General features: G+C 45.1%; 106 protein-coding genes and 1 pseudogene (1 of these 107 only partly in view). 30 read left to right on the forward strand and 77 right to left on the reverse strand.

The window, feature by feature from the left end; genetic code table 11:
• The first annotated feature begins 183 nt into the window (after positions 1 to 183).
• Together lipA and E0H88_RS07960 are read left to right on the forward strand one after the other, a co-directional pair.
• Positions 184 to 1,158: a lipoyl synthase gene (gene lipA / locus E0H88_RS07955; protein ID WP_131273761.1), complete on the forward strand. Its 975-nt coding sequence runs from the start codon at positions 184 to 186 to the stop codon at positions 1,156 to 1,158.
• Positions 1,159 to 1,391: 233 nt separating this feature from the next.
• Positions 1,392 to 2,483, forward strand: a complete 1,092-nt coding sequence (locus E0H88_RS07960) for a helix-turn-helix domain-containing protein (RefSeq protein ID WP_131273762.1) — start codon at positions 1,392 to 1,394, stop codon at positions 2,481 to 2,483.
• A 697-nt stretch (positions 2,484 to 3,180) separates the two neighbouring features.
• Here E0H88_RS07960 and E0H88_RS07965 read toward each other — a convergent pair.
• The 14 genes from E0H88_RS07965 to E0H88_RS08030 form a co-directional block, all read right to left on the reverse strand.
• Positions 3,181 to 5,289, reverse strand: a complete 2,109-nt coding sequence (locus E0H88_RS07965; RefSeq protein WP_131273840.1) for a TonB-dependent receptor domain-containing protein — start codon at positions 5,287 to 5,289, stop codon at positions 3,181 to 3,183.
• 94 nt (positions 5,290 to 5,383) lie between these two features.
• Complete coding sequence (locus E0H88_RS07970) at positions 5,384 to 7,813, reverse strand: glucose/quinate/shikimate family membrane-bound PQQ-dependent dehydrogenase (protein ID WP_131273763.1); 2,430 nt, start codon at positions 7,811 to 7,813, stop codon at positions 5,384 to 5,386.
• Positions 7,814 to 7,992: 179 nt separating this feature from the next.
• Complete coding sequence (locus E0H88_RS07975; protein WP_131273764.1) at positions 7,993 to 9,309, reverse strand: carbohydrate porin; 1,317 nt, start codon at positions 9,307 to 9,309, stop codon at positions 7,993 to 7,995.
• Between the two features lie 60 nt (positions 9,310 to 9,369).
• Positions 9,370 to 10,830, reverse strand: a complete 1,461-nt coding sequence (locus E0H88_RS07980) for a right-handed parallel beta-helix repeat-containing protein (RefSeq protein ID WP_131273765.1) — start codon at positions 10,828 to 10,830, stop codon at positions 9,370 to 9,372.
• Positions 10,831 to 10,874: 44 nt separating this feature from the next.
• On the reverse strand, positions 10,875 to 11,732 hold the full coding sequence (aroD, locus tag E0H88_RS07985; RefSeq protein ID WP_092819518.1) for a type I 3-dehydroquinate dehydratase: 858 nt from the start codon (positions 11,730 to 11,732) through the stop codon (positions 10,875 to 10,877).
• Between the two features lie 149 nt (positions 11,733 to 11,881).
• Complete coding sequence (gene pcaG / locus E0H88_RS07990) at positions 11,882 to 12,511, reverse strand: protocatechuate 3,4-dioxygenase subunit alpha (protein ID WP_131273766.1); 630 nt, start codon at positions 12,509 to 12,511, stop codon at positions 11,882 to 11,884.
• A gap of 15 nt (positions 12,512 to 12,526) precedes the next feature.
• Positions 12,527 to 13,252, reverse strand: coding sequence for a protocatechuate 3,4-dioxygenase subunit beta (gene pcaH / locus E0H88_RS07995; RefSeq protein ID WP_058952216.1), 726 nt, complete (start codon positions 13,250 to 13,252; stop codon positions 12,527 to 12,529).
• Positions 13,253 to 13,278: 26 nt separating this feature from the next.
• Positions 13,279 to 13,713: a 4-carboxymuconolactone decarboxylase gene (gene pcaC, locus E0H88_RS08000; RefSeq protein WP_131273767.1), complete on the reverse strand. Its 435-nt coding sequence runs from the start codon at positions 13,711 to 13,713 to the stop codon at positions 13,279 to 13,281.
• Between the two features lie 14 nt (positions 13,714 to 13,727).
• Positions 13,728 to 15,083 carry a 4-hydroxybenzoate transporter PcaK gene (pcaK, locus tag E0H88_RS08005; protein WP_131273768.1) on the reverse strand — a complete coding sequence of 452 codons (1,356 nt, stop codon included), beginning with the start codon at positions 15,081 to 15,083 and terminating at the stop codon, positions 13,728 to 13,730.
• Between the two features lie 41 nt (positions 15,084 to 15,124).
• A complete protein-coding gene (pcaD, locus tag E0H88_RS08010; protein WP_171458677.1) occupies positions 15,125 to 15,901 on the reverse strand; it encodes a 3-oxoadipate enol-lactonase in 777 nt (258 codons plus the stop codon).
• A gap of 8 nt (positions 15,902 to 15,909) precedes the next feature.
• Positions 15,910 to 17,265 carry a 3-carboxy-cis,cis-muconate cycloisomerase gene (locus E0H88_RS08015; protein WP_131273770.1) on the reverse strand — a complete coding sequence of 452 codons (1,356 nt, stop codon included), beginning with the start codon at positions 17,263 to 17,265 and terminating at the stop codon, positions 15,910 to 15,912.
• A gap of 34 nt (positions 17,266 to 17,299) precedes the next feature.
• The gene (gene pcaF / locus E0H88_RS08020) at positions 17,300 to 18,505 is read right to left on the reverse strand and encodes a 3-oxoadipyl-CoA thiolase (protein WP_131273771.1); all 1,206 of its coding nucleotides are present in this window, start codon (positions 18,503 to 18,505) and stop codon (positions 17,300 to 17,302) included.
• Between the two features lie 88 nt (positions 18,506 to 18,593).
• The gene (locus E0H88_RS08025; protein WP_131273772.1) at positions 18,594 to 19,247 is read right to left on the reverse strand and encodes a 3-oxoacid CoA-transferase subunit B; all 654 of its coding nucleotides are present in this window, start codon (positions 19,245 to 19,247) and stop codon (positions 18,594 to 18,596) included.
• Positions 19,248 to 19,260: 13 nt separating this feature from the next.
• Positions 19,261 to 19,941, reverse strand: coding sequence for a 3-oxoacid CoA-transferase subunit A (locus E0H88_RS08030; protein WP_131273773.1), 681 nt, complete (start codon positions 19,939 to 19,941; stop codon positions 19,261 to 19,263).
• Positions 19,942 to 20,222: 281 nt separating this feature from the next.
• Between E0H88_RS08030 and pcaU the strand changes: the two genes are divergently transcribed.
• Positions 20,223 to 21,047 (forward strand): IclR family transcriptional regulator PcaU, encoded by an 825-nt coding sequence (gene pcaU, locus E0H88_RS08035; RefSeq protein ID WP_454494841.1) that lies wholly within the window; start codon positions 20,223 to 20,225, stop codon positions 21,045 to 21,047.
• A gap of 465 nt (positions 21,048 to 21,512) precedes the next feature.
• Here pcaU and E0H88_RS08040 read toward each other — a convergent pair whose 3' ends face one another.
• Entirely contained in the window at positions 21,513 to 22,400 is an 888-nt protein-coding gene (locus E0H88_RS08040; RefSeq protein WP_165493302.1) for a diguanylate cyclase, read from the reverse strand.
• Positions 22,401 to 22,792: 392 nt separating this feature from the next.
• On the opposite strand from E0H88_RS08040, the gene E0H88_RS08045 reads away from it, so the two are divergent.
• Genes E0H88_RS08045 through E0H88_RS08055 form a run of 3 tightly spaced genes read left to right on the forward strand, consistent with a single transcriptional unit; the run spans position 22,793 to position 24,539 of the window.
• Complete coding sequence (locus E0H88_RS08045) at positions 22,793 to 23,365, forward strand: nuclear transport factor 2-like protein (RefSeq protein ID WP_171458678.1); 573 nt, start codon at positions 22,793 to 22,795, stop codon at positions 23,363 to 23,365.
• Positions 23,341 to 23,841 carry a chalcone isomerase family protein gene (locus E0H88_RS08050; protein ID WP_092819531.1) on the forward strand — a complete coding sequence of 167 codons (501 nt, stop codon included), beginning with the start codon at positions 23,341 to 23,343 and terminating at the stop codon, positions 23,839 to 23,841. Before E0H88_RS08045 ends, E0H88_RS08050 begins: the two co-directional genes overlap by 25 nt.
• 11 nt (positions 23,842 to 23,852) lie before the next feature.
• On the forward strand, positions 23,853 to 24,539 hold the full coding sequence (locus E0H88_RS08055) for a response regulator transcription factor (RefSeq protein WP_131273775.1): 687 nt from the start codon (positions 23,853 to 23,855) through the stop codon (positions 24,537 to 24,539).
• A 5-nt stretch (positions 24,540 to 24,544) separates the two neighbouring features.
• Here E0H88_RS08055 and E0H88_RS08060 read toward each other — a convergent pair whose 3' ends face one another.
• The 9 genes from E0H88_RS08060 to nudC all read right to left on the reverse strand — a co-directional run bounded on the left by E0H88_RS08060 (position 24,545) and on the right by nudC (position 33,671).
• Positions 24,545 to 25,879, reverse strand: a complete 1,335-nt coding sequence (locus tag E0H88_RS08060; protein WP_131273776.1) for a sensor histidine kinase — start codon at positions 25,877 to 25,879, stop codon at positions 24,545 to 24,547.
• Between the two features lie 39 nt (positions 25,880 to 25,918).
• Entirely contained in the window at positions 25,919 to 26,968 is a 1,050-nt protein-coding gene (locus E0H88_RS08065) for an SAM-dependent methyltransferase (protein WP_131273777.1), read from the reverse strand.
• Between the two features lie 8 nt (positions 26,969 to 26,976).
• Positions 26,977 to 27,756: a DUF1295 domain-containing protein gene (locus E0H88_RS08070; protein ID WP_131273778.1), complete on the reverse strand. Its 780-nt coding sequence runs from the start codon at positions 27,754 to 27,756 to the stop codon at positions 26,977 to 26,979.
• A 25-nt stretch (positions 27,757 to 27,781) separates the two neighbouring features.
• Positions 27,782 to 28,978, reverse strand: a complete 1,197-nt coding sequence (locus E0H88_RS08075) for an SAM-dependent methyltransferase (RefSeq protein WP_086197547.1) — start codon at positions 28,976 to 28,978, stop codon at positions 27,782 to 27,784.
• Positions 28,975 to 29,769: a DUF1365 domain-containing protein gene (locus E0H88_RS08080; RefSeq protein WP_111885228.1), complete on the reverse strand. Its 795-nt coding sequence runs from the start codon at positions 29,767 to 29,769 to the stop codon at positions 28,975 to 28,977. Before E0H88_RS08080 ends, E0H88_RS08075 begins: the two co-directional genes overlap by 4 nt.
• A complete protein-coding gene (locus E0H88_RS08085; protein ID WP_111885229.1) occupies positions 29,769 to 31,061 on the reverse strand; it encodes an NAD(P)/FAD-dependent oxidoreductase in 1,293 nt (430 codons plus the stop codon). The genes E0H88_RS08080 and E0H88_RS08085 overlap by 1 nt, the downstream gene beginning before the upstream one ends.
• Complete coding sequence (locus tag E0H88_RS08090) at positions 31,058 to 32,044, reverse strand: acyl-CoA desaturase (RefSeq protein ID WP_131273779.1); 987 nt, start codon at positions 32,042 to 32,044, stop codon at positions 31,058 to 31,060. Before E0H88_RS08090 ends, E0H88_RS08085 begins: the two co-directional genes overlap by 4 nt.
• A 135-nt stretch (positions 32,045 to 32,179) precedes the next feature.
• Positions 32,180 to 32,728 carry a lipocalin family protein gene (locus E0H88_RS08095; RefSeq protein WP_131273780.1) on the reverse strand — a complete coding sequence of 183 codons (549 nt, stop codon included), beginning with the start codon at positions 32,726 to 32,728 and terminating at the stop codon, positions 32,180 to 32,182.
• 169 nt (positions 32,729 to 32,897) lie between these two features.
• Complete coding sequence (gene nudC / locus E0H88_RS08100; RefSeq protein WP_171458676.1) at positions 32,898 to 33,671, reverse strand: NAD(+) diphosphatase; 774 nt, start codon at positions 33,669 to 33,671, stop codon at positions 32,898 to 32,900.
• Positions 33,672 to 34,055: 384 nt separating this feature from the next.
• On the opposite strand from nudC, the gene E0H88_RS08105 reads away from it, so the two are divergent.
• A complete protein-coding gene (locus E0H88_RS08105) occupies positions 34,056 to 35,579 on the forward strand; it encodes a cryptochrome/photolyase family protein (RefSeq protein ID WP_131273781.1) in 1,524 nt (507 codons plus the stop codon).
• A gap of 3 nt (positions 35,580 to 35,582) precedes the next feature.
• Positions 35,583 to 35,735 carry a DUF2256 domain-containing protein gene (locus tag E0H88_RS08110; RefSeq protein ID WP_131273782.1) on the forward strand — a complete coding sequence of 51 codons (153 nt, stop codon included), beginning with the start codon at positions 35,583 to 35,585 and terminating at the stop codon, positions 35,733 to 35,735.
• On the opposite strand, the gene E0H88_RS08115 is transcribed toward E0H88_RS08110, so the two are convergent.
• Positions 35,732 to 35,983 carry a TIGR03643 family protein gene (locus E0H88_RS08115; RefSeq protein ID WP_409976742.1) on the reverse strand — a complete coding sequence of 84 codons (252 nt, stop codon included), beginning with the start codon at positions 35,981 to 35,983 and terminating at the stop codon, positions 35,732 to 35,734. The two genes, E0H88_RS08110 and E0H88_RS08115, sit on opposite strands and share 4 nt — an antisense overlap.
• Positions 35,984 to 36,288: 305 nt before the next feature.
• On the opposite strand from E0H88_RS08115, the gene E0H88_RS08120 reads away from it, so the two are divergent.
• Positions 36,289 to 37,866 carry a Na/Pi cotransporter family protein gene (locus tag E0H88_RS08120; protein ID WP_131273783.1) on the forward strand — a complete coding sequence of 526 codons (1,578 nt, stop codon included), beginning with the start codon at positions 36,289 to 36,291 and terminating at the stop codon, positions 37,864 to 37,866.
• Positions 37,867 to 37,946: 80 nt separating this feature from the next.
• Here E0H88_RS08120 and E0H88_RS08125 read toward each other — a convergent pair whose 3' ends face one another.
• The 4 genes from E0H88_RS08125 to E0H88_RS08140 all read right to left on the reverse strand — a co-directional run bounded on the left by E0H88_RS08125 (position 37,947) and on the right by E0H88_RS08140 (position 42,272).
• Positions 37,947 to 39,125 (reverse strand): acetyl-CoA C-acetyltransferase, encoded by a 1,179-nt coding sequence (locus E0H88_RS08125; RefSeq protein ID WP_131273784.1) that lies wholly within the window; start codon positions 39,123 to 39,125, stop codon positions 37,947 to 37,949.
• Between the two features lie 80 nt (positions 39,126 to 39,205).
• Complete coding sequence (phaC, locus tag E0H88_RS08130; protein ID WP_131273785.1) at positions 39,206 to 40,975, reverse strand: class I poly(R)-hydroxyalkanoic acid synthase; 1,770 nt, start codon at positions 40,973 to 40,975, stop codon at positions 39,206 to 39,208.
• A 120-nt stretch (positions 40,976 to 41,095) separates the two neighbouring features.
• Positions 41,096 to 41,440: a phasin family protein gene (locus tag E0H88_RS08135; protein ID WP_131273786.1), complete on the reverse strand. Its 345-nt coding sequence runs from the start codon at positions 41,438 to 41,440 to the stop codon at positions 41,096 to 41,098.
• 85 nt (positions 41,441 to 41,525) lie between these two features.
• Positions 41,526 to 42,272 carry a beta-ketoacyl-ACP reductase gene (locus E0H88_RS08140; RefSeq protein ID WP_092819548.1) on the reverse strand — a complete coding sequence of 249 codons (747 nt, stop codon included), beginning with the start codon at positions 42,270 to 42,272 and terminating at the stop codon, positions 41,526 to 41,528.
• 424 nt (positions 42,273 to 42,696) lie between these two features.
• Here E0H88_RS08140 and ppk1 point away from each other — a divergent pair.
• Positions 42,697 to 44,780, forward strand: a pseudogene (gene ppk1 / locus E0H88_RS08145) (polyphosphate kinase 1).
• Between the two features lie 117 nt (positions 44,781 to 44,897).
• Positions 44,898 to 45,125, forward strand: a complete 228-nt coding sequence (locus E0H88_RS08150; RefSeq protein ID WP_092819550.1) for a hypothetical protein — start codon at positions 44,898 to 44,900, stop codon at positions 45,123 to 45,125.
• 315 nt (positions 45,126 to 45,440) lie between these two features.
• On the opposite strand, the gene E0H88_RS08155 is transcribed toward E0H88_RS08150, so the two are convergent.
• The 9 genes from E0H88_RS08155 to E0H88_RS08195 form a co-directional block, all read right to left on the reverse strand.
• The gene (locus E0H88_RS08155; protein ID WP_131273787.1) at positions 45,441 to 47,075 is read right to left on the reverse strand and encodes a SulP family inorganic anion transporter; all 1,635 of its coding nucleotides are present in this window, start codon (positions 47,073 to 47,075) and stop codon (positions 45,441 to 45,443) included.
• A 22-nt stretch (positions 47,076 to 47,097) separates the two neighbouring features.
• Positions 47,098 to 47,397: a hypothetical protein gene (locus E0H88_RS08160; RefSeq protein ID WP_252152003.1), complete on the reverse strand. Its 300-nt coding sequence runs from the start codon at positions 47,395 to 47,397 to the stop codon at positions 47,098 to 47,100.
• 261 nt (positions 47,398 to 47,658) lie between these two features.
• Positions 47,659 to 49,011 (reverse strand): MFS transporter, encoded by a 1,353-nt coding sequence (locus E0H88_RS08165; RefSeq protein WP_131273788.1) that lies wholly within the window; start codon positions 49,009 to 49,011, stop codon positions 47,659 to 47,661.
• A gap of 70 nt (positions 49,012 to 49,081) precedes the next feature.
• Entirely contained in the window at positions 49,082 to 50,149 is a 1,068-nt protein-coding gene (locus E0H88_RS08170) for an enoyl-CoA hydratase/isomerase family protein (RefSeq protein ID WP_131273789.1), read from the reverse strand.
• 21 nt (positions 50,150 to 50,170) lie between these two features.
• Complete coding sequence (locus E0H88_RS08175; protein WP_131273790.1) at positions 50,171 to 50,944, reverse strand: enoyl-CoA hydratase; 774 nt, start codon at positions 50,942 to 50,944, stop codon at positions 50,171 to 50,173.
• 22 nt (positions 50,945 to 50,966) lie between these two features.
• Positions 50,967 to 52,094 carry an acyl-CoA dehydrogenase family protein gene (locus tag E0H88_RS08180; protein ID WP_131273791.1) on the reverse strand — a complete coding sequence of 376 codons (1,128 nt, stop codon included), beginning with the start codon at positions 52,092 to 52,094 and terminating at the stop codon, positions 50,967 to 50,969.
• Between the two features lie 60 nt (positions 52,095 to 52,154).
• Entirely contained in the window at positions 52,155 to 53,804 is a 1,650-nt protein-coding gene (locus E0H88_RS08185) for an AMP-binding protein (protein WP_131273792.1), read from the reverse strand.
• Positions 53,805 to 53,889: 85 nt separating this feature from the next.
• A complete protein-coding gene (mmsB, locus tag E0H88_RS08190) occupies positions 53,890 to 54,777 on the reverse strand; it encodes a 3-hydroxyisobutyrate dehydrogenase (protein ID WP_131273793.1) in 888 nt (295 codons plus the stop codon).
• Between the two features lie 11 nt (positions 54,778 to 54,788).
• Positions 54,789 to 56,318: a CoA-acylating methylmalonate-semialdehyde dehydrogenase gene (locus tag E0H88_RS08195; RefSeq protein ID WP_131273794.1), complete on the reverse strand. Its 1,530-nt coding sequence runs from the start codon at positions 56,316 to 56,318 to the stop codon at positions 54,789 to 54,791.
• Positions 56,319 to 56,492: 174 nt separating this feature from the next.
• On the opposite strand from E0H88_RS08195, the gene E0H88_RS08200 reads away from it, so the two are divergent.
• Both E0H88_RS08200 and E0H88_RS08205 read left to right on the forward strand, forming a co-directional pair.
• Positions 56,493 to 57,377, forward strand: coding sequence for a LysR family transcriptional regulator (locus E0H88_RS08200; protein ID WP_092819560.1), 885 nt, complete (start codon positions 56,493 to 56,495; stop codon positions 57,375 to 57,377).
• Between the two features lie 135 nt (positions 57,378 to 57,512).
• On the forward strand, positions 57,513 to 58,190 hold the full coding sequence (locus E0H88_RS08205; RefSeq protein WP_092819561.1) for a type 1 glutamine amidotransferase domain-containing protein: 678 nt from the start codon (positions 57,513 to 57,515) through the stop codon (positions 58,188 to 58,190).
• A 318-nt stretch (positions 58,191 to 58,508) separates the two neighbouring features.
• Here E0H88_RS08205 and E0H88_RS08210 read toward each other — a convergent pair whose 3' ends face one another.
• The 6 genes from E0H88_RS08210 to E0H88_RS08235 all read right to left on the reverse strand — a co-directional run bounded on the left by E0H88_RS08210 (position 58,509) and on the right by E0H88_RS08235 (position 61,951).
• Positions 58,509 to 58,844 carry a carboxymuconolactone decarboxylase family protein gene (locus E0H88_RS08210; RefSeq protein ID WP_086194895.1) on the reverse strand — a complete coding sequence of 112 codons (336 nt, stop codon included), beginning with the start codon at positions 58,842 to 58,844 and terminating at the stop codon, positions 58,509 to 58,511.
• 54 nt (positions 58,845 to 58,898) lie between these two features.
• The gene (locus E0H88_RS08215) at positions 58,899 to 59,294 is read right to left on the reverse strand and encodes a rhodanese-like domain-containing protein (protein WP_131273844.1); all 396 of its coding nucleotides are present in this window, start codon (positions 59,292 to 59,294) and stop codon (positions 58,899 to 58,901) included.
• Positions 59,295 to 59,394: 100 nt separating this feature from the next.
• Positions 59,395 to 60,174, reverse strand: coding sequence for a sulfite exporter TauE/SafE family protein (locus E0H88_RS08220; RefSeq protein ID WP_092819564.1), 780 nt, complete (start codon positions 60,172 to 60,174; stop codon positions 59,395 to 59,397).
• 68 nt (positions 60,175 to 60,242) lie between these two features.
• Positions 60,243 to 61,115 (reverse strand): MBL fold metallo-hydrolase, encoded by an 873-nt coding sequence (locus tag E0H88_RS08225; RefSeq protein ID WP_131273795.1) that lies wholly within the window; start codon positions 61,113 to 61,115, stop codon positions 60,243 to 60,245.
• A gap of 2 nt (positions 61,116 to 61,117) precedes the next feature.
• Complete coding sequence (locus tag E0H88_RS08230) at positions 61,118 to 61,534, reverse strand: DUF6691 family protein (RefSeq protein ID WP_131273796.1); 417 nt, start codon at positions 61,532 to 61,534, stop codon at positions 61,118 to 61,120.
• Positions 61,535 to 61,951 (reverse strand): YeeE/YedE family protein, encoded by a 417-nt coding sequence (locus E0H88_RS08235; protein ID WP_131273797.1) that lies wholly within the window; start codon positions 61,949 to 61,951, stop codon positions 61,535 to 61,537.
• 111 nt (positions 61,952 to 62,062) lie between these two features.
• Here E0H88_RS08235 and E0H88_RS08240 point away from each other — a divergent pair, with 111 nt between their 5' ends.
• Complete coding sequence (locus E0H88_RS08240) at positions 62,063 to 62,383, forward strand: ArsR/SmtB family transcription factor (RefSeq protein WP_131273798.1); 321 nt, start codon at positions 62,063 to 62,065, stop codon at positions 62,381 to 62,383.
• A 610-nt stretch (positions 62,384 to 62,993) separates the two neighbouring features.
• Here E0H88_RS08240 and E0H88_RS16265 read toward each other — a convergent pair.
• The 5 genes from E0H88_RS16265 to E0H88_RS08260 all read right to left on the reverse strand — a co-directional run bounded on the left by E0H88_RS16265 (position 62,994) and on the right by E0H88_RS08260 (position 69,570).
• Entirely contained in the window at positions 62,994 to 63,122 is a 129-nt protein-coding gene (locus tag E0H88_RS16265; protein ID WP_353682165.1) for a helix-turn-helix domain-containing protein, read from the reverse strand.
• Between the two features lie 76 nt (positions 63,123 to 63,198).
• Entirely contained in the window at positions 63,199 to 63,699 is a 501-nt protein-coding gene (locus tag E0H88_RS08245) for a Dps family protein (RefSeq protein ID WP_086194901.1), read from the reverse strand.
• A 42-nt stretch (positions 63,700 to 63,741) separates the two neighbouring features.
• Positions 63,742 to 64,191 (reverse strand): universal stress protein, encoded by a 450-nt coding sequence (locus tag E0H88_RS08250; protein ID WP_092819568.1) that lies wholly within the window; start codon positions 64,189 to 64,191, stop codon positions 63,742 to 63,744.
• Positions 64,192 to 64,354: 163 nt separating this feature from the next.
• Positions 64,355 to 67,801, reverse strand: a complete 3,447-nt coding sequence (locus E0H88_RS08255; protein WP_131273799.1) for an MASE3 domain-containing protein — start codon at positions 67,799 to 67,801, stop codon at positions 64,355 to 64,357.
• A 206-nt stretch (positions 67,802 to 68,007) separates the two neighbouring features.
• Positions 68,008 to 69,570 (reverse strand): sensor domain-containing diguanylate cyclase, encoded by a 1,563-nt coding sequence (locus tag E0H88_RS08260; RefSeq protein ID WP_092819570.1) that lies wholly within the window; start codon positions 69,568 to 69,570, stop codon positions 68,008 to 68,010.
• Positions 69,571 to 69,650: 80 nt separating this feature from the next.
• Here E0H88_RS08260 and E0H88_RS15920 point away from each other — a divergent pair, with 80 nt between their 5' ends.
• A complete protein-coding gene (locus tag E0H88_RS15920) occupies positions 69,651 to 69,827 on the forward strand; it encodes a hypothetical protein (protein WP_165493303.1) in 177 nt (58 codons plus the stop codon).
• Positions 69,828 to 70,033: 206 nt separating this feature from the next.
• A complete protein-coding gene (locus E0H88_RS08265) occupies positions 70,034 to 71,782 on the forward strand; it encodes a hypothetical protein (protein WP_131273800.1) in 1,749 nt (582 codons plus the stop codon).
• 198 nt (positions 71,783 to 71,980) lie between these two features.
• Here the strand turns inward: E0H88_RS08265 and E0H88_RS08270 are convergent, their stop codons facing one another.
• The 10 genes from E0H88_RS08270 to E0H88_RS08315 all read right to left on the reverse strand — a co-directional run bounded on the left by E0H88_RS08270 (position 71,981) and on the right by E0H88_RS08315 (position 81,405).
• Positions 71,981 to 73,060, reverse strand: coding sequence for an ArsO family NAD(P)H-dependent flavin-containing monooxygenase (locus tag E0H88_RS08270; protein WP_131273801.1), 1,080 nt, complete (start codon positions 73,058 to 73,060; stop codon positions 71,981 to 71,983).
• Positions 73,061 to 73,156: 96 nt separating this feature from the next.
• Positions 73,157 to 73,861 (reverse strand): arsenical resistance protein ArsH, encoded by a 705-nt coding sequence (gene arsH / locus E0H88_RS08275; RefSeq protein ID WP_131273802.1) that lies wholly within the window; start codon positions 73,859 to 73,861, stop codon positions 73,157 to 73,159.
• A gap of 9 nt (positions 73,862 to 73,870) precedes the next feature.
• Complete coding sequence (arsB, locus tag E0H88_RS08280) at positions 73,871 to 74,911, reverse strand: ACR3 family arsenite efflux transporter (RefSeq protein ID WP_131273803.1); 1,041 nt, start codon at positions 74,909 to 74,911, stop codon at positions 73,871 to 73,873.
• 11 nt (positions 74,912 to 74,922) lie between these two features.
• Entirely contained in the window at positions 74,923 to 75,393 is a 471-nt protein-coding gene (locus E0H88_RS08285) for an arsenate reductase ArsC (protein WP_131273804.1), read from the reverse strand.
• A 6-nt stretch (positions 75,394 to 75,399) separates the two neighbouring features.
• Positions 75,400 to 75,720, reverse strand: coding sequence for a metalloregulator ArsR/SmtB family transcription factor (locus E0H88_RS08290; RefSeq protein WP_131273805.1), 321 nt, complete (start codon positions 75,718 to 75,720; stop codon positions 75,400 to 75,402).
• 194 nt (positions 75,721 to 75,914) lie between these two features.
• Positions 75,915 to 76,154, reverse strand: coding sequence for a thioredoxin family protein (locus E0H88_RS08295; RefSeq protein WP_131273806.1), 240 nt, complete (start codon positions 76,152 to 76,154; stop codon positions 75,915 to 75,917).
• A 19-nt stretch (positions 76,155 to 76,173) separates the two neighbouring features.
• Entirely contained in the window at positions 76,174 to 77,196 is a 1,023-nt protein-coding gene (locus E0H88_RS08300) for a permease (RefSeq protein ID WP_131273807.1), read from the reverse strand.
• A gap of 302 nt (positions 77,197 to 77,498) precedes the next feature.
• Complete coding sequence (gene arsC / locus E0H88_RS08305) at positions 77,499 to 77,933, reverse strand: arsenate reductase (glutaredoxin) (RefSeq protein ID WP_131273808.1); 435 nt, start codon at positions 77,931 to 77,933, stop codon at positions 77,499 to 77,501.
• 325 nt (positions 77,934 to 78,258) lie between these two features.
• Positions 78,259 to 80,439 (reverse strand): TonB-dependent siderophore receptor, encoded by a 2,181-nt coding sequence (locus tag E0H88_RS08310; RefSeq protein ID WP_131273809.1) that lies wholly within the window; start codon positions 80,437 to 80,439, stop codon positions 78,259 to 78,261.
• 408 nt (positions 80,440 to 80,847) lie between these two features.
• Positions 80,848 to 81,405 carry a hypothetical protein gene (locus E0H88_RS08315; RefSeq protein ID WP_131273810.1) on the reverse strand — a complete coding sequence of 186 codons (558 nt, stop codon included), beginning with the start codon at positions 81,403 to 81,405 and terminating at the stop codon, positions 80,848 to 80,850.
• A 752-nt stretch (positions 81,406 to 82,157) separates the two neighbouring features.
• Here E0H88_RS08315 and E0H88_RS08320 point away from each other — a divergent pair.
• On the forward strand, positions 82,158 to 82,481 hold the full coding sequence (locus E0H88_RS08320) for a macro domain-containing protein (protein ID WP_252152004.1): 324 nt from the start codon (positions 82,158 to 82,160) through the stop codon (positions 82,479 to 82,481).
• Between the two features lie 122 nt (positions 82,482 to 82,603).
• Here the strand turns inward: E0H88_RS08320 and ribA are convergent, their stop codons facing one another.
• The 9 genes from ribA to E0H88_RS08365 form a co-directional block, all read right to left on the reverse strand.
• Positions 82,604 to 83,206 carry a GTP cyclohydrolase II gene (gene ribA, locus E0H88_RS08325; protein ID WP_131273811.1) on the reverse strand — a complete coding sequence of 201 codons (603 nt, stop codon included), beginning with the start codon at positions 83,204 to 83,206 and terminating at the stop codon, positions 82,604 to 82,606.
• A 508-nt stretch (positions 83,207 to 83,714) separates the two neighbouring features.
• The gene (locus E0H88_RS08330) at positions 83,715 to 84,524 is read right to left on the reverse strand and encodes an SDR family oxidoreductase (RefSeq protein ID WP_131273812.1); all 810 of its coding nucleotides are present in this window, start codon (positions 84,522 to 84,524) and stop codon (positions 83,715 to 83,717) included.
• 48 nt (positions 84,525 to 84,572) lie between these two features.
• Complete coding sequence (locus E0H88_RS08335; RefSeq protein WP_131273813.1) at positions 84,573 to 85,424, reverse strand: TauD/TfdA family dioxygenase; 852 nt, start codon at positions 85,422 to 85,424, stop codon at positions 84,573 to 84,575.
• Between the two features lie 67 nt (positions 85,425 to 85,491).
• Positions 85,492 to 87,003, reverse strand: coding sequence for an AMP-binding protein (locus E0H88_RS08340; RefSeq protein ID WP_131273814.1), 1,512 nt, complete (start codon positions 87,001 to 87,003; stop codon positions 85,492 to 85,494).
• Positions 87,004 to 87,033: 30 nt separating this feature from the next.
• Entirely contained in the window at positions 87,034 to 87,768 is a 735-nt protein-coding gene (locus E0H88_RS08345; protein ID WP_252152005.1) for a thermostable hemolysin, read from the reverse strand.
• Positions 87,769 to 88,435: 667 nt separating this feature from the next.
• A complete protein-coding gene (locus E0H88_RS08350) occupies positions 88,436 to 89,236 on the reverse strand; it encodes a sulfite exporter TauE/SafE family protein (RefSeq protein WP_131273816.1) in 801 nt (266 codons plus the stop codon).
• A gap of 41 nt (positions 89,237 to 89,277) precedes the next feature.
• Positions 89,278 to 89,772 (reverse strand): flavin reductase, encoded by a 495-nt coding sequence (locus tag E0H88_RS08355; protein ID WP_131273817.1) that lies wholly within the window; start codon positions 89,770 to 89,772, stop codon positions 89,278 to 89,280.
• 126 nt (positions 89,773 to 89,898) lie between these two features.
• On the reverse strand, positions 89,899 to 90,942 hold the full coding sequence (locus tag E0H88_RS08360) for a methionine synthase (RefSeq protein WP_131273818.1): 1,044 nt from the start codon (positions 90,940 to 90,942) through the stop codon (positions 89,899 to 89,901).
• A 42-nt stretch (positions 90,943 to 90,984) separates the two neighbouring features.
• Positions 90,985 to 91,983, reverse strand: coding sequence for a putative oxygenase MesX (locus E0H88_RS08365; RefSeq protein ID WP_131273819.1), 999 nt, complete (start codon positions 91,981 to 91,983; stop codon positions 90,985 to 90,987).
• A 754-nt stretch (positions 91,984 to 92,737) separates the two neighbouring features.
• Between E0H88_RS08365 and E0H88_RS08370 the strand changes: the two genes are divergently transcribed.
• Positions 92,738 to 92,923, forward strand: coding sequence for a hypothetical protein (locus tag E0H88_RS08370; protein ID WP_092819592.1), 186 nt, complete (start codon positions 92,738 to 92,740; stop codon positions 92,921 to 92,923).
• A 58-nt stretch (positions 92,924 to 92,981) separates the two neighbouring features.
• Here the strand turns inward: E0H88_RS08370 and E0H88_RS08375 are convergent, their stop codons facing one another.
• The 6 genes from E0H88_RS08375 to E0H88_RS08400 form a co-directional block, all read right to left on the reverse strand.
• Positions 92,982 to 93,713, reverse strand: coding sequence for an ABC transporter ATP-binding protein (locus tag E0H88_RS08375; RefSeq protein WP_131273820.1), 732 nt, complete (start codon positions 93,711 to 93,713; stop codon positions 92,982 to 92,984).
• Positions 93,706 to 94,929: an ABC transporter permease gene (locus E0H88_RS08380; protein ID WP_131273821.1), complete on the reverse strand. Its 1,224-nt coding sequence runs from the start codon at positions 94,927 to 94,929 to the stop codon at positions 93,706 to 93,708. The genes E0H88_RS08375 and E0H88_RS08380 overlap by 8 nt, the downstream gene beginning before the upstream one ends.
• The gene (locus E0H88_RS08385; protein WP_131273822.1) at positions 94,926 to 96,152 is read right to left on the reverse strand and encodes an efflux RND transporter periplasmic adaptor subunit; all 1,227 of its coding nucleotides are present in this window, start codon (positions 96,150 to 96,152) and stop codon (positions 94,926 to 94,928) included. Before E0H88_RS08385 ends, E0H88_RS08380 begins: the two co-directional genes overlap by 4 nt.
• Positions 96,153 to 96,848: 696 nt before the next feature.
• A complete protein-coding gene (locus E0H88_RS08390; protein WP_131273845.1) occupies positions 96,849 to 98,117 on the reverse strand; it encodes a DcaP family trimeric outer membrane transporter in 1,269 nt (422 codons plus the stop codon).
• Between the two features lie 168 nt (positions 98,118 to 98,285).
• Positions 98,286 to 99,656 carry an aromatic acid/H+ symport family MFS transporter gene (locus tag E0H88_RS08395; protein ID WP_131273823.1) on the reverse strand — a complete coding sequence of 457 codons (1,371 nt, stop codon included), beginning with the start codon at positions 99,654 to 99,656 and terminating at the stop codon, positions 98,286 to 98,288.
• Positions 99,657 to 99,958: 302 nt separating this feature from the next.
• On the reverse strand, positions 99,959 to 100,873 hold the full coding sequence (locus tag E0H88_RS08400; RefSeq protein ID WP_131273824.1) for a LysR family transcriptional regulator: 915 nt from the start codon (positions 100,871 to 100,873) through the stop codon (positions 99,959 to 99,961).
• A gap of 115 nt (positions 100,874 to 100,988) precedes the next feature.
• On the opposite strand from E0H88_RS08400, the gene E0H88_RS08405 reads away from it, so the two are divergent.
• The 12 genes from E0H88_RS08405 to pcaD (E0H88_RS08460) all read left to right on the forward strand — a co-directional run bounded on the left by E0H88_RS08405 (position 100,989) and on the right by pcaD (E0H88_RS08460) (position 112,230).
• Entirely contained in the window at positions 100,989 to 102,098 is a 1,110-nt protein-coding gene (locus tag E0H88_RS08405; protein ID WP_131273825.1) for a muconate/chloromuconate family cycloisomerase, read from the forward strand.
• Positions 102,099 to 102,119: 21 nt separating this feature from the next.
• Positions 102,120 to 102,410, forward strand: coding sequence for a muconolactone Delta-isomerase (catC, locus tag E0H88_RS08410; RefSeq protein ID WP_086175661.1), 291 nt, complete (start codon positions 102,120 to 102,122; stop codon positions 102,408 to 102,410).
• Between the two features lie 143 nt (positions 102,411 to 102,553).
• A complete protein-coding gene (gene catA / locus E0H88_RS08415) occupies positions 102,554 to 103,474 on the forward strand; it encodes a catechol 1,2-dioxygenase (RefSeq protein ID WP_092819599.1) in 921 nt (306 codons plus the stop codon).
• 81 nt (positions 103,475 to 103,555) lie between these two features.
• Positions 103,556 to 104,944, forward strand: a complete 1,389-nt coding sequence (gene benA / locus E0H88_RS08420) for a benzoate 1,2-dioxygenase large subunit (protein ID WP_131273826.1) — start codon at positions 103,556 to 103,558, stop codon at positions 104,942 to 104,944.
• Positions 104,941 to 105,432 (forward strand): benzoate 1,2-dioxygenase small subunit, encoded by a 492-nt coding sequence (benB, locus tag E0H88_RS08425; RefSeq protein WP_131273827.1) that lies wholly within the window; start codon positions 104,941 to 104,943, stop codon positions 105,430 to 105,432. The genes benA and benB overlap by 4 nt, the downstream gene beginning before the upstream one ends.
• A gap of 89 nt (positions 105,433 to 105,521) precedes the next feature.
• Positions 105,522 to 106,538 (forward strand): benzoate 1,2-dioxygenase electron transfer component BenC, encoded by a 1,017-nt coding sequence (gene benC, locus E0H88_RS08430; protein WP_131273828.1) that lies wholly within the window; start codon positions 105,522 to 105,524, stop codon positions 106,536 to 106,538.
• A 17-nt stretch (positions 106,539 to 106,555) separates the two neighbouring features.
• Positions 106,556 to 107,341: a benzoate diol dehydrogenase BenD gene (gene benD, locus E0H88_RS08435; protein WP_131273829.1), complete on the forward strand. Its 786-nt coding sequence runs from the start codon at positions 106,556 to 106,558 to the stop codon at positions 107,339 to 107,341.
• A gap of 57 nt (positions 107,342 to 107,398) precedes the next feature.
• On the forward strand, positions 107,399 to 108,628 hold the full coding sequence (gene benE, locus E0H88_RS08440; protein ID WP_131273830.1) for a benzoate/H(+) symporter BenE: 1,230 nt from the start codon (positions 107,399 to 107,401) through the stop codon (positions 108,626 to 108,628).
• 20 nt (positions 108,629 to 108,648) lie between these two features.
• Positions 108,649 to 109,320, forward strand: coding sequence for a 3-oxoacid CoA-transferase subunit A (locus tag E0H88_RS08445; RefSeq protein ID WP_131273831.1), 672 nt, complete (start codon positions 108,649 to 108,651; stop codon positions 109,318 to 109,320).
• A 19-nt stretch (positions 109,321 to 109,339) separates the two neighbouring features.
• Positions 109,340 to 109,996 carry a 3-oxoacid CoA-transferase subunit B gene (locus E0H88_RS08450; RefSeq protein ID WP_131273832.1) on the forward strand — a complete coding sequence of 219 codons (657 nt, stop codon included), beginning with the start codon at positions 109,340 to 109,342 and terminating at the stop codon, positions 109,994 to 109,996.
• Between the two features lie 182 nt (positions 109,997 to 110,178).
• On the forward strand, positions 110,179 to 111,381 hold the full coding sequence (gene pcaF / locus E0H88_RS08455; RefSeq protein ID WP_131273833.1) for a 3-oxoadipyl-CoA thiolase: 1,203 nt from the start codon (positions 110,179 to 110,181) through the stop codon (positions 111,379 to 111,381).
• A gap of 69 nt (positions 111,382 to 111,450) precedes the next feature.
• Entirely contained in the window at positions 111,451 to 112,230 is a 780-nt protein-coding gene (pcaD, locus tag E0H88_RS08460) for a 3-oxoadipate enol-lactonase (RefSeq protein ID WP_131273834.1), read from the forward strand.
• Positions 112,231 to 112,301: 71 nt separating this feature from the next.
• Here the strand turns inward: pcaD (E0H88_RS08460) and E0H88_RS08465 are convergent, their stop codons facing one another.
• The 3 genes from E0H88_RS08465 to E0H88_RS08475 form a co-directional block, all read right to left on the reverse strand.
• Positions 112,302 to 113,189 carry a DMT family transporter gene (locus E0H88_RS08465; RefSeq protein ID WP_131273835.1) on the reverse strand — a complete coding sequence of 296 codons (888 nt, stop codon included), beginning with the start codon at positions 113,187 to 113,189 and terminating at the stop codon, positions 112,302 to 112,304.
• Between the two features lie 440 nt (positions 113,190 to 113,629).
• Positions 113,630 to 114,793, reverse strand: coding sequence for a zinc-dependent alcohol dehydrogenase (locus E0H88_RS08470; protein WP_131273836.1), 1,164 nt, complete (start codon positions 114,791 to 114,793; stop codon positions 113,630 to 113,632).
• Positions 114,794 to 115,173: 380 nt separating this feature from the next.
• Positions 115,174 to 115,343 carry the final stretch of an OsmC domain/YcaO domain-containing protein gene (locus tag E0H88_RS08475; RefSeq protein ID WP_131273837.1) on the reverse strand. The gene runs 2,029 nt beyond the window's last position, so the window shows 170 of its 2,199 coding nt (coding positions 2,030–2,199); the start codon falls outside the window, past its right edge — the gene reads right to left on this strand; it ends in the stop codon at positions 115,174 to 115,176.

The raw sequence follows: 115,343 nt of genomic DNA on the forward strand, positions 1-115,343 counted from the left end.
TATGAAATTAAAAATTTTTGTAAAATTTTACAATAGTTCAATCACATACAAAAACAAACCTTTAACCAACCTTTGTTTTATATGATAAGTTTTTTGCTCTGTTTTAATATTATTAATGCATTTAAAGCAGCTTATTTAATATCAGGGTCTATATTAATTATTTTAAACGACGGAGTGTTTGAAATGGATTTAAATAACACAGTATTAACAGGAAAGAAGTTACGTGGCGCTGAAAAAATGGCACGTATTCCAATTAAAGTTGTTCCAACGGAAACGACACCGAAAAAGCCAGAATGGATTCGGACTAAAATTAGTCAACCTGAGGAAGTCCAAATCATTAAGGATTTATTAAGGCAACAAAAACTACATACGGTTTGCGAAGAAGCAGCTTGTCCTAACTTGCCGCAATGTTTCGGCAGTGGAACAGCAACATTTATGATTATGGGAGATATCTGTACTCGACGCTGTCCATTCTGTGATGTCGCTCATGGTCGTCCTCATGTTTTAGATATTAATGAGCCAAAGCATTTGGCTGAAACAGTCAAGAATTTAAACTTAAAGTATGTTGTGATTACTTCGGTTGATCGAGACGACTTAAAAGATGGTGGCGCACAGCATTTTGCCGATTGCATTCGAGAAATTCGTGAGATTAGCCCAAATACTTTGATTGAAATTTTGGTTCCTGATTTTCGTGGTCGTGCAGATATTGCCCTGAAGATTCTGAGCCAAAACCCACCCGATGTTTTTAATCATAATATTGAAACCGTTCCACGTCTGTATAAAGCCATGCGACCAGGCTCTAACTACCAGCATTCATTGGATTTGCTCAAAAAATTTAAACACTACTGTCCTGACATCCCAACCAAATGTGGTTTGATGGTCGGTTTAGGTGAAGTTGAGGCTGAGGTTATTGTGTTATTGAATGATTTGAAAGATTACCACGTTGACTATGTCACTATCGGTCAATACTTACAGCCATCTAAGTCTCATGCGCCAATTCATCGTTTTGTTACGTTGCAAGAGTTTAAGCACTATCAAACACATGGAGAGCGCTTAGCGTTTAAAAATATTTGGAGTGCGCCATTGGTACGATCAAGTTATTTTGCCGATCGTCAGTATCATGGTGAGGCTGTGCCTAACCCTTACATGAGCGAATGAATTTTTATCCTATTTACGTTTATTAACATTTCAGATGGAAATAGTCATTTTCAGCTCATACGAACACTTTTAAAGTAACTCAAGGACTGGTAAAGCCAAAAGATATGATTTAACCAAGCAAAGATAAAAGCATTTAAAATCGAAGCAAGAAGAAATGACGTAAATGACTATAAATTTGGAAGCTCATTTCTAAAGTTTAAAAATATTACAGTCTCATCATAAAGGAATATGATATGAACCTGTTCAATACACCACCTGCAAAAAAGCTGCAAACAACCCATTTAATTAATCAAACTACTGTGCATGCTGCCCCTGTTTTAGCATTGCCTCAAGAAGATCAAACGTCTTTATTCCGCCGCTCTATTCAACATAATTATGCTGACTTACTCAAAATAGCGGATGATTCAGATATGGCGATTGGTCTTACAGATCATCACGGGACTCTCTTATGGACATGGAGTAGTTCAGCCATGCTTTCTTCTGCTGAACAGGTACATTTTATTGAGGGCGGACATTGGTCTACACAGGCAGTTGGAACCAATGCGATTGGTATGACCTTGAACAGCCAAATTTCAAGTTGCGTCTATTCTCATGAAAACCAAATGGACAGTGTTCGTGATTGGGTTTGTTATGCCGCACCGATCTGGGATCCAGCATCAGGTCAATTTCATGGCATTATTAACCTTTCCACAAAATATAAAAAACATACGCCTTTAGGGCTGCTTGCAGTTGAACGCTGTGCAGATTTAATACAACGCGCCATAAAACTTGAACAGCAAAATTTTTTATACATTAAGGCACTAGGCTCGCCTTGGGTTCAATTTAATGGGCATACATTGAACTTGACTCACCGTCAAATTGAAATACTATGCATTTTAGCTTTGTATCCCCATGGCATTTGTTTAGAAGAGTTACACTATGCCCTTTATGGTGAGCGTAGTGTCAGCCTAAAAACCCTAAAGGCTGAGCTTTCACAACTTCGTAGCTTATTACCCCATTCAATTGAGGCTCGCATTTATAGGCTTAGCTGTGAAGTTCAATGTGATTTTTTACGTGCTGAACAATCATTAAATGCAAATCTTATATCCAGTACATTCTCGCTATATAAAGGTAGCTTTTTATCTAAATCAGAAAGCCCATTACTCAGCACATGGAGACATTGTTTTGATGCCCGTTTAAGCCAGTTGATCTATCAAATAAAGGATATCGATCAATTATTACGAATTATTGGGCAAACACATGATCGAATTGATGCAATACAACGCTTATTAGAACTCTTACCACAAGATAGCGCCCACCGTAATTATTTTTCAAACCTAATTTAAATATTATTTTTGGCTTCAACTCTAAAGTTTTATTGTGTAGAAGATTGAAAAGGAAGTATGACTTTCATACTTCCTTTAATAAAATTTAAAATTGAGAACTAACTACAGTGAAGTCTAGTAATTCACTTACCTAGCTTTGACACCCAGTTTGTCGCTGGATGGTGTACCCATGCCATTACTACAGCTTTAATAGTTAAAGCCACCAAATCTTCTAAGTCTAAGTTATGTAAGTGTGACTTACCATAAGCGCACGTCTATGCCGTGATGGTGACGATAAATATTTAAGAATGCTGACAAGCTTCATCCACCGTTGGTGATATAGAGGATCGGCATCCCCTTTCTTAAAGGGGTTTCAATGAGGTGTGAATAGCCCCCACTCTTCTAGACAAATTTAGTCTATTCTTAAGACCTTTTTAGTAGGAAAATATCTATTCATAGCTAGGTTCATGAACCAAATATTTTACCAGTTATAACTTTAGTACTCTAAGTAATTAAATTTGTTGTTTATTAAACATAAATTTAATTGTGAACTATATTATAGGTGAACATAAGTTAAATAGGATATCCAATATTGCGCCCTACATAACTCAGCCGTTGGCGCAACTTCACTGGAGAGATTCACAACAATATTAATCTCTCCAGTGATGTATCTTATTGTCCACTGGCTTACAGGTGCATTAATCCATTTACTGCTATGTTAGAATACTTTCTTTATCAATAGCCCCACATTAAAATTCCTTCGATCTGCGGGCTCAAAGAAACGGCTATTGCTATCATTTACAATTACTGAGCCAATATAGTTACGGTCAAACAAATTATCGACTCGTGCATAAGTATTTACTTTCCAGTCTTTATTGACCCACAAATAGCCAACATTTGCTGCAACAACGGTATAACTTGGTGCAGTATCGGAATTGATATCATCGACATAAATTTTGTCCATATAACGTGCTTCCAAGCCTGCATGAAAGCCCTGCCCAGGTTGCCATGCCAAGCCTACAAAAGCTTGATTCTTGGCAATACCAGGAATGTATGTTCCTTTTTGTATCAGCGGTTTGGTTGTGGTCGCTGGAATATCAGCATCAAAAGTCGCATCTAAATAACTATAGCTGGTTCGAACATTGAGTGCTTGCCAGAGCTGTTTTTGCCACGATAACTCTAAACCTTTACGTAAGGTTCTTTCTGCATTGCGAAATGTGCTACGGCCGCCATTGGCATCGTCAGGCACAATGTCATTTTTAGTTTCAGTATGAAATAAAGCAAAAGCAAACAGCCCTAATGTATTCTGCGATTTTAATCCAAGTTCTGTGGTATCACTGGTCGCAGGTTTTAAATTAAAGTTAATGCCTGAAGTCCCTACTGTAGGATAAGCCATCTCGGTAAAGGTTGGTGTTTCGAAGCCTTTGCCATAACTGGTATAGGCGTAAAGCTCGGGTAAAATTTCCCAACCTAAAGCGACAGTTGGAAGTAACTTTTGATAATCTATTGAACCACTGTCGTCACCATTGCCTGTGGTGATGTAATGATCTGCAGACTCATAATTGACATTGCTATAACGCAAACCTGCATCTAAATGCCATTGTGGTAAAAACTGCCATGAGGCTTGGACGTAAGGATCGAGATTCCACAAGGTATTGATTTCATTACGACGTGACTCACCTTTCAAACCATAACGCCCTGTCGCATCAAAGTTTTCATACCCCTGACGATCTTCCCGCATTTGGTCAAATGCCAAACCTGCAATAAATGTAGTATTCGGCAAGAGCTCTTTCCCCGTCCAACGGAAGTCTGCACCATAATAGTCCCGATTAAAATCGATCATGCCACCAGCATGACGTGGATTTTTTTGTGCACTGCTCGAGATCGACTGAAATTGCACAACCTGTCTATTGCCAAAATAGACCATGCCATACAACTCTTGCTGATCATTCAGGGGTTTGTTCCATGTCAACCCTGTTTGGGTTTGTTCAATTTCTTTACGTACATCATAAATATTTTTAGCATCATTCACTTGCTTCGGATTGGCTTGCCATTGCGCACGGTTTAAGCCTTGAGGATCATCTGCCTCAATTTTTGTAAGGTTTATGAGCCAATTAATCTTACTACCATCCTCCAGATTCCAAGTGAGCTTGGCATTATTCAACACTTTTTTCGCAGCGCTATGATCACGGAAACCATCCGTATCAAAATAGGAAGAACTGATCACATAGGCGGGCTGACGGGCTTGGTCTGAACCACCTTGCACTTGGATATTGGCTTGTTGTTTATGGTGGCTGCCTGCATTTAGACCCACTTGAATCGAGTCTTTCTCTTGTCCTTCTCTGGTTTCGATTAGAATGGTTCCACCCGATGAGTTACCATAAATGGCAGAAAATGGACCTGTCAAAACTTCAATATTGTCCAAGCTGTCTAAGTCAATATTGGAACTTTGCCCCTGACCGTCGGGCATGGTGGCAGGAATACCATCGACATACAGGCGTATGCCCCGCACACCAAAAGTTGAACGCGCGCCAAAACCACGCATGGAAATTTGCAAATCTTGTGCGTAATTTTCACGATTATTGATTTGTAAGCCCGCGACACCTTGCAGTAGTTCAGAAAGATTTACATTGGTATTTTCTTGCATCTGCGGCGCTTGAATTTTCTGTATAGTGGCTGGCGTCTGTAACAATTCACTATCAATACGCACCGCTTGCACTTTAATTACAGGAAGTTGCTGGTATTCGGTAGTGTCTTGCGCATGTAGTGCCATCGACTGCAATATCACAGCAGTCAATAATGCATATTGAAAGGGAAATGGATTCATATTCAGTAATCTCACAAGATATCCTTTTCTTATCATCTGGTAGAGTGTAAAAAGCCCCTCTAGTACAGAAGGGCTTTCCGTGTCTTCTTGTTGATTATTCGCCTAAGCTATAGGCAATCACATAATCGCCATGATCAGGTGACTGACGCGCACCACCTGCAGAAATGACCACATATTGCTTCCCTGTTTTTGGTGAAATGTAGCTGATTGGCGTACCCTGGCTACCCACTGGTAAACGAGCTTTCCACAATTCTTCACCATTGGATGAATTGAAGGCGCGTAAGTAGTAATCCTGTGTTGCTGCAAAGAACACTAAACCACCCTGTGTTGCCATTGGACCGCCAATGGTTGGCATACCAATCGGTGCTTTTAAGCCCATTTTGATGCCCATAGGACCTGTATCTTCTACAGTACCCAACGGAACCTGCCATGCAATTTGACGAGTTTTCATATCAATTGCAGTCATGGTACCAAATGGTGGTTTTTGACAAGGAATACTTAAAGCTGACCAGAAACGGTTTTTGTTGACTTTATATGGTGTGCCTTTCATTGGAACTGCACCCATACCAGTATTTACTTTCTCACCGCCATTGGCTTGAATCGCCAAGTCTTCAGGAGTCTGTTTGATCAACTGAATCCAAAGCCCTAAACGCATGTCATTCACAAACATATATCGATGCGTTGGATCGAAAGCAATAGAACCCCAGTTCATGCCACCCAACGAACCTGGGAAGCTTAATGACACATCCGTACCTGGTGCAGTAAATAGACCTTCGTAACGCATCGATTTAAAATTAATACGACACATCAATTGATCAAATGGTGTAGCACCCCACATGTCTGATTCAGTCAAGGTTTGATTACCAATTTGTGGCATTTCAATGGAACGCGGTTGAGTCAAACTGTATTGTTCATTTGGAATATCTGCGGCTTTAACAGGCTGTTCAATGACTTTGGTCAATGGTTTACCTGTGACACGGTCAAGTACAAAGAACTGACCAGACTTGGTACCAATGACTACAGCAGGTTTAGTCGAACCATCTTTGAATGGAAAATCGACTAAACTTGGTTGCATTGGCAAGTCAAAGTCCCATAAATCATTATGAACTGTTTGATAGACCCACTTTTCTTTACCTGTGGTCGCATCAAGTGCCAATACCGAAGTATTGTATTTATGATCCAATGGTTGACGATTTGCACCCCAAAGATCAACCGAAGAACTCCCCATTGGTAAGAACACGGTATTCATTTGAGGATCATAAGACATGGCCGCCCATGAGTTGGCTGAACTACGTTTATAAGTTTCACCTGGCTTTAACACATAGTTCGGATCTGGATTACGCGGATCGAACGCCCAACGCAATTGACCTGTAATGACATCGTATGCACGAATTACACCACCCGGCATGTCTGCACCTACGTTATCGGCAATACGGCTGCCAATGACAATCGACGTACCTGCAATGGTAGGTGCTGAGGTCACTTCAAAACGTGGTGCTTTGGTGCCATCACCTAAGCCTTCAAGTAGATTTACCGTACCGTCAACACCAAAGTCTTTACAACTCTCACCTGTATCGGCATTGACTGCAATTAAACGACCATCAGGTGTATTGGTATATACACGACGTGGGCAAGCTGTATTGGTCGCGACTGCGGTTACGGCTGTTGCTCCTGCCAAGGTTGGCTGTACCAAGGCTTGCGTCGAATCAAAATAACCCACACCACGGCAACGCTCCCAAGCATCGGCTTTAGAGTTCACTTCGGCTTTCCAGATTTGTTTACCTGTGTCCGCATCCAAAGCAATCATGTTGTTATGCGGGGTACATAAAAAGACTTTATTGCCGACTTGTAATGGTGTCATTTGATCTTCTGCACCATTACCCGAACCTGTGGTCATATCCCCCGTTTGGAAACGCCAGGCTTCTTTTAACTTGGATACATTATTACGGTTAATTTGGTCGAGTGCAGCGAAACGGCTACCCCCTGCATCACTACCGTAGTGGTCCCAATTCACTTGCTGTTTACTTGGTTCCACAGGGACAAGTGGCAATTCCTCACCCGATGCTTGAACAGTTGGGTGTGGAATAAACATACCGTATAAACCACCGAACATACCCAAAACAGTCAATCCCCCCACCACATAAGCTGGTGCTGACATTGCTGTCTGTTGCTGGTATTTACGAATGGATGGCAATGTGAATAACACAGCAGCAAATAAGCCTGCGGGGAACATTAAGCGTGAATGTAGTGGCCAGAATTCAAAGCCAGTATCAATCAATGCCCAAATGACAGTACCAATAAAGACTAAACAGAATAATCCGACCCCAAGGGCTTTTTTTCGAAAAATGAAAATCGCTGAAACGATGGTCACTAAGCCTGCAATAAAAAAGTACCAAGAGCCACCTAAACTGATGAGCTTTCCGCCACCAATTAAATAAAATAGGCCTGTTAACAATAAGGCCAAGCCTAGGATAAAGCACCATATTTTAAATATGGCTCCTGGCTTAGATTGAGCTTCAGACATACATCTTACTCCAAGTGCCGTGCGTTTAAATGACCACTCCCTCTCTCCTTTGAGTATCATTTATCTTCACGAATAAATTCTTGTGCTTTCGCAACTGGGTTACGAAAGCTATGACTTAAGTGTTTAAACAAAACAGCACTACTGTTTATATTTTAATCATTTTCACAATCTAAGTGCTGTTAAAAATTAACTTTCATACTTAAACCTGCGACCCACGCGTCCTCTACTTCTTTAACCCCTGTTGGTTGGTAGATGTATTGCAAGTTTGGTCTGAGCATGACCGCTGGGGACCATTGGTAGGTATAGTTCAGTTCGACATTCAGCTCGTCACGTTGAATCGGGACGTAGTCGCTGGCAATGGCATCGTAACTGTAATAACCACGACCTTCATTGGTGGCGATTTGCTTGTCCGTCGCACGATCATTCACGACATAATTGGCTAAGCCAAAACCGATGGAATCATTCGGGCGACTATCGAAAGGTCCTTTGTACCAAAGCGCGAGTTGTTGTGTACTTTCTACAAATGTTGTGGCCTTATCATTCACGACGCCATTAAAGCTAATGTATAAACCACGCTTCGGATCTGCCCCATGCTGTGTGAGTTGCTGTTGCGCATTCAACCAAAAACTGTATTTACCATCTTGCATTTCGCCACTGCGTATATCTTTTGCTTCGGCGGTGGAATACAATGCACCCACTTTATATTCCCCAGGCAAGCCATTAAACGAGGCTAACTTTGGTTTCCAAGCCAACTCTACAGGAATGGTTGCACCCTCAACATTGTCCATATCAAGGTTAAAACCATCACTATTCGATTGTGTTTTCACATTGTCTGGATTGACTTCATACACGCCCAAACCAAGTGACCATGCAGGTGCAAACTGGTATTTAATATTGGTACCCCAGAGTCCTACAGGCCAGTTGTACCAAATTGAACCAATTGATTTACCTAACTGACCGCCACAAAGTAGCAAGTTCTGGAATTCACATTGTGAGCTGTTAAAGTCATCCGACATGCCCATACGTCCAATCTTGAATTGGACACGGTTATCATCAAATCCTGTTTTGATCCAAGCCTGAGTTAAGCGCCATATTTTTCCACGCCCGTAAATTTCTTGCGTATTGCCTAAAGTGCTGGCACGCGGGTCTTTAATCCGTTCTAAAGTTAATGAGTTACCATCACGTTTGGTAATCATTAAGCCAGCTGTAGTATTTTCCCAACCTGCAATTTTACTTAAATCGAAATTAGCACCTAAGGTCAGTTGTCCCGCATTTTCCAACGTGTTGTCATCGTTATAACCACCAGCCAAATTGGTCGCTGCCTGGCTCATAATTGCAGCGGTAAATTTATATCCTTGATCTTCCAGTTGCTTCCGTTCACCGTTCCAATCACCCAATAACCATTGACGGTCTGCCGAATAAAACTCATCGGCTGAAGCCAATTGGCAAGTTAAAAGTGCCAAAGATAATGTGCCTAGTCTTAATAGTTGTTGCATACCAAACATCCTTTTCTGTGAGGAAAGCTCAGCTCAGTTGAGCTTTCCATGCGGTTTTTATTATTTAATGCGAACGGCTGGGCTCAGTTCAGAGGTTGCACCCAAATGATCAGTCACATTCGCCGTCACACTTGCAGCACCACTCAGTGCTTTCCATGTTGCTTGACCGTGACCTTGTGCATTGGTTGTGAGGACTTGAGCCCCTAAGTACTGTTCAGCTTCTTGACTATTGGCTTGGCGATTGGCAAAGAATTCAACTTGGTAACGTTGATTTGGTTGCCCTTGAACTGTCGCGGTGACTTGACCTTTGTTATAGCTTAAACGTGGCGCTAGGATATTTTGGTTTGGGATCGCATTACAGCCTTGTTCATTCGACTGTGTACAGGTTTTTTGCAGTTTTGCTGCTTCAATCACCACACCACCACCACGAGAACCGACAAAGCCAGCATGTTCAAGTGCAGGCACTGCAAATACAATGGCACCCAAACGTTGATCTGGCACACACGAACCACCTGCTTCACAGCGTTTAATGTCTTTGCCATTGTCCCAAATTAGGTTTTTGGTCAATGTCGTACGGGCATTGGCATCTTTTTCTGAACGAATGGCAATGCCAAGACGGTTACCATGCACTTTGTTACTGTCAAAAATGTTGCCATCACCCGTGAGGTTAAAGCCTATCGAATTGTTGGTCAGTTCGTTATAAGCGATGTAATTGCGCTTACCCCAGTTAATTTGCAAACCATCAGAATAGTTTTCAAATTTGTTGCCGACCACTGCGTTGTCATTGCCCCACAGGATTTCAATACCCTGAGACGGCTCTGGATTGGCTTTGGTTGAAGTAAATAAGTTGTTGGCCACAAGGTTAAATGCCGCGCCACGGGTAAGCTCAAGACCATCGCCATTATCGACAAACAAGTTGTTCAAGACTTTGTTGTTATTGGTGGTGGTCGAGGTCGGATTGCCCTTACCGTCATCACCCGTCAACATTACGCCTGAGCCACCGTAGTTATTACTGATACGGTTATGCTGAATTAAGTTGTTGCTCGAACGGTTAATCAGGACACCGATACAGAAACGGTGGATATCGAGACCTTTTAAAGTCACGCCATTGACATCTTGCAGCACCAGACCCGGCAAACTCATGGTACGGACGTTGGTGCCAAACTGTTCAGGGTTTGCCCCCGGACACGCTTTCGCACCCTCACCTTTAATATAATTTGAACCATCAATCGCAATAAACTCGCCTGTTTTGTCCCATTGCATCCCGATGATCTTCACTGAAGACTTAATTGGCGGCAAAGGCTGATTTAGTTTAATTGCATAGGGGGCTTGCCCCACAGCTTGGATGTGAATTTCATTTTCTTGCGTCGCATTGGCATTCGATTGTTCAATCGCCCAACGCAGTGAACCTTTTGCACTATCGTCCTGATAACGATCCACAATATAAGTTTCTGCACTGGCCAAACCTGATGCCGCTAAACTAAAAACCAATGTGGTCAAACGTAAAGTTGATGGTTTCATATTTTAAATCCTTTTCTATCCTTGAACATGAATAACGCAGTGCGTTAAGGGGTTGGTTGTACAGTTTTCAGCAACTGTTTGAGTTGAGTCACATCAATTTGACCCGGTGCAGAGGCTTCACCAATCATGCCAAAACTTAGGCTACCGCCCATGTTGGCAGTCGCCACACGTGAAATGGTGCCCAACTGCCCCATCGACATGGTCAGTAGTGGTTTTTGACTTTTTTGGCTGACGGCAAAGGTGGCATTCATGAGGGTAAAGACATCTTGTTTTGACTTTGGCATTACCGCAATTTTCAAAATGTCGGCACCCATCTGATCTTGTTTTAGCAGACGGTTTTCAATGTCTTCTTGCTCAGGTGTTTTTGCAAAATCATGATTCGACATGATCACCAACACCTTCTTGTCATGCGCCAATTTGATTAATTTCGCCACACTGCCTGCATCACGGAACATTTCAATATCCAGCAATTGCATAAATGGCTTTTTCAGGTATTCACGATAAATTTTTTCATAGTCTTGGTCAGACACTGTCATTTTTCCGCCTTCGTTATGGGTACGAATGGTCGCGATCAACGGTTTGTCTTTTAAAATTTGATTCAGCTGCTGACCCAATGCGATGACTTTTTTAGTGTCGGCAGAAAATTCGAGTAAATCGATACGGAACTCAGCCAGGTCCACATCTGGATTGCTGGCAATCACTTTGGCTTGTGCAATCGCTTGTTCAGCCGTTTTTGCGGTAATGGGTACGATGGTTTTAACAGGTAAGTCGCCAATATTGACGTTTTTCACCATATAGTGCTGTGCGTTTGATTGAGCCACTTCAGCTCCAAATGCTGGCATTGCTGCGATAACAGCACTGCTTAAATAGAGTTGCATTGCTAATTTTTTGATTGTCATCATTACATTTCCTTGTATTTTCAAACTATTGCCTGACTTCTGTCATCAATGGTAAACATACGTGGGATGAATGAAATGGGTCATACCATCACCACGTATAAACTTTTATCTATCGAGCCTGTGCAAAGTGTTCTGCATTGAACTGAATCAACTTAGATATCTAAAAACACCGTTTCATCTTCGCCTTGAATGCGAATGTCAAAGCGATAAACCACTTCACCATCACGCTCTTCGCGCTTAGCAATTAAAGTCTGACGACGTGGTGCCCATTCAATGCCTTTGAGCACAGGATCTTGTGCATTTGCTTCCGCTTCATCATCAAAGTAAACACGCGTGTTTAAGCCAATATTGATGCCACGTGCAAAAATGATCAGTGCAATATGCGGAGCTTGAGTTGTGCCTTTACGGCCTGGAACAGCACCCGGCTTAATGGTATTAAAACTCCAGAAACCTGTTTCGAAGTCTGCGCCTGTACGGCCCCAGCCCAAGAAATTAGGGTCGACTGCTTTGCCTTGAATGTCAGCCGCACTTGGATACACGCCATTGGCATCAGCTTGCCAAATCTCGATTAAAACATCACGTAATGGCAAACCTAAGCCGTCAAACACCTGACCTTCCAAGCGAATGCGTTCGCCTAAAGTATTTTCTTTAACCAGTTGGTTGTTAAAGTTATTTTCAAAGACTTCAATGTTGGCTTGTTTTGGTAACAAACCAATGTGTACATATGGTCCACCTGTTTGAGATGGAGTTTCATGCAATTCTTGAAAGTTCCAATTGTTCATGTTGTTCTCCCTGAATTAAGTCAAATCATTTTCGAAATAAGTCGCACGACGACCACGTAAAGTGATGTCAAAGCGGTAACAACGGCTGTCTGCTTCAATGAAGTTGCTCTTGTCTTCTAAAGCAATCAATGCACGACGTTGTTCTTCCGAAGGAATGGTTTTAATAATTGGACACGAATCAATGAGCGTATCGCCTTCAAAGTAGAACTGCGAAATAAGACGTTGTGCCCAACCATCAGCAATCAAAGAGAAATGAATGTGTGCAGGACGCCATTCATTAATACGGTTACGCCAAGGATATGGACCCGGTTTAATGGTACGGAATACAAAATAACCATTGGCATCGGTCATCATGCGACCACAGCCGCCAAAGTTCGGGTCCATTGCACCAATAAATTGGTCATTTGGATGACGGTAGCGCCCTGAAGCATTGGCTTGCCACACTTCGAGCAAAGCATTTTTGACTGGGCGACCAAACTGATCACGGACATAACCATGCACAATAATGCGCTCGCCAATCGGCAAACCTTCTTTGGCATAGTTCAAGATCAAATCATTGTCTTTAGGACCAAACTGGTCTGCACTGAAATGCGGTGCGGTCACTTCAGTTAAAGTTTCTGCAATTGAGATCAATGCATTTTTAGGCGAGCGTAATACACTGGTTTTATAGCCGGGTGCATATGCTGGCGGATGATCTTCGGTATTGCGTTGTGCATAAGCACCTAAAATAAGTTGCGACATGTGACGTCCCTCTTAATCTTGTTCCATTACTCTTGATTCATTTGTTCTTGGCTAAGCTGCTGTTCGCTGAGCTTTTGCGGGGCAATACCCAAATCTGCAAAAACTTCTTCTGCCATATGCATAGCTGCATTGGCTGCGGGTAAACCTGCATACAGAGAACAGTGCAAAATCAACTCTTTTAAATCATCCTTGGTCACACCATTGTTAAAACAAGCACGTAAATGCATACGTAGTTCGTCTTCACGGCCCAGTGCCAATAAAACGGCAATGGTGACTAAGCTACGGGTATGACGCGGCATGCCCGGTCTAGACCAGACTTCGCCCCACGCAAAACGGCTAATAAAATTTTGGAAGTCGGCATTGAAATCATTCAAGTTCTCAAGTGAACGACCGACATGCTTTTCACCCAGCACTTCAGTGCGTACGGTAATTCCTTGTTGATAACGTTGTTCATTATTCATGGGAGAAACCTCAATTAGGTCGCATCGGTATGTGCGACCAGTGATTTAACAAAAATAGCGACTGCTGCTGCTGTTGCTGGAATTAACAGCAGACTTAAAATAGCTGTAAACGACCAGTCATTGCCCAGTAAAACTGCGCCGATCCAAGCCCCAAATACCGCACCGAAACGACCAATCCCAGACATCCACGCCACACCTGTTGCACGGCATTGGGTTGGGTAAAAACGCGCACTCAGTGCTGGCATTGCCGACTGCGCACCATTAATTGCAACACCAGCGCAAAGCACTAAAATGGCAAGTAAGGTTGGATTTGCTAAGCTCTGACCAACGGCAAAGGCAAAGATCCCAGCGACAAAGTAGAAGCCTGCAATAATGCGGTTCGGGTTGAAACGGTCCATTGCCCAGCCAATAAATAAAGCACTGAGTACACCGCCAAACTGGAATAAACCACCAATAAATGCAGCTCGTTCCATGGTTGCGCCAGTTTCACGCATTAAGGTTGGTAACCAACTGGTGAGTAGATAAATCATCACCAAACCCATGAAATAGGTCAGCCACAATAAAACCGTGCCTTTGACATATTTCTGAGAGAACAGCATGCCAAACACACCTTTCTTCTCTGCACCTTCAGTTTTTTCTTCAGGTACATGAAACTCGGTCACACCCTGTACTTGCATCGGTGCAATACGCGTCAAAATTTTGCGGACTTTTTCACTGTCACGACCTTTCACAATCAAGAAACGATACGATTCAGGTAAGAAGAAAATCACCAAGATCATCAAAATTAGTGGAGACCAACCGCCCAATAAGAATAAGCTGTGCCAACCAAAGGTTGGGATCAACCAACTGCTAATGAAACCGCCTGTCGCCATACCTAAGTTGTAACCACAGAACATGCAGGTCACGAGTAACGAGCGTGAGCGCTGCGGGCAATATTCAGAAAATAGCGTGGTTGCATTCGGCATTGCAGCACCCAAACCAATACCCGTTAAAAAGCGCAGTACCACTAAAGTGTTTAAGTCAGTTGCATATGCCGATGCCAGAGTAAAACCACCAAAAATCAGCATCGAAACACTTAAAACAATCTTGCGCCCAAAGCGGTCAGCGGTTGGACCAGACACCAAAGCACCAATAATCATGCCGCCTAAAGCCGCGCTCATGACTGGACCCAGTTGCGAACGGTCTATCCCCCAGTCTTGTGCTAAAGCGGGAGCAATAAAACCCATTGCCGCAGTATCAATACCGTCAACAAAAACAATGAGAAAACATACAATTGCGATCAACCACTGATATTTGCTAATCGGTGCATCATTAATCAGTGCTTGTGCGTCTATACTCGTTTTTTGAGTAGCGTATTCCTGAGACGCCATACCTGCCTCCTTGGGCTGAAAGTCCTTTTAAAATCCTTAAACTATTGAATCGATCCAATAAACTGACTGAGGGTTTGATTAAACAACTCAGGCTGTTCGATATTGGAAAGATGTGATGCATTAATCACTAGGAGTTCACTATCTTTAATCTGTTGTTGCATAAACACGCCATCTGCCACTGTGGTGACTGGGTCAAATGCACCTGCAATCACTAAAGTTGGAATCTGAATCTGTTGAATTTCTTTGTTCAAATCTGCTTGAGCCAATGCACGGCAAGATTCTGCATAACCCAATGCTGGCGTAGTCGCTAAAGACTGAATGGTGCGCTGTGCCAAAGCATCATGTTGATAATCAAACTGTTCGCTGAACCAACGGGTATGCGTAGTTTTGACCAAATCTGCTAAGCCATTGGCTGTCACTGCATCTGCACGTGCATTCCAACCTTCTTCGGTCCAAATTTTGGCCGCTGAATTGGCAACAGTTATGCTATGAAAACGATCCGCATGGTGAATACCGAGCCATAAAGCCGTCATACCGCCCATCGAAATTCCACAAAAATGCGCTTTTTCAATGTTTAAACCATCAAGAATATCAATCACATCTTCTGCAAGATTTTGTACAGTGGTCTGCTCAATCACATCGCTTTGCCCATGGCCACGCGTGTCATAAGTCACCACTTTGAACTGCTGTTCAAAAGCAGCAACTTGTGGCTGCCACATGCCTTTATCTGTACCCAATGAGTTTGAAAATACAATCACAGGCGCATCGTCTTGCCCACTGATCGCAACGGATAAAGTCTTGCCTTGACGATTGATCATCGTGATATTCACTTTGCCTCTCCTTTTGCTTCTTGCAACACCGCATCAATCTGGTCTTGAATATTGCCAAGATAAGATTCGGGTTTAAAAATTTCTGAAATCTGCGCTGCGCTAAATAAGTCTTTAACTTGATCCAATTCAGCAATCACATCTCTTAAGTGCACGCCTTTTGCAACAGCTGTTTTACACGCGTCCTCTACCAAATGATGAGCCTGTAAACGTCCGATGTGTGGCGCCAATGCCATCATCACCGCTTCTGCCATAATCAAGCCTTGAGTACATTCCAAATTCCGCTGCATATTCTCTGCATTAACTTGCATCCCTTGTAAAACATCCAAAGTTCGCTCTAAAGCACCAGCACAGAGTTGGAAAATTTCAGGCAATGCTAGCCATTCCGCATGCCACCCCCCTAGACTGCGCTCATGTTCTTGCACCATGCTTTGATACAAACTCGACATCAACACAGGGACACGATTGGCTGCGGCCAATACAGATGCCGCCGCGACAGGATTGCGCTTATGTGGCATAGTGGATGAGCCACCACGACCTTTTGCGGTTGGCTCAAACACTTCAGCAATTTCAGTTTGCATCATCAAAGACCAGTCACGTGCCATCTTGCCCAAGCTACCTGTCACCATTGCTAAGACGCTCGCGATTTCAACAATACGGTCACGCTCGCCATGCCAAGTACAGCTTGGAACTGAAAGTTGTAACTGTGCTGCAAAGGCTTGAACGACGGCTGTACCTTGATGCTGCAAAGATGCCAATGAACCGACTGCACCACCCAATTGAGCAGTAAACACACGCGTTTTCATGGCTTCAATACGGGCCAAATCACGATGAAAGGCCGAAGCCCAACGTGCTAATTTATGACCTAAGGTAATGGGTAAACCTTGCTGCAACCACGTGCGCCCAATCATGACTTGTGAGCGATACTGTTCTGCTTGAGCCAAAGCTGTGCGATAACATTGTTGAATTAAGGTTTCAACATGCGTCATTGCCGCACGGCATTGCAAAATGCAGGCAGTATCTAAAATATCTTGACTGGTTGCACCCCAATGTACATAACGTGCAGCATCTTCATCGTTTTGTTTTACAATCGCAGTTAATTGCTTCACAAAAGGAATCGCAATATTGCCCGCCAAGCCTGTAGCAACAGCTAAAGCATCAAAATCAAACTGATCAATCGCAGTCTGTGCAATTTGAAAAATTGCTGTTGCGGCAGATTCTGGAATGACGCCGACCTGAGCCTGTGCTTGTGCCAAGGCAACTTCCGTCTCAATCATGTAAGACACCAAAGCGCGATCACTGAAAATTTCAGTCACTTCGGTTTGGTAAAATAAGCTGGCATATAACTGGCTCATGTTTGTCTTTCCCTGATCCGCTTTGCTCATACGATTAAACACGCTGAATAATCAGCGCAATGCCTTGACCCACACCAATGCACATTGAACATAAGGCATAAGTGCCACCCGTTTGTTCTAACTGGTTTAATGCCGTCGTGACTAAACGTGCGCCCGATGCACCCAGTGGATGACCAATCGCAATCGCACCGCCATTTGGATTCACTTGAGTCGTATCGTCAGCCAGACCTAGGTCACGGGTAACGGCCAGTGCTTGTGCCGCAAACGCTTCATTCAGCTCAATCACATCCATCTGCTCTAATGTCAGATTGGCTTGTTTCAGTAACTTTTTGATGGCAGGTGCAGGTGCAAAGCCCATGATGCGCGGTTCTACCCCGACCGCTGTAGAGGCAATGATCTTGGCACGCGGTTTAAGGTTGTATTGTTCAACTGCGCCTTCTGATGCAATCAGTACAGCAGCAGCACCGTCATTGATGCCTGACGCGTTTCCCGCTGTGACGGTGCCTTCTGCTGTGACGACTGGCTTCAGTTTCGCCAAACCTTCGAGTGTGGTCGATGCACGCGGATGTTCATCGGTATCCACCACAATTGGATCCCCCTTACGCTGAGCAATGCTCACTGGGATGATCTCGTGTTTAAAAAAGCCTTGAGCTTGCGCGGTTGCTGTGCGCTTTTGACTCGTCAAGGCAAACTGGTCTTGATCTGCACGATCAATATTAAATTGTTGTGCCACGTTCTCCGCAGTCTGCGGCATGGTCTCTACACCATACATCGCTTTCAGCTTAGGATTGATAAAACGCCAGCCCATAGTGGTATCTTCAATCTTTTGGCTACGACCATAAGCCGTTTCTGATTTACCCATGACAAAGGGTGCACGAGACATACTTTCCACACCACCTGCAATGATCAGGTTGGCTTCACCCGCTTTAATCGCACGCGCTGCCATGGCAATGGCATCTAGTGATGAGCCACATAAGCGATTGACTGTCGTGGCAGGAACTTCAACTGGTAAGCCTGCAAGCAGTGCAGACATACGGCCCACATTGCGGTTGTCTTCACCCGCTTGATTCGCGCAGCCATAGATCACGTCATCCACCTGTTTCCAATCCACGCTTGGGTTGCGTTGTATTAAGGCTTGAATTGGCACTGCACCTAAGTCATCGGCACGTACTGGAGCGAGTCCACCTGCATAACGGCCGAATGGGGTACGGATGGCATCAATGATGTAAGCATTTTTCATATTTTATTTTCCCTTGGAATCCCCCTAAATCCCCCTTTACTCAAGGGGGAAACTCCTCCCTTTTAAAAAGGAGGTCGGGAGGAATTAATTATCCCTGTGTCGCATCTACCAACGGAGCACCCGTCATGGCCTGCAATTCTGCAAAGCTTAAACCGTCGACTTTCTCAATCACTTTTAAACCCTCTGCGGTGACATCAATCACACACAGATCGGTATAAATACGATCGACACACTTCAAACCTGTCGCGGGATAGCTTAGTTCAGCTACGATCTTCGGTTCACCTTGTTTGGTCACATGGTCGGTGGTAATAAAAACTTTCTTGGCACCCACCGCTAAGTCCATTGCACCACCGACTGCAGGAATCGCATCAGGTGCACCGGTATGCCAGTTGGCCAAGTCACCATTGGGTGCCACTTGGAAGGCACCTAATACTGCAATATCCAAGTGACCACCACGCATCATTGCAAAAGAATCGCCATGGTGGAAAAAAGCACCGCCTTGCAGCATGGTCACATACTCTTTCCCTGCGTTGATCAGTTCAGGGTCTTCTTCACCTGCGACTGGCGGTGGGCCAAAAGCCAACAGTCCATTTTCAGAATGTAAGAACACATCTTTGTCTGAAGGCAGGTAGCTGGCAATCTTGGTCGGTAAGCCAATCCCAAGATTGACATACGCACCATCTGGAATATCTTGTGCCACACGTTCTGCAATTTGGTTACGGCTGAGTTTTTGATAGCTCATGATGTTCTCCCGATTACACAGCAACAGGTTCAGGTTGAACCTGCACCACGTGTTGAACAAAAATACCTGCGGTAATGATGTGTTCAGGGTCTAAAGCACCCAAGTCCACCACTTCAGAGACTTGTGCAATGGTTACATCTGCGGCCATGGCCATAATCGGGCCGAAGTTACGTGCCGATTTGCGGTAGACCAAGTTACCCCAACGGTCGCCTTGTTGGGCTTTAATCAAAGCAAAGTCAGCTTTGATTGGATATTCCAGTACATAATCTTTACCGTCGATGTGACGGGTTTCTTTGCCTTCGGCCAATAAAGTGCCGTAGCCTGTAGGGGTGAACACTGCCCCGAGTCCCATACCTGCAGCTTGAATACGACAGGCCAAATTGCCTTGAGGCACCAGTTCCAACTCAATTTTGCCTGCACGATAGAGTTCATCGAAGACCCAAGAGTCGGACTGACGTGGAAACGAACAGATGACTTTTTTCACGGCACCGGCTTTGAGTAGCTTGGCTAAACCATAGTCACCATTACCAGCATTATTGCTAACGATAGTAAGGTCTTTAATGCCGAGTTGAATTAAGCCATCAATTAGTTCAGCAGGTTGTCCTGCTGTACCAAAACCACCAATCATGATGGTTGAGCCGTCGGTGATTTGGGAGAGCACTTCCTCGAGGGATGCCGCACTTTTATCTATCATTAGATAACTCCATTGTGCATCATGCAAATTTGAAAAGGCGCGGAAAACTAACTTGTACTGGAGGACGATTCAGCTAAAACGACATTCCCTAGTTTTTTAGTTCGATTTCCTTATATATTCATTTTTTATAATTTCTATGCTTTAGGCTAGTTGGTAAGCTTAGTTTTCGTTCGATTATCGAACAACTTTATTGACTATCGCACAAAACCTGATTTTTTTAGTCTGATTTCACGCTATAGTAAAAACTAAGAGAGAAACAAAAAATATGCAGGATATTAAGTATGAATGAGAAATTGAGCAAAACTGAAAAGCTACTTCTAAATAAAGACAATAAAAAAACCATTCGACATGAAGATTTTGTGGCCGGTATCAGTAAAGGTATGGCGATTCTGGACAGCTTTGGTACTGACCGACATCGTTTAAATATTTCTATGGCAGCAGAACGAACAGGCATGACACGAGCTGCTGCACGGCGTCACTTGCTTACCCTTGAATATTTAGGTTATTTAGAATCTGATGGTCATTATTTCTACCTAACCCCTAAAATTTTAAAATTTTCAGGTTCTTATCTTGGGGGTGCTCAGCTTCCTAAAATTTCTCAACCTTTACTCAATTTGTTGACCAATCAGACATCTTTGATCTTTTCAGTTATGGTACTGGATGGATATGAGGCTATTACAATTGCTCGCAGTGCAGCCCATCAACAAACCGACCGAGTTAATCCTTATGGCCTGCATCTTGGTAATCGTTTGCCCGCACATGCAACTTCTGCAGGAAAAATTCTATTGGCACATTTAGAATTAAATGAACAGCTTGAATGGCTAGAGAAGTATCCTTTACAACGATTAACCAAATATACGCATACTGAAAATGAGGAGTTTCTAGAACTTTTACATGAGATCAAGGAATTTGACTGGTGTTATTCATGTGAAGAACATGAGCTAGGTGTGCATGCGCTTGCTGTTCCTATTTATGACCATAGGTCTAAAGTGATCGCAGCCTTAAATATTGTCTCCCCCACCATGCGAACAACCAAGGAATATTTGGTTCAAAATATTCTACCTTTACTCCAAGAAACAGCTCGAGAACTGCGTAATATTTTATAATTTATCAAGGCTTTGTTGCACAAAGATTTAAAGATTATAGCTACCCGAGTCTACTCAGGTTTAAGTGACAATTTAGGTATGAGGTCGGACTAATTCCGTAAATTTATTTAATACTGCCATAACTAAACCCGAACCCAATAAGAAACCAACAAGCATTCCTTGCCAAATAAAAACTACTCTTTGCTTCTTATCAATCATTTATCTCTCAAGTAATCAACCAACTTTATTATTCCTAAGTAATCAGCTAAATAAAAAATAGAAAACATGATTACAAAAGCCCGTCATAATTCCCCAAAAACGTAATGGATCAATCAGGTTTACCACCCTATTTTGATTTAATTCTAATTAATCGTAACCCTTTTGTTATAAATGGGAAAAATTTTATCACCGGCAAGCCTGCTTAGCGTAACTTCGCTATATCTATGGATGCGACACCCAGCAACAAGCAACCTGCAAAATATCTGGTCAGGCAAAGACCGCCCGGTCTCGTCCCTGCTGTTTTCCTGAATACATCGCCTGGTCTGCTCTTGCAATGGCTTTTTCCATGCTTTCATCAGCCTCGACGTGGATAATACCGACCGTGGCGGTAATATAGATCATTTCACCACTTTTTAGTCGGGTCGGATTGCTATGCAGTGACTGAAAAATTCTGTCGATAATCTCATGCAGGGAATCGGCATTGTCCACTTCCAGAAAGATTAAAAATTCCTCGCCGCCAAAGCGAAAAATGTTGTCCGTATCTCGAAGGGAATCACGCAGGATCTGCGCCGTATGGGCAAGAACCTCATCACCTGCCTGATGTCCATATTGATCATTGACCACTTTAAAATGATCTAAATCCAGTAAACCGACTGCCAATATTTTCTGGTTTTTTTCAGCACTCTGACGCAAGGCACTGAATTGATTTTCCATTCCATATCTTAAAGCTAAACCGGTTAAAGGATCATACTGCAATGACTGGGTAATAAACTGGGTTCTAAAATAAATCAGCAGTTCCAGTAGATCACTCTGGCTTTTTTGATATTGACTGACTAAGACTGCCTCTACGGATTGATTGTCACTGAGCCTGGAAAATATATGATGCAAATGATGATGCACAAAATAATGCGCCTGCTCCAGTTCCTGGGTTTTATCAGGATTGATTTTTTCAAACTTGGCGCGATTGGATTGAAACCATTTGCCAAAATGACACAATAAATGGCTTTCTTTCGCGGAAAATTGTGGCTTGGCAGGTGTTTTTAAAACGAGATATTGAAATACTTTTTGCGCCCAGGCGATATGTAGCCGAATGCCCTCGTCTATTTCGATCAGTGCTGCATTTTGAGAATTTTTAGTGGGATGTAATTGATCCATAGAAAAGCGTATCTCAAATATGTGTATGGAATAGGTTGAACAACAGGTCATTTACAGCATTTAAAATTTCTTGTCGGCAAGTATCCCATAAAGTATTGATCTAACTTTTATTTTACTTGATTTGTGGTCTTTTATTAAGCTTAATTTAAGATAAGATCGATGTGAAAAAGTGCAAATCCGAACATGAATAAATGGACTCAATCCACCGATAGCAGAACGTACAGCGCCATTTTGGGTTCTCTTTCATCATGCGCAATGATGCATTATTTTTAAGCCCATCTTTGTTAAACGCAGGAACTGAAACCTCCCTATTCTAAACAACTTTCCTCTTCACATTCTGTTCACGACTCTTTATCTAGAGTGAATACATGAATTTAAGACGGACAGTGATGATGAAACATGTTAAGAAAATAATGGCAGCAGCCTTGTCCTTACCGCTACTATCTTTGGCCGGATGTCAAAGTATTCCCAGTTATTCAGCCGATTATGCAAAATCCAGAAGCGCTGTTCAGGGCGTAGCCCTGGATGAGGAAAAAGCGCTGGATATTGGCACCCGGTTTACCTCAGCATTTAATACTTTGGGCACACCGGCCTTTGTGGAACGAGCCGGCTCGCTGTATGCAGACCAGCTGTTCATTAACGATACCCTGTCGCAGTTTTCATCCAAGCAAAATCTGGTCCAGCATTTTCAGGGCATGAACAAACGGGTCAGCAATGTCAGTGTCAAGCTGTTAAACACCTCTTATCATCAGGATTCTGCCTATGTGCACTGGCATATGGCCTATGATTTTAAAATGTTCGGCACAACCCGCAGCATGGATTCTTTTGGCATCAGTGAAATTAAGGTCAACGCGGACAACAAGATTATTTTCCAGCAGGATTTCTGGGACCCGGCCAATGGCCTGTACCGTTCCCTGCCTTATGTCGGAGGGGTCTATTCATGGCTACTGCCTTTCAAAAATTAGCGGTTAGCACGGCGTTACTGATGGGATGTAGCTTCAGTCCATGGGCGCAGGCCCAAAGCTTGAATCAATGTGGCAATGGCCCGCTGATGGTGGGTCAAAAACAGGTCGGTATGGCCAGTTATTTTGCCCAAAACTGTAGCCAGTCCTGGCAAGAGCAGACCATCCAGATGGACTTTGCCTATACCCAGAATATTCCGGAATGGGCATTCAAGCGTGCCGCCACGCATCTGCTCAAGCGTAACGTCAAGGATCCTAACATCCAAGCCATTTTCAAGCCGATCAGCGATTTGTATCGTCCGGTCAGATCGGGTGACCTGTACCGCTTGAAATATACACATGCCACGCAAACCTTGAGTTTATCCCTGAACCGGAAAAATTTAGGACAGCTGCAGCATCCGCTGGCCCAGCAATATTTTAATATATGGCTTGGTCCCCAGCCATTTAGTGCTAAATTAAAACAGCAATTATTAAATTAGTATCCGCGACTATGTCCAAACATTTTATCCTGATGGTTGAAGACCATTATGAACTAGCCTCTACCTTATGCGAGTTTCTGGAAGAACATGATTTTGTGGTGGATCATGCACGGAATCTGAATGCTGCGCGCCAGTTACTGAAACAGCAGCGTTATCACATCTTGCTGCTGGATATTAACCTGCCGGACGGTTCCGGTTATGAACTGTGTGAATGGCTGCGTCATGAAGAAGGTCTAGACCTGCCGGTGTTGATGCTGACCGCTCGGGATACCCTGGATGACAAGCTCAAAGGCTTCAATTCCGGCACGGATGATTACCTGGTCAAGCCCTTTGACTTTAACGAGCTGGTGGTGCGGGTCAGAGCCCTGATCAAGCGTTCGCTGGGTGAAGTTTCTAGTAGCCGTCTGCAAATTCACGATTTGGTTCTGGACCCGGCCAGACAGCAGTTGACCCGGGCTGGTCAGAGCATTGAGCTGCCTCCAATTCAGTTTAAACTGCTAAAATTGCTGATGCGCCATTCACCTAAAGTGCTGACCAAACAGGAAATCATGATGGAGCTTTGGGGCGATGAAGAGCCGGAAAGTGATGCTTTACGCAGTCATATCTATAATCTGCGTAAGATGGTCGACAAGCCTTTTGAGCAGAAGCTGATTCATACTATATCCGGTGTCGGTTTAAAGATTGCTTTAGAGCCTTAAACTGTTCAGGCGGAAACCTCGTTTAAATACACCACCACAATCAGTCCGGTGGTCATCGCCAGATCGACATCCTGATGGGTGCCGAGATAATACTGCCGGTCAAACAGCTCCACCCGCCAGCCCAACTGCTTGCACAGCTTCTGTACCAGTTGCAGGCCAATGCCATGTCCCTTGATTTCCAGTTGCAGCTGCTGCCCGGAAAGCTCCTGGACTTTGGCGTTATTTGGTAAAGGAATGCCGACCCCATTGTCAGCAATCAGCACTTTATTTTTTTGCAGAATCACATCAATTTCTGTGCCCTGTGAATAGTTCAGTGCATTGCGCAGAATATTGCCAAAAACCATTTTGGTCATCGACGGATAAAGTTTACGCGGCTGTTCATCGAGGTCTTTTTGCAGCTCAATCTGCATGCCTTTGTTATGACTGACACTGTCCAGATCCTGCACCAGATTGTCCAGACATTCTGAAAGCATGGTCGGTTCAGCGGTTAAGGTATTAGTAGTATTGCGGGCAATCGCCAGCAAAGTATCGACCAATAGCTGCATGTCCTCAATGGTATTATGCAGGCGGGTAAAGGACTTGTTGTCGCCATAGCGTGCCTGACACAGCTGCACATTGCCCTTTAAAATGGTCAGTGGCGTGCGCAGTTCATGGCTGACATCACCGGTAAATTCGCGTTCACGATGAATAAACTCACTAAGCACCTGATGGTATTTTTCCAGCGCCTGTTTCAGATATTCCGCTTCCAGATTGGAGTCGGTACGGATGTCCTGAAACGGCGAAGCCTGATTTTTTTGGTGTTCCCAGTCAATATGCTCCAGTGCATTGGCCAGGCGGGTAATGGGGGAAAAATAGCGCCGCGCACGGCGGTTCCACCACCACAGCACACTATACAGCACAAACAGGCTGACCATCAGCGGTGCTAGACCAAACAGCCAGACCAGCTTGTTGACGTTGCTTTCGCCAAACACCAGCAGCACATGCTGTCCGTCTTTTTCACCATAAACGGTCATGCGCTCCTTGCCATCGACAAAATGCCGGTTCACCCCTTGCTCAAGCTGCATGTGGCGAAATTGGACCGGCGGCACATCGTTCCAGCGGTAACCATACAGGTTTTTGGTGTCGGGCAGTTCAGCAGCTGGATTACGTTCCAGCCGCTGCCAGTAGTGTGACATTTCCTGTTCCAGCGCAGTTCTGAGCAAGGAACCCTTGATTACCCAGGCACTACAGGCAATCCCGATCACCACAGACAGGGCAATGAATCCGATTTGCAGCCAGTAGTAGCGGTTAAACACCTCACCCAAAGGATGATCGCGTTTGTCCCTAAACAGCCTTAACATTGGTCTATTCCCCGCTGGCCCATCCGATTCATAGTTCAATTATATGACTTTTTTCTTAAACAGAAAGTGGCCGATCACCCATTCACGTCCATGGTCATAACCAAACAGTTCGGCACAGGCCATAAAGAAAATTCGCCAGCGCTGCCACCAGATTGCCGCATCTGCACCATAGGTCTGTTCAAACAGGGGCTGTAGCTCGACCTGCTTTTGGTCCATATTCTCCAGCCAGGCATTTGCGGTGCGTTCATATTGGGTGCCGGCCCATTGCCAGTGCTGTTCCAGCCGCAAATGCTGCTGGAAATGCAGGAAGGTTGAGGCTGCAGGCATCAGACCGCCACTAAAGAAATATTTTGACATCCAGTCAAATTCATTTTTCACTTCAAACGGATAATGCAGGAAATGGTGACAGAAAATATGGCACCACAGCAAGCCATCTGCTTTCAGCCAGCTGCTGATATTTTCAAACAGTTTCTGGTAATTACGTACATGTTCAAACATTTCCACCGAAACCACACGGTCAAAAGCAGCAGCTTCCAGTTGCAGTACATTAACGTCGCAGGTCATCACCGTCAGGTTATCCAGTTTTTTCAGACGCGCCTGTTCCTGAATATACTGGCGCTGGGTCGAGGAATTCGACACCACGGTAATGCGAGCCTTGGGATAGTGCTCGGCCATGTACAGACTGAAAGAACCCCAGCCACAGCCTATTTCCAGAATATCCTGTCCATCCTGCAGCTGTGCACGCTGGCAATAGCTGGCCAGCGCGGCTTCTTCCGCCTGATCCAGCGTGGTATGCGCGTGTTCAAACAGGCTGGCGCTGTATTTCAGACGCTTGCCCAGCACCGCCTGGAAAAATGCGGTGGGCAGCTCATAATGCTGTTCATTAGCTTTATCGGTCTCGATGGCAATCTCGCTGTTTTTCAGCATATGCAGCACATCCATATAACGCTCGGCAGCCAGTGCCGGGTCGAAGCGTCCTTCCTGTGCCAGACGTTTTTTGCTTAAAGTACGAATGCCGGCCCGAATCACCGGATCGGGCAGTTTGCCACTCTCGACCAGTTTTAAAGATTGTTGAATCATAAAGTCCATGTATTTACCTACTCTTTGGGTGGCCACGGAATAAACATTGAAGTTCGTCGTTGATAGTCTTTATAGTTGTCGCCGCGATGTGTCAGCGCCTGTTGTTCACTAAAGGGAATACCGGTGATGTAGTACAGAAACAGCCACATCAACAGTGGATACAGCCATAATTCATAAACACCTGCCGCCAGACCGAGGATTGGATAGGCAAACCAGTGCAGCCATTCAAAGAAATAGTTTGGATGGCGTGAATATCTCCATAAGCCTTGGTCCAGGGTTTTGCCTTGGTTTTGTGGATTCAGTTTGAAACGGTAGAGTTGCTGGTCGGCCGTGCTTTCCCCCATCAGGGCCAGCAGCATGATCATGCCTGCCACAAATACCGTAGCCTGTGTCCAGTCATTCCACTGCTGGATTGGAATGCTCAGTAGCTCAAGCATCGGATAGGAAAACAGCACCACCAGACCGGCCTGAAACATAAAAAAGGCCAGAAAACCGAGATGCTGATAATCGCCCATGGCCCGGCGCATATTGGCATAACGGGTATCTTCTGCAGTTTCATTGGCATAACGGCGCAGTAGATGCCAGGTCAGGCGTAAAAACCAGATGCCGCTAAACACGCCCAGAAAAACCCGAACCAGCAGCGGTGCAGTTTCCATGACCCAGGCCGAGATAATGACGTTGAGTGCAATACCAAAGCTCCAGGCCACATCGACCAGTCCGGCACGCTGGTTATAGGTCACCAGCAGCCAGCTACAGAACATGATAAAGACATTCAGCACCAGTAAATTCAGCAGCATGTCAGCCCTCCTGTTTTATCTCGGCTTAATAAGCACTGGCTTCGAACAGCAGATGCACATCACTGATCACGCCTTCGCGGAAGCCACCTTCGCAATAACACAGATAAAAATCCCACATGCGGATAAAGCGCTCATCAAAGCCGAGTTGCAGCACCTGATCACGCTGCTCCAGAAAACGCTGACGCCAGCAGTTTAGGGTTTGGGCATAGCTCTGACCGATATCTTCCAGATGCTTGAGACGCAGTTTTTGTTCGGAAGCGGCTTGGGTCATGACACTAATACAGGGAATAAAACTGCCCGGGAAAATATAGCGCTTGATATAGTCCACGGTATTCAGGGCTTTGGCATAGCGTGCATCTTCAATGGTAATGGCCTGAATCAGGGCCAAACCGTTCGGTTTTAGCAATTCACGGCATTTACGGAAATAGGTCGGCAAATACTGCTCACCTACTGCCTCGATCATTTCAATCGACACCAGCTTGTCGTATTTGCCTTCCAGTAGACGGTAATCTTTCAGCTGGACAGTGACGCGATGTGATAGTCCGGCTGCAGCGACCCGGGCCACGGCTTCATCATACTGTGCCTTGGAAATGGTGATGGTGGTGACTTTACAACCATACTGCTGCGCGGCATAAATGGCAAAACCGCCCCAGCCACTGCCAATTTCGACTAAATGATCCATCGGTTTCAGCTTGAGTTTCTGGCAGATCAGCTCTTTTTTATAATCCGAAGCCTGTTCCAGACTCATACCCGGCTCTTTAAATACCGCACTGGAATACATCATGCTGCTATCCAGGAACAGCTTGAAAAAGTCATTGCTCAGGTCGTAATGCTCGGCAATATTTTTGCGGCTGCCATCAATCGAATTCTTGCGCGATTTGTACCAAGCCTTTAACAGCAACTGGCTGGCCTTGGCCACTGCATTCTGATTCATCCGGTCCAGTACATCGCGGTTACGTGCCAAAATGCGGATCACATCCACCAGATCTTCACTGCTCCAGTAACCGCGGATAAAACCTTCTGCCGCACCAAGCACACCATTACGGAACAACAGTTCCATCAGACGGGTATCATGCACCTGAATCACGGCCTGCAGATCACTGTTTTCGCCGACTGTCCCGTTCCAGACGCCTTTAAAAATCAGCTGACCATGCCGCAATTTCAGCAAATGACGCAATATCACTGGCAGTGTGCTTTGCTCTCCCATTAACAGTGTTTTCATCGCAATGTGTTTCCTTTTTCTTTTTTAGGATGTCGGTAAAACGGAATTTTCTTTTTCCATAAACGGAAGGCATGCAGATAAATTCCGCTGACCATCCTGAAGGGTTCAAGAACTTTCAACACAGCATAGCGATACTGCTGTGAAGGAACCGTGATGGCCTGCAGAGAAAATTTCAGGGTGGCATCAAATTGCAGCACGCCCTGCTGAAACAGCTGCATATGAATCACGTTCTGCTGATCAGAGAAGCTGAAGCGCCAGCGGTAATCCAGTACCATCGGCATGAACGGTGATACATGAAAGGCCTTTTTAAAATCAAACTGGTGACTCTGGTACGGCGCATATTCAGTTGCATTGTGCCGGCAGTCATGGATATAGACCTGACGTTCATTCCACGGTGTATTGGTAATTTCACTCAGTACAAAGAGCAATTGGTCGGTGGCATCAAAGACCAGATAAAACACCACAGAATTAAAGCGAAAGCCGAGTGTGCGTGGCAAGGCCAGAACCCGGATAGACGCGGCATGCGGTAATAGGTAGTTTTCCCGCTTGATCAGCAGGCGTGCGACCTTCTGCCGAATCGAACCACATTCCATGGTCAGAAAATCCCGCTCATCCAGGGTCAGGAAATTCCAGTGTCTGGAAGACCAGAGCCAGGATTTTTGGGTAAAGCTTGAGAGTTGATCCGGATCAAACCAGAGATAGGTCAGTTGGCTCTCAAAAGCATGGGCTTTGGGCAGGTAACGGCGATGCCGGATTTCGGCAGCGGCGATCGCCAGTGGATACATCTGCATCATGCGCTCCTAGCTGCCTGCTCGGTCTGCTGCAATAGCTGATCGACTACCCATGAAGCGCTACGTGCCCCATCCTCATGAAAGCCCCAGCCCCAGTAAGCGCCACAGTAGGAGGTGCGGTTCTGAGTATTGACCTCGGCCCAGCGTTGTTGTGCTTCAATCGCCGGGGCATCAAACACCGGATGACGGTAATGCCGTTCTACCCAGACTTTTTTAGGATCCAGGGCAAAATTAGGATTCAGGGTGGCAAAGACCTGGGTTTTGCATTGCAGGTTTTGCAGCTGGTTCATCCAGTAACTGAAACCATAGTGCATACCACTGTGCTGGAATGGGGTCTGTTCGGTGGCCTGACTCGGGGTCACATGCACATGCCAGCTGGCCCATTGGCGTCTGGATTTTGGCATGATGCGGGTATCAGAATGCACCACCATGCGGTTATCCTGATAGCGGAACTTGCTCAGTACGTCCAACTCCTGCGCGGACGGGTCTTTCAGTAACTTCAGGCTGTCATCAGCATGGCTGGCAAATACGACCCAGTCAAAACGTTCGCTGCCCTGTGTTGTTTCAACCAGCACATCATTGGCACTCCGCGAGACATGTAGAACGCCGGTCTTGCGGAAGATAATATTGGCCTGGGACTGAATCGCACGAACGTAGCGAGCCGATCCACCCTTGACTGTGAGCCATAACGGTCGGTCTTTCAGTTGTAACATGCGATGATGCTGGAAAAAGCTCACCACAAACTTATAGGGAATTTGTCCGGCTTGTTCCACCGGACAGGACCACAGCGCCCCGCACATCGGATAAAGATGTTCCTGACGGAAGGCTTGGGAATAGCCATGCTGATTCAGATACTCATCAATACTGAGCTGTGCATCGACTTGTTCCACATCCAGATCTTTATTGGCGGCATAGAAACGGAACAGATCCGACAACATCGCGCGAAAATCAGCATTCAGAAAATTTTGTGGGCGGAAAAGCAGGGAGAATTTTTTTGAAGGATTGTACTGTAAGCCGCTGACCTGATTATTCACCGAAAAGCCCATGTCACTGCTTTGTGATTGAATTCCAAGTTCTTTCAGCATGGCGCAGAACAGCGGATAGTTATGCTCATTAAACACAATAAAGCCGCTATCCACCGCGACCTGTTCACCGTCTATATTGAGCTGATGGGTATCGGTATGACCGCCGAAGTAGTTATTCTTTTCAAAGACCGTGACCTCATGCACTTTGCTGAGTTTCCAGGCAGCATACAGACCGGAAATACCTGAACCAATAATTGCAATTTTCATGGTGATTCCTTCGATTGAATTTTGTGAGTGCCTGTCGTAGCGGCTTTTTTCTGTTTTCTGGCCTGAGCAATTTTACTGACTTGATAGACCCTTGCCGGAATCGGCTTGATTCCCCAGACCAGTCCGAGCCAGGACATGAGTTTCAGCAGATAATAGGTGATATCAATCTGCCACCAGTAAAAGCCTTGCCGAGTACTGCCAGCATAGTAGTGATGGTTGTTATGCCAGCCTTCGCCCAAGGTAATAATGGACAGGAATAAGTTGTTGCGGCTTTGATCTTCAGTGTCAAAATCCCGGCTGCCGTAATGATGCGCCAGTGAATTGATACACAAGGTGGCATGGATCAGTAACACGGTGGAGACCACAAAGCCCCAGACCAACAATTGCAGGCCGGAAGTGCCGAGTTGCGGCCAGGTGATGGCCAGCCATTCCCCTAGCGCATAAATCCCGCCCGCGGTCAGCAGCACCACGATTAAGCTGAAACGGTCCAGCCAGATCAGTTCCGGATATTTCAGCCAGTCTTTAATGACTTCTTTACGCGTGGCAAAGTTATATTCGTTTAAGAACCAGCCGATGTGGCTGTACCAAAAACCATGCGTCGAGGAATGCGGGTCTTGCAAGGTATCGGTATAGCGATGGTGATAGCGGTGATGCGCCGCCCACCAGAGCGGACCACGCTGTGCGCTCATGGTACCCATCAGCACAAACAGAAACTGTACCGGACGCGAAGTCTGAAAAGTTTTATGTGACAGATAACGATGAAAAAAAGCGGTGATGGAAAACATACGGATCAGGTAGAACGCCAGCATAAAGCCCAGCGCAAACCGTGACACCCCCACCCAGAACACGGCGAGACAGGCCAGATGCAACAGAATAAATGGCAAAATCCGGAGCCACTGAATCTTGCTGTTTTCAGCCGTCAGTGTTTCGGGCGCTGTGGGTGTAGACCAGCTGTCTATCCATCGCATCAGACTGTTCAACATGGACTCATCCTATTTTCAAGCGATTGTCTTTATTCTATTTGATGAGTGTAATCAGTCAGATATGAATTTTATGTGAAGTAAATAAAAAAAGCCGAACTGTAGAGAGACTAGGCAGTTCGGCAAAAGGGTAACAGATTAATGCGGCAATTTGATCAATTTTGTCACGTCATAACCATAATGTTTTGCGGTTTCCAGATAGGACTGATAGGTGGCTTCATCGAGTTGCGGTTCACGCGATAAAATCCACAGATATTTATTACTCGGTCCACCCACCAGCGCCACTTTATATTCCGGATCCACTCGTAATACCCAGTAATGACCTTTGGTAAACGGAATCCATCTTAAGCCTTGCGGCAAAAAACTGACCTTCAGTTTGCTGTTGCCCGCATTTTGCGGATAGGCAACTCCTTCAGAGCTGATCATCTCACCGTTGCCAATCCGGCAACTATTCAAGACCCGCATGGTCTGATCGGCATTGAGGCGATATTGCGCCGTGATATCCGAGACGCATTTACGCTGAAAATACATCGGTAAATGCGCAATTTCATACCACTTGCCTGCATACTGCTGGATATCCACCTGATCGACTGCCTGAGGCGCAGCAGTTTCTGCTCGGGTCGTGGTACTTAAGCTGATGATGACCAGTACCGTCGCTGCAAAAACAGACTTGAATAGAATGTTCATTTTTTAGCCTTGTTTAATTACAACCTTAAGATAACCCAGCTAGATGTGAACAAAGTGTGAAGATCAAATGCTGCGATTCAGGGTCTATTGGTCAGGAAATGCCATCTGAATATTCAGGACCCAGTGCGTTAGCGCAGTTTATTTGAGAGCCCCAAACAGGATTGCTGTTTCAAAGCCACTCTTTGCTGTCATCTGCAACAGGCGTTCCATGCATCACATGCTGAATCATGGCATAGGCGATACTGCCCTTGAACGGAATTTCGGGTAACTGATCAAATTTGAAAAACTGCGCATCGCTGAGTTCATTTTCCTGAATCTGGATGTCCCCTGCATGATATTCCGCCTTGAAAGCCATCATCAGGTTGCTGGGAAACGGCCATGGCTGACTGGCCAGATATTGAATATTTTTGATCTGTAGCCCCACTTCTTCCATCGTCTCACGGCGTACCGCCTCCTCCAGGGTTTCGCCCACTTCGACAAATCCGGCAATCAGGCTGTACATCTGAGTTTTATTGCGTGCATTTTTTGCCAGCAGAATTTCATCTGTACCCCGGGTAATGATGGTAATCACACAGGGATTCACCCGGGGATACTGGTTATAGCCACAAGATGGACAGAGCATGGCATACTGGCTGGCGTGCTGCTGGGTGGCGTGACCGCATTTACTGCAAAAGCGGTGATTACGGCGCCATTCCAGTAACTGTACTGCACGGCTGGCCTGTTCAAACTGCGGTCTGCTCCAGACTTGCACCAGTTGCCGGATCGGGACCAGTTGATAACCTTCCGGCACCGGTTCGTCTTCTTTCAGATCACGTGCAATGATCTCGCCATTTTCCGAGAGGTCCAGATCATGCTGCAGTCTTGCGACCTGCGGTAACTGAAAATGCTCATCCACCAGTAATTGCTGCTGTCTGAAAATATAGGCTTTTGAATGCATGCTCATGACCATCCCCTGATTAAAAAAAATCCCATACAGAGGGATGTATGGGACAAAACTAAGGAAGCTTACATAGAGTAACTTCTCTTTAGATACTAGGCGCACGCTGCCTGAATTACAACCATAATAATTTGTATCTTTTTGATTAAAATCACATAATTTTCACAACAATTATGTATTCAGGAATAATGCGAAGCGAGTTTCACCAACTGGCTGTAGCATTATAGAGATGAACTCTCTGTTATTGCAGCAATCATGATTCCTGTGCAATGTCAGCAGATCATCTGGTCGGGCTGAATTGACTGAACATGCGGACTGATCTGTATTTTCACAAAAAATTGAACTGTCTGGCTTTAGACTAGGCTATCTTTGATCGGGTCTGGAAGGGCTATGCGTTTCGGTTTAATTCTGGGTGACCAGCTTCATCATCAGCTTGCTACGCTCAAAGCGCTGGATCGTACCCGGGATGTGATCCTGATGGCCGAAGTGGTTGAGGAAGCCACGTATGTCGCCCATCATCCGCAGAAAATTGCCCTGATTTTTAGCGCCATGCGTCATTTTGCCAAAGAGCTCAAGGCAGAAGGCTGGCGTGTACGTTACCATGCTTTTCAATCCGGCAGTCCGATTCGTAGCCTGCTGGATTTTGTGCAGGTACAGCAACAGCTGTTCCCCGTCACAGAACTGGTCATGACCCAATGCGGAGAATACCGCCTGCAGCAGCAGATTGAACAGCACTGGAGCCAGCAGCTGCAACTGCCGGTACAGTGCCTGAATGATGAGCGTTTTTTCTGCAGTCCGGAGCAGTTCCGGCACTGGGCCAGCCGTTACCAGACGCTGCGCATGGAATATTTTTATCGGGAAATGCGCAAGCAGACCGGCTACTTGATGCAAGGACAACAGCCGCTTGGACAACAGTGGAACTATGACAGTGCCAATCGCAAGGCCTGGTCAGGCAGTCCGCCATTGCCTCCAGCACTCCATTTTGAACGCGATCAGATTGATCTGGATGTACTGGAACTGGTTGAACGCGAGTTTTCCCGTCACCCCGGAAGCCTTAGCGATTTCCGCTGGGCCACCACACGCAGCAATGCCCTGCTTGCATTGGAGCATTTCATTGCCCACAGTTTGCCGCATTTTGGCGATTATCAGGATGCCATGGTTCAGGACGCAGACATGCTGTTTCACAGTCTGCTCTCGCCTTATCTGAACTGTGGACTGCTGCTGCCCCGAGAAGTCTGTAATGCGGCAGAAGCTGCCTACCATGCCGGTCATGCACCACTGAATGCAGTGGAAGGTTTTATCCGGCAGATTCTCGGCTGGCGCGAATATGTCCGCGGAATTTACTGGCTGTACATGCCGGAATATGCCAGCCGCAATGCACTACAGCACTCAGCACCGCTGCCACAATTTTACTGGACTGGCCGTACCCGGATGAACTGTATGGCGGAGTGTTTCGGTAATACCTTTCAGCATGCCTATGCACATCATATCCAGCGTTTGATGGTGACTGGCAATTTTGCCTTATTAACTGGTATAGACCCGCAGCAGATCAGCGAGTGGTATCTGGCAGTCTATGCCGATGCCTATGCATGGGTAGAACTGCCGAATACGCTGGGCATGGTGATGCATGCCGATGGCGGCTTGATGGCCAGCAAACCCTATGCCGCTTCGGGCAATTACATCCATAAGATGTCAGATTACTGCAAACACTGTAGCTACAATGTCAAAACCCGTACCGAGCCAGACAGCTGTCCGTTCAACAGCCTGTACTGGTATTTCATGATCCGGCACGAGGTGAAATTCCGTACCCATCCACGTATGGGTATGATCTATCGGCAGCTGGATAAACTTAAAGATCGGCAGCAGATCATTAGCCATGCCCAGCAGCTTCTTAGCCGGATTGATGAGTTATAAACGATGAAAAAACAGCATCTCCCTGAAAAAATATGTATCCACTGCTTACGCCCTTTTACCTGGCGCAAAAAATGGCAACGCTGCTGGGAGGAAGTACGATACTGTTCTGAACGATGTAAACGTGAGTCCAGACGGCGGCCAAAATCAAACGCTTAGAAACGCTTGTATTGCCGTGAACAATAGGCCCGGATCACATCGGGTGAACGCAGCTGCAGATGCTTGGTTTTTCGACCAGTCACGCGTTCACGCCACATTTTAAAGCTACTGGGTTTCATATTTTGCCGCATCAAGCGGATTACCGCCGCTTCATTCAAACCGAATTCACGTTGAATGGCTTCAAATGGGGTTCGATCTTCCCAAGCCATTTCAATAATCCGTGATAGGTCCGCTCCCACATATTCAATTACTCGACGCACCACAGGCCCCTGATTGTTTTCATTCTTTAAATAAAATTTAAGAGATAAGATTTAAATTTATCTCTCTGCGTGTCTTGGTCAGATGAAACTGGCCAAATTCATCCTAATCATAAAAAACTGGAGATGAATATTTTGTGATTTTTAGGGATTCTATTTTCTTTTAGTCCTGTATGGCTTTCGGGATCAACCTGTGCTCCAAGCACCTACTACCAAAGCCTATACCCCAGGTCGATGTTAATGACATCCCCTGTAGCAGACGGTATGCTGATGCTAAAAAACACCTTGGGGAAATTGTGCTCGAAATTATTGCTCAGCTCTGTGGCGGGATTGGTTTGTTCTTGATTGGCATGATTTTAATGACCGACAGCCTAAAAGATATGGCTGGTGAAACCTTAAGGGTATGGTTGACCAAATTTACCGGAACGCCGTTGAAATCACTCTGTTCCGGTATTGGCCTGACCCTGATTGTCCAGTCCTCTACAGCCACCACACTTGCGACGATCGGTTTTGTCGGAGCTGGAGTATTGAGTTTTACCCAGGCGATTGGAGTGATTATTGGCGCCAATATCGGAACAACCAGTACCGGCTGGATGGTGGCTTTGCTGGGGGTGAAGTTTTCTATCGCCACTTTTGCCTTACCCATGATTGCTGTAGGCGCGTTGCTCAAATTGTTAACGCATGGCCGTTTGGCATTATCCGGTTTTGTGCTTGCAGGTTTTGGCCTGATTTTCTTTGGGATTGAGCAATTACAGTTTGCGATGTCAGGTCTTGCTCAACAAGTTGATTTGTCCATTTTTCACTATGATTCATTTGGACAGAAGCTGTTTCTGGTCTGGATCGGACTGATCATGACGGTGTTGCTGCAGTCTTCCAGTGCCGCCATTACCGCGACTTTGGCTGCTTTAGCCAGTAGTGCGATTGACCTGCAGCAGGCCTTGTTCCTGGTGATCGGGCAAAATATCGGGACAGTTGCCACTGCAGTACTGGCCGTGATTGGCGGCTCAGTAAATGCCAAACGGACTGCAGCGGTGCATGTGATTTTTAACCTCATCAGTGCCGTATTTGCTTTCTTTTTGCTGATTCCCTTATTGAACTGGGCCTACCGTCATGTTCAATATATTGCGGCATGGGATGATGTCGTGATTGTGGCGGCATTCCATACCCTGTTTAGCCTGCTGGGCGCATGTATTTTTATGCCCTTGATCCATCCCTTTAATCAGCTCATATGCAAGTTTTTGCCTCAGAAAAAGTCCGGTGTGCTCGAAATTCTGGATGAATCCAATCTGGAGATGCCAAGCGTGGCCATCATTGCTGCAGAAAAAGTTGCCTATCAAATCCTGATGCAGATGTTTGAGATATTACGTCGTGCTTTTCAGGATGGGGTCAATTTGAGCCCAAAAGAATTACCGCAATTAGATGATGAAATCGAGCATCTTGAATTTTATTTAGAGAAAATTGTGGTGCCAGAGTATCAACAAGATAAACAGCGCTTGACCTCTTTATTACGCATGATGGTTTATATTCGGGTTCTGCGTAGTGATCTGGAAGGTGTTCCCTATGCACTGGCTATTCGCACCCAACCCCAGATTTATCAAGTGGCTTTAGATTTTTTAAATCTTCTCGAGCATTATGTTACCCGTCCGGATTTTTTAGAAAATGCTGAAAAGATTGAAAATTTCAAGCAGGAAGTCGCCAATCTTAAACAGTGGAGCGATGAGCATCGTGCTGCCTTACGTGAGGAAGTGATGCAATATGCCACATTGAACCGGTTGAGTGCAGCCAGAAGTTTAAAACTACTGGCTGCAAAACGCTGGCTCGACCGATTAATCGCCCATACCAAAAGATTATCCAAGGTGCTGGCCGAACGTTAACATCGAAAGCCGCCCTCTGCTTTTATATGTAGGTTTGAAAATCTTTATGCAACAAAGTTTCTCGCAATCAGAAATAATGTTTAAGGCCGCTCAACTGCTAATGCAACGCCCATTCCACCACCAATACATAAGGTCGCCAGTCCTTTTTTCTTTTCACTGCGTTGCATTTCATGTAACAGCGTGACTAGAATTCGGCAGCCTGAGGCTCCAATCGGATGGCCTAAGGCAATGGCACCGCCGTTGACATTGACCTTGTCCATATTCAGGCCCAGTTCTTTCGCAACCCCTAAAGCTTGTGCGGCAAAGGCTTCATTGGCTTCTATCAGATCAATCTCTTCCAAAGACCAGCTTGCTTTTTCCAGGGTCTTTCTCACAGCATTTACTGGACCAAGTCCCATCAATTCCGGTTCAATACCCGACATGCTATAAGCTTTAATTTTTGCGAGTGGCTGTAAACCGAGCTCTGCTGCTTTATCGGCACTCATCATCAATACGGCTGCTGCACCATCATTAATCCCCGATGCATTACCTGCAGTCACCGTCCCATCCTTTTTAAAGGCTGGGCGCAGCATGGCTAGGCTCTGTTCAGTAGTCTCGGCTTTGATATATTCATCACGGTCAAAAACGAACGGATCACCTTTACGTTGTGGCACTTGAACCGGCACAATTTCTGCGTCAAATTTCCCTTCCGCCTGTGCTTTGGCTGCACGCTGCTGAGATGATAGTGCCAAAGCATCCTGATCTTCACGGCTAATCGACAGTTTTTCCACAATATTCTCGGCGGTCATTCCCATGTGATACTGGTTATACACATCGGTCAGACCATCATAGACCATGCTGTCCACCAATTGCGCATTGCCCATCTTCTGTCCGTTACGCATCTGGATAATATGGGCACTTTGTGACATCGACTCCTGACCACCTGCCACGACAATATCGGCCTCACCAGTGGCAATGGCCTGTGCGGCCAGATGCACAGCGCGCAGTCCCGAACCACACACCACATTCAAGGTCGAAGCGGGTACTGAAACAGGAATACCCGCAGCAATTGCCGCCTGACGTGCCGGATTTTGTCCCACACCTGCAGTCAACACATTCCCCATAATGACCTGATCTACCTGTTCTGGCTGTATTCCGGCAGCGTCCAATACCGCAGCAATCACTACCTTTCCTAACTGTGGTGCACTGACGCTGGCCAGGCCACCCAAAAAACTTCCAATCGCAGTACGTTTTGCAGCAACAATTACAACTTCTTTCATTTTATTTTCCATTTTTACCTTAGGTCTTGCTGGATACTCCTGCCCCCATACGATTGGCCGGCAGTGAGAATGCTTAAATGCTAAAATAGACTGACCTGTACATAACTGCCTGGTGCAGCTTCCTTGACAGGATAGGTTGCACTGCCTAATGTACGCGCCGGAACCTGATCGCCGGTATAAGGTGCGATCCATTCCTGCCAGCGCAACCACCAGGATTCTGGATGGAACTGGGCATCTGCCAACCACTGTTTCGGATTTTCATAGGGACTATTATTGGTATAACAGCCATACTTGTTGCGGTTTGGCGGATTGACAATGCCTGCCACATGTCCAGATTCACCGAGGACCAACGTGCTTTCACCCCCCAGATAGGTAGATCCTTTAAAGCACGTATCCCATAGTGCAATATGATCTTCCTGTGTCGAGATAAAAAAGTTCGGTGTTTTCACTTTCGACAGATTCAAGCCCACACCATTCACCTTGATCTTATTCGGCTGAATCAGTTCATTATTCAAGTACAGATTGCGCACTAAGAAATTGTGCACATGTGCGGCAATGTTGGTGCCATCACTATTCCAGTACAAAATATCAAAGTCTGACGGATGTTTGCCCTTCAGGTAATTTTCAATGTAATAGTTCCAGTACAGGGTATTTTCACGTAACAGACTAAAGGTCACCGCCAACAGACGGCCATCAAAATAGCCCATCTGTTGGTTCAAAGTTTCAATCCCCTGAATGACTGGCTCATTAATAAAAGCACCCAAACTGCCTGGATTGTCAAAGTCCAACATGGTTGCCAGATAGGTCGCACTCTTGACGTGATTCTTCTGGCGTTTCGCCACATAATACGCCTGCGTCGCGGCAAGCACCGCTCCGCCGATACAGTAACCAATGGCATTGACTTCTTTTTCTCCGGTCATTTCCTCAATGACACGCATCGCCTCAACCGTACCGGACGTAATCAGGTCCTCAAAGCGCATGTCCTTTTGCTCAGCCCCCGGATTACGCCAGGACATTAAAAATACGCTGTGCCCTTGCTGACGTAACCAGTTCACAAAAGAATTCTGTTCACGTAAATCCAGAATATAGTATTTATTAATAAAGGGCGGGATAAGCAAAATAGGCGTCTGATATACAGTTTCAGTGGTCGCTTCGTACTGTAACAATTGAAAAACCGGATTTTCAAAGACTACAGCACCGGGAGTATAGGCCAGATCTTTTCCCAATCGGAAAGAGTCATTATTGACCATGCGTACGGACAGATATTTGCTACTGTTCATAATATCGTCATGGAAAATTTCCATGCCACGCACCAGGTTTTGCCCGTTTTCCTCTACAGTCTGGTGAATGACTTCCGGATTGGTCCACAAAAAATTGCCGGGTGAAAAGGCATTCACCATTTGCCGGGTAAAAAAGTGAATCCGCTGGCGGACTTTATCCGGAATGCCTTCCACCTCGTCGAGCATTTCTTGCACCAACTGACTGAAATGCAGATAAGACTGGGTCAAAAGATCATAATTCGGTTCTTGCCAAAGTGTATCTTTGAAACGGCGATCACCCGGTTCAGGTTTCACGAGCGGTTGGATATCCTTGTTCACACTGCGCAGCATGATATTCTGGTAAATCTGCATCTGACCGATCCACCATTTGCTCTGCATCTCGATCAAGCGTGCCGGATTTTTGGTTAATGCCTGAAAGAACAGGTTCATATCTTCACTGTTGACTTTGCTTAATGCATCATTGAGCGGATTATCGCCATAGTAAAATTCTTGCACTTTTTTCCAGATTTCTTCATGCACATCGAAAAAACGCTGGACGTTCTGATTAAACTGAAAAAGATTCTGCTGCATTGCACCACTCCGCATACTGGGTCATTCCTCACTTTCCTATCAGGAATGGAATCAAAAAACGGGGAAGTGATCTCCACTTCCCCGCTCGCTAGTCTTCAATCTTCATTAAAGTGTTAACCGTTATTTATTGTTCGGCATCGATTCGCTAACTAACTTGTCAAACTCGGCTTTAAATTCAGTGGCCAAGCTCGCCAGTTTTTGGCCATCATCAATCATTTGCTGGCTGAGTTTGCTCATGGTTTCCACTTGCTTCATGCCACAATTCATCATGCTTTGCATGTCTTTGACTTCACTGTTGGCAAACACTTGCGATAACGTAATATCGGCATAATGACGTGCAGCATTGAGTTGTAAATTGGTCAGATCTGCAAAGTTTTTTGCCACCAGACTGTTAAATTTTGCATAAGGTTCAAACATATTTTTGTACTGAGTGTTCATGTTTGCAAAGATATCACCGTATAGCATGTGGTATTACTCCATTGATTTATAGTGTTTAAAATTTAGTTATTGTTAAAATAAATGAAAAAAACTGGCTCAGTGAGCACAGGACTTATTGCATGTATAAACCGCCATTGATCGATAAGGTTTCACCCGTAATATAGGTGCCATACTCACCGACCAGATACATGACTGCCGCTGCAATTTCTTCAGGCTGGGCAAGACGCTGCAAAGGAATCTGGTCTTCAATACTTTTTACGACCTCTTCCCGCATGGCAGTCACCATCGGTGTTGCCGTATAGCCCGGGGCTACAACATTCACGCAAACATTGGAACGTGCACCTTCCTGAGCCAGAGCCTTGGTAAAACCGATCATGCCCGCTTTTGCGGCTGAATAATTCGCTTGACCAAACTGTCCTTTCAGACCATTGACCGAACTAATATTGACAATGCGTCCCTGCTTTTGCTCCAGCATTTGATTAAAGACTGGATGGGTCACGGTAAATAGTGTCTTTAAATTGGTATCGATTACCTGTGACCACTGTTCGAAGGACATTTTCTTAAATGTTGCATCGCGTGTGATGCCGGCATTATTCACCAACACATCTACGCGACCTTCAGCCTGTATCGCATCCTCGATTGCGCTCGTCGCATCAGCATGATGGGTCAGATCGGTTAAGACAAAACGGACATCTTCCTGTTGGAATCCCTCACTTTTTAACCACTGCTTTTCACGGTCTTCCTCTCGAGGCACAACCGTTGCAATCACTTTATAATTTGCCTTCACCAGCTGACGACAAATCTCACTACCAATACCACCGAGTGCCCCTGTCACAAATGCGACTTTTCTTTCGGACATATCTTTACCTTTAGCAAATCGAAAAAATGGTTGAGTGAATTCACAAAGATTCTTTGGAATCTGGACTTAAATTAACCCTTTCTATGTTAAGGCTCGATTACAGGCGATCGATTTTTTATGAGCAAATGTAAATGGCTCTAGGTTTGAGTCACTGCAAAAAAGAAAAATTAAATAAATAATGCAAAAAAAATCACTAAAAAATATAAATAACATACACTTAAATAATATATAAGGTATAATTTAACAAATTTGTAATGTAATGTCCGCAGAATGTTAAAGTTGAATAGAATTCAATTTTAGCCTTTTATTAATACAATAATTTTCTTATTTCATGTACTGAAAATCAGTTTGTCTCATTTAAGGGTTTTATGAATGTTTATTCAATTGATTTGAACCTTGTTATCTAATGATATAAGAGCCATAAATGACTGCTTTAAGTGTGCCTTCAAATTCTTCCATACATACATTAAAAACTTATATTAATCGGGACCTTTCCTTACTTGAATTTCATAAGCGAGTATTGGCACAGGCGAAAGATACTGAATATCCTTTACTTGAACGACTCAATTTTTTAATTATTTTTTCACGAAATCTAGATGAATTTTTTGAAATACGTGTCTCGAGTTTGATACAGCAATTTGAGCTGTCCAGCCATAATAAGACCCGTCCAGATAATTTATTCATCTCAGAAATACTGACGACGATTTCTAAGCTTGCACATGAGGCCGTTGAGGAACAGTATAAAATTCTGAACTATAATATCCTGCCACAACTGCAAGGCAATGGAGTTAATTTTATTCAGCATGGTGATATCCTTCAAAAACATAAAGCATGGATTAAAGATTATTTTCATCATGAAGTTCAACCTGTTGTAACCCCCATCAGTCTAGACCCCGCACACCCTTTTCCTCGTTTAGCCAATAAAAGCTTAAACTTTATTGTCACTTTGGAAGGCAACGATGCCTTTGGACGAAAAATTGATTTAGCGATTGTTCCTGCCCCTCGATCATTGCCAAGATTAGTTAAATTACCCACGCATGTTTCTGGTGAGGCTGAGCACTACATTTTACTTTCCGCGATCATTCAGCAACATATTCATGAATTATTTCCAGGAGTGACCACAACCGGGTGTTATCAATTCCGGGTAACGCGAAATGCTGACCTCACCGTATCAGAGGATGTGGAAGATTTAGCAATCGCTTTAAAAGGGGAACTTTCATCTCGACGTTTTGGTCGCGCTGTCAGACTCGAAGTGAATAAAGCGTGTCCAGAGATGATTACTGATTATTTACTCGAACAATTTGATCTTGATCAAGACCAGCTCTATCTGGTGAATGGCCCTGTTAACCTGGCCCGCTTTATATCGAACTTTAATTTGCCAGAGTTACGTTTCCCTCCCTATGTACAAAAATTGCCAAAAGCGTTGTATGGCAACAAATCCATATTTAAGGTATTAAAAACCGAAGATGTTTTATTACACCACCCTTTTCATTCTTTCGCTCCGGTCATTAAGTTGCTGAAAGAGGCAGCGCGTGATCCACATGTGTTGGCCATAAAACAAACCCTTTATCGCAGCGGTGTAGATTCTGAAATTGTGCAAGTCCTTGCTGAAGCAGCACGGAATGGCAAGGAAGTCACAGCAGTGATTGAATTACGTGCTCGCTTTGATGAAGAGTCAAATATCGAAGTTGCCAATCTGCTACAACTACAAGAAGCTGGGGCGGTTGTTGTATATGGGATTGTCGGCTATAAAACTCATGCCAAAATGATTCTGATTGTGCGTCGTGAAATAGACAAAATTAAACGTTATGTTCATTTAGGCACAGGGAACTATCATGCAACCAATGCCAAAATCTATACCGATTACGGCTTACTCACCAGTGATGCTTATATTTGTGAAGATGTCCATAAAATCTTTCAAGAATTAACCGGTATGGGAAAAACCATAAAACTGGAAAAACTGTTTCACGCGCCATTTACCCTGCATTCACAATTGCTTGAACTCATACAGCAGGAAATTAAAAACAGTAAGGCAGGAAAAAAGCGCAAATCATTATTAAGGTCAATGCATTAACTGAACCGCAACTGATTCATGAACTGTATAAAGCATCCCAAGCGGGTGTACAGATCGATTTAATCGTTCGCTCAATTTGTTGCTTACGACCACAAGTTGCAGGGCTTTCCGACAATATTCGTGTACGATCAATCGTCGGACGTTATCTAGAACATACCAGAGTGTATTATTTTTATAATGATAGTGACAGCAAACTGTATTGCGCCAGTGCGGATTGGATGGGACGTAATTTATTTTCTCGCATCGAAACCTGTTTCCCGATCGAGAATAAAAAAATTCGCAAACAAATTCTTGAAGATGGATTGAATAATTATCTCAAAGATAATCGGCGTGCATGGGAATTACAAGCCGATGGAACCTGGATCCAATGCCAGCCGAGTAATGGACAGGCAGTGTACATTGCCCAGCAACAATTAATGAATCAGATTTTTTAACGGAAATTTGCAAGTTATTGTATAAACGACAATCACTTGCAATGATTTAAATTCATTTTAACCAAATTGTAACAATCAAATCCTAAAGTAAAAATCAAGAGGGAATGAGTCAGTTACATGAACGATATCAGTGTTAAAAAAATCAACAAATTAATTGAACAGTTTGAACAGGCAGGCAATAAAACGCAAGCGCTTGAAATAGGCTATAAAACGTATGCTATGCTTATGTCTGATCAGAAATTTGCAGATAAAGTCACCAAATCGGCAGAAAATGCCGAAGAGCGACTTTATAAAAAAATAAAAATCAAACTTATTCCTGAAAAACATCATTTTAAAGTAAAGTAAAAAATGCAAAATATTTAATGAGACTTTAAATAATGTTGTGTAATTGCTCTTGATCAATTGCCCGATATAACCTGACAGATACAATAAAAATAGCACACTGTCAGGATCAGCTTTGAGCGAGCACATGCTTTAAATACCACAGGTGTGCTAACGATAAAATATTCTTCCCACTCAATCAGTTCATAACCATCAGCATATTATTTTCCATCCGGCAAGATTTGCATTTTGCTGATTTTTGCTGGAAAAGCAGGTCTAGGTATGCTCTCGGTCGATTTTATCCAGAGTCGTACCGTAAGCCTGATGTACTCCCTGCGCTCAAGTTGCAGCCGAAGTACGATTTTCTAACTGGCTGACGGCATCATCGACACTTTGTGCATCATAACTAGCGCGTGGGAATAATGGACTATTCACATACAATAAAGTTTGTGCCACTGAACGGCGTACGCGCGCCAATTTCAGCTCAATCCCCTCCTCTTGCAAATGTTCCGCCAGCAATAACAAGGCTTCAATACTGGTACTATCCAGGCTTGGACATTCTTCAAGATTTAAAATCACATACTGATAATTTTGCTCAGAAACCTTCTTTAGAATCGCATGACAGATTTTTTCTGCATTGGCAAAAAACAGTGGATGATCAGGTCGTGCAATTAAAATAGCATCCGGTGCTACGGCTTCAGGAAAACGGTTGATGTCAACAAAATCATGCCCGCCATTGAGACGTCCAAGCCAGGCAATGCGAGGGACAGCGTAGCTTTTCAATAACATTAAAACGCTCACCAGCACCGCAATCAGCAACCCATTGAGCACACCAAAAATAATCACTGCCCAAATTGCAACAATCGACAGCAAGCGATCTTTATGCCAGATAAAATACTGTTTAAATGGGGCAAAACGAATATGTCCACTGACTGCATATATCACAATACCCGCCAAAACAGGCTCAGGAATATTGGCGATATACTGGCGAAAAAACAGCAAAAAAATCACCACGGCCAGCGCTGCAACCCAGGCTGATTTTTTGCTCTTTGCCCCTGCAGACTCATTGGCTGAAGTTGCTGAATAGCCTGCGCCAACCGCCATTCCCTTAAACAGTCCTGAGCAGATATTGCTCACGCCCAATGCAATCAGGTCACGGTTTGGCTGGATTGCATCATGGTATTTTAGTGCCGAGGTACGAATGGAAGCATAAGATTCGGCATAAATAATCAGTGCAACGGCCATTGAAAGTTCTACCAGTTGCAACCAGCTATTCATACTCAACTGAGGCAAGTGAATACTCGGTAAAACCAGCTCAAAATGCCCAACAGAACGGACTTCCCATGCCTGGGTATAGCCCATCGCATTGAAACTGATACCTAAAATAATCAGCAATAAAGCCACTGGAATGGTTTTATAGCGCTGGGTGAAGTGTAAGGTGAAAAAGACACCGAGTCCCATGCTTAAGGCATGCCAGTTCCAGCTTGAATAGGCTTGCAACATTTCCCACAACTGGCGGAAAAAATCACTGTGTACGGGATGTACCTGTAATACTGAAGGAAGCTGTTTCACCACAATGCTGAGTGCCAGGCCAAAGGAAAAACCCTTCAGCACAGGCTTGGCAATAAAATGAGTCACATCTCCAAGCTTAAACAACCCCGCGATGACCAGTAAAATGCCCGACAGAAATACCAGTGCATAGGCCAGACCTGCCCGTTCCGGTGAAGAAAACATGACCATGGTTGCCAGACCTGAACTCATGACTGCGGCAGATGACGAGGTCGCAGAGACAATCGCAAAACGGCTATTCCCGATCAGACCATACAGCACTAAACCCAGCACCAGTGCCACCAGACCACTTTGCGGTGGCAACCCGACCATATTGGAATAGGCGACCGCTTCAGGCAGCAGTAATCCTGCAATAGATAAACCTGCAATCACATCAAAAATCGGGAGTTTTTTAGCAGCCGTCATACACTAGCCAAATCTTGTACAGTCAGTGAAAGCATCTGGCAAGGAATGAGGGCATCTTCATCCTGCAGATACAACGGGTAAAGTGGTGATCACCATCGGCGATAATTAATTGATGCCGTCCTAAATCACGTGCCACATGAAAAATATCTTTGGCTTTAAACGGAAGGATGGTTTCTGCTTGTAACCGGTTCAGCAGTTTTTCAACCGGTGAAGGAGGATGCAACAATAAACATAAATCAGAACTCGCGGCATGATAATCCTGCGCTTCTGGCTGATCCCCCCATACAGTTGAATGTTTAGGTTTTTTATGATTGCTATCCATGTTTTCAGGTTTTTTACGATGCCCATCAATCCTTTGACAGCATAACAAATCAGTTGAATAAAAGTCTGTAAAAAAGTGGTTTTAATTAAAGCATGGCTAGCTGATAAATCTGATCTTTTTCTTCTTGACCAAGATGAATGTAGTTGATTGTACAACTTTGACTTTGGCCGGTTGGAAGCAAAATGTTGGCTCATCTTGCTTCCTCCCAGTAAATTATGCTCTGTTGCACTTCATTTCAGAGTCTAAGATATTTAAGAGATATTAAAGACTGGATAAATCGGTTTCTGCTGCATTTTTTACCGTCACTGTGGAATGGTGAGTATTGAACTTGTCACGTTTCATAAAACATGTACAGAAGATTGCAAATATAGCCATGCCTACAATGTAGGCAATAATCAAATGAGGACTCCCCCCACCCACACTCAAAAGCTTGGTTGCAATCAGGGGAGCTAATCCTCCGCCAATGACTCCGGCAAACTGCACAGAAATTGAAATGCCGCTATAGCGAATTTCAGTCGGAAACTGTCGGGCAAACAACTGGGATTGCGGTGCATACATCAGCGGGAAAACCACACCAATCGCCAATACGATTGCCGTCCAGACCAATAGCGGATCTTTTGTGTCCAACATACTAAAAAATGGATAGCAATAAAGTGCAAGGACCAGCAGACCAAACATAAACATATTTCTTTGACCCACCTTATCTGAAAGATGTCCAAATAAAGGCGTCATAATCATAATCAAGCCACCTCCACAAATCGTGGCAAACAGAATGTCTTGACGGGGAATCCCCAGTTTTGTGGTGGTATAGGCCAGTGCGAAAGTGGATGCAATATAGAACCATGCATTCTCGGCGGCACGAGCAAAAATAATGGTTAAAAGCTCTCGAGGATGGTTTTTGAAAACTTGTAAAGCCGGTACTTTAATCTCTTGCGCCTGGTCTTTCACTTTTTCAAAATCGGGGGATTCTGGCACTTTGACCCGTATGTACCAGCCAACGCCCAGTAAGACAATACTGGCAAGGAATGGAATTCGCCACCCCCAACTGAATAGACTGGCTTCTGGCAGCATGGACACCAACCCCAGAGCAATTGATGCGAGCATCAGGCCGCCACCCGCACTGGCCTGAGGTAAGCTGCCCCAAAACCCTTTGCCTCCTTCAGGTGCATGCTCAACTGCCATTAAAACGGCACCGCCCCATTCTCCTCCCATGGCCATGCCCTGAATAAAACGCAGAATGACCAGACACACGGTCGCCCAATAGCCGATACTTTCATAGGTCGGCAATAAACCAATAAGCACGGTGGGAATACCCATCATAATCAGGGTAGTCAACAACATGGCTTTACGGCCAATTTTGTCTCCAAAATGACCAAACACAATGCCTCCCAGAGGCCGACCAATAAAGCCAACGGCATAAGTGGCAAATGCAGCCATTACACCCATCAATGGATCTAGATGAGGAAAAAAGAGTTTATTGAAAATTAATGCGGCCGCGGCACCGTAAATAAAAAAATCGTACCATTCAATGGTGGTACCTACCATACTGGATATACCGGCCAAACGGTGTGAAGGCTTTTTAGCTTGAACATGTAATTCTTGTACAGGTTTCATATCTATCCCTCTTATATTTTTTTGAGCTGTGTCATCCGTGACCCGCTTTGTTATTTAAAATAAACTTCGATTATTTATAACAAAGCGAATCTATATGTTGCCTGGTCCAGACGGGCCAGCATTTTTCCAGCGTTTTTTCAAATTCTGCATTGTCTGTTTGCCACTGCGGATTTTTGTCTTTATCAATGATCAGTGCCCGTACACCTTCGATAAAATCACCCTGATCTAACCAGATATCCTGCAAATCCCGTTCTAACTGCATGCATTTTTCCAGCGACAGGTTCTGACCGGTCTGCTGCAATTTCAGACTGACCTGTTTTGCCATCAGCGGACGTTGCTGCAAGATCGCCAGCATTTTCTTGGCCCAGTCCTGATTGAGGGCATCGCTGGCATGGGCCAGACTGTGTTCAATTTCATCCAGATGCGGATAGGAAAAATGCTGGTTAATCAGGTCGATACGTTTTTGTAATTCGCTTTCTTGCGGATGGGTGATAAACGTACTGATGATTTTGCGGATTTCCACCGGGTTTAAAATAGGCGCAGCGCTCAATGCCGCTTCTAACTCAGCAAAACGTTCACCCGGGACATGATAGTCGACCAGATCCAGATAAAGTGCATCACTGCTGCTGATCTGTTCACCGGTCAGTGCCATATAAACCCCTACTTCATCCAGTCGGGATAGGAAATGGGTCGCACCGACATCAGGGAAAAAGCCAATCGCGGTTTCTGGCATGGCAAAACGGGATTTTTCACTGGTGACCTGGATATGACAGGCTTGCGCCAGTCCAAAGCCGCCACCCAGTACATAGCCATCCATCATCACAATCACGGGTTTGGGGAACTGACGTAATGTGCTCAGCATGGCATATTCGGTGGCGAAAAAATCCTGGTAGCGGGTATTTCCGGCCTGATAGCTGTCATACAGATAACGGATATCGCCTCCGGCACAGAACGCTTTCGGACTGTTGGAATTGATCAGCACGGCTTGCACCTGCGGGTCATGTCGCCATTGATCGAGTTGGGCCTGAATGCCCTGAATCATCGGCAGGGTTAAGGCATTTAAATGGCTGGTGCGGTCCAGGCTAATAATGCCCAGACCTCCTGTGACCCGAATCGCTAAGTTATTTTCATCGCTCATTATTTTTTCCTATTATGATTTTTATTGGTGGGTAAATTGGGCTGGACGTTTTTCCACAAAGGCCTGCATGCCTTCTTTCTGGTCAGCACCGGCAAAAATGGAATGGAAAACCCGACGTTCAAAGCGCAGACCTTCGGCCAGGCTGACTTCAAAGGCGCGGTTAATCGACTCTTTAATCATCATCACTGCCGGCAAGGATTTCTCGGCAATCTTTTCCGCGGCTTGCAGGGTTTGCTCTAGCAGTTCTTCCTTGGCAAATACCCGTGCCACCAGACCGCTTTGCTCGGCTTCCTGTGCACCCATTTGCCGTGCAGTCAGGCACATTTCCATGGCTTTGGCCTTACCGATGGCCAGGGTTAACCGCTGGGTCCCGCCAATGCCGGGCAAAACACCCAAGGTAACTTCAGGCAGACCAAATTTTGCATTGTCGGCGCAATAAATAAAGTCGCACATTAAGGCCAACTCGCAACCACCGCCCAAGGCATAGCCACTCACCGCGGCAATCAAAGGCTTACGGCGCTGGGCAATCCGGTCGGCCAGACTGAAAAAATCATCCAGATAAATTTGCGGAAAAGTTAAATCTGCCATTTCCTTAATATCGGCACCAGCAGCAAAAGCTTTTTCCGAACCGGTAATCACGATACAGCCGATGGCCGGGTCTTTTTCCAGCTGATCCAGGGCCTGATTGACCTCGACAATCAGCTGGTTATTCAGTGCATTCAACGCCTGAGGACGGTTTAAGGTAATCAGTCCGATACCGTTACGTTGTTCGAGTAAAATGGTTTGCCATTGCATGATAAAAATCCTTTGTAATTTCTTATAAACTGCGTGCAATCACCAGACGCTGAATATCGCTGGTACCTTCATAGATCTGACAAATCCGCGCATCGCGATAAATGCGTTCAATCGGGAAATCTTTCAGATAGCCATAGCCACCAAAAATCTGTAAGGCTTTGGAGCAGACACGTTCTGCCATTTCCGAAGCAAAGAGCTTGGCCATGGAGGCTTCAGTCAAACAGCTTTCACCAGCTTCCTTTTTACGTGCGGCAAAATGAACCAGTTGACGTGCGGCTTCAATTTCGGTGGCCATACTGGCCAGCCTGAATGCAATCGCCTGCTGCTCAAAAATCGGCTTGCCAAAAGCCACGCGGTCATGTGCATATTTGCTGGCTTCTTCTAAAGCGGCACGGGCCAAACCGACGGCTTGTGCGGCAATGCCGATGCGCCCACCTTCCAGATTGGCCAGAGCGATTTTCAGGCCTTCACCTTCTGCCCCAAGTCTTAAACTTTCATGAATGCGTACATCGGTTAAGGCAATCTGACAGGTATCGGAAGCGTGCAGGCCCAGTTTTTCTTCCACCCGAATCACTTCATAACCTGGGGTATCACGCGGCACTAAAAAGGCGCTCATGCCTTTTTTGCCCGCAGCCGGATCGGTCACGGCAAAGACAATAATCATCCCGGCATTATTCCCGGAGGTAATAAACTGTTTGGCACCATTGATGATGTAGTGATCGCCGTCCTTGACCGCACGGGTTTTAATCGCGGCAGCATCCGAGCCAGTATGCGGCTCGGTCAGGGCAAAGGCACCAATCATTTGCCCTTGGGCCAAAGGTTTTAAAAACTGCTGCTTTTGCTGCTCTGTCCCGAACTTGAGAATCGGCACGCAACCGACCGAGTTGTGCACACTCATAATGGCAGAGGTGGCGCCATCGGCTGCGGCGATTTCTTCCAAGGCCAGCACATAGGCCAGTGTGCCTGTGCCTGAACCGCCCCATTCTTCTGGAATCAGCATGCCCAGAAAACCCAGTTCTCCCATCTGGCCCAATGCATCTTTGGGAAAAATGCCTTTTTGATCCCATTCACCGGCATGCGGTTTAATCTGTTCCTGGGCAAAGCTCTTGGCCATGTCCTGAATCAGTTGTTGTTCTTCCGTAAATTGCATCGATTCTTCCTTCAATCTCTTTAATTCGATCTTTTATTCAATCTGCTGACTTTGACTGATTTAAGCAGTCTTGGCCTGCTGCTTGTTGATTTCCTGATTGCGCAGTAAAAAGCGCTGAATCTTGCCACTTGGGGTTTTTGGCAATTCAGTGACGAACTCGATCAGGCGCGGATAGGCATGCGCAGACAGACGCTTTTTCACAAACTGTCCCAGTTCCTGTTGCAGCTCGGCAGTTGCAGGAGAATGGCTGGCCAGAACCACAAAAGCTTTAATGATTTCGGTCCGCTCTGGATCGGGTACGCCAATCACCGCCGCTTCGATCACCGCGTCATGCTCCAGCAAGGCACTTTCGACATCAAAGGGTCCGACCCGATAGCCTGACGTTGTAATGACATCATCACTACGCCCGACAAAGCTCATACTGCCATCGGCATGAATTTCCGCAGTATCACCAGTTAAATAGTAGTGTCCGACAAAAGGCGATTTACGGCTTTCTTCATAGCCCGAGAACCACATCATTGGCGACTGGCTGATATCCACCGCCAGAATACCCGGCGTGTCAAAAGCCAATTCCTGACCTTGATCATCAACCACTGCAATTTTATAACCCGGGCTGGCAAAACCTGCCGAACCTGAACGCACCGGATGTTCCAGCGCATGATGGTTACACACCACCATGCCGACTTCAGTCTGGCCATAATGGTCATAAATCGGCACATCCAGCACTTCTTTAAACCAGCGGATCACTTCCGGATTTAACGGTTCTCCGGCACTACTGACCACGCGCAACTTGCCGCACAGCTGTGCCATCTGGGCAGAGTCCGCTGCCATCATCATGCGGTAAGCGGTCGGTGCACCGGCCAGATTGGTGATGCCATATTCCTGGACAATGTCGCAGACACTTTCAGCATTAAAACTGCCTTCATAAAACAGGGTCGAGTGTCCGAGCAGTAAAGGCCCGGTAATCGCATAGTACAAACCATAGGCCCAGCCCGGATCGGCAATATTCCAGAAAGCATCATCCTCTGTTAAGCCGATGGCATTGTGCATATAGCCGGCAAAAGCAATCAGCGCTTTCAGCGGAACTTTTAACGGTTTGGCCGGGCCGGTGGTGCCGGAGGTAAACATCAGTAAAAATGGCTCATCCATACCGAGCATTTCCGGTTCACAGTGTTCCGCTTGCCGGTTCAGCACCCTCCAGAAGCTGAGATCCTGGGGATAGACTTCGGCCTGCAGTTCAGCCTGTACCGTCACAATCGGGGGGCAGTGGCTGATCTCGGATAATTTCTCCCGATTGGCCAGGTCTGTGACCACCAGCTTGCTTTGCGCCAGCTGGATGCGATGTTCAATGGCTTTGGGACCAAAGGCGGTAAATAAAGGTTGATAGACTGCACCAATGCGCCAGGTCGCCAGAATGGTGATGATCAGCTCAGGCGTGCGCGGCAACAAGCCGGAAACGCGGTCGCCTTTAGCAATGCCCTGTGACTTTAAAAAGTTGGCAAACTGACTGGAATACTTCTTCAGTTCGCGAAAGCTGTATTGTTCTTTGCGGCCATCTTTGCCATACCAGTACAAGGCAATCGCATCGGAATCGGCATGCCGGTCACAGCATTCATAACAGGCATTCACCGCCTGCATTGAACCGGACAAATACTGCTTTGCCACCGCATCTAAATCAAAATTTTCAACCGTTTTTTGATAATCTAACATGTTCAACCTCAGCCTGAATTTATCGTTATTACTGACAAAGTATTGTTGATGAAGCGAATCCTTGCTCCATTGGATCATTAAGTTTTTAAGCTGGTGTGGTGTATTGATGCATGATGCTGGAGAAATCCAGATGGGCATGACCGTCCTGACACAGCTGTTGATAGAGTTTTTGTACCATGCTGCCCAAAACCACCGGCTGCTCGGCCTGCTCTGCCGCATCGACCGCCAGACCCAGATCTTTCAGCATCAGTTGTGCGGCAAAACCGTCGGTATACCCCCGTGATGATGGTGCATTGGCACAGATATCCGGCCAGGGATTATAGATTTCAGAACTCCAGCAACGTCCGGTGGAGCTGTTGATCACGCCAGCCAGCGCCTGCGGATCAATGCCCAGCTTGGCCCCGAGCGCCATCCCTTCTGCAACGGCGGTCATGGAAATGCCCAGAATCAGGTTATTACAGATTTTGGCGACCTGTCCTGTTCCGACAGCACCACAATGCACCAGATTTTTGCCCATACAGCTCAGGACCGGCTTGACGGCTTCAAAGGTGGCATCATCTGCACCGACCATAAAGGTCAAAGTGCCATCTTTGGCCCCTAATGTGCCGCCGGATACCGGTGCATCACAGACGCGAACGTGTTTGACCTGCGCTGCTGCGGCAATCTCCTGAATAGTTTGCGGGTCGATGGTGCTACTGTCGATACACAGGCTGCCGGCTTGAAGCACATCCAGAATGCCATGTTCACCTAAATAAACCTCACGGACATGCTTGGCTGCGGGCAACATGCTCACGACCACATCGGCCTGCTTGGCGGCAGCTTGCGGACTGTCACAGACAATGCCACCGGCTGCTGCAAACTGCTGTAGCGCTGTTTCACTCAGGTCATAACCCAACACCTGATGTCCCGACTTGAGCAGGTTTTGTGCCATCGAGCCGCCCATATTACCTAGACCAATAAATGCAATTTTCATGCTGATGCCCCTTAACGCAGACTGATGGTGGTATTCACACCAGTGGTTTCCTGGTCATCTTCAAACCAGCGGCTGGTAATGGTTTTGGTGTGGGTATAGAACTGCACTGCCTGTTTGCCATATGGGCCCAAATCGCCGAGTTTGGAACCGCGTGAACCGGTAAAACTGAAGAATGGCACCGGTACTGGAATTGGGATATTAATACCGACCTGACCGATATCAATCTGGTTCTGGAAGGTGCGCGCCGTATTGCCATTTTGGGTAAACAGTCCCACGCCATTACCGAATGGATTGGCATTAATCAGTGCAATCGCCTGTTCCAAAGTATCGACATGCATGATCGCCAGTACCGGACCAAACACTTCTTCCTTGTAAATGCGCATCTCGGTCGTGACCTGGTTAAAAATCGTGGGACCGACAAAATTACCTTGTTCATATCCTGGAACCTGTACCTCCCGGCCATCCAGCAGCAGTTCGGCGCCCTGTTCAACCCCGCTGTTAATCAGGTCCAGTACGCGTGCCTTGGCACGGGTTGAAATCACCGGTCCAACATCGGTATTGGGTTCATGTCCGGCATTGACTTTCAAAGTTCTGGTTTTGTTGACCAGTTCATCGACCCAGTGCTTGGTTTCACCAACCATCACGGCCACCGAAAGTGCCATGCAACGCTGTCCCGCTGCACCAAAGGCTGCACCGACCAAGGCATTCAGGGTCTGTTCTTTATTGGCATCCGGCATCACCACCACGTGGTTTTTGGCGCCCATCATCGACTGCACACGTTTGCCATGCTGGCCTGCCAGGTTATACACATGCGTACCGACTGCGGTTGAACCGACAAAAGAAATCGCCTTGATGTCGCGATGGGTACACAGCAGATCGACCACTTCTTTACCACCATGCACCACATTCAGCACACCTGCCGGTATACCGGCCTGAATCGCCAGTTCCACCAGCATCATGGTCGAGAGGGGGTCTTGTTCCGAAGGTTTCAAAACAAAAGTATTACCGCAAACAATGGCCATCGGGAACATCCACAGTGGAATCATTGCCGGGAAGTTAAACGGGGTAATCCCTGCACAGACACCCAGTGGTTGCTGCAAGGTGTAGGTATCGACCCCACGTGCCACGCCTTCAATATACTCGCCCATTTGCAGCGTACCGATAGAACAGGCATGTTCCACCACTTCCAGACCACGCTGGATATCACCTTCGGCATCGGCCAGGGTTTTGCCCTGTTCCGCTGTTAATACCTGGGCAATGCTTTTTAAATTACTGCGGATCAGGTCCTGCAGTTTCAGCATAATGCGCATACGAGCCTGAATTGGGGTCTGGCGCCAGCTGGCCAAGGCATTTTGCGCAGCCGCAATCGCAGCATTGACTTCTTCAGGGGTTGCGAATGGGACCTGACCCAAAACTTCCTGAGTCGCAGGATTGACAATATCTTGCCAATGGCTGGTTTTGGATTCGACAAATTCACCATTAATCAATAATTTGGCCGTGGTGAATCCGGTACTTTGCTGTGGATGATGAATAGCGTTCATGGTCGCTCCGTGCTGGTTTGTTATTGTCGTTGTCTCTGCCTTTACTGGCTTTTTTTAACGTATTTTTTTACGCTGTTTCAGCAGACTAACAAAGAACACTTTGACCACCAATAGAAATTGATGCACGATGGTTGTGCAAATATGCACAGGATTTAACAGGATGTTAAATAGAAGATGAAAGTAGATTGGGATCATTTACGCTTTTTTTTGGTTTTGGCGCGTGCTAAAACGCTCACCAACGCAGCCCGCCTGATCGGGGTCGAACACAGCACCGTGGCACGGCGCATTCAGGCACTGGAAAACACCCTTGGTACGCAGCTGTTTAAGCGCGAAGCAACAGGTTATGAGCTGACTTCGGAAGGTCTGGCACTGGTACCGCGTGTGGAACAGATGGAACAGTCTTTTATCCAGATTGACAAGCGCCATGACCCCTTGCAAGGTCGGGTGCGTATCGGCGCGCCGGAAGGCTTCGGCACGGCATTTCTGGCAGGTCTGCTGGCAGAATTTTCCCAGCATTATCCGTTGCTGACCATTGACCTGATTCCGGTGCCGAAAACCATCAAGCTCTCGCATCGTGAAGCGGATATCGTCATTTCCATCGACCGGCCCAAATCCGGACCGTATATCATTACCCGGCTGTCCAATTACTGTCTAAAGCTGTATGGCAGTAAACATTATTTACAACAAAATCCGCCCATTCAAAAACTGGAGGATCTGAAACAGCACCGTTTTGTCGATTATATTGATGATCTGGTTTATAGCGCGGCGCTGTATTCGCTGGAACGTCTGCCCCTGCAAGTCAGCGCCTGTTTTCGCAGTAACAGTATTCTGGCGCAGGAAATTGCAGTTCGGGCCGGTGCCGGACTGGCCATTTTGCCGCGATTTCTGGTGCATGATAAAAGCGAACTGGAAGAAGTTCTGGGCGATCAGCTGAGCTTTACCCATACTTTCTGGATGCTCACCCTGGTTGATTTACAACATGAGCCGAGAATTAAGTTGGTATGGGATTTTTTGCGTAAACAGGCCGATGTTCAGCAAGGACTGTTAATGGGCAGATAAATCACAGCTTGCATCAATTTCAATAACAACATCCCGATACAGCAAATGAACGGATCACAACAATCTACATGCCCGCGAATTGTTAAATTAACTTGCGATGATGCATATAAACGTTAAAAAAGACAGGAAAATAATATGAACATTCTGATGGTTTTGACTTCACATGACACGTTGGGCACGACCGGTAAGAAAACCGGCTTCTGGCTGGAAGAACTCGCTGCGCCTTACTACACCTTTGTGGATGCCGGTGCAGAAGTCACCTTGGCCTCTCCAAAAGGCGGCCAGCCCCCGTTAGATCCGAAAAGTAATGAAAAAGATGCCCAAACCGAAACTACCCGGCGTTTTGAAGCAGATTCATCGGCCATGCAAGCCTTGGCGAATACCCGGAAACTAAGTGAAATCTCTATTGCCGATTTTGATGCGGTATTTTATCCGGGTGGTCATGGTCCACTATGGGATCTGGCCGAAGACCAGACCTCGATTTCCCTGATTGAGCAAACCCTGCAAGCGAATAAACCGGTGGCCTTGGTGTGTCATGCACCCGGTGTACTCCGTCATGTAAAAAGCACTGATGACCAGCCTATTGTAAAAGGCAAATCAGTGACAGGTTTTAGCAATACTGAAGAAGCAGCGGTTGGCCTGACCGAAATTGTTCCCTTTCTGGTCGAAGACATGCTCCGGGAAAATGGCGGGCATTATTCTAAAGCTGAGGATTGGCAGGTGCATGTACAGCAAGACGGCTTGCTGATTACCGGACAAAACCCGGCTTCTTCTGCCGCAACCGCAGAAGCACTGCTAAAATTACTCCAATAGAGTCAAGTCAGGTGTAGAAACAAGCTCTTATCAATATGTCGTTTTGAGGGGAGATGCAGAGGATCTGTTCAGATTCATCAAAATAGCATATGCAGCAACCGGATCAGTAAACCTGCTCAAGAAGTGGTCGGTTAAGTTTTAAGATACAGCCAAAAAAAGTGCGCTTGATGAAGCGCACTTTTAGCATGAGGAAATCGTATCAAGATCAATACCAGGAAGCCCCAATCAGCAGGTCTTTTGTGATTTGTCCAGCTGTTATTGCATGAGCTCCATTCTATGCTCGGCAGGACTGCCAGCCCTCCATTGCCCCGTATCCAATCAGCTGGAAAACTCTTTAAAGGCATCCAGTGCATTTGCAGCATACATCAATGACGGTCCACCGCCCATATATACTGCAACACCTAACAGTTCTTCCAGTTCTTGCAGGGTCATCCCCATTTTGACCAAGGTTCTGACATGAAAACCGATACAACCATCACAACGCGATGCGACACCAATTCCCAAAGCAATCATTTCCTTGGTTTTGGGATCAATCACGCCGTCACGCATAGCCGTCTGGGACAACTGATTAAAACTTTTCATTAAATCAGGTGAATCCTGAGTTAAAGTTTTTAAACTGCCTGAAATGTTCTGGGTTAATTCTTTGTATTTCATTACTGCCTCTCACATTAAACAATCAACAATACGGTTTTTCATCTATTTAACGGCTTATTTTTCTACCGGATAGCCCTGCTCCAGCCAGGCCTGATAACCGCCATGCACAGACTTGACCTGGGTAAAACCCATATTCTGTAAGGTATCGGTTGCCAATGCGGAACGTCCACCCGTGCCACAGATCAGATAAATCGGCTGATCTTTAAGATGTTCCAGTGCCTGCAAGGTATCGCAATGATGGCTCGCCACAGGATGCTGGTGAATTCTCATTTCTAAAACACCACGAGGATAATTCACCGCACGGTCTATCGCTGCCGCCTGAAATTCATCCGGTTCCCGAACATCAATCAGAATGGTTTTATGGTTTTTCATCGCTTCAAACAGTTCAGCTACACTCACTTCCTGAATTCGGCTTTTTGCATTCTGGATCAATTGCTCTGCAGTTTTCATCATTTTCATTCTTCCTCAGCCATTAAAATCATATTCATATTTTATAAACTATGATCAGGTAGATTAAAAGCGGTTTAGTTTAAATTCCCAACCAGCTGTTTTAGCCCATGAGCGCTGAATAGATTAAATACATAGCCACCCCAATCACAGTCGTGGCAAAAATTTTCTGCACCTGATGACTGTCTATCCGGTGCATCGCACGACGTCCTATTAACATGCCCACAATACAGGCCAGAACGAAAGTCAGCGTGACTGAAACAGGGTATTGAAAGCCATCCAGTACGTGTACAGAAATACTGACACCGCCAATCAGGAAAATAATCATCAGCGAAGTTGCAACGATGCTGCGCATATCCAAGTCAGTTACTTTACGCAGTGCCGGGACAATCACGAACCCCCCGCCCACTCCAAGCAAACCGGTCAGCAGACCTGCCACGACACCAATAGCGCCGAGAGACAATGCAGTTTTCATATTCCAGATCAGGCGACCAGTCGTTTGATTCACCTTGCACAGCGCATTTGCATGATCATGGACTTTATTAAAGAAGATCCGGTAAGCGATGATCAGCATCACCAGACTGAAAGCCAGCGTGAGCCATACGGGAGAGATAATTCCGGCCAGATGCACGCCATAACGCGCTGAAGGAATACTGATCAGCGCAATCCAAAGTGCGGCACGATAACGCACGATGCGCTTGGACAAACCTTCAAATGTTCCAACCAGTGCTGATAGGGTTACTGCCAGCAAGCCTACAGGTGCAGCCTGTGCTACCGTCCAGCCCTGACTTGCCATCAGTGCCGGTACGGCCAGAATACCGCCACCCGCACCGGTTAAACCCAGCAAGCCACCGATGGCCAGCCCTTCCAGTATCAACCACATCACCCCTATACCTCTCTTGACTCCAGTGGTTCAACAAAAGAACCTGCCGGTTTAATCCTGAAACTTGCCTATTTGAAGTAATTCAGCGGAAGCTTTAAATAAGAAACCCCATTCTCTTCCGGTTCAGGGAATTGTCCTGCTTTCATGTTGATCTGAATCGAAGGCAGAATCAGTTTGGGCATACTCAAACCTGCATCGCGCTTGTTACGCATCTCGACAAATTCAGCTTTGGTCGTGCCGTGATGAATATGAATATTGCGGTTTTTTTGCGTCTGGATATCCGTCTCACACACATAGCGATCACGCGTTTCTGGCAAATAGTCATGGCATAGAAATACCCGGGTAGCCTGCGGCAATTCGAACAGGCGCTGTACCGAATCAAACAGCATGGCTGCACTGCCGCGCGGAAAGTCACAGCGTGCCGTGCCATAATCCGGCATAAACAAGGTATCGCCCACAAACACGGCATCACCGATGACATAACTCAGGCAGGCCGGCGTATGTCCAGGGGTGGGAATGTTATATGCCTCGATGGAACCAATCTGGAATTTCTCATCATCCTCAAACAGGTAGTCAAACAGCTGCTGGGTATTCCATTGCTTGATATCCAAATGGTAGATCGCAGCAAAAGTCTCCTGGACCATCGCAATTTTCTGGCTCATGGCGATCTTGCCCCCGAGTGCAGCTTTGAGATACTGCGCTGCAGTCAAGTGATCGGCATGGACATGGGTTTCCAGAATCCACTCGACGGTTAAACCTTGCGCTTTGACATAGGCAATGATCTGATCGGCATGTGTGGTCGAAGTGCTGGCAGATGCAGCATCATAATCCAGTACACTGTCAATAATTGCACAGGCTTTGGTTGAAGGATCACTCACCACATAACTGAAAGTATTGGTATCTTCATGGAAAAAATCTTTTACAACTGGGGAATTTGACATGATTAAGCTCCTGCCCACTTACGGTGAATCAACACGCCTGCAAGCATCGCGACAATAAAATACAGAACCTGATAATGCCCAAGACCAATCAAGGTAAAACTTGGTGCAGGACATATCCCGGCAATCCCCCAACCGATACCAAAGAGCAGGCTGCCCGAAATCAGTTTAGGATCAATCTTGTTATTCTTTGGCAAATCGATCGGTTCATTAAAGATCGTTTTCGGTGCCTGACTGCGTAGCGCTTTCTGAAAGGGAATAAATGCCACAGCAATTGCACCCATCATCACAAAGGCCAGGCTGGCATCCCAGTTCCCAAACAGATCCAGGAAGTCGAGCACTTTTTCCGGATTCGACATTCCGGAGACCATCAGCCCCACAGAGAACAAACCGCCGAAAATGAAAGCCAGAATATTCTTCATTTAGAAAGCTCCTGTGATATGGCGAATGATATAAACCGTGACAAAACCGGCAAACATAAAGCTCATGGTGGCCAAAATAGAACGCTTCGATAAACGGCTCATCCCGCAAATTCCATGACCACTGGTACACCCTGAACCCAGGCGCGTACCAAAGCCAACCAGCAGACCCGCGATGATCATCATCAGCGGACTGGCATTCAATTCGATCTCGGGCTGGACAAATAATCCATAAATAAAGGGCGTGACAATCAAACCTGACATAAACCAGATTGCAGGGGTTTTAAACACAGTCTGTGGATTCAGTACCTGTCCAATCAATCCGCTGATTCCTGCAATACGGCCATGCACATAGAGATAGCCGACTACCGCTACGCCCAGTAATAGTCCACCGATAAATGCGATGAAAAAATCATGCATAGTAAATCTACTCATTTACAATATATAATTTTATATTATATAATAAATAAAAATATTCAAGCTGAAATGCTGATTTTTTTGTATCCCATCATTGCTTATCAGGACATCTACATGAACGCTGCACCGTTAAAAGCACAAATGGACTTTTCACAAGTCGATTTGGTCAGTGATTGTCTGAAAGTTTTATCCAACCCTGCCCGTCTTAAAATTCTCTGTGTCTTGGTCGATGGCGAGCTGAATGTACAGCACATAGAACAACGTACGGATATCCACCAACCCACCTTGTCACAACAGCTGACCGTATTAAGAAATAGCCAGATCGTATCGACACGACGGGAAGGCAAACAGATTTTTTATCAGTTCAGCGATATACGAGTGCTCAAAATCATGCAGACCTTATATGAAGTATACTGCAGCCAGGATTATGATTGACATAACTCCCCCACTTTCAGATCACTCCTGGCCAAACAGGTTTTTCAGGGATTCTAAAAGCAAAAGCCTTTAGTTGATTTGCTCATGGATTTCACTTGCTTTCTGTTTCACTGGGCGACCTTTAACGCCCCTCCACAGACCATTTGGCGTGTCTGGTCATTAAAATATTTAGACTATTCAGCAAGATAACAAAACCGTAGTTGCGGCGACACAGTATTTGAACGGGTGGCTAAAAAACATATTCAGTACATTGCTGTCCCTTAATTTGAATTTTATTTCAGCACCAAATTAATATGATGATATTTTATATTTAAATATTTGATATTTATTTTTCCACAGCCTTGTCTTTTCTTTAAAAGTTTAAATAACTTTGTGCAGGCTAAACCCTACTTTTGACAGACCAAAAGTAGGCAAAAGTCTTTATTCCCCATACACGACATCCTATCGTGATGGGGAATGTGTGGCATCCTTGCCACACTCACGAATCTAACACCTGGAATTCGACTATGGGACAGCAGTGTATTCAGGATTCTTTTTAGATCGGTAAATTGATTCACTAAGCTGGTTGCGTTAAGAAACTTGTTCATCGCAAACATCTCAAATGACATCGCTAAAATCTGATTCCAAACAGACGTGTAGAGTCAACAATCTTATTTAAAACCACCGCCTGTTCCGCATCAGGCTCAAGCCTAAATGGATACGCTTTGTTAATCTTTAGTGAAATAAATTTAATCAGCAAAGCAAAATTACTTTCTTAAATGAACAATGGTCTATCTGCCAATTTGTATAAAAATTGGCAGATGACTTCTAGATTGTTACTCTTCTAACAGGCTTCGTAACATCCAGGCTGTTTTTTCATGAACTTCAAGTCTTTGTGTGATCAGATCCGCTGTTGGCTGGTCATTAACTTCATCCACAATGGGAAAGAGGCTTCGAGCTGTTCGCGCAACAGTTTCATGTGCATTCACCAGCAGGCTGACCATTTCCTCGGCTTTAGGAACACCTTCTACTTCTTTAATTGCAGTTAATTTTACAAACTGTTTATAGGTTCCTGGCGCGGGAAATCCCAATGCCCGAATTCGCTCGGCAATAATATCCAGGGCGTTCCATTGCTCCGTGTATTGAGTCATAAACATGTTATGTAAGCTATTGAATTGTGGCCCAGTTACGTTCCAATGAAAGTTATGGGTCATCAAATACAAGGTATAACTATCCGCTAGCAGTTTAGATAACCCTTCAACGATTTTGGCACGATCACTATGAGAGATACCAATATCAATTTTCACCGCTTTAGATTCTTTTTTAGAACTCGCCATTTTTAAACTCCTTACATTTTAATTATATATGTTATATAGACATTAAGATTTTATGATCATTACTGGCAATTCCGTGGAGCAAAGTACAGCTGTGGCGACACTTCCGAGTAGCCATTTTTTAAAACCTTTACGACCATGCGATCCCATCACAATGAGATCAGTTTTAAGCTGTTTGGTCGTTTCAACAATACTTTCTTCCGGCATTACGCTTTTTAGGACTTTTGTTTCTACCTGAACGCCCGCCGCATATGCAATTTCACTTGCCTGTTTTAATACCGCTTCTGCATTTGCATAGGCTTGGATAAAGTGTTCTTTCATTGGAGCAGATACATAATAGTAATAGAAATCTGCATCTGTAAATGGATCTTCTGAAACCAGACTAATTAAGGTCAACCTGCTATTGAAGACCTGAGCAATTTCGACCGCATGTTTTACCGCTGAGAAAGAAATTTTTGAACCATCGACGGGTACTAAAATATTCTGGTATGACATCGGTGAAACTCCAAATATTAATCTTCTATTGAGTTATAAATAACATACGCTTACTAGCACTTCAATTTAAAGCATTTGAAAATATCAGTCTTCCCAATTTCCATTAAGCTCAAAGAGTGAATAGCGTTTTAGCTGCTATTCACCTAATGATTATCCAGCCTGTTTAACTGGGCAGGACATATCCCTTTTCATTAATTAAACGTACTGCTGCATCACAAACTTCCGCATCATAAATCGTCCCGCGTCCACGTAAGATTTCTGCCAGCGCCACCTCAACCCCCAAAGCCGCACGATAAGGACGATGCGAAGCCATTGACTCAATCACGTCTGCCACGGTCAGAATCCGTGCCTCAGGATGGATCTCATCCCCTTTTAATCCTTTAGGATAGCCCGTGCCATCCATCCGTTCATGATGCTGACCAATGATTTCAGCAATCGGAATGCTGAAGGGAACATCTTTGAGAATTTCATAACCGGCCTGTGCATGGCCTTTCATCATTTCCATTTCTAGATAGGTCAGACGAGTAGGTTTGGTCAGAATCTCGGAAGGAATAGAGATTTTTCCAATGTCATGTACCAGTCCAATTTCTTCCATTTGTATGCAGCGCTTTTCATCCCAACCCATTTCTTTGGCAATGGCACTGGCAATCAGGCCGACACGGCGTTCATGTCCGCCTGTATACGGATCACGCATTTCCACCATAGTGGCGACCGCCTGCAAGGTCCCGTACATGGTGGCTTCCAGCTGTTTAACATGTTTGGCAATCTGTTCCTGTGCCTGCTTTTGCTCGGTGATATCCTGTGCCATGACAATCGCTGCAGGCAAGCCATCATCCCAAATAATGCTACGGGCATGCAAAGCAAATTCTCGTATCTGGCCATTTTTGTGCCGCGCAGGAACCGTATAGGAAAGCGTCGGATGGTCTGTTCCCAGTAATTTTCCTTCTTCCAGTTGAATTTCTTCTGCGCTGATGTCATGAAACTCCTGCAGGCTATGGCCAATTAACTCTTCGGCAGACCAGCCCAGCATTTTAGAATAACTTGGATTGACATATAAGTAGTGATGACCTCTGATCACATACATCCCAACCACGGTGTGTTCCACCATGCCACGGAAACGCTGCTCGCTGTCTCTTAATGCCTGCTCGGTTTGCCGGATAGCGGTCAGATCCGTCCAGGCCAGAATCGCATCATTGCCGACAATCGCCAGCGTGCGCTGCGCAATCCGCTGACTACCATCTTTTGCCAGCAGGGTAATTTCAGGAAACTGCACCTGTTTGCCCTGTTTCGCCAGCTGCAAGGCCGCTTGCCAGTTTTGTTGCATCAACTGTCTTTGCTCTGCATCCGGTGCCACTTTTTTCAGCCAGGCTTCCCGATTCTGAAAATCATCCAGACTGTATCCCAGCCATTTTTCATAGGCCAGATTGACTGCAAGAATGCGCTCATCCTGTATAGAAATAATATGCATCGGTGCCGGCGACTGTAAAAACACCTGCTGGAAACGTTGTTCCATCTGCTGCGAATAGGTTTCGGCTGTTTGACGTTGCTGCTCAGCCGAAAAACGCTCCAGCGCAGATGAAATATCTCTGGAGAGATTTTGCAGCAGCTGAATTTGCTCCTGGTCAAATTCCACTTGGCCTGTAGTGTAGAGTCCGACCAGCCCCCAGAAATGGCCTTGAAACAGCAACGGAGTCAATGCTATTTGACGAACCTGTTCCTGTTTTAAATACTGTCTCCAGCTCCGATATTCTGGAGAAACATGCTCATCGTCATAATTCTCCAGCGTATAACTATAGACATTCACATCCGGACAGGTATTTTTCACATGCTTCAACGGAGGATTCTGATCCTGCTGTAAAACGATCTGCAAGGCTGGCAAGATATTGGCGCTAATATTATGATGGAACTGGAGCACCAGTGGACTGTCCGCCTGATCATCAGCTTTCAGCGCAATCAGAATTTTGGCAAAACCACCCAGCTTCAGCAGTACCTGCTGCAACTCGGTGAGCAACTGCTTCTGGTTCTGGCTATGCGCAATCACCCGGTTGGTTTCACTGAGCAGCTGGTACAGATAGGTTAAACGGACGATCCGTGCCTGTGACTGTAAGCGGATATAAGCATCGGTAATCTGACTGGTAATATGATCGATTAAACTCTGCTCTTCATTCAGAAAAGCGGGCATATGCGGTGCCTCAGCATACCAGATTGTTAAATTTCCAAATTTCTGTGCATCATTGCCAAATACCGACTGCAGACAGGGCGTCTGGGCCGAAAGCTCGGTGCCAAAAATGCCCCAGTCACTGTCAATTCTCAGATGAATCCTTTCCGAAGAGGAAAATCCGGAAGGAATGATTTCCATGGCTTTCTGCAACAGCTCGGTCATGCCTGTATGCGTGTTATTGCAGAGCTGGTTAATCTGGTTCAGACAACGTACTTCTTTAACCCGTTTTTGTACATCCTGCAGCAAAAGCTGGCGGTCGGTAATATCGTGCACTACCATAACCCAGACCGGTTTTTGGCCCAGGCGTTCCGCAAAAGGTGCGACATGACACTCGACCGTTTTGCGGTCCGGCAAGCTCAGCTGGGTTAAAAACTCTTGCGGTGCCTGCTGCAGTCTGGAACAGACCGGACAATCCTCGGCCTTTACGCGAGGATCATGCACCAGTTCGTGCACCGAGCGTCCGGTCAATTGTGCCGCAGCAGTACCGTGCAGCCGGGCTGCCGCCAGATTGACCTGCTGAATGGTCTGGCTGGAACTGACAATATAGGTCGGATCCGGAATGGTGTCATAAGTACTGGCCGCCTTGGACAGCATGCTAAAAGGCTCTTTGATGGTCGACTCGACCAGTGCCATATAAATGAACCAGTAGGAATAGACTTTCAGGATATGCCCCAGCAGATTGGCATCGGCATATACGGACACATATTGGGTAAGGGTAAATTCAGAGGCCATCATGGTCAGCATCGAAAGGCTGACCCCAAACGTCAGTTGGGCCGATAAATATTCGCGGCGGTGCCAGACCAGTATCAGTGCCAGTGCCAGCACCACAATAATCAGATATTCACTGTATATTTTAAAAGGGGTCAGGCCCTGCCCATCAACAAAGGCCGTGGGGAAGAAACCCAGCATGACCGCAGTTACAATCCCGGCACTGAGCAGACCAAAAAACAGGTTGAGCGGGACTGGCTTGATGGCCCGTGTCAACATGAACGGTGCGGCGAGCATGGCAAAGGCCTGTAACAGGCGGGCGCCAATCCATAATTGTGTGGCCTGGTTGGCACTGTCCACCGGGAGAATCTGCATGCCTTTGTAAAGCAAGGTATGGAACAGATCAATAAATCCACACCAACCAATGGCAATCGCAATGAAAACCACAAAATAATTTTTAGTAAAATGTCGCGATACCACAGTCACTATCAGCGCTGTAAGCGCAATAATGATGGAAATCAGTTCTGCCACAGTATGGGTAAAGACAAAACCAAAACTTTGATTGGTCCACCAGATCAGCAAGGCAAAAATTGTCGGAGGAATGATCATCATATAAGGAGAAATAAACGACTTGAGGTCGAATACATCTGGTGAAAATAAGTCACGAGATGATTTAGGCATAAAATTCCCCGCTGAAATTCATAAGTAGTCTTATCAAATAAAGTACTTTAAAGTTTTGTATTGACTGAAAAATTTCACGATCATAATAGCATTAAGTCCATGTCAAATATCGGTAAATCCAGGCATGGAATGGGTTAATTAACAAGCAGATAAATCAACTGCATGCAAGTTTCACGCTGAGGTTTTCCTCAGCAGGTTATTGCAATCTAGCAAATACGGTTTCGTCCCTCACGCTTGGCCTGGTACAGTTTCTGATCTGCCAGTTTCAGTACCTCCTCCACATCCTCAGAACTATGCGGCCAGTAAGCGATACCAATTGAAATGGTCACCCTTCCCATGTTATCCATTTCGGTGATTTCAACCGCCTTTCGTAACCGTTCTGCCGCCTGAAAAACGGTGACCGGGTCTGAAGCAGCCACTAAAATAATAAATTCCTCTCCCCCTGAACGGCAGCAGATGTCATTATCACGAAAATGATATTTCATCAGTCTGGCCAGTCTTTGTAAAACAATATCGCCTTTGTCATGGCCATAGCTGTCATTTACCTTTTTAAAAAAATCGATATCCACTGCCAGCACCGCAAATTCGGTACGCATATGCACAAATTCTTCAAGAAACAGCTTCATCCCACGGCGATTGTATAAACCGGTCAGCGGATCGGTATTCACCGACTGATTCAGCTCATCAATTTTTTCATTAAAATTTTGAGAGCTGAGCATCAGGGAATTTTTGAACTGATCAACCTCAAAATATACGGGGGCAATTTTGTTAATTTTTTCCTGAACCTCCGGCCGACTGAGCATACTGGCCATTTTCGCCAAATGGTTTAGAGGCAGTGCAATCAAACCCGATAAACGCCAGACCACAAAGAAAATGAAAAAATAGAACAGGGTAATTCCGATGGAGACGTTGATAATAATAATGTTGGCTTGAGCAAACAGCTCGTCTATCGGCTGCTGCGATACCACAATCCAGTTCACACTGGGAATATGTGAGAAACCGACCAGACTATCTATGCCTTGGCTGTTCATCAGACGGAAAGCCCCATCCTGTTGCTGAAGCATCGAGGTTAAGCCATCGCTGACCTGGACTTTCTGGCCAATTTTTCGAGCATCGGCATGGAAAATGATGCGTTTCTGGTCATCCATCACATAGGTATAATTTTTCTTGTAACCATATTTGGATGCCAGCATTTCACTGACCAGATTCTTGCTCTGTAGATAAATCGTACCGGCGATAAAGCCCAAGTATTGCCCTTGGGCATTAAAGATCGGTTCAGAAACAATGACTATCAGTCTTTTGGTTGAAGACCAGTATGGAGAAGAAATATAAGTTTGCTTGCGTTTGATTGACTCGGTGATGCCATAAGTTTTATAAATCTGTTTAGAATCAATCTTTAAGGTGGTCGGGAAAAATGAAATGATATGCCCTTCCCCATCAGCCAGAAAAACACTGTTAAAATTTCCTGACTGGCTTTTTAGTCTTAATACTTCATTGCTCCTCAAGTTTTCATTAAAAAAGTTTTTTCCCAATACATTGGCGCTAAATCTTAAATTTTTTAAAATTTCTTCAAACTGATAGTTGGTATGCTTAGCAATCCTGGAAGAATATTCGGCATTCAAGGCCAGAGAGTTGTCGATCAGTCGCTCTTTCACGGTATAGTTAACAAAAAATAAGGCAAAGACAAACAGACAGGTTACGCTTAAAACCGTTAAAAGTAAGATTAAGCTGCGCAGATTTAAACGAGGCGCCAGTAAAACCTGTCTCAATAGGGTAATTCCAAGTTATTATTTATGATACTTATATCACAAAATAATGAAAAAACACGGTTTATTTCAACAACATCTATATGAATCAAATCACCCTGAAATGGCCGTCAATTTTCCCGACCCTATTTGTTTTACCGAGCGTTGAACCAATGCGCCTTGAATATGGTCCTGAAGGAATGTCAATGCGTGCCGAAGTATGTTCTGAGTATTCATTGCTGTTTCTGCCTGAGCTGATGATTCCGGGAAAATGTGCCTGAACATACCGTGTACCAGATTAAGGGAAATCTCGGGGTTCCTGCATTTTTAATCTCAGCACAGGCTTAGATCATTTAACCAGCAATGAACAGCGCTGATATCGAATTTTTTTATGTCATATTGCCAATTAACCCTTAGTTTTGTGATATAAATCACACGACTTATTTTCCCTAAAAGTTTGAACTTATTACAAGGTTTTTGGATTTCCATGCAAACATATATTCCTTATCAGCTGCGGGTAAAATTAAAACAAATTGATCCAGTTCTGGATAAGCATTGGCAACAACAACTACAGTCCATCCTCTCGACGACACCGCAGGCATTGCATCAGAAAATAGAAGACCAATACCTGAAAGCCAAGAATATCGCGTGGAATTACCTGACCCAGGCCTTTGAGTTTAAAGGTCATTCTGGCCTGAAAAATCTTCAGCTTGAAACGCAAAACTCCGAATTGCTGCAACTTGCGCACAGAATAAAGAGCACATTCAGCTATCTGCAAGGCTATCAGACCGACTTTCAGATTGCAGATTACCTGGAAAGTATTGTGCGTGAAATTAACCAGATTGATCTGGAACATCCAGCAGATATTCAGGCACAGCAACTGATCAAAAAAGCCTTTCTGTATGACGCCGCCCTGATTATTCGTGACTTGGATTTTACTGTTTCTGAAAATCACCGGCATTTGGATATTGAGCAGGTTCGAACTTTTATCTTTGAAATCTTCATGAAAAGTGAAATTCTGGGAAGCTGGTTTGCTCATATTTTGCCGAGTGAATATGCCGAGCAGGAACTGGCCATTTTTCAGGATTATTTTATTCAGCAACAACATGTTCGCGACTTTGAAATTATCCAAACCTTTCAATATTATTTTGTCCTGAGCAGCACTTACGACAGTTCTGTTTCTGCCTATTCAATTCGCCGTTTTTTAACCGAAGAAAACTTTGGTAAAGAAAATCGATTCTATATCAGTGGTCTGGTTCTTGACCCGAAACAGCTGGATCAAGCAGATTATTTTGCAAATTTTAAACAGCTGATGAACCGGATCATTGGTATTCAGCGCAAAATGAATCCGCATATTGTAGAACTGGTTGAATCCCTACATGAATATAATCAGCAAAATCTCATTCCAAGTTTAAAAGAAGTTTTAAATATTCAAAGTTTTTCCGTCGACCACCTGGTGAAAGAGCATCTGGAAATCTTGGAAAAAGATTTATCCTTGAATATTCTCGAACCTTTCCTAAAAGGTTTAAAAAACAGTGTGCAACATACCGACGAACTGGAATATTGCTATTTAAATATTTTAAGGTTAATCAATGAGTTTCTGCATCAACTGGAAATTTTGTCGCAGCAACCGATGCTGCAGTTTAATCAGCATGCGCGTTTGTTTAAATATCGCTTAATTGCCTATTTAAAATTACTGGAACAACGTCGTGCCCAAATCTTTGTGATCTTTCACGATGAATTTCTCTATCAGCAACAGCTACAAGCAGTTTCCGCCCCCACTCAGGAAATCAGGGAACTGCTCAATAGCGCGATGGAACAAACCCGCCAGATCCAGCAGCACATACGCCAGTTAGAGCGCGAAATGCAAAATGCCGAAAACAGCAGTTTTCTTAAACGGCTGTTTAAAAAATCTGAACATCATGAATTGAAGATCAATCAATTAAAACAGAATCTGATTGAAGTTCGAGATCATTGCTATCTTAAGATTATTGCTATTCAAAAACTGGCCGCTCAAGAGAGTGTTTATCTGGAAGCGAAGAATTTAATTCCGGTGATTGACTCTAAAGTACGACATTATGCCTTTGCCAATGGTGAAAATGGCGTAACGCGTTTACCGCTTTTGATACAGTTACCTGAAGACCGCAACAGCTTTAATATGCAGAGCATTCTCATGGCTTTAAACTATGAATTTCTGCTCTCTGCAAAGAGTTGGGGATTATCCCAAAAGGCCTAAAGGCAAGACTGCTAGACTCTCTAAAGGAAGGTAAATCAACGAGCTTGTTTAAGCGGTGATTTTGGTGCTGAAAAATTTACGGCAAGCTGGTTTTTTTGGGACAGATCCTTATACCAGGCTGATTAATTGTTTAGGGCTGATAGTAGGCAGATTTTATATGTACCCAATCTGCTCTACTTTGGGACAGGATTAAATATCTTAGGCTAGAAATACAGCAATATCTTCCGCTACGGCCCTCGCTGTACGGGAAACTCCGACCAGCGTTGCCGAAGCAGCACCGGTCCACTCCCCATAGCCCAGCAGCCATAAATTCGGCACCTGAACCGAACGGCAGTTATGAACCGCAATGGTCTGGTCCGGCTGGATAATTCCAAGGCTGTTCAGATGATTCAGTGCCGCCTTAAATCCGGTACACCAGATCACCGCATCCACCTGTTGAGCAGATCCATCCTCCCAGATCACGCCATGTTCTGTAAACGCCGAAAATGGACGCTTGCTCTGTAAAACGCCCCGCTCACGTGCCGCTTTGACTGAATCAATCATGACAATATCGCCCAGCCCACCAATCGGCTGCTCGATGCTTCTCCCTTCCTGCTGGGCTTTCAGGCGCTCGGTTGCCCTTAAGAACAGGACACGGCCGTCGGCATCATCCGCCAGAAACTGCGGTGGTGTCTGGGTAATCCACAGCGTTTCGGCAACCAGAGATACTTCTGCCAGAATTTGTGCACCAGAATTTCCGCCGCCCACCACCATGACTTTTTTGCCCTTGAAGGGTTCGGCATTCAGATAATCTGCCGAATGCAGTTGCATACCCTGAAAATGTTCACGACCGGCATATTCGGGAATAAAGGGTTGACTCCATGTTCCCGTGGCACTCACCACTGCTTTGGCTTTCCAGCATCGTTCCCCGGCATAGACCTCTAAATACTGGCCCTTGTTTTCTACACGATCCACATGCACGGGACGAATTACGGGAAAGTGATAGCGCTGTTCATAAGCCGTCAAATAGTCGATCACTTCGTTACGGGTCGGATAGGTCTGTTCGGTCGCCGGCATCATCCAGCCCGACAGCGAACTCCAGCTGTTCGGGGAGAAAAGACGCAAGGACTCCCAGGCATGCCGCCAGGCACCTCCGGGCTGAGACTGATCATCCAGCAGGATAAACGGAATGTTCTTGCGCTTTAAAAAATAGGCCATGGACAAACCGGCTTGTCCAGCACCAATGATGATCACTTCCGTTACAGTCTGTGTTGCGTCCAAAAGCTTTTCCCCTTGCATTTTTCTGGTGTTCTTCAGGCCGAATCCCGCTTTTGCAGCAGGTTCCAGCCTCTTTATCTTATTGATAGGACAGCATCAATCAAAACGAACTCTGTTTTACAAACTGCGCTGATTGACTCGTTTAGACAGTTCTTCAGCCGATTCTTTTCGCTCCGAATAACGGTTGGTCAAATAGGCACTCTGACCGCGAGTCAGCAAAGTAAACTTGTATAGCTCTTCCATTACATCAACAATACGATCATATAGCGATGAAGGCTTCATCCGTCCTTCCTCATCAAACTCCAAAAAGGCTTTAGGAACAGAAGACTGATTTGGAATCGTGATCATCCGCATCCAGCGCCCAAGAATTCGCATCTGGTTTACACTGTTAAAAGACTGTGATCCACCGCTCACCTGCATCAGTGCCAGGGTTTTGCCCTGCGTGGCACGAATGGCTCCCGCCGCCAGAGGAATCCAGTCAATCTGTGCCTTAAAGATCGAACTCATCGAACCGTGCCGCTCCGGTGAACACCACACCATGCCTTCGGACCAGGCCAGCAGTTCATGCAGTTCCTTGACTTTAGGATGTTGCAAATCGCCATCTTCAGGTAAAGGTAAACCTTTGGGATGAAAGATTTTGACCTCACAGCCAAAGCGTTCCAGAATACGGCCGGCTTCCATCACCGCCAGACGGCTGTACGAGCGCTCGCGGTTCGAGCCATACAGCAATAACATCCGTGGTGGATGGGTCAGTTCTTTGGCCTGTACCTCGGCAAAGGTCGGCGTCGGTAAAAGATCAGATTCAAGATTTGGGAGGGTCATCTCTGCCTCTTAAGAATTAGGGTAATATTTTTTCTTCAGCCACAAGGATACGCTGACCAGCGCAATCAGCACCGGCACTTCTACCAAAGGCCCAATAATGGTGGTAAAAGCGATGGGTGAAGCCAGACCAAATGTGGCAATCGCGACCGCCAGGGCCAGCTCAAAGTTATTGCCCGCCGCGGTAAAAGAAATTGCGGTGGTTTTCGGATAATCATTGCCCATCCATTTGCTCATAAAGAAGCTGACAAAGAACATCAGCACAAAATAAACCGTCAATGGAATCGCGATGCGCAGCACATCCATCGGCAAACTCAGCACGTCGCTGCCTTTCAAGCTAAACATGGCTACAATGGTGAACAGTAAGGCCAGTAAGCTGAGCGGGCCAATTTTCGGTAAAAACCGGGTTTGATACCAGTCCAGCCCTTTGGCTTTGACCAAAGACAGACGGGTCAGGAAGCCCATCAGGAAAGGAATGCCCAGATAGATAAGAACGGCATTGGCAATAGTCCAGAAATCGACATTAATCACATGACCTTCTACCCCAAAAAATGGCGGCAAATAAGTCAGGAAGAACCAGGCATAACTACTAAAGAACAGAATCTGGAAAATACTGTTAAACGCCACCAGTGCCGCAGCATACTGATTATCACCACACGCCAGACCGTTCCATATCAGCACCATGGCAATACAGCGCGCCAAACCGATCAGGATCAGGCCGGTCATATATTCCGGATAATCGCTCAGGAATACAATTGCCAGCACAAACATCAGGACCGGGGCAATCAGCCAGTTCTGGATCAAGGACAAGGCCAGGGTTTTTTTATCCTGAAACACTTGCGGCAATGTTGCGTAGTCCACTTTCGCCAACGGCGGATACATCATCAGGATCAGGCCAATTGCAATCGGCAAATTGACCGAATTGACGCTCATGGCATCCAGCGCCGTTGATGCTTGTGGAAACACCACCCCAATCGCAACCCCCAAAGCCATGGCTACAAAGATCCACAGAGTCAGGTTACGATCTAAAAAGGACAATCCGGATTTAGACATGATCGGCTCGATTAAAGATGGGAAATTTGATTGATGCTGGCAATGAGCTCCGGACGACTCATTTTTTCGGTATCCAAGGCAAATAAGGCATCCAGGCGTTTATTGATGTGATCCACCGTGGTCAGGAAGGCCTGTAATTTTTCTTCTTTGGGTAAATCCAGATGTGAAGGATCAGACAAGCCCCAGTGTGCCTTGATCGCTCCGCCCAGATACAATGGACACGCTTCCTGTGCCGCCGCATCACACACGGTAATCACGACGTCTGGCTGGTACTGTTCACAGGCAGCAATGGTTTTGCTGGACAGCCCATCCGTCGATAAGCCCAGGTTGTGTAAGGTTTCCAGCGTCAACGGATGTACCTGACCGGAAGGTTTGCTGCCGGCACTGTAAGCCACCCAGCCTTCAGGCGCACGACTATTGAACAAAACTTCAGACAGAATGCTGCGGCAACTGTTCCCCGTGCATAAAAACAAAAATTTCATGAAAATTTACTCGCAATGGCTCTGAATCGTTAGCGTGGTAGAATTAAATAAAACCGGAACTTCACTACGTTTCAGCACGTCCAGAATTTCAAAACACCAGGCCGGTAATTGCGGATTGATGCTGTAATACACCCACTGGCTTTGCCGGCGATCGTTGAGCAAACCGCAAGACCGTAACAAGGCCAGGTGCCGTGAAATTTTCGGTTGGCTTAACTGGAGTTTATCGGTCAGATCGCAGACGCACTGCTCTTTGTTTTCTGCAATCAGCAGGACAATACTGAGACGCGTTTCATCCGATAAACATTTAAAAAACTGAACGTGGTCCATAGTTGCTCCCATTCTATTATTCAAATATACACATATCCATATATACAGTAAAGACGACCTGTCAAAAATTGTCGCCAAATCGGCATCGACCGACCAGAAAACACCAAATTTAAAAAAATGCCCACTTTTTCCAGGCTAGAAGAAAACCTGTGACTTAAACCACCGGTTTTCTTCCTACAGCTGCAATTTTGAAACTATTTATTTTTCTCGATCAGTTCCGCTATGGCTTCGGCTTCCAGAACCTTACCACTCGAGACGATTTTATTGTCAATCATTAGCCCCGGAGTGCTTAACAGTCCTGTTTCAGCAATCTGCATCATATCCGTGACATATTCAATGTCCGCTTGCACACCGCTGCTTTTCACCGCTTCTTCGGTTGCAGCCAACAGTGCTTTACATTTACGGCAACCTGTACCTAAAACTTTAATTTGCATATTTTATTCTCCACACATTTTATAAAAACCAGTTACCCAAAGTGTTCAGGCTATAGCCAATAATCAAGATACCCACAAAAATGATCGCAACAAACAGGCTCAATAAGCGGGTTTGCACCACTTGCTTTAATAAAATCAGGGATGGCAGGGAAAGTGCGGTGACCGCCATCATAAACGCCAATACCGTACCCAGCCCCACGCCTTTCGCCACCAAAGCTTCCGCTATCGGCAGGGTTCCAAAGATATCTGCGTACATCGGTATGCCTACGATGGTAGCAATCAATACAGAATACCAGTGTTCCTGACCAAGCAAGGTACTAATCCACTGTTCAGGAATCCAGTTATGAATCGCCGCGCCAATCCCTACGCCAATCAATACATACATCCAGACCTTGCTAAAAATTTCCACTACCTGTTCCCAGGCAAATGCACGCCGTTCTTTCACGGTCATACTGAAATCTTCATCTTCTCCCTGAGTCGCCTGATGATGGGTTACAAACTCCGCCACATACTTTTCCATTTTCAGGTAGCTAATCAAGGAGCCACCCAATACTGCCAGCACCAAACCAAGCAGTACATACACCATGGCGATTTTCCAGTTAAAAATACTGGCCAATAAAATAATCGAAGCCAGATCGACTAATGGAGATGAAATCAGAAATGAAAAGGTCACCCCCACAGGCAGTCCGGCACGGGTAAAACCGATAAACAGCGGAATGGAAGAACAGGAGCAAAATGGCGTAATGGTGCCGAGTAAGGCCCCCATGATATTGGCTTTGATTCCGGTCATCCCGCCTAAAATCTGCCGGGTACGTTCAGGTGGAAAATAACTCTGGATATACGACAGTGTATAAATTAGGACCGAAAGCAGAATAAAAATCTTGATGACATCATAGATAAAGAAGTGAATACTGCCGCCGAGCCGGGTCGCAACCGATAAACCGAAGATATTTTCAACCAGCCATCGAACCCCATCCGAGAGCCAGGTCATTTTAAGCAGCACATCATTGAGCCAGGCAAAAATCGCAATTATGCTTTCCATTCAAAGCTCCTGGTTTGGGCGGGAAAATAGCGCTTGGGATGAAGTCAGGTCGATGGACTCATGCACAGATTTTTGAGCAGTTCACCTCGCACAACATTCCCCGCACTGTCGCATCTGCAAGAGATGAAGACAGCTGATATCCGTTAAAACCGGATACGGGGAAACTGCCTGCTGATGATCTAATTATCTTATGCATCAAGGACCTATTGCATTCAGTATGTAAATTATATTGATCATCGTCAATGTGTTTTTCACATAAAAAGGCTCCAACCTGGTTGGAGCTTTTTGGTATTGATGGGGCATTATTTCAGCCGGTTGCCCTGCTCATCAATAATCACTTCACCATCTTCTTTGGCAAAGGCTTTTAATTGCGGTAAAGGCAGAATATCCAGCACCACTTCTGAGGGACGGCATAAGCGGGTTCCAAGCTCCGTCACCACCAACGGGCGGTTGATCAGAATCGGATGCCCTAACATGGCATCAAGCAGTTTCTCCTCGCTCCAGCTGGCATCATCCAGGTTCAGCTCGGTATAAGGATCGACATTTTTACGCAACACTTCACGAACCGTTAAACCGGCGTCCTGAATCATGTTGACCAGCTGCTCTTTCGAAGGTGGGTTCACCAGATATTCGATCACTTCTGGCTCAATGCCCGCATTGCGAATTAACGCCAGTGTATTCCTTGACGTGCCACAGGCCGGGTTATGATAAATCTGGACTTTGGGCATTTGATTCATGAACTTTCCCCTATAAATGAATCCTAGCTTTATATATGAATATACGGATATTCGCAATATAAAATATATGAGTTTATAGCATTCACCTGATAACCTAAATCCACAATCATTTGATGCCGCTTCCCAGTATAGCCATCTCATGTCTAGATAGTGGATCAGCTCATAGTCAGCTGTACCTCATAAGTAGCAGCAGGTTTGACTCAAACAGGTTTTACCGGATACATACAGTTAACGAACTTCTGACGAGTAGTAAAAGATTGCCAAAATAAAAAACTGCCTGAGCGAAACACTCAGACAGTTTTCTATAGCAAAATCTAAGGTCAAATTAGAAATTTACAGTCCATGACAGTTGTGCGGTACGTGGTGCCCCAAGGAACAAATAGTCATCACCGAAGAAACTACCCACATCTCGCCAGTATTTCTTATTGAACAGGTTATCTATGTTGAAGCGCAGCATATTGTCATAGCCATAAGCCCGGAAGTTATAACTTGTACCTGCATCAAATACGGTATAACCAGGTACTTTCACGGTGCCTGTTTTGTTGGCATATTTGCTGCTGCTGTACTGCATGCCGGCCAATAAACGCCATCCTTCCACTTGTGGCACCTGATAAGACAGATGACTGGCGAAACGGACAGTGGGTACATTTTGAGTTTGATGACCCTTATACTCAGCTGTTTGTATTCCTATGAGACGTGAACGGGTGAGCGCCAAACTGGACATCACATCTAGATGCTGATCAACGCGCCCTTGTAAACCCAGTTCCAGACCCAGGTTATGCTGTTCACCATCCGAGACATAGTCACTTGCAGTATTGGTATATTGGTTGTCTTGGGTTAAATCAAACACTGCCGCGGTAAAGAGTAGCTTCTGCCACTGCTGCTTAATCCCCAATTCATACTGGGTGGAATGTAGGGGGGCTAAAGTTGCAAAAGCATTGTTGGCATACCACGGAGCCTGCCCACCGTCACTCAAACCTTTGGCATATGACGCATACAGATGGGTATGTTCCCCCGGCTGATACATTAAGGCCAGCTGCGGCAGGAAGCGGTTCAAATCGGTATCCCGGATGTTGTTGCCATTGGCATTATAAGCACTTTCATTGACATGCAAGAGTTTGCCACCGACCAAAACGGTCCACGCCTCATTGAAATCAATCTGGTCGAGTAAGTTCAAGGCCTTATGCTGGCTGTCCAATGATTTGTAATGATTGCCTAAAGTTTTATCACTTGGTGTGTAGGTAATCGGGTCAGTATAAATATTTCCTGTCGATTCAAAATCATCTGTTACAGGCAAGTTGATGGCATCATATTGTGCATGCCGTTTATAGGTCTGTGACAGTTCCAGGCTGAGAGTATGTTGCCATGTACCAGTGTTGAACTGACCATTTAATCCTGCTTTAAACTGATTGGTCAGATAGCTGTCATTCGGACTGCGGAAATCATAAATATCATAGTTGCCATTTTGGTCAAAACTGTTGCCTAAACCTGAGTATTGGCAAATGCTACTATAAGAGCAACCCCACGGGAATGCTGAATAATCATCCACCACCACACGGCTTTGCGAAGCAGCCAGATTGGCTGTCCAGTTATTATTGATCTGGTGAATATATTTTAAACCGGTATTCAAGCTTTCATTGGTCACCGGTTGGCTCCAGCTTTGATAGCCCAGCAAACGGTCCCATTCAACACCCGTAGGTACCGTTTTACCATCCAGCAACTGATAGCCGGGTACGGAGCGTTGACGTTGGCGCTGTGATTCGATATCAAATTCCAGTTTTGAACGATCCGAGATTTTCCAGTCTAAAGCCAAAGCACCAAACACACGCTTGCCATCGGCATGTTCCACATAAGGATGAATCTCTTCATGCACCAAATTGACTCGATAGCCAAACTGTTGATCTGTTCCAAGGAAACCGCCCAAGTCCGTTGCCACGCGGTTGCCGCCATGACTGTCGGCTTCAACAGTAAGTGAGCGTATGTCTCGGGGACGTTTGGTCACATAGTTCACCACACCGCCCGGCGTCGCCATGCCACTTTGAAGCGCACTGATGCCTTTTAAAATTTCGACCTGTTCTTTGTTTTCAAGCGCCACATTTTGCTCGCCGCGCAGCAAGTGACCATTGACTAAATAGCTCGACCCCAGATTTAAGGCAAAACCGCGCATGATAAAGTTCGGATAATAGCCAATCGGGGCATAGCCATCCCCTACTGCAGCATCATTTTTAACCACATCCGTCAGGGTTTTCGCATGCTGATCGGCAATATGTTCGGCTGTGATTGTGCTGATTGATGCAGGAATTTCAGCCAGGTTTTGCTGGCTAAAACCGTATAAATTGACCTGGGGTTGGTCATAGGCCGTTTCAGCCGTCACTGTGAGCGTTGCCAGTTGTGGGATCTCATTCCCATTTGCAGCATATACCCACACCGGGCTTAAGCCTAGACATGAAAATGAACCCGCAGTGAGTAATGCTTTATGTAAATGAGAAAATGAATACGTTTTCACAGTAGTTGTCCAACCCCAAAAGATAATCTTGCAGCATGCATTTTGCGGGCATGAGTATTCACAATTTTCTCAGATTGAACAAGCATTTCTACCACATATCCGAGATTTTTTTATTATGATTCCGATACGGCTTTTTATATCAAGATTTCTGGATTGGGTTTATCGGGCCAGTATTCAAATTTAAGCCGCGACTTGGGTGAAAGGTCTACCTCATTTTAGCTGATTGAATACCGCCATACCTGCATATACCTGAGACCTGATTTGAGAATCCTGAATCTTGTCTCGGGCCAAGTTTGAGTTTGACCTTTTTTCTATTGATTGTCTTTTAATTGGACTTGGCATTAAATCACAAGGACGGTATTGCTTAGCCTGTGCCTTTTATTCGAAGACAACAGGCTATTCGTTTTATTAAAGCCTGCGCTGTAAATCTAAATGATTCAGCTTACTATACTGCTGCTGCATATCATTAAATGCGTCAGAAAAACCAATTAATGAAACTTCATTCACAATAGGTTTAGCACTATGAGATACATTAAACTCGGTTTTTACCTCAAAGCCACGCTTGAACTGATCTATAATCGCTTGAGCGTCACGGTATAACCCCTCACGTGCCTGCAAAACACTATTATTGTCTACTTTAAGTAGTGTAATAGAATTTTTTGCATGGTTTATGCCAACACTTAAGCTGTAAGAATCGTTCATACGCATTACCGTAATATGGTTTTTACGCATTGTGCAAATTTTAGTATTTTCACTACTCTTTACCCAGCATTGAATATCCCAGCTTGCACGTCCCAATAACCGATTTTCAGATTTTTCAAGAGAGTCATTTATATGCTGATAATCTACCTGTTGTATTAAATAGCCCAACCGATCATTCTTCATGCTTATAGTTGCAGCTCCTGCTGCATTTGCAATCGTTAAACCTAAAACTGCCCCAAACAAAATATAAGTATTATTTAACATTAGTCTATATAAAAAGCTAAATTCAGCACACTATAGCAAGCTTTTAGCCTTTCACATCTTATACATTAATTTTATTTACTAAATTAAAAATCCATGATCCATTATTTTTATATTATCCATTGTCTTGTCAATGTATGAGATTTAAAGCTAGCCTTCAGATGAAGAGGCTATCTTTTTAATTTTAAACTTTTAAACTAAAGATAATACCTTATAAATATAGATTTCAGAATTTAAACCAATCAGCAAGGTTTCGTAACCGCCTTATTTCCATAAAATAAAATTTTAGAAGAGGTGATATATAAAAGATCTCTTTCATAAATCAAAAATTAAGCTACTTGTTGTTGATTATTTGTATCGTAGATTTTCTAACATTCATGCATAATTTTTAGATGAAATACATCGACTCAAAACAGCTTTCTGAAACACAGCTTAAGCAATTACGAGCATCTCATGGTCAACGTTTTATTTAATGGTTTAGCAATTGCATAAGCATGTTCTAGCTAAAGGCTAGACTACCCAAATCACGCCTGGAGGATCAGATTCTGCTTTGTCTAGGATACTAGGAGCAGTCCAGTCCATTAAACAGGAGCCAAATCTATAATTTATGAAGTATCTGGAGATATTTTACTCAGTGATGCACATGCGATTGCTTACGGTGTTACCCCCAATGATAACTTCGCTACAGGTCTTGTTTTAAGTCTGCGTGAGCACTGGCCAGCCTTGTATAAAGACTTCCGTAACTACTGCCATATTTGCAATCGACATGGGTGAATGCTGAAGGTCAACGTATCGTAAACTTGATGACACAAGAAGCAGCTTATGACAACGGTTTAAAACCAGGCAAGGCGTCTATCGAATATGTAAACCGTAGCCTAAAAAACTTAAAAGATTTAATTGAACAAGAGAAAATTGAAAGTCTGGCATTACCTCGCCTTGCCACAGAAGCTGGCAGTTTAGATGGGGAAGATGGACGCCCACTCATCTATACACACTTAGCAGATCTAGATATCCCTGTTTATATCTATACCTTGTACCCAAAAGGGGATAAACGGATGAATCATTCATATAAGTGCTAAGCTGTGGTTGCTGAAAGCTTTGTCTAGGCAAAGCTTCCTCGAATACAGTCAAAATCAGAATTTATGTAATCCTCATCGAATTTGCACAAGACGACAAGAAGAATTGAGAGGCTTAAGTTAGGCTAAAAATCACTGTTTTCATACAGATGCGCCATACGCTTCTGTTTTGTTTCTAAATACGCCTGATTAAAATGATTTAAGCCTACCGTCAAGGGAACGCGGTTAACCACATTAATGCCTAAATCGGTCAATGCCCTGATTTTAAGTGGATTATTTGTAATCAACCGGACATCTTTAATTTGTAGGTAATCCAGCATAATACTACACATGTCATACTGCCGTGCATCTGCTGGTAAGTTTAACAACAGATTGGCATCAAGCGTATCATGACCTTGATCTTGCAGTGCATATGCACGAATTTTATTGGTCAATCCTATGCCCCGACCTTCCTGACGTAGATACAAGATTACCCCTTGCCCTGCATCATTAATAATTTTCATGGTTGCATGTAATTGTGGGCCACAATCACATTTTAATGAACCAAAAGCGTCCCCTGTGAGACACTCAGAATGCATTCTGACTAATACAGGTTTTACAGGAACCGTTTCTAATCCTTGAGCAAGAGCAATATGTTCTTCACCCGTCGTTTGATCTTGAAATGCTATAATCTCAAAATTACCGAAAGCAGTCGGTAATTTAGATTTAGAAACAAATTGTATCACCACTGATTCATCCAATTAAATTTTAAGAGTCAGTAAAAACACTGTTCATCAAAAATAAAAGATTTGTCATATCTAAATTAAGATTGATTCAGTATTTTCGTATCTTCGAAATATTATATTTCAGATTTGATCATAGTGATTTTAAAGTGAATTTTATGTGAAACCCGAGAACATCTTGTTCACATTTTAAACCGCTCTAGACCAGTACACAAAACTACGGATTGAATGCTTGCCTCCTGTCAGCGTATCTGCTTTATGCTGTCAAAAAACATGAGCTGTCCACTTTTTGTCTGGAGCTTTTTCTGCAATCAGTCTAGCTGAAATATTACAACAGCCACTGCATCATACTTTTGCTCCTTGCTTTGCCCTCACTCAGTCAGCACAGCTTGTCAAAGTCGAATAGTAAGTCGTCTAATCTCGAAGCAAAAGTTTAAGCAGGCTTTAAATCAAGCCTGTGACCGTACGCCAAGAGAGCGGAAATAAAGACTTCATATCCAACGGCATTAAAACATCATCCTCGTTTTTGTTTGTCTGCATATTGGTAAATAGTATCTAGATCTTTCTGAATAGAATTACTCACAATATTCGGCACGACCTGATTGACCTTGACGAAGATTTTTTCAGGATAGCCGACCTGATAGGACTGACAGTCTTTCTGCAGGAATTGATAAAATTCCTGGGCTACAAATTCTGGCGTATCAATATTCGTACCCAGCCGGATATTCATTTCAACTACATCAGGATTGTTCATTTCGGTATTGGTGGCCCGCGGCGAGAAATAGCGGAATTTGATCGGGGTCTTGCTGTATTCCCGTGCCAGTGCTTCAGTCGCACCGCGCAGGGCAAATTTGCTGGCACAATAGCTGACATAGCCCGGATAACCAATGCTGCCAAAGGTTGAACCGATATAAACGATCTGGCTCGGCTGAGTTTTCGACATCAACGGAATGATGCCTTGGACCAATTGTAATGGATAGACCACATTGATCAGCATCATCTGTTCCATGGTGTCTTGTGACTGCTGAGAGAACAGGCTGAAATCGTTAATGCCGGCATTGTTGATATAGTAGTGAATCGGAGTATTCAGCGCGGCCAGCGCATGAATCAGCTCGTCGCGGCTGTGCTGCTCGGCCAGGTCACAGCGGATTAACTGCAGTTGCAACTGCGGATAGCGCTGTGCCAGATTATCGCGCAATTTGTGCAAAGCCTGCTCATTGCGACCGATCAGAACCAGATTCAGCCCGTTTTGTCCAAGAATATTGGCAATGGCCTGACCGATGCCACCAGTTGCGCCTAGAATAACTGCTGTTAAATTAGCCATAGATCATTTCTCTTTTTATTAAGTTTTTAATGTGAGTTCATATTGGTTTTAAAAAGCATGATTGAGACTCAGCCCCATACAGATATACAGTTTACGTTCCTCAAGTGGCACCATTATTTCACGTCGGCCGTGCATAAAACGTTTGTTGTCGATAATCACCAGATCACCATCCTGCCAGTCAATTTCCGAGGTCTGGGCTTCACAGCGTTCGGCCAGTTCAACCAGTAAATCGGGGCTGATTTCTGAACCATCAGCAAAATAAAAACGGGGTTTTTCGTAATTATAAGAAGGTCCCAGCAATGTGTTGGCAAAGGCCGGAATCCCCTTGAGATTGTCATGACGGACCATATTCATGCTTAAATGGTATTGCACGCCTTCATCATGTGCGGGGCTAATGCGCTGTCCAGGAACCATCTGGATAAAGCGCTCCAGTTCCTGCTGTCCGACCTGCTCTGCATTTTCAATATTCAAGGCTGTAGCCACATACTGCTGCCAGATCGGCTTGGGTAAATAACGGCTGATGGTCATCGGCTCGGCAAATTTCTGCTTGAGGGAGTCTGGCAGATTTTTCCAGACTTCATGCCCATCACATAAGGTGGTCTGTGAACCGCGTGAAGCACTTTTTTCACTGAAAAAGGCGATGATGTCAGGTGGTAGCGGGGTGCTGCCATTTTCAATATGCAGCCCCATGGCCTGGGTGCCGGCATCGACTTTCTGCGACTGACGGGTGATGTTTTCCCGTGCAGGATCATAGGTCAGACGCTGGCATAAACCATTCATGAGTTCACTAAAAGATGTCACGTCATAGTGTTCATGTCTCAACAAGACCCAACCCTGTTCTATCAGACGCTGTTTGATCTGTGCATGGCTTGTATTTAAAACCTGTTGTGCAATATTCATGGGTTTTGCTCTCTAATTTTGTATATTAAGTCCATATTTTAGATTTGCATGGACAAAAAAATTTCGGTTAATGTTGTGCTAAAGCAGCCTGAAAATGCAGCTGGATCTGCTGCCTGCGCAGCTTGCCGTTATCGGTCAGCATCTGGTTACTCAGGGAAAATGGCTCGGGAGCACGACACCAGTGTTTGATCTGGGCATAATCCGGCATGCGGGTGTTGGCCCGCTGAATCGCTGCTGCCAGCTGCTGGTCGGGTGTAGAATCGGCGGCATAAATCACAGCAGACAGATGCGGCTGGGCTTCGCCGAAAATGGCAATCTGCTGGATTTCCGGTTCAGTCAGACTGTTGGATTCCACCCATTCCGGGGAAATGTTGCGTCCAAAACTGCTGATAATCATCTGCTTGATGCGCCCGGTAATGTATAAATAGCCGTCGTCATCAAAATATCCGGAATCACCGGTATGAATATAGGGAGTGGCTACCAGGTCGTTGACATAACCCAGCATGGCATTGCCTTTCACCACCACTTCGCTGTTAGCTGCAATCTCAACCTCGACATGCGGCAGAACCCGGCCCACGCTGCCAATCCGGCGAGCACCCGGCAGATTCAGACTGACCACCGAGGCACACTCGGACAGGCCATACCCCTCATAGACCGGGAGTTTTAGCTGCTGGCACTGTTGAAGCAAATTAGCAGATACTTTGCCGCCACCGACGGCAATAAATTTCAGCGTACTGAGACTTGTACTGCCGTATTCAGTGCTATATTCCACAATAGCTTTCAACATTTGCGGCAGTAAAATCACACTTTCAATTTGATAAGTCTGTACAGCATTCACAAAACGCTGTACATCAAAAATATGATTAGAGACCAGACCAAACTGGCTCACCTCACCTACCACTACGGCGCGTCCCATGCTTAGTGCAACATAAATGCCGGCAATATTTTCCAGTAAAGTGGCAAATGGAATCAGGCACAGATGCCGTCCAAGCTGGCTGCTGGCCAGTGCCTGACTCAGTGAATGAGTAATCGACTCAATAGTGTCTTCTGCCAGACATACCCCTTTCGGCGTTCCAGTACTGCCCGAGGTATAGGTAATTTTTGCCAGCTGCCGGGATTGGCAAGGAAGTAAGCTATGGTGCGGTGTTTGAGACTGAGCTAAACGAAAAAACTGAGCATGCATATCGACAGATACAGAAACCTCATGCTTGCCTATTGCATCAACTAACTCCATTAGCCACTGCGGCGTATCCCCTGTCTTTTCACTTGCCAAGCAAAGCAGATCTGCCTGACTGTCTTGTAGCAGATGACGAACCTGTTCTGGAGTAAAAAATAAGGGAATAGGAATTACAGTTACACCAGCTAACTGGGCAGCGAGATCAATGATAATCCAATCCACACTATTCACACCCCAGAGTGCCAGGCGTTGAATCTTTAGCTGCATTAACTCGGCATGAAGCTGTTCAAGCTGATTTTTCAGCTCGACATAGTTAAGCCTATCCCTATCAGTAACAATCGCTTCACGTCCCGGATCCTGCTGGGCATAGGCTGAAATGGCCTTAAACAAATGACTCATCATTTTAAAATTCTGTATATCTACAAAGACGAACTACTGATCAATTGATTCAGAAAAAATGTAAAACTGCTGAGTAACCTGCAATGCTGCAGCTACATCAATGGCAAGCACATAAGGTTTCTGCTGGTAATAGCTGCCCCATTGAAGTTTCGCTTTGCCCAACACTTCCGGATCAGCTTTTTCAATGACATGAAACTGCAACCCCATTTTTTGCAATACATAACGAACTGCTGCAGTACCGGTACACACAGCCCAATCAATATTTTTTTGCGATAAATGAAACACCAGAAAAGCCACCATCAGTTTGGCTTTTTCCATATCTAAAGCTGCCAAATTGCCAATCTCAACAATCTGTGATCTTTGCACCGGTACATTACTTAATTGCGTGAGTATCTGTTCAATAGGCGCATCCAGATACCGTTCAAGAAAAGCATCGACCGCGCTTAAATGCTCCATGCCGATCACGACCTGCATCTCTGCCCCCGCATAACCGGCAAACAGGGTCGAAGAAAACTCACAGACCGAGGCCTGATGGACTTGGCGGTATTTCTCACGAATAAAGTTTTCCAATATGTTTCGTTCAGGGATCTCGCTTCGTTGCACGGTTTTCACCATGAGGCGAAGTGATGAATTTTTTAAGACCACAACAGGAAAAGCTGGATGATTTTTTTGTTCTAAAAGTTTTTGATTATTGATGTTTTTTTTAAATTTTAATGGATGGATATTGCGATCCAGATAGTAGGTTTTACTAAATGAACGATCATCCAAATTGAATTTCCTCATTCTCTTTTCACCACACATAAACAGCTTGGTGATCACATTAGGCCTATAAACTTAAAAAACACTTAACACTATCGAAGGCGTATTTCTAAGCAATTTCAGGCTTAATAAATTGAGCTAGAGAAAATGAATGAGGGTGAAATTAAAGGGATTATACATCGCGAAATCAGCACTTATCTTTTATTTTTAAACGGGTAATTTAAATCTAAAAGATCCTATTTTAACCACTTAACATTTTGTTTTTACTGATTTATTAAGTAAAAAATCAGGCATCCGCAAACCAACAATCGGAGCTTAAATTACTCTAAATTACGTACAAGGTGACGACATCTCTGATGGGTAAACGCCAAGGTGAAAGATAAAAAAATACGACATCCTTTTAAATGACACACCCCATAATTCTTGTTGCTGTTTAGTAAAATTTCTCCCTGAATATGTAAATAAAATGCTTTGTCCTCTCTAGAAAGGCGCTTCCTGTCTTCTCGTGTTCTCATTAATTCCAAGATCAAGCTAAACAGAGATGACCAGCCTTTCATTCTTACTGAAAAAGTATTCGCTTCATATGGCAAATTTCTGCCGAAACAACAGGCGAGGATACGCACAGTGGCGTGTCGCAGACTTAAAAGATGTCTGATTCTCAGACATCTACCATATCTCAAAATAATCCCTTAACAACAAAAAAACATCCTACAATCAATAACAATCCTGCAAAACATTTTTTGAGCATGCTGGGTGATAATGCATGTGCAGCTTTGGCACCTAAACTTGCGGTAAAGAAACTCATTATGCTAATACCCAGAAAAGCATAAACATGAATAAAGCCAATGGTGTTTGGAATCTCAACATGCTGCTGCATGCCAAAGAACATAAAGCCTAATGCACCGGCAATCGCAATTGGTAAACCGCATGCCGCAGATGTTCCGACAGCTTTTTGCATCACTACGCCATTTGCCGTTAAATACGGCACGGTAATGCTTCCGCCGCCAATCCCAAAGATGGCTGACGCCACACCGATGCCTGAACCCGCAGCGATTTGCTTGCCTGTAGATGGTAATGTTTTACTGGGATCAACTGCTTTCTTTGCACCCTTAAACATGCTGTAAGCAACCCAAAGTAAAAATATGCCAACAATAATCTGCAAATGTAGACCTGAGAGCCAGCCTGCAATGCCTGCGCCTGCAAAACAGCCGATTGCCATTGGCAATGCCAGATTTTTAAAGACAGGCCAAATCACGGCATCATTTTTATGATGTGCCATTAAAGAGCTGATAGAGGTCACGATAATGGTGGCCAATGAAGTGCCTAAAGCCAAGTGCATAATCACATCAGGGCTATAGCCCATTTGGCTAAAGACAATATACAGCAATGGCACAATGATAGTACCGCCACCCACACCAAAGAGCCCGGCAGCAAATCCAGCCACGGCGCCGATGACTAAAAAAATGATTAATTCCACGATATAATTACTTAGTTAAGATTTTGATATTCAATAAAAATTTAAACAATTTCCACTTGCCCTACATGGTGATAAGCGCGATTAAAGTACACCAAACTTTCCTCTTGCTGGCTTTGTTGAATCGCCACCACTTTGCAGATAAAAATACTATGCGTTCCCATCTGTTGAATCTGCTCAATTTCGCAATCAAAACTCGCTAATGCATCTTTCAGTACAGGAGAACCCGTTTCCAGTGTTGTCCAAGACCCCAGTTTAAATCGTTCTTCAGAGCTGAATTTGCTGGAAGAAAATGCATTGGAAAGGTTTTCATGCTGTGCGCCTAAAACATTCACAGACAGAATTTTATTCTGAATAAAATGTGCATGTGAGCGAGATGATTGATTCATGCAGACCAACAAGGTCGGTGGTGTATCGGTTACACTGCATACCGCCGATGCAGTAAATCCATGCATGCCTGCTGCGCCCTCTGTCGTGATTACATTCACTGCAGTGGTTAGCAAAGACATTGCATTTCGAAAATCGGTTGCTTCAATCATTTCGTAAATCTCAAATTTGAATTTTGCTTATCTCTAGCTGGAGGCAAGGCGCTTGATTATTCGATTGATCTGAATGATTTAACTGAAAAATAACGCGCCCTTTCCTTATTTTGAGACAGCCCGGAATTAAGCTGTCAGTTCTTGACGCACAATAGCAGCGCCTGCACTTAATGCATTCAGCTTGCCTTGCGCAACTTGACGAGAGAGTGGCGCCATACCACAATTGGTTGAAGGGTAAAGTTTGTCGGCATCGACAAACTGCAGCGCTTTACGTAAGGTATCTGCCACTTCTTCAGGCGTTTCGATCTGATTGGTCGCCACATCAATTGCACCCACCATCACTTTCTTGCCACGAATCAGTTCAATCAAATCCATCGGTACACGTGAGTTTTGACATTCAAGCGATACGATATCAATTTTAGACTGTTGTAATTTCGGGAAAACTTCTTCGTATTGCCGCCATTCCGAACCCAATGTTTTTTTCCAGTCGGTATTGGCTTTAATGCCATAGCCATAGCAAATGTGTACCGCAGTTTCACATTTCAGACCTTCAAGCGCGCGCTCTAAAGTCGCTACGCCCCAATCATTGACTTCATCAAAGAAGACGTTAAATGCAGGTTCATCAAACTGGATGATGTCCACCCCTGCTGCTTCAAGCTCAAGGGCTTCCTGGTTCAGAATTTTGGCAAATTCCCAAGCCAGTTTTTCACGGCTCTTATAATGACCATCGTATAGGGTATCAATCATGGTCATTGGACCCGGCAGCGCCCATTTAATAGCTTGGTTGGTTTGACTGCGTAAAAATTTTGCATCTTCTACAAACACAGGTTGTTTACGAGATACCGCACCCACCACAGATGGCACGCTGGCATCGTAACGCTTACGGATACGTACAGTTTCTCGCTTTTCAAAGTCCACACCTTCAAGGTGTTCAATAAAGGTCGTGACGAAGTGCTGACGGGTTTGTTCACCATCGCTGACAATATCAATACCGGCTTGCAGTTGCTCATGCAATGACAGACTTAAGGCATCCCATTTTGCTTGTAGCAACTCATCACCTTCTAGTTTCCAGGGTGACCAAAGTTTCTCAGGTTCAGCCAGCCAGGAAGGTTTCGGTAAGCTGCCAGCGGTTGAGGTCGGGAGCAGAGTTTTTGGTTGTAAAGGCACCATGTGTAATCTTCTTTCTCTAAATTCGTGGATTGATGCTGTGAATCAGGCAGCTTGCGCTTGATCTGCGTTTGCAACCTTAAAGTTCGCCGCCCACGCATCCAGAATGTCTTTATAAGGTTTGATGAAGTTTTCTTCCGTCCATTTACCTTGTTTCACTGCCAATTGACCACGCTCAACACGGTCGTAGACAATTTGTGTCAACGAAAAATCCTGATAGTTTAAGCTTGGCTGATACACCAAACCTGCTGGTGAATTGGTGTTGTAGATTTCAGGACGATAGATTTTTTGAAAACTTTCCATGGTGCTGATGGCACTGATGAGCTCAAAATCGGTGTAGTCACGGAGCAAGTCGCCTGCAAAATAAAATGCCAGAGGTGCATTGCCATGTTCAGGTTTGAAGTAACGAACGGTTAAGCCCATTTTTTTAAAATAGTCATCGGTACGTGAATATTCGTCATTTTTGTATTCTACGCCTAACACTGGATGCACATGGGCTGTGCGGTAATAGGTTTTGGTGGTCGAAACACTGAGACAAATCACAGGCTGCTTTTTAAACTCGGCTTTAAAGGCTGCTGAATGGACGAGATGCTGATACAATTTACCGTGCAAATCACCAAAGTTTTCAGGTTTTTCATCTGTTTTACAGCCGAGTGACGGTAATACCACACTGAAATCATAATCACGCACATAAGATGAGAAGCTGTTCCCAATCATGCCTTCAATACGTTCATTGGTTTTATGGTCGGTAATGGTGCTTTTCAGCATTTCAATGAACGGGAAAGTTTGCCCCTTGCCTTCAACGTCTAATTCAGCAGAGATGATATCGATTTCAAGTGAATATCGGTCACCTTTCGGATTATCACAGCTGGCCAGACTGTTAAAACGGTTATTGATCATCGCTAAAGTTCTGCGAAGATTCTCTTGACGGCTTTCTCCACGTGCCAAATTGGCAAAGTTTGTGGTTAAACGTGTGTTGTCTGCTGGCTGATAGTTCTCGTCAAAACGGATGCGCTTAATTGAACATGCAAATTTATTACTCATGGAGATTCACTGCCCTAATCTTTTCAATAAAATCAAAATTTCTGTATGCAGTCATTTATACTGGAATCAAAACATGAATAAAAATGATTTAATCTAATTGCAAAGTGAACAAAATTCACTTTCAAGATCTTATGGTATTGGCAAGAGAAACAAGCGAAGCAAAATGACTGCTCCATCTCGGATAGCTTAAGTCAATTCAATCTACATAAAATGCTGGAAAATAAGGATTTAAAATTCGTCTGTTTAAATAATTAAAAAATTATAAATTACAATATCTTAATAAAACATATCAATCAAAAAAGCGTGCAGGTGCGTTTAAAGAAATTGACTTGAAAGCCCATCAATTGAATTCTGTAGGGGACAGAAAAATTTCTCTATAAGACATTTATATGCTGTTGTTTAAATAAGTGACAACACTTATTGCATCACGTCCATAAAAGCAACAATATTGAATTTAACTCATTTTAAGATGAGAAAGTATCAACATATTCAGCCTGTCTAATTGTATCCAAACAGCTGGATATAAGGAAACCCAAACCCTATATGTCGAATAAACATGGTTATCAAAAATGGCTATATCAAAAGGTTATGAAGAAGATCCAGCACATGCATTTAACACAAGCCACAATTTATAGAATTAAGCAGGTTATAAATACAACAGTGTAATCACAGTCCTGCAATACAATAACAAGAATATTGAGGCAGAGGCTCAACTCAAAACATGGGCTATCAACATTTAAAAAGGTAAATGCTTATGATTAATCCAGATAAAGAAACAGATGAAGAAGTAAATGAAGAATTTCCAGAAGAGGAATTAGACCCGCAAGAAAAGCAGGATCGTGAAATTCAGCGTGGTCAGTTAGGCGTAGACAAAGACCCACAGATAAAACGAGACCAAATCCGTCAGGAGCATCAGGATGAAGAGGATCAGAATCTATAGTTTTAAATGAGTTGATTCATCTGAAGAACAAATGAAAGCTTCCTCTTCTTGTAGATAGCTATTTGTCAGATACTGTCTCTATCACCTGCGCTTTAGAATCACTTTGAATACGGCCATCGACCAGATTGATGGTGCGATCACAGGTGGCAGACAGACGTGGATCATGCGTCACCAGCAGTACCGCACAATCCCGTTCACGATGTACTTTACGGAATAATTGAAACATGTCTGCAGCCGTCTGGGTATCCAGATTCCCTGTCGGTTCATCGGCCAATAATAGTGCCGGTTCCGTAATCAGTGCCCGGGCAATCGCCACCCGCTGTTGCTGACCGCCCGAAAGCTCATTCGGTTTACGGTCAGCAAACTGTTCCAGACCGACCGCAGCAAGCAGTTCACGCGCCCGCTCCAGTGCCTGTTTGTCCGGCTTGCCATGTGTCAGCATTAACGGCATGAGTATATTGTTCAAGGCCGTGAAAGCCTGAATAAGATGGTGAAACTGAAACACGAAACCGATACTGTTGCCGCGTAGCGCCGTGCGTCCCGCATCATCCATGCCACTGGTCGGCTGACCCAGCAAATACAGCTCACCGCTGCTGGGTTTATCCAGCAAACCTAAAATATTCAATAAGGTACTTTTGCCTGAACCGGATGGACCAATCAGCGCAGCAAAATCATTGCGTTCAATGCGCAAATCAATTCCATGCAATACTTCAACTTCATTGGGCTGCCCAATATTATAGGATTTACGCAGCGCTTCCAGGCGCAGTACTTCCTGAAACTGATCAGACATGACGAATTGCCTCCACAGGGTCCAGTGCTGCTGCCCGGCGCGAGGGTATCGCAGCAGCCAGCACGCCAGTCAGCGTCGCCAGCAACAAGGCCAGTATCACCAGATTGATCGAAAGCGGAATATAAAACAGACCGGGACCAAAGGTGTTGAATATCCAAACCAGACCATAACTGACCGCACTGCCTAAAACCGAACCCAGCAGGCCAAATATTGCGCCCTGAAACAGGAAAATTCGTAAAATTTGCAACTGGGTCGCGCCCGTCGCACGCAAAATACCGATTTCCCGGGTACGCTGCACCACGCTGACCGACATGACGCTGGCAATTCCAAATGCCACAGAAATTGCCACAAAGATAATAATCATATTGGTCGACAGGCTCTGAGCGGTAATTGCATTCATCAGCTGGGCATTGGTTTTAATCCAGCTTTCGGCTTTTAGTGAGGTCAGGCGTCCTATCTGTGCGGCAATATTGTCTGCCTCAAAAATATCTGCGATGGTCAGGTCAATCACCGTAACGCCGCCAGGCAAACTGAGTAAGGACTGCGCCTGTTTCAAGTCCAGATAAACATAGCGCGCATCCAGTTCGCGTACCCCAAGTTCAAAGATCCCGGCCACATTGACCAGTGCATTGTTCTCCCGCCCCGTATCCAGCCGTAACTTGCTCCCCACCTGCACCCCCAGATCTTTGGCGAGCTGGCTGCCAATTATTACATCGTCTGCACCGATGCGCAGCTGGCCACTCACTAGATATTCTTTCAGCGGGATGATCTGTTGATAACGCTCCAGATTGATACCCACCAAGGCAACCGATTGAATGGCATCGCCGCGTTGCACAAATGCCGGCCCGGATACCACTGGAGATACGGCGGTCAGTACCGGCAACTGATCCAGGGTTTCGGTAATCTGCTGCCAGTTGTTGATCGAGCGCAACCGCTGTGCCCGCTTGTCTTCCTGCAATAATTGCACCGTTCCTGCAGCAGGCTGCACAATCTGGTTGACCTCATCCGGTGACAGCAAACGGATATGGGCCTGAGTACCCAAAGTACGTTCGACAATATTCGACTGCAATCCTTGAATTAAAGCACTGATAAAAATGATGACAGCCACGCCCACTGCGACACCCACAGTAATCATAATGGACTGTGCACGGCCTTCACGCAAAAAACTGATTGCGATTGTCCATTCTGTCCAGAGCCGCCCGAAAAAGTTTTTCAATCGAATTTCACCGGTAATTCATTTTTGCTATCTGTATCATCAGCCTGATGATTCAAGGGTGTTTTTTGCTGTTTTAAGCGTACCCGCGCTCCCTCTGCCAAGGAGGATTCGGCATCGGCCAGCACCTGATCTCCATCCTGCAAACCCGAAACCACTTCCGACATCGCCAGCCCACGTAAACCTAAGGTAACTTGACGACGCTGTATCTTTCCATCACGTACCAATAGCACAACGGCCTTATTGCCTTTAATACTGCTTAAAGCATCGTTTGGTATAGCCAATGCCCGTTCTCGTCTGTTGGTCTCGACATTTACCGACACCGTCATGTCCTGACGCAGAAAATCAGGCACCGGATCGACGGCTAAGCGGACCTCTACCGTACCACGCTGCGGGTCTATGCTGGGTGCAATGAAATTGATCCAGGCCGGAAAAGGTTGATCCGGATAGGCATCGGAAATGACGGTTGCCTTTTGCTGTAAAGCAAGCTGCGGTAAATTTCGCTCATCCAGAGGTACCCGGATTTCTGTATTGCCCTTCAATGCAATAGTAAATAAGGTCTGGCCCGGCTGGATCAGATCGCCTGGTTCCACATCCAGGGTGAGTACCGTACCTGTGACTGTAGAGCGAATTTTAGTTTTGGCCAGTTGGGCTTGGGCCACAGCAAGTTGCTCACGAAGCTTGGCTTCCTCGACTTGACCCGGTGCCAATGCTGCCTTTTTTAGTCGGACTGTTTCAAAATTATTGCGGGCGACCCTTTCCGCTTCCACGGCCTGTTCTATTTCTTCTGCTGAAAGTATGCCTGCTTCTAGATTACGCCTGCGTGCCGCTTCCCGACTGGCCTGTTCGAGCTGGGCTTTGGCTGTAGCCAGTTCTGCCATTGCCTGTGGGCGCCGACTGGTTGCGAGTTCGGTCAGTGCCACTTCGGCTTGTCGTACCTGTGCAAGCAGTTCATCCGACTTGAGAACCAATAGTAAATCCCCCGGAACAACCTGATCCCCTTCCTGCACAAGCCGCTCGAGAACAATACCGGTAATTTCACTACCCACCTGGGCACGTGATACAGTCGCTACTCGGCCGGTCGCGACCACATTCTGCACCAGAGGCTTGTATGTCAAGGTATAGGCTGGCAATAGCGGTCCCTGCCACCAGCGAAACAGAGCATAAGCTACTGCAAGTATGAGCAGCAGGATGATAATCACAAATTTATAGCGAACAACGCGCAATGAATCTCTCCAGTTCAGCTTAAGAGCTTGGTACATCTAACAGTAAATACTGTTGCTCTGTAGAATTGTATGCTTCAACCTGTTATTAACAATAAGTTTTTTTTGAAAAGCCTGATGAATTTAAACTATTAAACTTTGGTCGTGGTCTGTTCATGGTAAATTGTCTAATTCGAATGATTATCCGAATGAGTCGTATAAAATAAATGAAAAAATTGCTCCGTTTATACCTACATTCGCATTCTTGGCTTCTTTTTTTAAATTGATAAAATAATTTATCATAAGCCGAATAACCATCAAAATTCCAGACTGGACAAATTTCGTCCATACTTTTATTTTGCAAAGAGAAAACATCTAAAAAAAACCGTAGGATGTCCTATAGTGAAATTATTGCTTTCAAGCTGCCTTGCGAGCCAGTCAGGGTCAAGCATCTGCTTATCTTGAATACGGTCGGCAATTTAAGATGAAGAGGATGGGCTGGGTTTTAAAGATTGCGGGTGTTGGCCATTTTATTAAGGCTTGGCCTAGCTGCATCAACCCGAACCGGGAGAACTATTCAAAATAAACCGTTATTACCATTGATGGGATTTTCTTATCATACCAGTTATGGCATAGATGCTTATTCAGGGAAAATTAAATACAAAAATAAAGGCCTTACTATAAGTTATTATATAGTAAGGCCTTTTGATTTACCGACTGTTAGAAATTATAGATTGCAACTGCATTTAAACGATTATCTTCACCTGTTTTACTGCCATTTGGTGCAGCCCCAAACGCCTCACGTTCGCCATAAACATATTCAAGACCAAAACTTAAAGGCTTGGTTGGGCTATAGAAAATATTTGCCCATGCTTGCCAGAGGTCTTTATTGGCTGTGGCTGCAACTCCAGGAGCATCCAGATAATTTTGATCTTTATCAAAAGTCATATAGCCATAGCCTAGTGTACCGTGGAGTTTGTCACCAAATTTTTGAGTCACACCAAGCATAATGGAGTCAAATTCGTTTTGTACCAGACTACCATCTGTGTCTACAACCACACCTTTATTGGCAAATGATACAAAGCTGCTGTCCCCTTTCACATGATAGTAATCGGCTTTTAGGGTTGTTCCCGGCACCACATCATACTTGGCACCCGCACCTACGCCCCATGCCATTTCTTCTTCAGAATTGATCCGCTTTTCATGGCCCATGGCACGTACACTGACATTGAAGTTATCTGCAAACTGGTGATTTAAACGTGCAGTGAGTGCAGGTAAACGCTGGCTCACTGTGCTGTCTTTAGGATCTTCGGCAGCCACGACTAAATTGGTTTTTGGATTAAATTTGGCAGTATAACGAACTTGCGGTGTACGTTTTACAGCACCACCGACAAACGCTAAAGCATCAATCGTTTCTGGCATATAATCCGGTACTGCAAAGTTTGACCAGGTTTGACCCATTAACCAGTTGCCATAATTTAAGTAGGCATGACGAATACGCAAGTTATCGAGGTTAGCTCCACCCAGGAAATCCACTTCGATTTTACCTTTGACGTCTTGGTCACCCACAGGGCTTTTGAAATCTAAACCTAAACGTGTTGCAGAAAGCGTTGATCTTAAACGATCACTTTGTTCTGCATTGCCTTCAAGCGGTACGCTGTTAATCTGGTTATACGGCATATCTTTAGCACCGCCTTCTGCCTGATAAGAGGCATCTAAACGCACGTTACCGTATAAATTAAACTCGGCGCCTTTGGCAGTTTTTAATACAGGGTTCGCTGGCACAGTTGCTGCAGTACGTTGTACGTTAGCAATTGCTGTCGCGGTTTGTGCACTTTGTACTTTTTGCTGCTCAACCAAACTGCGCAAAGCCTGAACTTCCTGTCTGAGTTGTTCAATTTCATTTTGCTGCTGGGTTTGTGCTTGCGCTGCAACACTCATACCGCCCATGCTTAATGCAATCATGCTCATCATGAGCGTACGCTGCATATTTGGTCGAACCGTTGTTGTTTGTAAATCAGTTGTTTGGGTTAATGTTTTCGCGTTCATCCTAAACTCGCTTGTTATTTTGCAATCAAATTCTAGCAACAGATCACCATCGCTTACGATGGCAATCTATATCATTGATGACAGTAAATTAATGGAAAGGTAAAGAAATTATTGAGTTGATTTTTGCGCAACTGGATTGTTGTTCGCATTAGACGCTGTAAGCGCTTTCGCATCTACAGAAGCTTTCAGGTTCACCATGAAGATTGCTAACGCCGCAATTACACCGGGAATCGCAATAGCAAAGAAGTTCATTTGATGCGGTAAATTCATGGTTAGCAATGCACCTGTTAATACTGGTCCAACAATGGCACCAATACGGCCAATTCCTGACGCCCATCCCATACCGGTTGAACGTACTGTGGTTGGATAATACTGTGCTACAAAGGTATACAGTAAAATCTGGGAACCAATGGTCGCTGCACCTGCCACAGCAATCAAGCTGTAGAGTACAAACTGCGGGCTGTTAAATCCGAGTAAAATTAACGCTGCTGCACCACATAAAAACATAATGGTCAGTACTTTTTTAATGTGGAAACGATCTGCCAAGGCACCGCCACCAATCGCACCAATCATGCCGCCAATATTGAGGGCAAACAGGAAGATCATACTGGCACCGAGTGAATAGCCGGCCTGGATCATGAGTTTTGGTAACCAGCTGCCTAAGGCATACACCATCAACAGGCACATGAAGAATGCAATCCAGAACATAAAGGTACTGAAACTACGGCCTTGTTGGAATAACGCTTTAAGTGGAGCTTCGTCGCCTTTTAACACGTCATTCAGAACAAATTGCGTACCCTGTTGAATGCTGAGTTGAGGTGCGATTTTCTGGATAATGCCATGCGATTTTGCAGTCTCATTTTTCGCAGTTAAATACATCAACGATTCAGGCAGGAACATCCAGATTACCGGCAAAAGTAATAATGGCGTACCGGCAAGAAGGAACATGATTTTCCAGCCAAACTGCGGTACCAACCATGCACCCAATAATGCAGAGGACATTCCACCAATCGCATAACCACTAAACATCAGGGCAACCAGCGTGCTGCGGATACGTTTTGGTGCATATTCGGTCATGAGGGCGACCACGTTTGGCATCACGCCGCCAATTCCCAAACCGGCCAGGAAGCGCAGAATACCGAACTCAGTCGGGTTGCTGGCAAAAGCACCTAAAAAGGTAAAGCCACTGAACAGTGTTACACAGATCATAATGGTTTTTTTACGGCCAATTTTATCGGACAGGGTTCCGAAACTCATGGCACCGAACATCATGCCAAACAATGCGGTACTGGCCAGTAAACCCGCCTGTACGGTATTGAGCGCCCATTCCTGCATGAGCAAGGGTAGCGCCACGCCATAAATCACCAGATCATAACCGTCAAAGATAATGATCATCAGGCACCAGAATAAGACGCCCCAATGAAATGGTGTAAATTTTGCTTCATCAATGAGTGTATTGATATTTATCTTATTGGACATGCTTCACCTCCTTTCTGTGAAGTCCTGTTTGTGCCATCACAATGCAGAAGATGAGAAAAAATGTCCAAAACCGATTGCATATATATTCATACCTTAAAAGTTGAATGCCCATTGTTTGGAGTGGGTGCAATACTTTAAAGATATCTTCACAAGGTCTAATTCAGCCTGAGTGCTGCTTTAGTCATTCTTTTTTTTAAAAAATACAGAACCCTCACCTCCTTGAGGATGCGTCTGCATAATTGGATGCCGCTGAAAATTTTGAGTTAATCCAGCCCGAATTTACGATGAATGACAGCCGAGGTTCAGATTACACTGCGGTCATAAGCAATCGCTTCCAGGTCATAAACCTGATAAATACAGTCAAACAGCGAACGGATATGTTCGCTTTCATCCATGCTGCGAATCGCCAGAAAGATGGGACTGACCGCGGCATCATCCAGTAAGGGAATATAATGCAGATGCGGTAACTGAATGGTTTTGGCGCTTTCCGGGACAATACAAATCCCTTCCCCGGCAGCCACCAGTCCCAGAGCCAGCTGGATTTCACGCACTTCCTTCAAGTTTGTCGGGTCCAGGCTATATTCTGAAAACAGCGATCTGACCTGGGTAGAAAAATTCGGTTTGGGATGGCTCGGATACAGAAACAGGTTTTCGTCAACAATATCTGTCAGGAAAATTCCCTTTTTATGTTGTACAAGTGGATGGCTGGAATGCATGGCGACCATCAGCGGCTCTTCACGCAACAGGATGCGCCGAACCGCCGGGTCGGAAATTCTGAGACGACCAAAACCGACATCAATCCGCCCTTCTTTCAAGGCCTGAATCTGGTCTTTGGTGCTCATTTCAATCAGTTCGATTTTTAAATGCGGCTGCTGCTGGCGGAATAGATAGACAATTTTGGGTAATAAGCCATAGAGCAAAGAACCCACAAAACCCATGGTAATGGTCTTTTCTACCATTCCTACCCGCTGGGTCATGGCTTTAATTTCTTCTGCATTAGACAAAAGTTTAACCGCATGCTGATAAAAGAATTGCCCGGCTTCAGTGGTTAATAATGGTCGGCTACCCCGCTCAAAAAGCTGGATTCCCAGCTCTGATTCAAGGTTCTGTATCTGCCGGCTTAAAGGTGGTTGAGCAATAAACAGTTTTTCCGCCGCCTTGGTGAAACTCTGCTCTTCTACGACGGCCACAAAGTAGCGTAAATGTCTCAGTTCCATGATATTCCATACCTTTAAAGCATACTAAAATGCAAAATTGATCTTAGACAGTGAGTATCTATTCTTTTAAGGTATATCACAAGAGATACACAAAGCAAGATTGAGAAGCTCAAAGATGTATAAATCCATAGAAACGTTGCTTGTCGAAATTCCTACCATTCGCCCACACAAGATGGCGGTGGCGACGATGCAGACCCAAACACTGGTACTGGTAAAAATCAGCACAGAAGATGGTTTTGTCGGTTGGGGTGAAGCAACAACCATTGGTGGACTAGGCTACGGTGACGAAAGCCCGGAGAGCATCAAAACCAATATCGATACTTATTTTGCGCCTCTATTAAAAAGTTTAACAGGGCTAAATGTTGCGCAAACTGTACAGACTTTAAAAAAGCATATCAATGGCAACCGTTTTGCCAAATGTGCCATTCAAACAGCTTTACTCGATATTCAGGCACAGCGTCTCGGTATTCCTGTAAGTGAACTGCTTGGCGGTCGTTTGCGTGACAGCGTGCCGGTACTTTGGGTATTGGCATCTGGCGATACCGATAAAGATATTGCTGAAGCGAAGAAAATGATTGAGGCCAAACGCCATAACATTTTCAAGTTAAAAATCGGTTCACGTGCGGTCGAAGCTGACGTTGAGCATGTACTGGCCATTAAAAAGGCGCTAGGCAAAGACATTTCTATTCGCGTAGATGTGAACCGCGCCTGGTCAGAGCTACAAGCGGTTAAAGCCATTCAGCTGTTGCAAGATGGCGGTGTTGACCTGATTGAGCAACCTTGTGCAATTGACAACATTGATGCCATGCAGCGCCTGACCCGTAAATTTGACATTGCCATTATGGCCGATGAATCGCTAATGGGACCTCAAAGTGCATATCAGCTTGCCAAGTGCAACGCGGCATCGGTATTTGCTGTCAAAGTCGCGCAGTCTGGTGGACTGATGGAAGGCTGCGTGGTGGGAAAAATCGCCCAATTGGCTGGAATTGACCTGTATGGCGGCACCATGCTGGAAGGTCCTGTGGGCACGATTGCATCTGCACATGTCTTCTCGACTTTCGAAAACCTGGCATATGGCACAGAGCTGTTTGGCCCTCTGCTACTTACTGAACAAATTTTAAAGACCCCGCTTCAATATCAGAATTTTCAGCTTGCCCTTCCTAAAGGTGCTGGTTTGGGTATCGAGCTGGATGAAGACAAGATTGACAACTTACGTCGTCACTAATTGAAGAGAAAGGAGTTTCACATGCTTTTTCAGGTACGTATGGACGTGAACATTCCACTGGATATGCCAGCGGAAAAAGCCAATGAAATTAAAGCAGTTGAAAAGGCTTATTCACAAGATTTACAGCGCCAGGGTAAATGGCGACATATCTGGCGCATCACCGGTCAGTATTCCAACATCAGTATTTTTGATGTGGAGAGTAATGAAGAACTGCACAACATTTTGCAGGGTCTTCCACTTTATCCATACATGAATATCGAAGTGATGGCTTTAAATCGTCACCCTTCTTCAGTTCGTGACGATGACAGCTGATCAATCAACTGGAAAGGGAAAGTAGATTTATTCCTTTTCTGTAAAGCAAAACGTAATTCAAACAAGGAACGGGGCAGCCAGTACTCTCAAAACAAACCCTGAGAGACTAGCCACCCAAAGGCATACTTCCAAGGAGTAACAAAATGGATCGTCAAACCATTGAAAATGTAGTTAAAGCTTGTAACGTGGACACCTCTGAAGGTCCAGTAAATGCACGTGTACAACAGGTACTGGTACGTTTGGTTACAGATTTGTTCCAAGCGATTGAAGACCTGGATCTCAGCCAGTCTGAAGTTTGGAAAGGTATTGAAACCATTATTGATATCGCAAAAGCTGACGAGTTTGCATTGATGGGTTCTGCAGTCGGTCTGGAACACTTCCTGGACTTGCGTGCTGATGAAGCTGATGCGAAAGCAGGCTTAACGGGTGGTACTCCACGTACAATTGAAGGTCCTTTGTATGTTGCTGGTGCACCTGAGTCTACAGGTTTTGCCCGTATGGATGATGGTTCTGAAGAAGGCAAAATCCCGACATTAATCATCGACGGTACTGTAACTGATACTGAAGGCAACATCATTCCAGGTGCTAAAGTTGAAGTTTGGCATGCCAACAGTCACGGTAACTATTCATTCTTTGACAAGTCACAAAGCCACTTTAACCTGCGTCGCTCAATCTTTGCAGATGAAAAAGGCCAATACACTGCCCTTACTACCATGCCGGTAGGTTATGGCCTGAACCCTGAAGGTCCGCTTCAAGGTGTGCTTAACATGATCTCCCGTCATGGTCAGCGCCCTGCTCACGTGCACTATTTCATCTCTGCACCGGGCTACCGTAAGCTAACTACCCAGTTCAACATCGAAGGCGACAAGTACCTTTGGGATGACTTCGCATTCGGTACACGTGAAGGCCTGGTTGCAACTGCTGTAGACGTAACCGATGAAGCTGAAATCGCACGTCGTGGCCTGAAAGGTCCTTTCAAACACATCCAGTTCGATGTAGTACTTCAGAAAGACAAAGCTGGTGCTCCTTCTACTGAAGTTGAACGTCGTCGCGCAAGCGCTTAATGACCTCATGATAGGAAATCGAGATGTCAGTTTCATGACATCTCGGTGACTTGCCCAAATTTGGACAGTCGGAGAACGGACATGCCTCGTATCCCAGTAATTAACACCAGCCATCTTGATCGTATTGATGAACTTTTAGTTGACGATTTTGAAAGTGGCGAATTTAAACTTCACCGTTCTGTATTTACAGATCAAGCCCTGTTTGACCTAGAGATGAAATATATCTTTGAAGGCAACTGGGTTTATTTGGCCCATGAAAGCCAGATTCCAAACAACAACGATTTCTATACCACTTATATTGGCCGTCAACCAATCATCATTGCACGTAACCGTAATGGCGAACTGAATGCCATGATTAATGCCTGTTCTCACCGTGGCGCACAATTGTGCCGTAACAAGAAAGGCAACAAAGCGACCTATACTTGCCCATTCCACGGCTGGACATTCAACAACTCTGGCAAGTTGTTAAAAGTGAAAGACCCAAGTGAAGCAGGTTATTCAGACTGCTTCAACAAAGACGGTTCACACGACCTGAAAAAAGTTGCGCGTTTTGAAAGCTATAAAGGCTTCCTGTTCGGCAGCTTGAATCCGGACGTTCCTTCACTGGAAGAATACCTGGGCGAAGCGACCAAAATCATCGACATGATTGTAGGCCAGTCAGAGCAAGGCCTGGAAGTTTTACGCGGTTCTTCGACTTATACCTATGAAGGTAACTGGAAGTTGACTGCCGAAAACGGTGCCGATGGTTACCACGTGTCTGCCGTACACTGGAACTACGCTGCAACAACTCAGCAACGTAAAGAGAAAGAAGCCGGTGACAACATCCGTGCCATGAGCGCAGGTTCATGGGGCAAACAAGGCGGCGGTTCTTACGGCTTTGAACACGGTCACATGTTGCTATGGACTCAATGGGCCAACCCGGAAGACCGTCCAAACTTTGCCAAAAAAGATGAATACACCGAGCAATACGGTGAAGCTATGGCGAAATGGATGATCGAGCGTTCACGTAACCTGTGCCTCTATCCAAACGTATATTTCATGGACCAGTTCGGTTCACAAATTCGCGTATTACGTCCACTTTCTGTCGATAAGACTGAAGTGACCATTTACTGTATCGCGCCTAAAGGTGAAGAGCCAGAAGCTCGCGCACGCCGTATCCGCCAGTACGAAGACTTCTTTAATGCTTCAGGTATGGCTACTCCAGACGACCTGGAAGAATTCCGTGCCTGTCAGGCGGGTTACGCAGGTATCGCGCTGGAATGGAACGACATGTGCCGTGGTTCTAAACACTGGATCCAAGGTCCGGATGATGCTGCCAACGAAATCGGTTTAAAACCAAAACTGTCTGGTATTAAAACTGAAGACGAAGGTTTATACCTGGCTCAGCACCAGTACTGGTTAGAACTGATCAAGAAAGGCATTGCGACTGAGAAAGAAATTGCGGCATCTACTGAAGGAGAAAACGCATGAGCGACATCACTTTAGAAAATATTGCTCAATTCCTCTATCAGGAAGCCCGCTTTCTAGATGATGAGCAATGGGATGACTGGTTACAGTGCTATGCCCCTACCGCTTCTTTCTGGATGCCGGCTTGGGATGATGACGACAAACTGACCACAGATCCGCAGTCTGAAATCTCTTTGATTTATTACCCGGACCGTCAAGGTTTGGAGGACCGCGTGTTCCGTATCAAGACTGAACGCTCGTCTGCAACCATGCCGGATACCCGTACCAGCCACAACATCAACAACATTGAAATTGTTGAACGTGATGGTGACAAAGTAACGGTTCGTTTTAACTGGAATACCTTGAGTTTCCGTTACAAGACCAACTACAGCTATTTTGGTATGTCACGTTATGAAATCGACTTTTCCGGTGAAAAACCACAAATTCTGAGCAAGTACGTGGTGCTGAAAAACGATTATATCAACCAAGTCATTGATATTTATCACCTCTAAGACTGTTCTACAGCAAGGTAAAACCTTTCAGCCATATGAAAATTTGGCTGAAAGGTCTAGTTTTAAAGATTTATATAGGATATTCAGCCATGTCAAACCACAATGTTGCACTTCAATTTGAAGATGGCGTTACACGTTTTATTTCTGTTGCACAAGGTGAAACCCTGTCAGATGCAGCTTACCGTCAAAAGATCAATATTCCTTTGGACTGCCGTGACGGTGCATGTGGAACGTGCCGTGCGTTTTGTGAATCAGGTTCGTATGACATGCCTGAAGAAACTTATATTGAAGATGCACTGACTCCTGAAGAAGCAGCTGAAGGCTACATTCTTGCATGTCAATGTAAACCGACTTCAGACGCCGTATTCCAGATTCAAGCTTCTTCTGAAGTATGTAAAACTGAAATTCATGAATTCCAGGGTACTTTGGCTCGCGTCGAAAACCTGTCTGACTCGACCATTACTTTTGACATTCAGCTCGATGAAGGTCAACCGGACATTCACTTCCTGGCAGGTCAATATGTCAATGTCGGCATTCCAGGTACAACTGAAACCCGTTCTTATTCATTCAGCTCTAAACCGGGCAACCGCTTAACCAGCTTTGTGGTACGTAACGTGCCAAACGGCAAAATGAGTGAATTCTTAAGCCAAAATGCCAAAGCAGGCGACAAAATGACCTTTACCGGTCCATTTGGCAGCTTCTACCTGCGTCCTGTTGCTCGCCCTGTCTTGATGCTGGCAGGCGGTACGGGTATTGCACCATTTATGTCTATGCTGCAAGTACTGGAAGAAAAAGGTTCAGAGCAGCCTGTACGTCTGGTGTTTGGTGTGACCAATGACTTTGACCTGGTGGCTATTGAAAAGCTGAACGAACTGCAAGAAAAATTCCCGTGGTTCGAGTACCGTACTGTTGTGGCTAACCCGGAATCTGCGCATGAGCGTAAAGGTTATGTCACAGGCCACATCGAAAATGAATGGCTCAATGGTGGTGACGTAGACATCTACTTATGTGGTCCAGTACTTATGGTGGAAGCGGTGCGCGGCTGGTTAGAAGCAGAGGGTGTTAAACCTGCAAGCTTCCTGTTTGAAAAATTCTCTGCAAATTAATTCAAGGAGATTTTTCAATGTCTAATCGTCAAAGATTTGAAAATAAAGTTGTGATCGTAACCGGTGCCGCTCAAGGTATCGGTCGCGGTGTCGCGCTGCAAGTCGCCAGCGAAGGTGCTCAAGTTGTTCTGGCAGATATATCTGATTATGTTGAAGAAACATTAGCGGAAATTGAAGCCCAAGAAGGCGATGCAATTATCGTCAAAGCCAACCTGGAAACCTTTGCAGGAGCAGAATCTGTAGTTGCCAAAGCGATTGAGACCTATGGCCGTGTCGATGTGCTGATCAACAACGTCGGTGGCGCGATCTGGATGAAACCTTTCCAGGAATTTTCTGAAGAGGAAATCATCAAGGAAGTGAACCGTTCATTGTTCCCGACCATGTGGTGCTGTCGTGCCGTGTTGCCTGAAATGATCAAGAACCAGAAAGGTACCATTGTCAATGTATCTTCAATTGCAACACGCGGCATTAACCGTGTGCCTTATTCGGCTTCAAAAGGTGGCGTGAACGGCTTAACCGCTTCCCTCGCCTTTGAACATGCCAAAGACGGAATTCGTGTCAATGCAGTGGCAACCGGTGGAACAGAAGCTCCACCACGTAAAGTGCCACGCAATGCCAATCCACTTTCTGAATCTGAAAAAGAGTGGATGCAGCAGGTGGTTGACCAAACCATTGACCGTACTTTCCTGGGACGTTATGGCACGATTCAGGAACAAGTGAATGCCATCACTTTCTTGGCATCTGACGAATCGTCTTATATGACAGGGACAGTGGTTCCTGTTGGTGGTGGTGATCAGGGCTAACCCCCGATCATAAACGTGGTACAGGATCATTGATTTATCAGCATGGAGGCAGTAGCAATGACGACCCTGTTTAAAAGCTTAAAAGATGACTGGTCTATGTCAGCAACGGTTGCAGGATTTTTAGCCGTGCTGATTTCCTATTCCGGGCCGTTGATCATCTTTTTCCAGGCGGCACAAAAAGCCAATGTTGACCCCAGCATGATGATTTCATGGATCTGGGGAATCTCCATTGGTGCAGCAGTTGCAGGGATTTTTTTATCAATCAAGTACAAAGTCCCGGTTATCACTGCCTGGTCAGCGCCCGGCACGGCACTTTTGGTCACGTTATTTCCCAATATTTCTTTAAATGAAGCGGTCGCTGCCTATATCACGGCCGCTTTGGTAATTCTTGTTATTGGTTTGACAGGCTATTTCGACAAGCTGCTGAAGTGGATTCCCCAATCCATTGCGGCGGGCATGATGGCCGGGATTCTATTTCAATTTGGCCTGGGACTGTTTACTGCTACAAACAGCATGCCCCTGATCGTGTTTGGCATGGTGCTAGTTTTTTTAGTATCCAAGCGCATAAATCCACGCTACAGCATGGTTTGGGTACTGCTTGCAGGGGTTTTACTCAGCTTAGTCCTCGGCAAAATGAACCCTGTCACTGTTGATTTCAGCCTTGCCATTCCACAGTGGATTAGCCCTGAATGGTCAATCAATGGCATGCTGAATCTGGCGATTCCACTAATCCTGGTCAGTCTTACCGGGCAGTTTTTGCCCGGCATGGCCATTATGAAACTTAGCGGTTATGACACACCTGCAAAACCGATTATCACCACCACCAGTATTGCATCGCTTGCTGTAGCTTGCGTGGGTGGCATCACCATTGTTTTGGCATCCATTACCGCTGCCTTATGCATGGGTAAGGATGCACATGAGCTGAAAGATAAACGTTACATTGCAGGCATTGCCAATGGTGTGTTTTACATTTTAGGTGGATTATTTGCCGGCAGCATCGTGATGCTGTTTAGCCTGCTGCCGAAAGAACTGGTTGCAGCGCTTGCAGGCCTTGCCCTGTTGGGTGCCATTGCCACCAATGTTTCAGTAGCCATGAAAGATGAAAGCGAACGTGATGCAGCCTTAATCACTTTTTTAGCAACGGCATCCGGTATGCATTTCCTTGGATTGAGTTCGGTGTTTTGGGGCATTTGTATCGGTCTCGTCGCCCATCTTTTATTAAACAAACCCCAAACAGGTCCGACAGTGTCAAACACTGTTTCCCTCTCCCAAACTGAAACTAAATAATTTTAGCGTTAGGAACGATTATGATCGATAAAAGCGTGGCTTCATTAACGGAAGTCCTCTCTCAAATTAAAGATGGCTCGACCATCATGATTGGCGGTTTTGGTACAGCGGGTCAGCCGGCAGAGCTGATTGATGGCCTGATTGAGCTGGGCATCAAGGATCTGGTGATTGTCAACAATAACGCCGGGAATGGCGATTACGGCTTGGCGAAACTACTTAAGGCTGGCGCGGTCCGTAAAATCATCTGCTCTTTCCCGCGTCAGTCGGATTCCTGGGTGTTTGACGAACTTTACCGTGCCGGAAAAATCGAACTGGAACTGGTCCCTCAAGGCAACCTGGCGTGCCGTATTCAGGCTGCGGGTATGGGCTTGGGTCCAATCTACACGCCTACTGGTTTCGGAACATTGCTGGCTGAAGGTAAACCGACCCTGAACTATGAAGGCAAAGACTACGTGCTAGAAAACCCGATCAAGGCGGATTTTGCTTTGATTAAAGCACATCAGGGCGACCGTTGGGGCAACCTGGTGTACCGTAAATCTGCGCGTAACTTCGGTCCAATCATGGCGATGGCAGCTGACGTGACCATTGCCCAGGTGTCAGAAGTAGTTGAACTGGGTGCACTAGATCCTGAACACATCATTACCCCGGGAATTTTTGTTCAACACGTTGTTCAAGTTAAACCTGCACAATAATTGGTATCGGAGAGAAACGATGAGCTATAGCAAACTGACCCGTGACCAGATCGCTGAACGTGTGGCACAAGATATTCCTGATGGCGCCTATGTCAACCTCGGCATTGGCTTACCCACCAAAATTTCCAGCTACCTGCCTTCAGATAAAGACGTGTTTTTACATTCTGAAAATGGCCTGTTGGCTTTCGGTCCTCCTCCTGCTGAAGAAGACCGTGATCCTGAACTGATCAATGCCGGTAAAGAATTTGTGACCTTACTTGAAGGTGGTGCCTTCTTCCATCACGGTGATTCATTCGCCATGATGCGTGGTGGTCACCTGGACATCGCCGTACTCGGTGCTTTCCAGGTCGCTGAAAATGGTGACTTGGCCAACTGGCATACCGGTGCACCGGATGCGATTCCTGCGGTGGGCGGTGCAATGGACTTAGCCGTTGGTGCGAAAAAAGTCTTTATTACCACCGATCATGTGACTAAAAAAGGCGAGCCAAAAATCGTCGCTGAGTTGGCTTACCCTGCGACTGGCCTGAAATGTGTCGACCGTATCTATACCGACCTGTGTGTGATTGATGTCACTCCTGAAGGCATGAAAGTAATTGAGAAAGTTGAAGGTCTGTCATTTGAAGAATTACAGTCGATGACCGGTGCCAAACTGATTGATGCAACTCAATCAAATTAAGGGGAAGTCCCTCCTTTCTTGCACTTAGTTTTAAAAGCAGTGCTTTAAAACATGTTCAGGAGGGATTTAGGGAGGATTTGAGGAATAAAACTACTTCATTAAATCCCTCCCTTGCGAAGCAATGCTTCTCACCCTTTAAAAAGGGAGGAGTTTTCTTCTTTTAAATATGTGAGAAATACACAATGAAAAATGCCTATATCGTAGATGCCATCCGTACCCCATTTGGCCGTTATGCCGGTGGCCTTGCTCCTGTTCGTACCGATGATCTTGGTGCACTTCCAATCAAAGCTTTAATGGAACGCAATCCATCAGTCAATTGGGAACAGGTTGATGACGTGATTTATGGCTGTGCCAACCAGGCCGGTGAAGATAACCGTAACGTGGGGCGTATGTCTGCACTTTTAGCCGGTTTACCCTACCAAGTACCAGCAACGACGATTAACCGTCTTTGCGGTTCATCACTGGATGCTATTGCCATTGCAGCACGTACCATCAAAGCAGGCGAAGCTGAACTGATTATTGCTGGCGGTGTCGAGTCAATGAGTCGTGCGCCATTTGTGATGGGTAAATCTGAATCTGCCTATGGTCGTAGTCAAAAAATTGAAGACACCACCATGGGCTGGCGTTTCATTAACCCGAAACTGAAAGAAATGTACGGCGTAGAAACCATGCCGCAAACTGCTGAAAACCTGGCGGAACAGTTCAATATTAACCGTGCAGATCAGGACCAGTTTGCTTTAACCAGCCAGCAACGTACTGCTGCTGCACAAGCACGTGGTTTCTTTGATAAAGAAATTATTCCTGTGGTGATTCCGCAGCGTAAAGGTGATGCTGTTGTAGTTGATAAAGACGAACATCCACGTGCGACCACGACAGAAGCTTTGGCAAAACTGAAACCTGTGGTGAAAGCCGATGGTACGGTAACGGCAGGTAATGCTTCCGGGATCAATGATGGTGCGGCTGCCCTACTCATTGCATCTGATGAAGCAGTTGCTCAACACGGTTTGAAACCGCGTGCCAAAATTATCGGTTCGACAGTAGTCGGCGTTGAGCCACGCATCATGGGCTTTGGTCCTGCACCGGCTATCAAGAAACTATTGGCACAAACCGGTCTGACTTTAGAGCAGATGGACGTGATTGAACTGAACGAAGCTTTTGCTGCACAAGCGCTGGCCTGTACCCGTGACTTAGGCATTGAAGATGGTTCAGAGAAAGTGAATCCAAACGGTGGTGCAATTGCTTTAGGTCATCCACTCGGTGCTTCAGGCGCACGTCTGGTGACCACAGCACTGAACCAGCTTGAACGGACTGGCGGTAAATACGCACTGTGTTCAATGTGTATTGGTGTCGGTCAAGGCATCGCTTTGATTATTGAACGTGTTTAATTATTAAATGCTCGCTCGATCCTCCTTTCGTAAAGGAGGGATCGAGGGAGGATTAAGGATTCTAAAAAAATGCCAACTTTTACATCTAACGATGCCCAGATCAATTACCAGATCTTTGGTGATGCATCCAAGCCAGCCTTGATTTTTTCTAATTCACTCGGCACCAATTACAGTATGTGGCAAAAACAGTTTAATCACTTCAAACAGGATTATTTTGTGATTTGCTATGACACCCGTGGTCATGGGGCTTCATCTGCACCACAAGGTCCGTATAGCCTTGATCAACTGGGTCAAGATGTTATCAACCTGCTTGATCATTTAAAAATTGAAAAAGCTGCGTTCTGTGGTATTTCAATGGGTGGTTTAACAGGTCAATGGTTAGCGATTAATAAACCCGAACGTTTTAGCCACGTGATTGTCTGCAACACGGCAGCCAAAATTGGTCAGGAACAGGCCTGGAATGAGCGTGCCACTTTGGTACGTCAGCAAGGTCTACAACCAATTGCGTCTACCGCAGCATCACGCTGGTTTACCGAACCCTTTATCCAAAGCAACCCAACAGTAGTTGAAAATCTTCAAAACGACTTGGAAGCTGGCAGCACCGAAGGTTATGCAAGCTGTTGTGAAGCTTTGGCTAAAGCGGATTTACGCGAACAGCTGAAAGATATTAATGTACCGGTACTGGTAATTGCAGGTCAGCAAGATCCGGTAACCACAGTGGTTGATGGCCAGTTCATGCAAGAACGTATTGCCCATAGCCAGCTGTTTGAAATCAATGCTTCACATATTTCGAATGTAGAGCAACCTGAAGCCTTTAATCAGGCGGTGCAAAAATTTATTGCAGCTTAAAAAGCATAGAGCAAAAGCAAAAAAGCCACTTTTCGAAGTGGCTTTTTTATCTTTTCAATCTTTTTCTCGCATCAGGCCCAGATCACTAAAATTGCCGCAATCACTACCAGGGCCAATCCCCAATGCTCGGCACGGGCCAGTTTTTCCTTAAAGAAATAAGCGGAAATCAGCATACTAAACAGAATCTCGATTTGGCCCAAGGTTTTGACCACCGGTACACTCATCATGCTCATGGCAGTAAACCAGCCAAGCGATGCCATAAAACTGCATACACTTACCTGAAAGGTTAGGCCCAGACGTTGCCACATGGCGATTAAAGTACGGCGACTAAACAGCCCCAGATAAAGCAGCATGCTGATACACTGGAAACTGATCACCAGCAATAATACCCATCCTGCACGGTGTAAATTTGGTAAATTTGTGAGCTCCAGACTGGCTTCCCGTACCAGCAGTGAAGTAATGGCAAAACTTAAACCGCTTCCGATGCCAATTGCCAGCGTTTTGGCTGAAAACCCGATCATTTGCTGGCCTTTACTCAGCAAAAATACCGCATAACCACCCAGTGCCACCCCAATCCAGGCCAGAAAGGACAAATGGTCAGCCAGGAAAGTTACCCCAATAATCGCTGCCAGTATTGCTTCACTTTTAGCCAGTCCTACCCCAATCGCGTAATTTTTTTGCTTAAACAGTTGCACCATCAGTGCAGTGGCTAAAATCTGGCTGGAAGCTGCAATCACAATGTAGACCCAGAACTTTGGCGTGAAGTGGACTATACTTTCAACCGGCTTGAAATAATACAGACTGCTGAGGTAAAGAGCAGCAAATGGCAATCCAAAAATAAACCGGGCCAGTGTGACTCCCCAGACATCGACCGTGGTACTCAGCTGTTTTTGAAAGGCATTACGCCAGGCCTGCATAAATGCTGCCATTAAAGTAAAGAAAATCCAGCTCACTGCCATATGCCTAGCGCCATTACAACAAAAGTGAACTCATTCTATGCTCTAGCCGAAGGCATGACTAATTAAAAATGGGATGGGCTTTGATAGCGCAAAGTTTGGTTTGATACCCTGAACCATAAAAAAATATTAAGCACTGGCTATTTTCAGCTTCGGAAATTTAATCTTACACAGCGTATCAGGCTTATAATTAATACCAAAAAAAATTCATATGTTTACTTACTATTTACAGCCTTCCCAAGTTGCTAAAATTTATTTGCAGCGGCTGAACACTTTCAATCAAAGCCCTTAATCCAGACTTGAAACATGAGCTGAAAATATAAGGATAAAGCTGCATTGAATAGATAAAACTTGCCTATGATGACCTGAAATCATTCCCTTTGCCTAAACAGTTTTATCTAGGCAGGGCTGTCATTTCAGGTCTGCTTGGCAATCTTAAGGTTTTAAGGGGTTAAAATCACTTTACGGCATTCCTGTTCTCGCTGATCGAAAATACGGTAACCTTCAGCCGCATCGGAAAGATTCATGCGATGGGTAATAATGATTTCTGGAGACAAGTCTCCATTTTCAATATGCTCTAAAAGTTGCGGCAAGAATCTATGCACATGGGTTTGCCCCATTTTAAAGGTCAGTCCTTTGTCAAAAGCATCGCCAAACAGAAAACCATGAATCGGCCCAGCATAGACACCCGGTACACTCACTACACCACCACGCCGAACCGCTGCAATACATTGCCGTAAAGCAGCTCCACTTGAACCTTCAATCTTCAGATTGGTGAGTACGGTTTCCAGCGTACTGCCTTTGGCTTCAAAGCCAATTGCATCAATGACCGCATCTACACCGCGATGACCCGGCGTATTGCCGATAATAAACTCTGCTGCATCCACCTTGTCAAAATTCACAGGAATTGCCCCATAAGTATTTCGGGCATATTCCAGTCGGTAATGGTTATGATCTACGATAAAAATTTGCTCAGCACCCAACATTTGTGCGCATGCCGCTGAAAGCAGACCCACCGGACCTGCGCCATAAATAGCCACTGTAGAGCCTTTAGTTACATGAGCATTGGTCACTGCCTGCCAGGCCGTCGGTAAAATGTCGGTCAGGAACAGGACTTTTTCATCCGATAAAGATCCCGGTACTTTAAACGGTCCTACATTTCCTTTCGGTACCCGTACATATTCGGCCTGTCCGCCTGGAACACCACCATATAAATGACTATAGCCAAACAGGGCGGCACCCGGTGGTATCTGTTTCTTGTTTAAAATGGCACCACGACCGGTATTGGTATTTTCACAGGAAGCCGTCAACTCGTGCTCGCAAAAAAAGCACTGGCCGCAGGCAATCACAAAAGGAATAATCACCCGATCCCCTTTTTTGACTTCTGTTACTGCTGGCCCTACTTCTTCCACAATTCCCATAAATTCATGACCAAAAATATCCCCTTCTTCGGTCGCAGGAATTTTTCCCCGATACAGATGCAGATCTGAACCGCAGATCGCCGTAGCCGTCACCCTTAGAATGACATCATCCGGCTCCTGAATTACAGGATCGGGAACCGACTCAACTCGGACATCATGTTTACCATGATAGGTAAGTGCGCGCATGATTTATTCCTCTTGGTTTTATTGTGCAGTAGACGGGAAGGTGTAAATATTGTTTTAAATTTTTGGGCTGCTGTGCCTTTTCTATATTGAAAGATCAGACTGCAAAGAGATGTATAGAAAAAGAATTTTTACTGTTCAGAAATGTATAAAACACAAGGTTCCAGTTATTAAATGTGGGTTTGTCGTATCTGGAACAAAATTTGAATAGAATTTAGCATTCAATCCTCTACACCTCTCAACCTCATAAAGTTAATTTTTAAAGAACATCAGGAAATAATTAAAACGGCTTCGAAAATAAAAACGGCTTATTCATTATGAACAAGCCGTTTTTTGCGGATATTCGTTATTAGAGGAAAACCCGAGTCCTCCTCAATAAGAGTTTACTTCGACACAGCTTTGCCTCGCGCTGCGTGCAGTTTTTTGTAGCTATCAATCAGACGTAAATGACGGTCCAACCCTTCAAGCTTCATGCTGGTTTCAGTCAAACCATAGAAGCGGATACTGCCGTCCATCGAGCCGATTACCGCATCCATACGCTCATCACCAAACA

The organism is Acinetobacter sp. ANC 4216 (genome assembly GCF_004331195.1).
GTDB lineage: Bacteria > Pseudomonadota > Gammaproteobacteria > Pseudomonadales > Moraxellaceae > Acinetobacter > Acinetobacter kookii.

Excerpts from the sequence above, each read along its gene's own strand:
- lipA (WP_131273761.1), top strand. The coding sequence starts at position 184 with ATGGATTTAAATAACACAGTATTAACAGGAAAGAAGTTACGTGGCGCT.
- E0H88_RS07960 (WP_131273762.1), top strand. The coding sequence starts at position 1,392 with ATGAACCTGTTCAATACACCACCTGCAAAAAAGCTGCAAACAACCCAT.
- E0H88_RS07965 (WP_131273840.1), bottom strand. The coding sequence starts at position 5,289 with ATGAATCCATTTCCCTTTCAATATGCATTATTGACTGCTGTGATATTG.
- E0H88_RS07970 (WP_131273763.1), bottom strand. The coding sequence starts at position 7,813 with ATGTCTGAAGCTCAATCTAAGCCAGGAGCCATATTTAAAATATGGTGC.
- E0H88_RS07975 (WP_131273764.1), bottom strand. The coding sequence starts at position 9,309 with ATGCAACAACTATTAAGACTAGGCACATTATCTTTGGCACTTTTAACT.
- E0H88_RS07980 (WP_131273765.1), bottom strand. The coding sequence starts at position 10,830 with ATGAAACCATCAACTTTACGTTTGACCACATTGGTTTTTAGTTTAGCG.
- aroD (WP_092819518.1), bottom strand. The coding sequence starts at position 11,732 with ATGATGACAATCAAAAAATTAGCAATGCAACTCTATTTAAGCAGTGCT.
- pcaG (WP_131273766.1), bottom strand. The coding sequence starts at position 12,511 with ATGAACAATTGGAACTTTCAAGAATTGCATGAAACTCCATCTCAAACA.
- pcaH (WP_058952216.1), bottom strand. The coding sequence starts at position 13,252 with ATGTCGCAACTTATTTTAGGTGCTTATGCACAACGCAATACCGAAGAT.
- pcaC (WP_131273767.1), bottom strand. The coding sequence starts at position 13,713 with ATGAATAATGAACAACGTTATCAACAAGGAATTACCGTACGCACTGAA.
- pcaK (WP_131273768.1), bottom strand. The coding sequence starts at position 15,083 with ATGGCGTCTCAGGAATACGCTACTCAAAAAACGAGTATAGACGCACAA.
- pcaD (WP_171458677.1), bottom strand. The coding sequence starts at position 15,901 with ATGATCAATCGTCAAGGCAAGACTTTATCCGTTGCGATCAGTGGGCAA.
- E0H88_RS08015 (WP_131273770.1), bottom strand. The coding sequence starts at position 17,265 with ATGAGCCAGTTATATGCCAGCTTATTTTACCAAACCGAAGTGACTGAA.
- pcaF (WP_131273771.1), bottom strand. The coding sequence starts at position 18,505 with ATGAAAAATGCTTACATCATTGATGCCATCCGTACCCCATTCGGCCGT.
- E0H88_RS08025 (WP_131273772.1), bottom strand. The coding sequence starts at position 19,247 with ATGAGCTATCAAAAACTCAGCCGTAACCAAATTGCAGAACGTGTGGCA.
- E0H88_RS08030 (WP_131273773.1), bottom strand. The coding sequence starts at position 19,941 with ATGATAGATAAAAGTGCGGCATCCCTCGAGGAAGTGCTCTCCCAAATC.
- pcaU (WP_454494841.1), top strand. The coding sequence starts at position 20,223 with ATGAATGAGAAATTGAGCAAAACTGAAAAGCTACTTCTAAATAAAGAC.
- E0H88_RS08040 (WP_165493302.1), bottom strand. The coding sequence starts at position 22,400 with ATGGATCAATTACATCCCACTAAAAATTCTCAAAATGCAGCACTGATC.
- E0H88_RS08045 (WP_171458678.1), top strand. The coding sequence starts at position 22,793 with ATGAAACATGTTAAGAAAATAATGGCAGCAGCCTTGTCCTTACCGCTA.
- E0H88_RS08050 (WP_092819531.1), top strand. The coding sequence starts at position 23,341 with ATGGCTACTGCCTTTCAAAAATTAGCGGTTAGCACGGCGTTACTGATG.
- E0H88_RS08055 (WP_131273775.1), top strand. The coding sequence starts at position 23,853 with ATGTCCAAACATTTTATCCTGATGGTTGAAGACCATTATGAACTAGCC.
- E0H88_RS08060 (WP_131273776.1), bottom strand. The coding sequence starts at position 25,879 with ATGTTAAGGCTGTTTAGGGACAAACGCGATCATCCTTTGGGTGAGGTG.
- E0H88_RS08065 (WP_131273777.1), bottom strand. The coding sequence starts at position 26,968 with ATGGACTTTATGATTCAACAATCTTTAAAACTGGTCGAGAGTGGCAAA.
- E0H88_RS08070 (WP_131273778.1), bottom strand. The coding sequence starts at position 27,756 with ATGCTGCTGAATTTACTGGTGCTGAATGTCTTTATCATGTTCTGTAGC.
- E0H88_RS08075 (WP_086197547.1), bottom strand. The coding sequence starts at position 28,978 with ATGAAAACACTGTTAATGGGAGAGCAAAGCACACTGCCAGTGATATTG.
- E0H88_RS08080 (WP_111885228.1), bottom strand. The coding sequence starts at position 29,769 with ATGCAGATGTATCCACTGGCGATCGCCGCTGCCGAAATCCGGCATCGC.
- E0H88_RS08085 (WP_111885229.1), bottom strand. The coding sequence starts at position 31,061 with ATGAAAATTGCAATTATTGGTTCAGGTATTTCCGGTCTGTATGCTGCC.
- E0H88_RS08090 (WP_131273779.1), bottom strand. The coding sequence starts at position 32,044 with ATGTTGAACAGTCTGATGCGATGGATAGACAGCTGGTCTACACCCACA.
- E0H88_RS08095 (WP_131273780.1), bottom strand. The coding sequence starts at position 32,728 with ATGAACATTCTATTCAAGTCTGTTTTTGCAGCGACGGTACTGGTCATC.
- nudC (WP_171458676.1), bottom strand. The coding sequence starts at position 33,671 with ATGAGCATGCATTCAAAAGCCTATATTTTCAGACAGCAGCAATTACTG.
- E0H88_RS08105 (WP_131273781.1), top strand. The coding sequence starts at position 34,056 with ATGCGTTTCGGTTTAATTCTGGGTGACCAGCTTCATCATCAGCTTGCT.
- E0H88_RS08110 (WP_131273782.1), top strand. The coding sequence starts at position 35,583 with ATGAAAAAACAGCATCTCCCTGAAAAAATATGTATCCACTGCTTACGC.
- E0H88_RS08125 (WP_131273784.1), bottom strand. The coding sequence starts at position 39,125 with ATGAAAGAAGTTGTAATTGTTGCTGCAAAACGTACTGCGATTGGAAGT.
- phaC (WP_131273785.1), bottom strand. The coding sequence starts at position 40,975 with ATGCAGCAGAATCTTTTTCAGTTTAATCAGAACGTCCAGCGTTTTTTC.
- E0H88_RS08135 (WP_131273786.1), bottom strand. The coding sequence starts at position 41,440 with ATGCTATACGGTGATATCTTTGCAAACATGAACACTCAGTACAAAAAT.
- E0H88_RS08140 (WP_092819548.1), bottom strand. The coding sequence starts at position 42,272 with ATGTCCGAAAGAAAAGTCGCATTTGTGACAGGGGCACTCGGTGGTATT.
- E0H88_RS08150 (WP_092819550.1), top strand. The coding sequence starts at position 44,898 with ATGAACGATATCAGTGTTAAAAAAATCAACAAATTAATTGAACAGTTT.
- E0H88_RS08155 (WP_131273787.1), bottom strand. The coding sequence starts at position 47,075 with ATGACGGCTGCTAAAAAACTCCCGATTTTTGATGTGATTGCAGGTTTA.
- E0H88_RS08160 (WP_252152003.1), bottom strand. The coding sequence starts at position 47,397 with ATGGATAGCAATCATAAAAAACCTAAACATTCAACTGTATGGGGGGAT.
- E0H88_RS08165 (WP_131273788.1), bottom strand. The coding sequence starts at position 49,011 with ATGAAACCTGTACAAGAATTACATGTTCAAGCTAAAAAGCCTTCACAC.
- E0H88_RS08170 (WP_131273789.1), bottom strand. The coding sequence starts at position 50,149 with ATGAGCGATGAAAATAACTTAGCGATTCGGGTCACAGGAGGTCTGGGC.
- E0H88_RS08175 (WP_131273790.1), bottom strand. The coding sequence starts at position 50,944 with ATGCAATGGCAAACCATTTTACTCGAACAACGTAACGGTATCGGACTG.
- E0H88_RS08180 (WP_131273791.1), bottom strand. The coding sequence starts at position 52,094 with ATGCAATTTACGGAAGAACAACAACTGATTCAGGACATGGCCAAGAGC.
- E0H88_RS08185 (WP_131273792.1), bottom strand. The coding sequence starts at position 53,804 with ATGTTAGATTATCAAAAAACGGTTGAAAATTTTGATTTAGATGCGGTG.
- mmsB (WP_131273793.1), bottom strand. The coding sequence starts at position 54,777 with ATGAAAATTGCATTTATTGGTCTAGGTAATATGGGCGGCTCGATGGCA.
- E0H88_RS08195 (WP_131273794.1), bottom strand. The coding sequence starts at position 56,318 with ATGAACGCTATTCATCATCCACAGCAAAGTACCGGATTCACCACGGCC.
- E0H88_RS08200 (WP_092819560.1), top strand. The coding sequence starts at position 56,493 with ATGAAAGTAGATTGGGATCATTTACGCTTTTTTTTGGTTTTGGCGCGT.
- E0H88_RS08205 (WP_092819561.1), top strand. The coding sequence starts at position 57,513 with ATGAACATTCTGATGGTTTTGACTTCACATGACACGTTGGGCACGACC.
- E0H88_RS08210 (WP_086194895.1), bottom strand. The coding sequence starts at position 58,844 with ATGAAATACAAAGAATTAACCCAGAACATTTCAGGCAGTTTAAAAACT.
- E0H88_RS08215 (WP_131273844.1), bottom strand. The coding sequence starts at position 59,294 with ATGAAAACTGCAGAGCAATTGATCCAGAATGCAAAAAGCCGAATTCAG.
- E0H88_RS08220 (WP_092819564.1), bottom strand. The coding sequence starts at position 60,174 with ATGTGGTTGATACTGGAAGGGCTGGCCATCGGTGGCTTGCTGGGTTTA.
- E0H88_RS08225 (WP_131273795.1), bottom strand. The coding sequence starts at position 61,115 with ATGTCAAATTCCCCAGTTGTAAAAGATTTTTTCCATGAAGATACCAAT.
- E0H88_RS08230 (WP_131273796.1), bottom strand. The coding sequence starts at position 61,534 with ATGAAGAATATTCTGGCTTTCATTTTCGGCGGTTTGTTCTCTGTGGGG.
- E0H88_RS08235 (WP_131273797.1), bottom strand. The coding sequence starts at position 61,951 with ATGCATGATTTTTTCATCGCATTTATCGGTGGACTATTACTGGGCGTA.
- E0H88_RS08240 (WP_131273798.1), top strand. The coding sequence starts at position 62,063 with ATGAACGCTGCACCGTTAAAAGCACAAATGGACTTTTCACAAGTCGAT.
- E0H88_RS08245 (WP_086194901.1), bottom strand. The coding sequence starts at position 63,699 with ATGGCGAGTTCTAAAAAAGAATCTAAAGCGGTGAAAATTGATATTGGT.
- E0H88_RS08250 (WP_092819568.1), bottom strand. The coding sequence starts at position 64,191 with ATGTCATACCAGAATATTTTAGTACCCGTCGATGGTTCAAAAATTTCT.
- E0H88_RS08255 (WP_131273799.1), bottom strand. The coding sequence starts at position 67,801 with ATGCCTAAATCATCTCGTGACTTATTTTCACCAGATGTATTCGACCTC.
- E0H88_RS15920 (WP_165493303.1), top strand. The coding sequence starts at position 69,651 with ATGAATCAAATCACCCTGAAATGGCCGTCAATTTTCCCGACCCTATTT.
- E0H88_RS08265 (WP_131273800.1), top strand. The coding sequence starts at position 70,034 with ATGCAAACATATATTCCTTATCAGCTGCGGGTAAAATTAAAACAAATT.
- E0H88_RS08270 (WP_131273801.1), bottom strand. The coding sequence starts at position 73,060 with ATGCAAGGGGAAAAGCTTTTGGACGCAACACAGACTGTAACGGAAGTG.
- arsH (WP_131273802.1), bottom strand. The coding sequence starts at position 73,861 with ATGACCCTCCCAAATCTTGAATCTGATCTTTTACCGACGCCGACCTTT.
- arsB (WP_131273803.1), bottom strand. The coding sequence starts at position 74,911 with ATGTCTAAATCCGGATTGTCCTTTTTAGATCGTAACCTGACTCTGTGG.
- E0H88_RS08285 (WP_131273804.1), bottom strand. The coding sequence starts at position 75,393 with ATGAAATTTTTGTTTTTATGCACGGGGAACAGTTGCCGCAGCATTCTG.
- E0H88_RS08290 (WP_131273805.1), bottom strand. The coding sequence starts at position 75,720 with ATGGACCACGTTCAGTTTTTTAAATGTTTATCGGATGAAACGCGTCTC.
- E0H88_RS08295 (WP_131273806.1), bottom strand. The coding sequence starts at position 76,154 with ATGCAAATTAAAGTTTTAGGTACAGGTTGCCGTAAATGTAAAGCACTG.
- E0H88_RS08300 (WP_131273807.1), bottom strand. The coding sequence starts at position 77,196 with ATGGAAAGCATAATTGCGATTTTTGCCTGGCTCAATGATGTGCTGCTT.
- arsC (WP_131273808.1), bottom strand. The coding sequence starts at position 77,933 with ATGAATCAAATGCCCAAAGTCCAGATTTATCATAACCCGGCCTGTGGC.
- E0H88_RS08315 (WP_131273810.1), bottom strand. The coding sequence starts at position 81,405 with ATGTTAAATAATACTTATATTTTGTTTGGGGCAGTTTTAGGTTTAACG.
- E0H88_RS08330 (WP_131273812.1), bottom strand. The coding sequence starts at position 84,524 with ATGGCTAATTTAACAGCAGTTATTCTAGGCGCAACTGGTGGCATCGGT.
- E0H88_RS08335 (WP_131273813.1), bottom strand. The coding sequence starts at position 85,424 with ATGAATATTGCACAACAGGTTTTAAATACAAGCCATGCACAGATCAAA.
- E0H88_RS08340 (WP_131273814.1), bottom strand. The coding sequence starts at position 87,003 with ATGATGAGTCATTTGTTTAAGGCCATTTCAGCCTATGCCCAGCAGGAT.
- E0H88_RS08355 (WP_131273817.1), bottom strand. The coding sequence starts at position 89,772 with ATGATTGAAGCAACCGATTTTCGAAATGCAATGTCTTTGCTAACCACT.
- E0H88_RS08360 (WP_131273818.1), bottom strand. The coding sequence starts at position 90,942 with ATGGTGCCTTTACAACCAAAAACTCTGCTCCCGACCTCAACCGCTGGC.
- E0H88_RS08365 (WP_131273819.1), bottom strand. The coding sequence starts at position 91,983 with ATGAGTAATAAATTTGCATGTTCAATTAAGCGCATCCGTTTTGACGAG.
- E0H88_RS08370 (WP_092819592.1), top strand. The coding sequence starts at position 92,738 with ATGATTAATCCAGATAAAGAAACAGATGAAGAAGTAAATGAAGAATTT.
- E0H88_RS08375 (WP_131273820.1), bottom strand. The coding sequence starts at position 93,713 with ATGTCTGATCAGTTTCAGGAAGTACTGCGCCTGGAAGCGCTGCGTAAA.
- E0H88_RS08390 (WP_131273845.1), bottom strand. The coding sequence starts at position 98,117 with ATGCAGCGTACGCTCATGATGAGCATGATTGCATTAAGCATGGGCGGT.
- E0H88_RS08395 (WP_131273823.1), bottom strand. The coding sequence starts at position 99,656 with ATGTCCAATAAGATAAATATCAATACACTCATTGATGAAGCAAAATTT.
- E0H88_RS08400 (WP_131273824.1), bottom strand. The coding sequence starts at position 100,873 with ATGGAACTGAGACATTTACGCTACTTTGTGGCCGTCGTAGAAGAGCAG.
- E0H88_RS08405 (WP_131273825.1), top strand. The coding sequence starts at position 100,989 with ATGTATAAATCCATAGAAACGTTGCTTGTCGAAATTCCTACCATTCGC.
- catC (WP_086175661.1), top strand. The coding sequence starts at position 102,120 with ATGCTTTTTCAGGTACGTATGGACGTGAACATTCCACTGGATATGCCA.
- catA (WP_092819599.1), top strand. The coding sequence starts at position 102,554 with ATGGATCGTCAAACCATTGAAAATGTAGTTAAAGCTTGTAACGTGGAC.
- benA (WP_131273826.1), top strand. The coding sequence starts at position 103,556 with ATGCCTCGTATCCCAGTAATTAACACCAGCCATCTTGATCGTATTGAT.
- benB (WP_131273827.1), top strand. The coding sequence starts at position 104,941 with ATGAGCGACATCACTTTAGAAAATATTGCTCAATTCCTCTATCAGGAA.
- benC (WP_131273828.1), top strand. The coding sequence starts at position 105,522 with ATGTCAAACCACAATGTTGCACTTCAATTTGAAGATGGCGTTACACGT.
- benD (WP_131273829.1), top strand. The coding sequence starts at position 106,556 with ATGTCTAATCGTCAAAGATTTGAAAATAAAGTTGTGATCGTAACCGGT.
- benE (WP_131273830.1), top strand. The coding sequence starts at position 107,399 with ATGACGACCCTGTTTAAAAGCTTAAAAGATGACTGGTCTATGTCAGCA.
- E0H88_RS08445 (WP_131273831.1), top strand. The coding sequence starts at position 108,649 with ATGATCGATAAAAGCGTGGCTTCATTAACGGAAGTCCTCTCTCAAATT.
- E0H88_RS08450 (WP_131273832.1), top strand. The coding sequence starts at position 109,340 with ATGAGCTATAGCAAACTGACCCGTGACCAGATCGCTGAACGTGTGGCA.
- pcaF (WP_131273833.1), top strand. The coding sequence starts at position 110,179 with ATGAAAAATGCCTATATCGTAGATGCCATCCGTACCCCATTTGGCCGT.
- pcaD (WP_131273834.1), top strand. The coding sequence starts at position 111,451 with ATGCCAACTTTTACATCTAACGATGCCCAGATCAATTACCAGATCTTT.
- E0H88_RS08465 (WP_131273835.1), bottom strand. The coding sequence starts at position 113,189 with ATGGCAGTGAGCTGGATTTTCTTTACTTTAATGGCAGCATTTATGCAG.
- E0H88_RS08470 (WP_131273836.1), bottom strand. The coding sequence starts at position 114,793 with ATGCGCGCACTTACCTATCATGGTAAACATGATGTCCGAGTTGAGTCG.